Source organism: Acinetobacter sp. ANC 4558 (genome assembly GCF_002135375.1).
Classification (GTDB): domain Bacteria; phylum Pseudomonadota; class Gammaproteobacteria; order Pseudomonadales; family Moraxellaceae; genus Acinetobacter.
The window spans coordinates 1-115,343 of record NZ_NEGH01000002.1; the positions used below are offsets into that span (position 1 = coordinate 1).

General features: G+C 35.5%; 97 protein-coding genes and 2 pseudogenes (1 of these 99 running past the window's edge). 43 read left to right on the top strand and 56 right to left on the bottom strand.

The features are described from left to right. From B9T31_RS02480 to B9T31_RS02490, 3 genes and pseudogenes are all read right to left on the bottom strand, one after another. Positions 1-317 (bottom strand): annotated as a pseudogene (locus B9T31_RS02480) (nuclear transport factor 2 family protein); the annotation flags it as partial. 31 nt (positions 318-348) lie between these two features. Further along, complete coding sequence (locus B9T31_RS02485) at positions 349-1,515, bottom strand: acyl-CoA dehydrogenase family protein (RefSeq protein WP_086180393.1); 1,167 nt, start codon at positions 1,513-1,515, stop codon at positions 349-351. 18 nt (positions 1,516-1,533) lie between these two features. Beyond that, positions 1,534-2,646: an amidase gene (locus B9T31_RS02490; protein ID WP_086180394.1), complete on the bottom strand. Its 1,113-nt coding sequence runs from the start codon at positions 2,644-2,646 to the stop codon at positions 1,534-1,536. 133 nt (positions 2,647-2,779) lie between these two features. On the opposite strand from B9T31_RS02490, the gene B9T31_RS02495 reads away from it, so the two are divergent. The 6 genes from B9T31_RS02495 to B9T31_RS02520 all read left to right on the top strand — a co-directional run bounded on the left by B9T31_RS02495 (position 2,780) and on the right by B9T31_RS02520 (position 8,880). Beyond that, a complete protein-coding gene (locus tag B9T31_RS02495; RefSeq protein WP_086180395.1) occupies positions 2,780-3,247 on the top strand; it encodes a MarR family winged helix-turn-helix transcriptional regulator in 468 nt (155 codons plus the stop codon). A 221-nt stretch (positions 3,248-3,468) separates the two neighbouring features. Beyond that, positions 3,469-3,861 (top strand): DUF4440 domain-containing protein, encoded by a 393-nt coding sequence (locus tag B9T31_RS02500; RefSeq protein WP_086180396.1) that lies wholly within the window; start codon positions 3,469-3,471, stop codon positions 3,859-3,861. Positions 3,862-4,184: 323 nt separating this feature from the next. Next, a complete protein-coding gene (gene antA / locus B9T31_RS02505) occupies positions 4,185-5,600 on the top strand; it encodes an anthranilate 1,2-dioxygenase large subunit (protein WP_086180397.1) in 1,416 nt (471 codons plus the stop codon). Between the two features lie 2 nt (positions 5,601-5,602). Beyond that, positions 5,603-6,094, top strand: a complete 492-nt coding sequence (gene antB, locus B9T31_RS02510) for an anthranilate 1,2-dioxygenase small subunit (RefSeq protein ID WP_086180398.1) — start codon at positions 5,603-5,605, stop codon at positions 6,092-6,094. Between the two features lie 5 nt (positions 6,095-6,099). Further along, positions 6,100-7,155, top strand: a complete 1,056-nt coding sequence (gene antC, locus B9T31_RS02515; RefSeq protein ID WP_171264673.1) for an anthranilate 1,2-dioxygenase electron transfer component AntC — start codon at positions 6,100-6,102, stop codon at positions 7,153-7,155. Between the two features lie 381 nt (positions 7,156-7,536). After that, positions 7,537-8,880 carry an MFS transporter gene (locus tag B9T31_RS02520; protein WP_086180400.1) on the top strand — a complete coding sequence of 448 codons (1,344 nt, stop codon included), beginning with the start codon at positions 7,537-7,539 and terminating at the stop codon, positions 8,878-8,880. Positions 8,881-8,948: 68 nt separating this feature from the next. Here the strand turns inward: B9T31_RS02520 and B9T31_RS02525 are convergent, their stop codons facing one another. The 12 genes from B9T31_RS02525 to B9T31_RS02580 all read right to left on the bottom strand — a co-directional run bounded on the left by B9T31_RS02525 (position 8,949) and on the right by B9T31_RS02580 (position 21,658). Then, the gene (locus B9T31_RS02525; RefSeq protein WP_086180401.1) at positions 8,949-9,932 is read right to left on the bottom strand and encodes an AraC family transcriptional regulator; all 984 of its coding nucleotides are present in this window, start codon (positions 9,930-9,932) and stop codon (positions 8,949-8,951) included. Positions 9,933-10,504: 572 nt separating this feature from the next. Then, a complete protein-coding gene (gene hpaR, locus B9T31_RS02530) occupies positions 10,505-10,930 on the bottom strand; it encodes a homoprotocatechuate degradation operon regulator HpaR (RefSeq protein ID WP_086180402.1) in 426 nt (141 codons plus the stop codon). A gap of 212 nt (positions 10,931-11,142) precedes the next feature. Beyond that, a complete protein-coding gene (locus B9T31_RS02535; protein WP_086180403.1) occupies positions 11,143-12,084 on the bottom strand; it encodes a p-hydroxyphenylacetate 3-hydroxylase reductase component in 942 nt (313 codons plus the stop codon). Between the two features lie 16 nt (positions 12,085-12,100). Further along, positions 12,101-13,369: a p-hydroxyphenylacetate 3-hydroxylase oxygenase component gene (locus B9T31_RS02540; RefSeq protein WP_086180404.1), complete on the bottom strand. Its 1,269-nt coding sequence runs from the start codon at positions 13,367-13,369 to the stop codon at positions 12,101-12,103. A gap of 327 nt (positions 13,370-13,696) precedes the next feature. Continuing rightward, on the bottom strand, positions 13,697-15,097 hold the full coding sequence (locus tag B9T31_RS02545) for an MFS transporter (protein WP_086180405.1): 1,401 nt from the start codon (positions 15,095-15,097) through the stop codon (positions 13,697-13,699). 718 nt (positions 15,098-15,815) lie between these two features. After that, positions 15,816-16,619 (bottom strand): 4-hydroxy-2-oxoheptanedioate aldolase, encoded by an 804-nt coding sequence (hpaI, locus tag B9T31_RS02550; RefSeq protein ID WP_086180406.1) that lies wholly within the window; start codon positions 16,617-16,619, stop codon positions 15,816-15,818. A 10-nt stretch (positions 16,620-16,629) separates the two neighbouring features. After that, entirely contained in the window at positions 16,630-17,433 is an 804-nt protein-coding gene (gene hpaH / locus B9T31_RS02555; protein ID WP_086180407.1) for a 2-oxo-hept-4-ene-1,7-dioate hydratase, read from the bottom strand. 16 nt (positions 17,434-17,449) lie between these two features. Next, positions 17,450-17,839, bottom strand: a complete 390-nt coding sequence (locus B9T31_RS02560) for a 5-carboxymethyl-2-hydroxymuconate Delta-isomerase (protein WP_086180408.1) — start codon at positions 17,837-17,839, stop codon at positions 17,450-17,452. Between the two features lie 11 nt (positions 17,840-17,850). After that, positions 17,851-18,702, bottom strand: coding sequence for a 3,4-dihydroxyphenylacetate 2,3-dioxygenase (gene hpaD / locus B9T31_RS02565; protein ID WP_086180409.1), 852 nt, complete (start codon positions 18,700-18,702; stop codon positions 17,851-17,853). Positions 18,703-18,753: 51 nt separating this feature from the next. Beyond that, positions 18,754-20,214 carry a 5-carboxymethyl-2-hydroxymuconate semialdehyde dehydrogenase gene (gene hpaE, locus B9T31_RS02570; RefSeq protein ID WP_086180410.1) on the bottom strand — a complete coding sequence of 487 codons (1,461 nt, stop codon included), beginning with the start codon at positions 20,212-20,214 and terminating at the stop codon, positions 18,754-18,756. A 19-nt stretch (positions 20,215-20,233) separates the two neighbouring features. After that, positions 20,234-20,995 (bottom strand): fumarylacetoacetate hydrolase family protein, encoded by a 762-nt coding sequence (locus tag B9T31_RS02575; protein WP_086180411.1) that lies wholly within the window; start codon positions 20,993-20,995, stop codon positions 20,234-20,236. A 3-nt stretch (positions 20,996-20,998) separates the two neighbouring features. Next, positions 20,999-21,658 carry a fumarylacetoacetate hydrolase family protein gene (locus B9T31_RS02580; protein WP_086180412.1) on the bottom strand — a complete coding sequence of 220 codons (660 nt, stop codon included), beginning with the start codon at positions 21,656-21,658 and terminating at the stop codon, positions 20,999-21,001. A gap of 149 nt (positions 21,659-21,807) precedes the next feature. On the opposite strand from B9T31_RS02580, the gene hpaA reads away from it, so the two are divergent. Both hpaA and B9T31_RS02590 read left to right on the top strand, forming a co-directional pair. After that, a complete protein-coding gene (gene hpaA, locus B9T31_RS02585; protein WP_086180413.1) occupies positions 21,808-22,704 on the top strand; it encodes a 4-hydroxyphenylacetate catabolism regulatory protein HpaA in 897 nt (298 codons plus the stop codon). Further along, positions 22,704-23,891 (top strand): Bcr/CflA family multidrug efflux MFS transporter, encoded by a 1,188-nt coding sequence (locus B9T31_RS02590; protein WP_086180414.1) that lies wholly within the window; start codon positions 22,704-22,706, stop codon positions 23,889-23,891. Before hpaA ends, B9T31_RS02590 begins: the two co-directional genes overlap by 1 nt. A gap of 68 nt (positions 23,892-23,959) precedes the next feature. Here B9T31_RS02590 and B9T31_RS02595 read toward each other — a convergent pair whose 3' ends face one another. Next, complete coding sequence (locus tag B9T31_RS02595; RefSeq protein WP_086180415.1) at positions 23,960-24,634, bottom strand: GntR family transcriptional regulator; 675 nt, start codon at positions 24,632-24,634, stop codon at positions 23,960-23,962. Between the two features lie 181 nt (positions 24,635-24,815). Here B9T31_RS02595 and B9T31_RS02600 point away from each other — a divergent pair, with 181 nt between their 5' ends. Genes B9T31_RS02600 through B9T31_RS02610 form a run of 3 tightly spaced genes read left to right on the top strand, consistent with a single transcriptional unit; the run spans position 24,816 to position 28,158 of the window. Next, a complete protein-coding gene (locus B9T31_RS02600; protein WP_086180416.1) occupies positions 24,816-25,493 on the top strand; it encodes a DUF2848 domain-containing protein in 678 nt (225 codons plus the stop codon). A 4-nt stretch (positions 25,494-25,497) separates the two neighbouring features. Next, the gene (locus B9T31_RS02605) at positions 25,498-26,841 is read left to right on the top strand and encodes an amidase (protein WP_086180417.1); all 1,344 of its coding nucleotides are present in this window, start codon (positions 25,498-25,500) and stop codon (positions 26,839-26,841) included. A 12-nt stretch (positions 26,842-26,853) separates the two neighbouring features. Next, positions 26,854-28,158: an MFS transporter gene (locus B9T31_RS02610; protein WP_086180418.1), complete on the top strand. Its 1,305-nt coding sequence runs from the start codon at positions 26,854-26,856 to the stop codon at positions 28,156-28,158. Positions 28,159-28,301: 143 nt separating this feature from the next. Here B9T31_RS02610 and B9T31_RS02615 read toward each other — a convergent pair whose 3' ends face one another. The 10 genes from B9T31_RS02615 to paaA form a co-directional block, all read right to left on the bottom strand. Further along, positions 28,302-28,904, bottom strand: coding sequence for a gamma carbonic anhydrase family protein (locus B9T31_RS02615; RefSeq protein WP_086180419.1), 603 nt, complete (start codon positions 28,902-28,904; stop codon positions 28,302-28,304). A 22-nt stretch (positions 28,905-28,926) separates the two neighbouring features. Then, the gene (gene paaX / locus B9T31_RS02620) at positions 28,927-29,877 is read right to left on the bottom strand and encodes a phenylacetic acid degradation operon negative regulatory protein PaaX (protein ID WP_086180420.1); all 951 of its coding nucleotides are present in this window, start codon (positions 29,875-29,877) and stop codon (positions 28,927-28,929) included. 64 nt (positions 29,878-29,941) lie between these two features. After that, positions 29,942-31,234 (bottom strand): phenylacetate--CoA ligase PaaK, encoded by a 1,293-nt coding sequence (gene paaK / locus B9T31_RS02625; protein WP_086180421.1) that lies wholly within the window; start codon positions 31,232-31,234, stop codon positions 29,942-29,944. A 59-nt stretch (positions 31,235-31,293) separates the two neighbouring features. Beyond that, on the bottom strand, positions 31,294-32,505 hold the full coding sequence (pcaF, locus tag B9T31_RS02630) for a 3-oxoadipyl-CoA thiolase (RefSeq protein ID WP_086180422.1): 1,212 nt from the start codon (positions 32,503-32,505) through the stop codon (positions 31,294-31,296). Positions 32,506-32,685: 180 nt separating this feature from the next. After that, positions 32,686-33,477, bottom strand: a complete 792-nt coding sequence (gene paaG / locus B9T31_RS02635) for a 2-(1,2-epoxy-1,2-dihydrophenyl)acetyl-CoA isomerase PaaG (protein ID WP_086180423.1) — start codon at positions 33,475-33,477, stop codon at positions 32,686-32,688. Between the two features lie 47 nt (positions 33,478-33,524). After that, positions 33,525-34,583, bottom strand: coding sequence for a 1,2-phenylacetyl-CoA epoxidase subunit PaaE (paaE, locus tag B9T31_RS02640; protein ID WP_086180424.1), 1,059 nt, complete (start codon positions 34,581-34,583; stop codon positions 33,525-33,527). A 51-nt stretch (positions 34,584-34,634) separates the two neighbouring features. Next, entirely contained in the window at positions 34,635-35,135 is a 501-nt protein-coding gene (gene paaD / locus B9T31_RS02645; protein WP_086180425.1) for a 1,2-phenylacetyl-CoA epoxidase subunit PaaD, read from the bottom strand. Positions 35,136-35,163: 28 nt separating this feature from the next. Continuing rightward, positions 35,164-35,919 (bottom strand): 1,2-phenylacetyl-CoA epoxidase subunit PaaC, encoded by a 756-nt coding sequence (gene paaC / locus B9T31_RS02650; RefSeq protein ID WP_086180426.1) that lies wholly within the window; start codon positions 35,917-35,919, stop codon positions 35,164-35,166. A gap of 17 nt (positions 35,920-35,936) precedes the next feature. Further along, positions 35,937-36,227 carry a 1,2-phenylacetyl-CoA epoxidase subunit PaaB gene (paaB, locus tag B9T31_RS02655; protein ID WP_086180427.1) on the bottom strand — a complete coding sequence of 97 codons (291 nt, stop codon included), beginning with the start codon at positions 36,225-36,227 and terminating at the stop codon, positions 35,937-35,939. Between the two features lie 31 nt (positions 36,228-36,258). Next, the gene (paaA, locus tag B9T31_RS02660) at positions 36,259-37,200 is read right to left on the bottom strand and encodes a 1,2-phenylacetyl-CoA epoxidase subunit PaaA (protein WP_086180428.1); all 942 of its coding nucleotides are present in this window, start codon (positions 37,198-37,200) and stop codon (positions 36,259-36,261) included. A 261-nt stretch (positions 37,201-37,461) separates the two neighbouring features. Here paaA and paaZ point away from each other — a divergent pair, with 261 nt between their 5' ends. Both paaZ and B9T31_RS02670 read left to right on the top strand, forming a co-directional pair. Next, positions 37,462-39,567 carry a phenylacetic acid degradation bifunctional protein PaaZ gene (paaZ, locus tag B9T31_RS02665; RefSeq protein WP_086180429.1) on the top strand — a complete coding sequence of 702 codons (2,106 nt, stop codon included), beginning with the start codon at positions 37,462-37,464 and terminating at the stop codon, positions 39,565-39,567. 191 nt (positions 39,568-39,758) lie between these two features. Beyond that, the gene (locus B9T31_RS02670) at positions 39,759-41,195 is read left to right on the top strand and encodes a spinster family MFS transporter (RefSeq protein ID WP_086180430.1); all 1,437 of its coding nucleotides are present in this window, start codon (positions 39,759-39,761) and stop codon (positions 41,193-41,195) included. A 169-nt stretch (positions 41,196-41,364) separates the two neighbouring features. Here B9T31_RS02670 and B9T31_RS02675 read toward each other — a convergent pair whose 3' ends face one another. Beyond that, positions 41,365-43,911, bottom strand: coding sequence for a heavy metal translocating P-type ATPase (locus B9T31_RS02675; protein ID WP_086180431.1), 2,547 nt, complete (start codon positions 43,909-43,911; stop codon positions 41,365-41,367). Positions 43,912-44,188: 277 nt separating this feature from the next. After that, positions 44,189-44,509, bottom strand: a complete 321-nt coding sequence (locus tag B9T31_RS02680; RefSeq protein WP_171264674.1) for an ArsR/SmtB family transcription factor — start codon at positions 44,507-44,509, stop codon at positions 44,189-44,191. Positions 44,510-44,628: 119 nt separating this feature from the next. Here B9T31_RS02680 and B9T31_RS02685 point away from each other — a divergent pair, with 119 nt between their 5' ends. Together B9T31_RS02685 and cueR are read left to right on the top strand one after the other, a co-directional pair. After that, on the top strand, positions 44,629-47,115 hold the full coding sequence (locus B9T31_RS02685) for a heavy metal translocating P-type ATPase (protein ID WP_086180432.1): 2,487 nt from the start codon (positions 44,629-44,631) through the stop codon (positions 47,113-47,115). A 12-nt stretch (positions 47,116-47,127) separates the two neighbouring features. After that, positions 47,128-47,592: a Cu(I)-responsive transcriptional regulator gene (cueR, locus tag B9T31_RS02690; protein WP_086180433.1), complete on the top strand. Its 465-nt coding sequence runs from the start codon at positions 47,128-47,130 to the stop codon at positions 47,590-47,592. A 53-nt stretch (positions 47,593-47,645) separates the two neighbouring features. Here the strand turns inward: cueR and B9T31_RS02695 are convergent, their stop codons facing one another. The 6 genes from B9T31_RS02695 to B9T31_RS02720 all read right to left on the bottom strand — a co-directional run bounded on the left by B9T31_RS02695 (position 47,646) and on the right by B9T31_RS02720 (position 54,093). Next, entirely contained in the window at positions 47,646-47,834 is a 189-nt protein-coding gene (locus B9T31_RS02695) for a heavy-metal-associated domain-containing protein (protein ID WP_086180434.1), read from the bottom strand. A gap of 111 nt (positions 47,835-47,945) precedes the next feature. Then, on the bottom strand, positions 47,946-48,785 hold the full coding sequence (locus B9T31_RS02700; protein ID WP_086180435.1) for an AraC family transcriptional regulator: 840 nt from the start codon (positions 48,783-48,785) through the stop codon (positions 47,946-47,948). Between the two features lie 96 nt (positions 48,786-48,881). Next, positions 48,882-49,907, bottom strand: a complete 1,026-nt coding sequence (locus tag B9T31_RS02705) for a flavin reductase family protein (protein WP_171264675.1) — start codon at positions 49,905-49,907, stop codon at positions 48,882-48,884. Positions 49,908-50,108: 201 nt separating this feature from the next. After that, positions 50,109-51,140, bottom strand: a complete 1,032-nt coding sequence (locus tag B9T31_RS02710) for a hypothetical protein (protein ID WP_086180437.1) — start codon at positions 51,138-51,140, stop codon at positions 50,109-50,111. Positions 51,141-51,417: 277 nt separating this feature from the next. After that, on the bottom strand, positions 51,418-52,371 hold the full coding sequence (locus tag B9T31_RS02715; RefSeq protein ID WP_086180438.1) for a helix-turn-helix domain-containing protein: 954 nt from the start codon (positions 52,369-52,371) through the stop codon (positions 51,418-51,420). A gap of 297 nt (positions 52,372-52,668) precedes the next feature. Beyond that, positions 52,669-54,093 (bottom strand): APC family permease, encoded by a 1,425-nt coding sequence (locus tag B9T31_RS02720; protein WP_086180439.1) that lies wholly within the window; start codon positions 54,091-54,093, stop codon positions 52,669-52,671. Between the two features lie 289 nt (positions 54,094-54,382). Here B9T31_RS02720 and B9T31_RS02725 point away from each other — a divergent pair, with 289 nt between their 5' ends. Next, positions 54,383-55,060, top strand: a complete 678-nt coding sequence (locus tag B9T31_RS02725) for a response regulator transcription factor (protein ID WP_086180440.1) — start codon at positions 54,383-54,385, stop codon at positions 55,058-55,060. Positions 55,061-55,151: 91 nt separating this feature from the next. Here the strand turns inward: B9T31_RS02725 and B9T31_RS02730 are convergent, their stop codons facing one another. The 6 genes from B9T31_RS02730 to B9T31_RS02755 all read right to left on the bottom strand — a co-directional run bounded on the left by B9T31_RS02730 (position 55,152) and on the right by B9T31_RS02755 (position 61,058). After that, positions 55,152-56,444 carry an NAD(P)/FAD-dependent oxidoreductase gene (locus B9T31_RS02730; protein WP_086180441.1) on the bottom strand — a complete coding sequence of 431 codons (1,293 nt, stop codon included), beginning with the start codon at positions 56,442-56,444 and terminating at the stop codon, positions 55,152-55,154. Positions 56,445-56,521: 77 nt separating this feature from the next. Then, the gene (locus B9T31_RS02735) at positions 56,522-56,941 is read right to left on the bottom strand and encodes a RidA family protein (protein WP_086180442.1); all 420 of its coding nucleotides are present in this window, start codon (positions 56,939-56,941) and stop codon (positions 56,522-56,524) included. A gap of 37 nt (positions 56,942-56,978) precedes the next feature. Next, positions 56,979-58,118, bottom strand: coding sequence for a tyramine oxidase subunit B (locus tag B9T31_RS02740; protein ID WP_086180443.1), 1,140 nt, complete (start codon positions 58,116-58,118; stop codon positions 56,979-56,981). 438 nt (positions 58,119-58,556) lie between these two features. Further along, complete coding sequence (locus B9T31_RS02745; protein WP_086180776.1) at positions 58,557-59,750, bottom strand: aromatic amino acid transaminase; 1,194 nt, start codon at positions 59,748-59,750, stop codon at positions 58,557-58,559. Between the two features lie 26 nt (positions 59,751-59,776). Beyond that, positions 59,777-60,415, bottom strand: coding sequence for a LysE family translocator (locus B9T31_RS02750; RefSeq protein ID WP_086180444.1), 639 nt, complete (start codon positions 60,413-60,415; stop codon positions 59,777-59,779). Position 60,416: 1 nt separating this feature from the next. Beyond that, positions 60,417-61,058: a hypothetical protein gene (locus B9T31_RS02755; protein WP_086180445.1), complete on the bottom strand. Its 642-nt coding sequence runs from the start codon at positions 61,056-61,058 to the stop codon at positions 60,417-60,419. Between the two features lie 88 nt (positions 61,059-61,146). Here B9T31_RS02755 and B9T31_RS02760 point away from each other — a divergent pair, with 88 nt between their 5' ends. Continuing rightward, positions 61,147-62,076, top strand: a complete 930-nt coding sequence (locus tag B9T31_RS02760; RefSeq protein WP_086180446.1) for a LysR family transcriptional regulator — start codon at positions 61,147-61,149, stop codon at positions 62,074-62,076. A 338-nt stretch (positions 62,077-62,414) separates the two neighbouring features. Next, entirely contained in the window at positions 62,415-63,098 is a 684-nt protein-coding gene (locus B9T31_RS02765; RefSeq protein ID WP_086180447.1) for a hypothetical protein, read from the top strand. Between the two features lie 530 nt (positions 63,099-63,628). On the opposite strand, the gene B9T31_RS02770 is transcribed toward B9T31_RS02765, so the two are convergent. Continuing rightward, the gene (locus B9T31_RS02770; RefSeq protein WP_086180448.1) at positions 63,629-64,291 is read right to left on the bottom strand and encodes an ArsR/SmtB family transcription factor; all 663 of its coding nucleotides are present in this window, start codon (positions 64,289-64,291) and stop codon (positions 63,629-63,631) included. 178 nt (positions 64,292-64,469) lie between these two features. Between B9T31_RS02770 and B9T31_RS02775 the strand changes: the two are divergent. The 3 genes and pseudogenes from B9T31_RS02775 to uraH all read left to right on the top strand — a co-directional run bounded on the left by B9T31_RS02775 (position 64,470) and on the right by uraH (position 67,382). Continuing rightward, a pseudogene (locus B9T31_RS02775) lies at positions 64,470-65,548 on the top strand (MFS transporter). A 521-nt stretch (positions 65,549-66,069) separates the two neighbouring features. Continuing rightward, positions 66,070-66,855 (top strand): rRNA large subunit pseudouridine synthase E, encoded by a 786-nt coding sequence (locus B9T31_RS02780; RefSeq protein WP_086180449.1) that lies wholly within the window; start codon positions 66,070-66,072, stop codon positions 66,853-66,855. A gap of 128 nt (positions 66,856-66,983) precedes the next feature. Next, positions 66,984-67,382: a hydroxyisourate hydrolase gene (gene uraH / locus B9T31_RS02785; RefSeq protein WP_086180450.1), complete on the top strand. Its 399-nt coding sequence runs from the start codon at positions 66,984-66,986 to the stop codon at positions 67,380-67,382. A 201-nt stretch (positions 67,383-67,583) separates the two neighbouring features. On the opposite strand, the gene epmA is transcribed toward uraH, so the two are convergent. The 8 genes from epmA to B9T31_RS02825 all read right to left on the bottom strand — a co-directional run bounded on the left by epmA (position 67,584) and on the right by B9T31_RS02825 (position 75,497). Beyond that, positions 67,584-68,567: an EF-P lysine aminoacylase EpmA gene (gene epmA / locus B9T31_RS02790; protein ID WP_086180451.1), complete on the bottom strand. Its 984-nt coding sequence runs from the start codon at positions 68,565-68,567 to the stop codon at positions 67,584-67,586. Further along, a complete protein-coding gene (locus B9T31_RS02795; RefSeq protein WP_086180452.1) occupies positions 68,564-69,631 on the bottom strand; it encodes a 4-phosphoerythronate dehydrogenase in 1,068 nt (355 codons plus the stop codon). Before B9T31_RS02795 ends, epmA begins: the two co-directional genes overlap by 4 nt. A 125-nt stretch (positions 69,632-69,756) precedes the next feature. After that, positions 69,757-70,218 (bottom strand): DUF4352 domain-containing protein, encoded by a 462-nt coding sequence (locus tag B9T31_RS02800; RefSeq protein ID WP_139840895.1) that lies wholly within the window; start codon positions 70,216-70,218, stop codon positions 69,757-69,759. A 281-nt stretch (positions 70,219-70,499) separates the two neighbouring features. After that, positions 70,500-71,114, bottom strand: coding sequence for an alpha-ketoglutarate-dependent dioxygenase AlkB family protein (locus B9T31_RS02805; RefSeq protein ID WP_086180454.1), 615 nt, complete (start codon positions 71,112-71,114; stop codon positions 70,500-70,502). Then, the gene (locus tag B9T31_RS02810; RefSeq protein WP_086180455.1) at positions 71,101-71,346 is read right to left on the bottom strand and encodes an Ada metal-binding domain-containing protein; all 246 of its coding nucleotides are present in this window, start codon (positions 71,344-71,346) and stop codon (positions 71,101-71,103) included. Before B9T31_RS02810 ends, B9T31_RS02805 begins: the two co-directional genes overlap by 14 nt. Positions 71,347-71,349: 3 nt before the next feature. Continuing rightward, positions 71,350-72,081 (bottom strand): 2OG-Fe(II) oxygenase, encoded by a 732-nt coding sequence (locus B9T31_RS02815; RefSeq protein WP_086180456.1) that lies wholly within the window; start codon positions 72,079-72,081, stop codon positions 71,350-71,352. After that, positions 72,068-72,913, bottom strand: a complete 846-nt coding sequence (locus B9T31_RS02820) for a methylated-DNA--[protein]-cysteine S-methyltransferase (RefSeq protein WP_086180457.1) — start codon at positions 72,911-72,913, stop codon at positions 72,068-72,070. Before B9T31_RS02820 ends, B9T31_RS02815 begins: the two co-directional genes overlap by 14 nt. Positions 72,914-73,292: 379 nt before the next feature. Next, the gene (locus tag B9T31_RS02825; protein ID WP_086180458.1) at positions 73,293-75,497 is read right to left on the bottom strand and encodes a TonB-dependent receptor family protein; all 2,205 of its coding nucleotides are present in this window, start codon (positions 75,495-75,497) and stop codon (positions 73,293-73,295) included. A 304-nt stretch (positions 75,498-75,801) separates the two neighbouring features. Here B9T31_RS02825 and yegQ point away from each other — a divergent pair, with 304 nt between their 5' ends. From yegQ to B9T31_RS02855, 6 genes are all read left to right on the top strand, one after another. After that, complete coding sequence (yegQ, locus tag B9T31_RS02830) at positions 75,802-77,205, top strand: tRNA 5-hydroxyuridine modification protein YegQ (protein WP_086180459.1); 1,404 nt, start codon at positions 75,802-75,804, stop codon at positions 77,203-77,205. A gap of 15 nt (positions 77,206-77,220) precedes the next feature. After that, on the top strand, positions 77,221-77,472 hold the full coding sequence (locus B9T31_RS02835; protein WP_086180460.1) for a YfhL family 4Fe-4S dicluster ferredoxin: 252 nt from the start codon (positions 77,221-77,223) through the stop codon (positions 77,470-77,472). Between the two features lie 337 nt (positions 77,473-77,809). Then, complete coding sequence (locus tag B9T31_RS02840; protein ID WP_086180461.1) at positions 77,810-78,157, top strand: hypothetical protein; 348 nt, start codon at positions 77,810-77,812, stop codon at positions 78,155-78,157. A gap of 1 nt (position 78,158) precedes the next feature. Beyond that, positions 78,159-79,877: a PepSY-associated TM helix domain-containing protein gene (locus tag B9T31_RS02845; RefSeq protein WP_086180462.1), complete on the top strand. Its 1,719-nt coding sequence runs from the start codon at positions 78,159-78,161 to the stop codon at positions 79,875-79,877. Further along, on the top strand, positions 79,874-80,212 hold the full coding sequence (locus B9T31_RS02850) for a DUF3325 domain-containing protein (RefSeq protein WP_086180463.1): 339 nt from the start codon (positions 79,874-79,876) through the stop codon (positions 80,210-80,212). Before B9T31_RS02845 ends, B9T31_RS02850 begins: the two co-directional genes overlap by 4 nt. An 88-nt stretch (positions 80,213-80,300) precedes the next feature. Continuing rightward, complete coding sequence (locus B9T31_RS02855) at positions 80,301-80,813, top strand: tetratricopeptide repeat protein (RefSeq protein WP_086180777.1); 513 nt, start codon at positions 80,301-80,303, stop codon at positions 80,811-80,813. A gap of 76 nt (positions 80,814-80,889) precedes the next feature. Here the strand turns inward: B9T31_RS02855 and B9T31_RS02860 are convergent, their stop codons facing one another. The 5 genes from B9T31_RS02860 to B9T31_RS02880 form a co-directional block, all read right to left on the bottom strand. After that, positions 80,890-81,633, bottom strand: a complete 744-nt coding sequence (locus B9T31_RS02860) for a molecular chaperone (RefSeq protein ID WP_086180464.1) — start codon at positions 81,631-81,633, stop codon at positions 80,890-80,892. A gap of 5 nt (positions 81,634-81,638) precedes the next feature. Next, the gene (locus B9T31_RS02865; RefSeq protein WP_086180465.1) at positions 81,639-82,934 is read right to left on the bottom strand and encodes a fimbrial protein; all 1,296 of its coding nucleotides are present in this window, start codon (positions 82,932-82,934) and stop codon (positions 81,639-81,641) included. After that, positions 82,935-85,496, bottom strand: a complete 2,562-nt coding sequence (locus B9T31_RS02870) for a fimbria/pilus outer membrane usher protein (RefSeq protein WP_086180466.1) — start codon at positions 85,494-85,496, stop codon at positions 82,935-82,937. It abuts the gene before it with no gap. A 12-nt stretch (positions 85,497-85,508) separates the two neighbouring features. Then, complete coding sequence (locus B9T31_RS02875; protein WP_086180467.1) at positions 85,509-86,225, bottom strand: molecular chaperone; 717 nt, start codon at positions 86,223-86,225, stop codon at positions 85,509-85,511. Between the two features lie 74 nt (positions 86,226-86,299). Next, positions 86,300-86,806: a fimbrial protein gene (locus B9T31_RS02880; protein WP_171264676.1), complete on the bottom strand. Its 507-nt coding sequence runs from the start codon at positions 86,804-86,806 to the stop codon at positions 86,300-86,302. A gap of 982 nt (positions 86,807-87,788) precedes the next feature. Here B9T31_RS02880 and B9T31_RS02885 point away from each other — a divergent pair. Then, positions 87,789-91,298 (top strand): ESPR-type extended signal peptide-containing protein, encoded by a 3,510-nt coding sequence (locus B9T31_RS02885; RefSeq protein WP_086180469.1) that lies wholly within the window; start codon positions 87,789-87,791, stop codon positions 91,296-91,298. Between the two features lie 150 nt (positions 91,299-91,448). Here the strand turns inward: B9T31_RS02885 and B9T31_RS02890 are convergent, their stop codons facing one another. Further along, complete coding sequence (locus tag B9T31_RS02890; protein WP_086180470.1) at positions 91,449-92,048, bottom strand: LysE family translocator; 600 nt, start codon at positions 92,046-92,048, stop codon at positions 91,449-91,451. Between the two features lie 831 nt (positions 92,049-92,879). Here B9T31_RS02890 and B9T31_RS02895 point away from each other — a divergent pair. From B9T31_RS02895 to B9T31_RS02945, 11 genes are all read left to right on the top strand, one after another. Next, entirely contained in the window at positions 92,880-95,348 is a 2,469-nt protein-coding gene (locus tag B9T31_RS02895) for a TonB-dependent receptor plug domain-containing protein (RefSeq protein WP_086180471.1), read from the top strand. A gap of 11 nt (positions 95,349-95,359) precedes the next feature. Beyond that, positions 95,360-97,168: an ABC transporter permease gene (locus tag B9T31_RS02900; protein ID WP_086180472.1), complete on the top strand. Its 1,809-nt coding sequence runs from the start codon at positions 95,360-95,362 to the stop codon at positions 97,166-97,168. After that, positions 97,165-98,358, top strand: coding sequence for an ABC transporter ATP-binding protein (locus B9T31_RS02905; RefSeq protein WP_086180473.1), 1,194 nt, complete (start codon positions 97,165-97,167; stop codon positions 98,356-98,358). Before B9T31_RS02900 ends, B9T31_RS02905 begins: the two co-directional genes overlap by 4 nt. Continuing rightward, positions 98,355-99,470, top strand: a complete 1,116-nt coding sequence (locus B9T31_RS02910; protein WP_086180474.1) for an ABC transporter substrate-binding protein — start codon at positions 98,355-98,357, stop codon at positions 99,468-99,470. The genes B9T31_RS02905 and B9T31_RS02910 overlap by 4 nt, the downstream gene beginning before the upstream one ends. Positions 99,471-99,480: 10 nt before the next feature. Further along, the gene (locus B9T31_RS02915) at positions 99,481-100,536 is read left to right on the top strand and encodes an amidohydrolase family protein (RefSeq protein ID WP_086180475.1); all 1,056 of its coding nucleotides are present in this window, start codon (positions 99,481-99,483) and stop codon (positions 100,534-100,536) included. Positions 100,537-100,547: 11 nt separating this feature from the next. Next, on the top strand, positions 100,548-101,057 hold the full coding sequence (locus tag B9T31_RS02920) for a DOPA 4,5-dioxygenase family protein (RefSeq protein WP_086180476.1): 510 nt from the start codon (positions 100,548-100,550) through the stop codon (positions 101,055-101,057). Positions 101,058-101,099: 42 nt separating this feature from the next. Further along, positions 101,100-102,911: an ABC transporter ATP-binding protein gene (locus B9T31_RS02925; RefSeq protein WP_086180477.1), complete on the top strand. Its 1,812-nt coding sequence runs from the start codon at positions 101,100-101,102 to the stop codon at positions 102,909-102,911. Positions 102,912-103,120: 209 nt separating this feature from the next. Then, the gene (locus B9T31_RS02930; RefSeq protein ID WP_086180478.1) at positions 103,121-103,846 is read left to right on the top strand and encodes a response regulator transcription factor; all 726 of its coding nucleotides are present in this window, start codon (positions 103,121-103,123) and stop codon (positions 103,844-103,846) included. 74 nt (positions 103,847-103,920) lie between these two features. After that, positions 103,921-105,360, top strand: a complete 1,440-nt coding sequence (iaaH, locus tag B9T31_RS02935; protein ID WP_086180479.1) for an indoleacetamide hydrolase — start codon at positions 103,921-103,923, stop codon at positions 105,358-105,360. 273 nt (positions 105,361-105,633) lie between these two features. Then, positions 105,634-107,037 (top strand): serine hydrolase, encoded by a 1,404-nt coding sequence (locus B9T31_RS02940; RefSeq protein ID WP_086180480.1) that lies wholly within the window; start codon positions 105,634-105,636, stop codon positions 107,035-107,037. Continuing rightward, positions 107,027-108,112 carry a MerR family transcriptional regulator gene (locus B9T31_RS02945; RefSeq protein ID WP_086180481.1) on the top strand — a complete coding sequence of 362 codons (1,086 nt, stop codon included), beginning with the start codon at positions 107,027-107,029 and terminating at the stop codon, positions 108,110-108,112. The genes B9T31_RS02940 and B9T31_RS02945 overlap by 11 nt, the downstream gene beginning before the upstream one ends. A gap of 118 nt (positions 108,113-108,230) precedes the next feature. Here the strand turns inward: B9T31_RS02945 and B9T31_RS02950 are convergent, their stop codons facing one another. After that, the gene (locus B9T31_RS02950; RefSeq protein WP_086180482.1) at positions 108,231-109,067 is read right to left on the bottom strand and encodes a pyruvate, water dikinase regulatory protein; all 837 of its coding nucleotides are present in this window, start codon (positions 109,065-109,067) and stop codon (positions 108,231-108,233) included. A gap of 154 nt (positions 109,068-109,221) precedes the next feature. Here B9T31_RS02950 and ppsA point away from each other — a divergent pair, with 154 nt between their 5' ends. The 4 genes from ppsA to cyoB form a co-directional block, all read left to right on the top strand. Then, positions 109,222-111,600, top strand: coding sequence for a phosphoenolpyruvate synthase (gene ppsA, locus B9T31_RS02955; RefSeq protein WP_086180483.1), 2,379 nt, complete (start codon positions 109,222-109,224; stop codon positions 111,598-111,600). Between the two features lie 65 nt (positions 111,601-111,665). Beyond that, positions 111,666-112,442: an RDD family protein gene (locus tag B9T31_RS02960; RefSeq protein WP_086180484.1), complete on the top strand. Its 777-nt coding sequence runs from the start codon at positions 111,666-111,668 to the stop codon at positions 112,440-112,442. A 294-nt stretch (positions 112,443-112,736) separates the two neighbouring features. Beyond that, positions 112,737-113,810, top strand: coding sequence for a ubiquinol oxidase subunit II (gene cyoA / locus B9T31_RS02965; RefSeq protein ID WP_086180485.1), 1,074 nt, complete (start codon positions 112,737-112,739; stop codon positions 113,808-113,810). Between the two features lie 3 nt (positions 113,811-113,813). Beyond that, on the top strand, positions 113,814-115,343 hold the 5' portion of the coding sequence (gene cyoB, locus B9T31_RS02970; RefSeq protein ID WP_086180486.1) for a cytochrome o ubiquinol oxidase subunit I. Its footprint extends 459 nt past the window's final position; the window shows 1,530 of its 1,989 coding nt (coding positions 1-1,530); its start codon is at positions 113,814-113,816; its stop codon lies beyond the right edge, outside the window.

The window sequence follows — 115,343 nt, forward strand, 5'->3', positions numbered from 1 at the left end:
CCATTTACATAAATTTGCTCTGAATTCACAAAATGAACATTCATAACAAAATGAGATTCTTTTTGAGTGTAGGTTTTGAACATATCGTAAATGGCTTGCCATGATGCATAACAACCAAAAGATTTGGCGTACTTTTCACCAATTCCTTCCCAGATACTGTCGGGATCAAACAGTGCCATTAACTCATCTAAGTTAGTATCTGCATTTAACGCATCGCAAATTTCCATATAACGGTTAATGCAATTACGAATCGCTGATTCCGCTTCAAGCTTGTTTAAGCGTTGTAATACTGTGGTGAAATCAATCTCTTTACTCATGACCAAAACTCACATCATCAATTTCAATACTTTATAAATAACCAGGTGCTGGCTTTAAACCAAAACTCACTAAACCTGCATTTTGTAAAGTTGCATCCCCCATAAAGGCATGCTGTGTCACGACATTTGTATCATTTACAAATCGACTAAAGACATTGTTGGTATAAATTGCCGTCATACCCGCAAGCATTTGCATTTTTCGTGCAACTTCAGCTGCTACACGCGCCGCATGTGTACAAGACAAACGCATATCACTAATTTGAGCAATTGTAGGAGTCCGCCCTTCAATCACTTCTCTCCAAACAATATCCATCGTTTCATAAAACCATGTTCGAGCTGCTTTAAACTCTGCCTCTGCTTGTGCAAACTCATATTGTGTTACTGGACGATTTGCAATTTCCGAACCACCAGTAATTGATGCTTTACCTGGTGCCAATTTTTTAAACTCATCTAGAGCGGCAGCTGCAACACCAATCCCAACAACAGTTAAAACTTGAGTTGCAAGAGATAAAGATGGGTATTTAAAAAAAGGTTCTGGCAATTTCGAAGGCTCACCGCGAACAAATGTCCACTCTTTCTCAACCAATACGTTATCAACCACTAAATCATGGCTACCTGTGCCTTTTAAGCCGACAGTATCCCAAGTCATTTCAACTTTTGCTTTGCTTGCAGGTAATACCGCCATGCGTGGTAAGCCTTGTGCTTCATTGTCTTTTTGCGGTGAAATACCAACACCGACCACATCTGCACCCAAACAACCACTCGAAAACTTCCAACGCCCTTTAACAACCACACCAGCATCGGTAATTTCCGCAGGTTGTGGAGGGAAAATACCACCCGCAAATACAATATCAGGAGAATCTTTATACAACTTATGCAAAGTTTCTTCTGGCAAACTACCTAAATAAGCAGGGCTCATTCCAAAACTAGCAACCCAACCAACAGAGCCATCTGCCATAGAAAGACGTTCTATTAACTCGCAGAATTGACGAGGAGAAACTTCAGACCCGCCAAAACGTTTAGGAACAAAAGAGCGATAAACACCGATTTTTTTTAGTTTTTCAATAATATCTTGGCTAACAAAAGCTTGGTTATCAAACTCACCTGTGCAAGCTCGCTGACGAATTTCATGACACAATTCATCTAAATCTATTGCGGTATTATCCATTACAAATTCCTTTGTAGATAAATCATTCATAAACAAACTCCTTGTCATTTACTGTGCTGCATTCACAATAAAATCTGCTATAGCACATAATTTTTCATCGTCATTGCGACGCGCAACAATCTGCAATCCAACAGGTAAGCCTTCAGGCGTTTCTAATGGTACTGTCAGCGCTGGATGACCAGATAAATTAAATGGTCGTACAAGTGCAGTTAAATTTAAAAATGCAACTGTATTTTCAGCATCTTCAACTTTAGGCGGAGTCTGCGGTAAAGTGGGTAATAACAACGCATCATAAGTAGCAAGTAAATCATCAATTTCTTGAGTAAACTTTTCTTTAACTTGTAGTGCTTCTTCAACTTGTTGCAACGTTGTTTCTGCCGATTTTAATAAGCGACCATTCACATCTGCCCCAACAAGTCCCGTTTGAGTTAGTTCACCTAAAGCTTGCCAATTCTCGTAATTGATAATTTGCATTCCTGCACGATAAGCATCGTCAAAACTTGGAATATCTACATATTCAAAAACATAACCTGCTTTTGCTAAAAATGATTTAATGCTGTGCTCTACTTCTTCCGTCGCTTGCACATTCAAAATTGCAAGCTTTGGCATTGTCGATAATGACGTTATAGGTTGAAAACTCGGATCAATAATCTGCATTGCTGTTTCAAGCATAGAAACTGAATTCGCAAATGGTCCAACACTATCCAAAGAACTTTGTGCTGGATGCACACCTTCACGGCTGACACGACCGTAGGTTGGTTTTAAACCAAAAACACCACAACAAGCCGCAGGCATACGAATAGAACCGCCTGTATCCGTTCCTAAAGTAAAATCTGCCAATTTTGCTGCAACAGCAGCTGCAGAACCACTTGATGAACCACCTGGAATAAGTTCTGGATATTTTGGGTTTAAAGCCGTTCCATATGCATGGTTAATTCCAGTAATACCAAATGCTAATTCATGTAGGCTGGTTTTAGCCGTTATTTTGCAATCAGCTGCTAAAACACGATCAACAACCACCGCATTTTTTTCTGCTGGCGCTGTATTTTCAAGTGCTTTACTTCCTAAAAGCGTTTGAAATCCTTGAATATCTATAGAGTCTTTTACCATCACAGTGAGTGACCCTGCCCCGAGTAGGATGTCCTTGGCGATAATATTCATTCACTTTTCCATGTATTTTTATTACAAATACAAGTATTAATATAAGTCGCCTGTTTGTCAAGATATATTTAATACAGTAGATAAAGGATTTTTTTGTATAATGCTAAACATCATCCCAAAACATTAACCAATCATGCTCACACACCTAGAAAAATTTTTGCCAAACAATAAACCTGGCAGTTTGCAAAACTATCCCTTTTTTTGGATTGCACAAGCACATGGGAAATACACCCAATTAATTGAAAAATCAATAAAAAAACTGGGTATAGATAATACCCGTCGTAAAATTATTTTAAGTACCAATGCACTCAAAGAAGCAAGTATTACAGATATTGCTAATCTCTCTACCATAAAACTTACTACTGCAACAAAAGCAATTTATCGCTTAGTGGAGGATGATATTGTTGAAGTTTTCTCCTCTCCATCAGATGAGCGGATTTCTATGGTGAAATTAACACAAAAAGGACAAGCATTAGTCGAGCAAATTAATCAAATTAGTATTGTTGCACTTTCTGGAATTTTGAACTCATTTGAAGATGAGGAATTAACCCAACTGAATAATTTAATGAAAAAATTATTTGACCTTATGCCGTCTAGCTAAACTAGCTTTTATCTATTTTTCAATGTATAGCTCATATTTTAAAAGAAATACGAGCTTTTTTGACTATGATTTAAACAACTACAATTCATCTATACGGTAAATTAAAGATGATCTAAAAAGTGAAATAATCTATTTTGTTTGAATTTTTAAAATTATATTGAATTTTACATGTATTTTTGATTTATTATAGCGTTAAATCTCTATCATATAAGGATATAAATATGGCTCTTTCTACTGAAAAAGCAATCGAAAGCATTCATACTATGCATGTTCTGATTGAAAATGTCTTTACAGGAAAACACCAAGAGCAAGATTTACCTGCACTTTTTGATCATTTTTCAAATCAATTTGAAATGGTTGGTGCCGCTGGTAAACAATGGAATTTTGAAGAAGTAAAGCAATTATTTACAAATAATCAGGGTAAAATGCCTGATATTAAAATTGAAATTTATGACGAAGCGATTCTATCGCATACTGAACATGCAATTACATTAATTTATACTGAAAAGCATACCAAAGACTCTGGTGTTTTAGTTCGTCGCTCATGTGCAGTCATTGAAGAAATTGATGGCAAAATGGTGTGGCGTTATTTACAAGAAACATTCTTATCTTAAGAGTGTCTTAAATCTTTAAGACCTATTCATTGCTCAATCATCGATTACGTGACTAGGTCTTCGGTTTTTATCCGTGCCTTATCTAATTAAAATATTCAAAATTATTTCCTTCCTTTTAGACCTTACTCAAGATGTTTTTATGGCAAGCTCTTTTTTAAAAATAAAAACCTTTCAATCTAACAATACTGCATGAGTTTCTATTTTATTCAGAAAATTCTATTGAAAATTCTACAGAATGGATAAAGATTTGGAAAAAGTGGATAGCTTGCCAACCTAAATCGCGATTCAATCATACTTAAAAGATTGAATGGAAGATTGAGCACATGGCTTCATCAAATTTAAAGCAATGGAATGATTTTATTGAGGGCTGTATTGACTTCCGTCCTCAAGATGGCGTGTATAAAATTGCACGTGACATGTTCACTCAGCCAGAATTATTTGAATTAGAAATGGAACTCATTTTTGAAAAAGCATGGATTTATGCATGCCATGAAAGTGAAATTCCAAATAATCATGATTTTATAACAGTACAAATTGGTCGCCAACCCATGATCATTAGCCGTGATGGTCAAGGGCAATTACATGCAATGGTAAATGCATGTGAACATCGTGGTGCAACCTTAACTCGCGTTGCAAAAGGTAATCAATCTACATTTACCTGCCCGTTCCATGCATGGTGCTATAAATCAGACGGTCGTTTGGTTAAAGTTAAAGCCCCAAGCGAATATTGTGAAGATTTTGATAAAGCAAGTCGTGGCTTAAAACAAGGTCGTATTGAAAGCTATCGCGGTTTTGTATTTGTTAGCTTAGATACTCAAGCAACAGATACATTAGAAGAATTTTTAGGTGACGCAAAGTTATTTATTGATTTAATGGTTAATCAATCACCAACAGGTGAATTGGAAGTACTGCAAGGAAAATCTGCCTATACTTTTGCAGGAAACTGGAAACTGCAAAATGAAAATGGCTTAGATGGCTATCATGTCAGCACCGTGCATTATAACTATGTATCAACTGTACAGCATCGTCAGCAAGTCAATATAGCAAATGGCAGTGAGCTAGATACACTTGATTACAGTAAATTAGGTGCAGGTGATAACGAGACTGATGATGGTTGGTTTAGTTTCAAAAATGGTCATAGTGTTTTATTCAGCGACATGCCAAATCCAACTGTTCGCCCAGGTTATAGCACCGTAATGCCATATATGGTTGAAAAATATGGTGAGAAATATGCTGAATGGGCAATGCATCGTTTAAGAAACCTGAATCTCTATCCAAGCTTATTCTTTATGGATCAAATTAGTTCGCAGCTACGTATTATTCGTCCAGTGGCTTGGAATAAAACTGAAGTGGTGAGCCAATGTATTGGTGTGAAAGGTGAATCTGCTGAAGCACGTCGTAATCGTATTCGTCAATTTGAAGATTTCTTCAATGTTTCAGGCTTAGGAACACCAGATGACTTGGTTGAATTCCGCGAACAACAGCGTGGCTTCCAAGCTCGCCTAGAACGTTGGAGTGATATTTCACGTGGTCATCAACATTGGGAATACGGCGCGACCAAAAACTCGCAAGATTTAAACATCCATCCAGTCATTACTGGTCGTGAAATTACCCATGAAGGTCTTTATATCAACCAACATGGTCACTGGAAAAATTTAATGCTAAAAGGATTAAACAATAAAGCATTAAAAATGCAAGATATTACGTTTGAAAACAATGCATTAGTGGATGAGGTATAATCATGTCACAAGAATTACATTTTGCTGTATCTCAGTTTCTTTACAAAAAAGCTGAACTTTGTGATGCCTATGACTGGGATGCATATCTTGATCTTTATGATGAAGATAGTGAATATCATATTCCACAATGGATTGATGACCATAATTACGTACAAGATCCAAATCAAGGTCTTTCTTATATCTATTATGCAGACCGTACTGGACTAGAAGATCGAGTTTTCCGTATTCGCACAGGAAAATCTGCATCAGCAACACCACTGCCTCGTACATTGCATAGCGTTAATAATATTCGTGTGCAAGTTCTTGAAAACGGAATGATCGAAGCAAAAGTTGCATGGCAAACATTTTATAATCGCCAAGGCTTAGAAGGCTATTTCTACGGCCATACGACTTATTTACTACGCCAAACAGCAGATAGTTTCCGTATTCGTCGTCAACACAGTATCTTACTGAATGACAAAATCGATTCCGTTCTAGATTTCTATCATATTTAGGGGAATTGATTATGGGACATTCTGTAGCACTCAATTTTGCCGATGGTAAAACCTTTTTCATTTCAGTTCATGACAATGAACTCCTCCTCAATGCTGCAATTCGTCAAGGTATTAACTTACCACTCGATTGCAGAGAAGGTGTATGCGGTACCTGTCAGGGCTTATGTGAAACTGGCATATATGAACAAGAATATGTTGATGAAGATGCATTAAGTGAACGTGATTTAGCAGATCGTAAAATGCTTGCGTGTCAAACACGTGTGAAATCAACTGCGGCTTTTTACTTTGATCATGACTCTTCAATTTGTAATGCTGGTGAAACTTTAAAAATAGTCACCACAGTTACAGGTTTAGAGTTGATCTCTGAAACAACAGCGATTTTACATTTAGATGCGAGCAGCCATAAAGAACAGTTACAGTTTTTACCAGGTCAATATGCACGTTTACAAATACCAGATACGCAAGATTCACGTTCATATTCATTTGCAAATAGACCTAATGCAACAAATCAACTGCAATTCTTAATTCGACTCTTACCTGATGGCGTAATGAGTAACTATTTACGTGATCGTTGTCAGGTTGGTCAGTCTCTTCTCATTGAAGCACCTTTGGGTAGTTTTTATTTACGTGAAGTTGAACGACCTTTAATTTTTGTTGCAGGCGGCACAGGCTTATCCGCATTCTTAGGTATGCTCGATCATTTAGCTGAACAACCCAATACACCACCTATTCAACTTTATTATGGGGTAAATAATGAAGTTGATTTATGTGAACAAGAAAGACTGCATGCTTATGCACAGAATATAAAAGATTTTAGCTATCATCCTGTGGTAAGTAATGCCACTGAAAGCTGGCAAGGTAAGTCAGGTTATATTCATGAACATTTCAATACAGACGCTCTTTCTTCACAAGCATTTGATATGTATTTATGTGGGCCACCGCCAATGGTTGAAGCCATTAAAACTTGGTTAGATACACAAGCTTTGAGCCATTATCGTCTTTACAGTGAGAAATTCTTGCAAAGTAATTCGACGAGTCAAAAAACACCTGAAACGATTTAAATCGTTTTCAATTCAACATTGATATGACTCAATATATTCAAAATTTACTGAGTCATATCAGCGTTTACATGATCGAAAAAATTTAAATATACAGTTTTCGCTATAAAAAATAAAGATGAAAGGATGGAGCTTACGATGAGTCAAAGGAACTTTAACCGCTTATCTACGAAAATAGATGTTATTCACTTGCACAAATCACATAGCAAACATATAACACGCTACATCAATGTAAATGTTGAAACATTATTTTAAATTGGCCTTTTGAGTTCAATATTCAAAAAGCTACACCTCATTTTTCAGGATGAATTAAAGCGTTAAATCTGGTCATGATTTCACTAAATCATATGCCATTTAATCACATTATTATTTAAAGGAATAAAGATGAAGATCGTCAATGTCAACACGGTGATTGACCGAGATAAACTTTCCCCCCTGCAATGGCTTGTTTTTGCACTTGGGTTTTTAGTATTTTTCTGTGATGGTTTGGACACGGGAATTATTGGATTTATCGCCCCTTCTTTACTTGATGACTGGGGAATTACGAAACCAGAGTTAGCTCCAGTTGTAAGTGCCGCCCTGATCGGGATGTCGATTGGTGCCATCATCTCTGGACCACTTGCAGATAAATTTGGTCGAAAAAAAGTTATTATTACCACCACGATTACCTTCTCAATTTTTACAATCCTCTGTGGTTTCGCTTCTTCAACCCAAGAATTAACTATTTATCGTTTTCTTACAGGAATTGGTCTTGGCGCAGCAATGCCAAACATTAGTACCATCGTTTCTGAATATATGCCATTAAAACGTAAAGCATTCCTTACAGGATTAGCAGGTTGTGGTTTTATGCTTGGTATTTCATGTGGTGGCGTACTATCAGCATATCTTTTAGAAAGTTTAGGTTGGGCAAAAGTCATTATTATTGGTGGTGCACTGCCATTGTTACTAGTCGTTGCCCTTATTTTCGCACTTCCTGAATCTACACAATATTTAATTAAAGCCAATGAAAATGCAAAAGCACAAAAGATTTTAGAAAAAATTCAAGGATATGCATTTACAGACCCTGTAACTTTAAAGTTGGCACAAGCAGAACTTAAAAATGATGAAAGCCCTGTAAAGCAAGTTCTTGGAAAGCATTTATGGAGCTCAAGCATGCTTTGGTTATGCTGCTTTATGAGCTTGCTGGTGTTTTATTTATTAACCAGCTGGATGCCAACAATTTTAAAAACTGCAGGTTTTACAACTCAACAATTTAGTTTGATTGCTGCAATTTTCCCATTCGGTGGTGTTATTGGTGCAACTGTCATGGGTTGGTATATGGACAAACTCAATCCAACAATTGTGATTAAGTATTCATATTTAATCGCTTTCATCTTATTTATTGTTGCTGGTTTTGTCAGTTCAAATGTACTTTTTTTAGGAATTACAATTTTCTTAATTGGCGCAATGTTAGCAGGTGCACAGTCGTCACTTTTACCACTTTCTGCACTGACATATCCTTCTTCATGTCGTGCTGTTGGCGTTTCTTGGATGCATGGTATTGGACGAATTGGAGCGATCATTGGAGCATTCTTTGGTGCGCTGATCTTTACCTTCAATTTAGAATTAAGTGGTCTTTTCTACATTCTTGCCATTCCAACCTTTATTTCATTCATTGCACTCAGTTTAAAAGTGTTACGTGAAAAATCAAAAGTAAATGCTCAAACAAAAGTAGAAGAAATCGCTTAACATTAAGATAAATAAAAAGCTTATTCAGTGAATGCACTGGATAAGCTTTTTTAATTCAAATGAAATAATTATAAAAATCTATTTTTTGTTTCACTTGGCTTTTCGCCAAACTCATCTTTATATTCTTGAGAAAAACGACCAAGATGATTAAAACCCCATTCATATGCCAATTGTGAAATGGATACTTTTCTATTTACACCAGCATTCGTCAAAATTTTATAAATTTGTTGTAACCGATATTTTCTTAAATATAGCATTGGGCTCGTGCCATAATATTGCTGGAATTCTTCATATAATTTAGACTTCGAAACTCCTGCAATTTGAATTAAAGACTCAATATCAATGTCTTCATGAACATGCTCAATAATAAAATCTCGTATTCTACGAATATATAACGGTTCATGAGCGTTTGATAAACCATTTAACTCATATGAATAATTATTTTCTTGAGATAGCAATAAAGCTTTGATAATAAAATTTTCATAATCTTCAGACAGCATTTCTAGACCATGCAATCCTAGATATTGTGGTTTTAATTGCAAGAAATTTTGAACATTATTCCACCATGCAGCAATAAATTGATTATTTTCCATACACATTTCTGGATTAAAAATAACAGGATCATGAATCGGTTTCTTCAACAAATCTGATAAAACAATTTGTATGCTTCGCTCTGGAATAGCCACCTGTAGTTTTGTACAAGATTTATCAATGAATAAACTTTGCATCTCAGCATTAGAAACAATCAATCCTTTATTGGGATTAGATGAATACTGCTCTCCTCTTAAATTAAGCGTCTGTTTTCCTTGTAATGGCAGGCTAATGCTATAGGATTTTAAATTGGAAATATTAATCGCAACATTTGCACCATAGCAAATTGTTCCCATTGCGATACGTTTATGAAATAAGCGAATTCCATCGTAATGAAAATCTAATTCATTACGGCAACTCGTATCTAATTGATGATCTCCACAAATTGAAGACATCAAAGTTTGAGCAAAATCTGCTTTACGAGAATGGTGTTTTAAATCTGCATGGCTGAGTGATGTCATATCCTTTTCACCTAGCTAAAAAATATTGCGAATTACGATAAGCACAATATAGACCAACTCATTTCCTTTAATTGGTTTATATTTATAATCTAATATAAGCATAGAATTTCTTAGAAATATAGCAGTAAATTATATTTCTCTCTGAGATATACTCAATTTAAACATTTACATACCTAGAAGGTATATTTTGAATTAATTATTCAATCATTATCTCAAAATATTCTTATAACATTACTCCCTACATTCAAATATAGAAATAAAAATCATTATCAATTATATTTCTTCAATTTAAATTAAACTTATGTTTTATTATATAAAACAAATACTTATTTTTATTTTTAAATACATCTTAAGCAAAAAAATTAAAATCATTATTTTTTATTATCATTCTTTTAAATAGATTGCTTTACAATTGAATCAAAAATCTTTGATTAAAATAAATCATATTTTATTAATATAATCAGTGATTCAATATGATTTAAAATCCTCCTTCAGCATTCACCATATTTCACATGATATATTATTTTAACTCTTAAAATTATTTTGATATCTAATCACTTGAATACCATAATTTAATCTTGCTTTAAGCTTTGAATTTCCTTTAATAAAATCATAAGTTGTTGCATTTTTTCTTCACCAAAACGATCTTGGATCTGTTGATATCGACTTTCCATCCGTCCACGCATTTGATTGAAAATCGTATGTCCTTCTTCGCTTAATGAAATAAATAAGAAACGTTGGTCTATATCAGAACGACGACGAATGATAAGCCCCGTTTCTAACATTCGATTAATAATTCCAGTCAGACTTGGCTTTAAAATACAGGCTTTATCTGCCAAAGTTGTACTATCTAATTCTTCATATTGCGCTAAAGTACGAATAATTCGCCATTGCTGCTCAGTCAAACCCACTTCATTTAATTCTGGACGAAAATGAGTCATTAATGCTTCACGAGCTTCTAATAAGGCAAGTGTTAAAGATGGACGAATATTTTTCATGTAAGTTAGCATAATATTAATATATTAACTATTCTAACAAAATTTAAATTAATTACATAGCGCCAAATAATTGATCAATTTTTAATGTCATAGAATAATCTTCAATATATAAAGAACCACAGTTAACTTAAATATCTTATAAAACTCACCATATTGTATTCAATATACCTAAAGGAAAAGTGAACAATCAATTTTCCTTTAGGTATAAATATTTAAATTCCAATTAAAGTTTTGAGCATGACTTTAAATTTTTCTTTGTCAGCATCTGTATATTGTTGCAATACTTCTGCTTGATGACTTTCTGCAATTTTATATAACATTTTGGCACGATCTACACCTTGTTCTGTTAATTCTAAGGTATTCTCTTTATCAATCAACAAACCTTTTTGAACTAAAACTTCCATAGCCTGCTCAAGTTCATGAACTGGCATCGCAACTTCACGTTGTAAATCATCTTTTAAGATTGCTGTTTTACTGTCTAAAACCAATAATAAACGTGCTTCACTTGTGCGAAAACCTGAAGCAAGTTGTTTTGGTTGATAATCATTGGTATAGGTTCGTACAGCTTGCGTCAATAAATAATACATATTTTCATATAAATGCACTGGAAAAGTGCGCGCTGTTTCTTCTATTTGAATATTTAATCTTGGATGCGGTAATACTGAAGAATATGCACCTTGATGATATAAAAGTGGTGATCGCCCATAATCTTGAAAATTAATCACCCTTCCCAAAATAATCCAATGATCTCCACCTTCAAGAATATCATAACGTTCACATTCAAAAACTGCCGAACACGCTTTCAATAACGGTGAATTTCCTGCCCCTAAATCAAAGTCAATATTGGCATATTTCTCTTCTTTTGCACGTGCAAATTGATTAGATAACTCGATTTGATCTGCGGATAAAATATTCACAGAAAAATGAGAAGCTTGGGCAAATACATTAAAACTTGAAGACCGCTTATCAATACTCCACAAAATTAATGGTGGATCTAAGGATACTGAATTAAAACTATTGGCAGTCACTCCCACTTTTTCACCTTGTTCATTTTGTGCAGTCATAATGGTCACGCCAGTTGCGAAATTCCCTAGCGCACGTCTAAAAGATTTTGGATCAAAACTGGTTTCTACCAGAGTATTCATGACATTCATTTGAGCTCTCCTTCTTTCAAACCATGCTTAGGTCTGGAGCTAATCCCATTAATTCACGACCTAAAATTTGTGCACAAACATCATAGTCTGTATATGCATGTGCGCCTGTCATATGTGAATCACGAAATAGTCGCTGTAATTCTTGCCCATCTAGCCAACTGGTTGCACCTGCTGCGGCAAATAAACGATCGACTGCCTCAATGCAGAGTTTTACAGCATATGCTTGATTGGTACGCCAGAATGCCAATGTTTCTTGAGATGGATACATATGCTTTTCACCATGTATCCGATGATCTTCCCATGTTTTTTCTAAGAGTGCTCGAGCTGCAGCAACTTGATGGGTAGATTCTGCTAAACGCATAAGTGCAGGTGTTGATGCTCCTAAATTTGCACCTGTATAGGCACGAATTCTCGTTTTTTGTTTGGTTTTGAATGCATCCAACATGCGCTCCGCAATGCCTAAACTCACTGCCGAAAAACCACTGGCAAAGTAGGGTCGATAAGGTGAATAAAAAATTTTGCTGTCAGGATATAAGCCATAACCTGCCGATTTTCCTTCCATCATATCTTTCGCTTTTTGAATTCTATATTCTGGAATAAATAAATTTCGGATTTGCAATTGTTTAGAACCACTTCCTTTTATTGCGCCTGCAAACCAATTGTCATTGATAATATAGTCCTTACGTGGAATAACGCCAAAACAATAAACTTTATTTCCATCCTCCCCCACACGATTGAACCCAACAATTGCATATTCAGCGTGATCACAACCACTACTCCAGCCATAATCGCCTGTCAAATGTATACCACCATCAACCTCGTCTACCTGACCAAAAGGAGCAATTGAACTACTTGCGGTGGCATCTGGACAATTTAGCCAAATTTCATCCTGAAGGCGCTTTGAAAACATCGAAATTTGATGGCTATGTGTACACAATAAACTAAATGCCCATGCTGTTCCTGCACATGCCCCAGCTAATATCACAATACAATTTGCAAAATCAGGCAAACTCATTTCCAGACCACCATAGACTCTGGGTTGAAAAGCCCGATGTAGTCCAATTTCTTTCAATAAAGTAATATTTTCATCTGGGACTTGACGAAGTTGTTCTGCTTTCTCTGCATTTGCAGCAATAATCGGTAATATTTCTTTCACTTTTTCAATGAGATTGTTTTTCGCATTCACTGAATGCGATGTAGTTGCCTTCATATAAGACAATTTAGAATAATCTTGATGATGTTGATCGGTTAAATCATTTCTATTTAAATGAATGGTATTTTCCATATGTCTTTTTTCCCTTTATATCTTTTTTTTCAATAAAAAAATATTGAATCTGTAAACTCTTCAAATACAAGAAAACCCTGCAAGATGAATTACATTATTCAAGAATATGGCGCAAAAATTAATGTATTTTCCCGACTTTAACTGGCACTTTCCACACCCTCAATTTAAAAGGATAATCTAATGAATCATAAGAATAAAAAACCTCTGCACTATCATGTGAGAGGTTTTTTATCATGTGTAATATATGCTTAAATGGTAAATAGGAATATTTTAACTCTTAACTCTCGGTCCTTAAAATATCTATTCAACCAGTTTCGTGTTGATGTATTACACTTTATTTCTATATAAATTGGTACTTTTCTTTTTACCACTATAAAATGCCGATTCATTCTGAAGTTCTTCATATTCTGGTCCCAATGGAATCCCAGAACGATCACGTAATATCAGTGTTGCACACAAACCAATTAACGTCATCATTGCTAAATAAAATGCCACTGAAGATGTACTATGTGTGACACTCACTAGCCATGAGGCAATCAGTGGGGAAAATGCACCTCCTAAAATTGCTCCAATCGCATATGAGATTGAGACACCTGAAAACCGAATGGATGCAGGAAATAATTCAGAATAAAAGGCTGCTTGTGCACCATAAGTCATTCCAATACCAACAGATAAGAAACACAATGCTATAGAGACAGACCAAATACTTCCTAAATTAACCAATGGAAATAATGCCAATACGCCAAATAATTGGATAATAAATCCAATAATATAAGTGTTTCGACGACCAATCTTGTCGGATAATCCACCAGATATCCAAGTAAATAACAACCATACTGCCGCTGAAACAGTGACACTGATTAAAACAGCTGTGCGTGGTAGTGCCAAAGAACCTTCAGGATTGGTGGTATAATTTTGAATAAATCCACCAGTTGTCATATAACCAATCGCACTATTTCCTGCAAAAACCAATGCAGCCGTAATCACCAGCCAAGTATGGTTTTTAAATAAATCTATAATTGGGGTTTTAGATGCTGCATTACGTTCTTTAATTTCTTCAAAAACTGGACTTTCTTCAACGGACTTACGGATCCAATGTCCAACAAAAAGTAAAACGATGCTAAATAAAAATGGAACACGCCAGCCCCATTCTAAAAATGCATCACCTGGCGCAATAATCCCGCTCATTAAAGCAAACATTGCTGATGCTAAAAGTAATCCCAATGGCACACCAATTTGTGGAAATGATCCAAAACGCCCACGTTTATGTGTGGGTGCATGTTCAACTGCCATCAATACTGCACCACCCCATTCTCCGCCTGCAGATAGACCTTGAATAATACGTAGAGACAAAAGTAAGACAGGTGCCCATAATCCAATACTGTCATAGGTTGGTAATAAACCAATGAGTGCCGTAGAGACTCCCATACAAATTAACGTAACAACCAAAATGGTACGACGACCAATTTTATCACCAAAATGACCTGCTAATAATGCACCCAATGGGCGAAATAAAAAGCTTAATCCAACTGTTGCAAAAGCTAAAAGAGTACCTAGAGTTTGCCCAGCAGGTGCAAAAAATAATTGCGTAAAAACTAAACCTGCCGCTGCTGCATAAATAAAAAAATCATACCATTCTATTGTTGTACCGATAATTGTAGCAAAAGCCACTTTACGGTCATTTACAGATAACTTATTTTGATTTTGAACAGCATGTGCTGTAGACATAGGATGTCCCTCTCGAAAGCTAATCATCTACTGGATGAGAAAATCCATCTAACAACTATAAAATTTTGCTAGCTCACCCTCATTTCTATTCGGATTAAACACAAAATTAAAAGTTTGATCGTTCTTCAAAATTTGAATGAAGCACTCAACCTCATTAACGACTCATTACATTTTGTAAAAATACATATTTTTATTCGAAAACTGCATTACAAAAATTGAGCTCGTCTAAAATTTAACGTTGCAATCTGATTATCGACAACCATATCTATATAAATGTGGTCTCTCATCAGCTAATCCTTACTTATTTTACTAAGATAGTGTTTTACCTATCTCTCTTTTTAAAGGATCTGTTTCTGATGATAAAGGTACTAAATTGACTTTAATTTGCACTTTTCATGGTTTTCTTTTATTTCAAATTAAATCAAATAGATAAAACAAAAAAATCATTGAATTTTATTGAGTTTAAGCAAGGTATACTGAACCTGTACGCTATTTCTTTGAAAGAACTTTATTATTACTCACTTTAAATATTAATCATTTTCATATCTAAATAAGACATAAATTAATGCGAAAAAAAGGATCCATAAGATCCTTTTTGCTGATATACATACTTCAATACGAATTACCGATATATTTGTGATTAAACCTCAAATAGCACATCTCGATAAAACATATCGTCTAACTGAATCTATATTTTTGAATTGCCTATTTATTACTCTTAATAAATATTTGACCCAGTACTTTCCTTAAATTCTGAGGTCCCTTTAAATTTGGCTAATAGTTGATTCATTGATTTCATTAGTAAACTGGTATCTACGCCAACTGCAACAAACTCAGTCCCCAAATTTAAATATTGTTTCGCCAGCGTTTCATCCGCAGATAAAATACCTGCCGCTTTTCCTGCCTTTCGGATTTTTTGAATACTTGAAATAATAATCTCTTGTACTTCTGAATGTGCTGGATTTCCTCGATGACCTAACGCAGCCGATAAATCTGCTGGACCAATAAATACCCCATCGACCCCCTCAACGTTTAAAATTTCATCAAGATTATCTAGACCTTTTTTGGATTCAATCTGAACCAATACACAAATTTGCTCATCTGCATCATTTAAGTATGTGGTTAAATTATTCCAACGAGAAGCTCTTGCTAGAGCAGATCCTACCCCACGGATACCTTCTGGCGGATAACGTGTTGCTTGAACCATTAATTTTGCTTGTTCTGCTGTTTCAACCATTGGAATCAATAATGTTTGTGCACCAATGTCTAATAATTGCTTAATTAATACAACATCTCCCACAACAGGACGAACAATTGCTTGGCTTTTATAAGCTGCGATGGATTGGAGTTGATGTAAGATAGTACGTAAATCATTTGGTGCATGTTCACCATCTATTAATAACCAATCAAATCCTGCATTTGCGGCAATTTCAGCAGCATATCCATCTGCCATGCCCAGCCACATTCCAATTTGTTGCTGATTTTTTAATTTTTGTTTGAAAATATTAGTGAAATCTAGCACGTTATTCCCCTTATACAAAACGAAATGCAACGGAACCTAACTGATCATAATCAATATGAAATGTATCACCAGATCGTGCGGCAACAGGTCGAGTAAAAGAACCGCCTAAAATAATTTGACCTGCTTTTAAACTCACACCATAAGGGTGTAATTTATTTGCTAACCAAGCTACCCCTTTCACGGGATTATTTAAAACTGCAGCAGAAACGCCTGATTCTTCAATGACACCATTGCGGTATAAAATAGCGGAAATACGTCGTAAATCTAACGTATGTGGTTGAATCGGACGACCACCTAAAATGATTCCTGCATTTGCCGCATTATCGGAAATAGTATCAAAGACTTTTCGTGTTATTTGTGTTTCAGGGTCTACGTTATGTAAACGTGCATCAATAATTTCAATTGCTGGAATAATATAATCAGTCGCATCAAGAACATCAAAAATAGTACAATTTGGTCCTGTTAAATCTTTTCCTAAAATAAATGCTAGTTCGACCTCCACACGTGGCACAATAAAGCGTTCAAATGGAATATCAGAACCTTCTTCAAATAACATATCATCTAATAACACACCATAATCAGGTTCTGTAATATTGGATGATACTTGCATGGCACGGGATGTAAGACCAATTTTATGACCTATAAGCTTGCGTCCCGTTGTAATTTTATGGGCAACCCATTCCTTTTGAATAGCATAAGCATCTTCAATGGTCATGTCTGGATACTGTAAAGAAAATTGACGTATTTGGTGCTGTGTTTTTTCAGCTTGATCTAACTGTTGTGCTAAAAATTTAATTTTTTCTGAATCTAGCATATCGATTTATCCATATCTATTTCTGAGCATTTAAAAATTGATGAATATTATTTGATTTGTAATTCAATATCGGATCAAGTTCCGTCATTTCAAAAGAGATTGCTAATAATCTCTGATCTTTTAATGGTTTAAAATACTCATCTATCAATGCAAATAGTGCTTCTGCCACATGTTGACGAGTTTCTAAGTCTCGTCCTGCTCCTACTTTTAAGGTCATATGAATAAAAGCATAATCATGTCGTGCATCAGCAATCACATAATCATCCATTCGAATCGCACGGCTACGAACTCCACCAAGAGGAAAAATACCTGTATTCCCCAAAAATATGTTTACTCGTCCAAAAAAATCTTTAAAATCAATATCATTTTGAATGTTGGCACTATATTCCGTAATAAAATGTGGCATCGTTTAATCTCCTAATCATTCACAGGAAAAATGGCGTTAATTTGCCCTGTACCTGAACTTGGAAATGCGGCAGTAATAATTTCTACAGGCTTGTCATAATTATCCCACCCCAACAATCCAAGTAACATTGCGGTATCATGCATTCCACCTTCGCCATAGCAATATTCAGCATATTCAGGGAGCATTGCTGTAAATTCAGCCCACTCACCTCGTTCCCACATACCTACGACATGTTTATCAACTTGACGATCCCATTCTCGAGTATAAGAATCCATTCCACGACTTGCTTCACGATCCCAAATAAACCGATGTGATAATGAACCACTAGCAAATACAGCAATAGTCCCATCATATTTTTCAATTGCTTTGCGTAAACCTTCCCCGAATTTACGACTATCTTGTAATTCATGTGAAGTTAAAAATGCAGAGACTGAAACGACTTTAAAATGGCGATCTTGATTCATATAACGCATAGGAACCAGCGTCCCATATTCCAGCTCTAAACTTTTAATATTATGAGACTGGACACGAACTCCTGTTTGTGCAATTTCTTCTTGCATCAATTTGCCAAACTCAGGATTTCCCTCATATGCAAAACGCATATCTTGAATAAAATGAGGTAACTCATTACTGGTATAAATGCCTTCAAAATACGCACCACAATTGATGTGAAATGCACTATTGACTAACCAATGACTGTCTAATACCACAATGGTATCTACCCCTAATGCTCTACAGCGTCGCCCAATTTCAATATGACCATCAATTGCTGCTTGACGACATCCCTGATGTGGACCGGGTAGTTCTGATAAATACATAGAGGGTACATGTGTAATTTTTGCAGCTAACGCAAACTTGCCCATATTTTTCTTCCTGAAATTTGTTCAATATTTTTATGCTTGACCAATCGGTGTTTATACACCCCACTTTGGAATATGGTGAGTTCCCATCGAAATACACACATTTTTAAGTTCTGTGAATACCTCAAAACTATATTCACCACCCTCGCGACCTGTACCAGAACCTTTAATTCCGCCAAATGGCTGACGTAAATCACGCACATTTTGACTATTAATAAAGACCATTCCAGCCTCAATACCTGCTGCTAAACGATGTGCTTTCGTAATATCTTGTGTCCAAATATAAGATGCCAAACCATATTCAACATCATTTGCTAAACGAAGTGCTTCAGCTTCATCTTTAAACTTCATTAAACATACGACGGGACCAAAAATTTCTTCTTGGGCAATACGCATTCGATTATCAACATCGGCAAAAACAGTAGGCTGAATAAATTGACCATTTTTTAAATGCGCTGCTAAACCCTTTGGACGCTCCAAACCACCTGCAACTAAGTTGGCACCTTCTTCAATACCAATTTTAATGTAGCCCGTAACTTTGCTGTAATGTGCTTGGGTGATCATTGAACCCACTTGTGTTTTGCTATCTTGCGGATCACCAACCAAAATATTTTTAGCACGGCATGCAAATTCTTTTACAAATGCATCATAGACAGATTCTTGAATAAAAATACGACTTCCCGCAGTGCAACGCTCGCCATTTAAAGAAAAAATGGTAAATAACGCTGCATCTAATGCACGTTCTAAATCTGCATCTTCAAAAATCAAAACAGGTGATTTTCCACCCAATTCCATTGAGTATTTTTTCAATCCTGCATTGGCCATAATTTTACGCCCCGTTGCAGTTCCGCCAGTAAATGAAATTGCTCGTATATCTGGATGTCTAACTAATGCATCACCTGCTGTTGCACCATATCCTTGAACGACATTAAAAACCCCTTCAGGAATACCTGCTTCAAGTGCCAGTCGCCCTAACTCATTTGCTGTTAATGGTGATAATTCAGACATTTTTAAAACGGCAGTATTACCCAGTGCCAAGCATGGTGCAGTTTTCCAGGTTGCAGTCATAAAAGGGACATTCCAAGGCGAGACTAAACCACAGACACCGATGGGTTGATGTAATGTATAGTTCAGCATTTGATCATCGACAGGATAACTATGCCCATTCATCCGTGTGCAGACTTCAGCAAAAAAGTTAAAATTATGTGATGCACGCGGAATCAGTACATTTTTAGTCTGGTGAATAGGTAAGCCTGTATCTAAGGTTTCTAATTTTGCTATTTTTTCAACATTTTGATCAATTAATTCGCCCAAATTACGCATTAACCGAGCACGTTCTTTTGCAGGTGTTTTAGACCACTGAGGAAATGCTTTACGTGCAGCATTTACGGCAAGATTAATTTCTTCATGACCTCCACTTGCAACTTCACCAAGTGCTTCATTTGTTGCTGGGTTATAGTTGGTAAAGGTTTCTCGACTTTCAACCTCTTTACCATTAATCCAATGCTTAATCATTCTGTTAATCCCTTAACTTTTAAATTGTTTTAAAAAATTCTGATTCTGAGACAATGAAATTACGTAGTTTTCCAATACCTTCAATTTCTACGATCACTTCATCTCCAGGAATGACATCAGATAATCCTTCAGGGGTACCTGTTGCAATCATGTCTCCAGGTTGTAAAGTCATAAATGCTGAAAGGTACTCCAGCAAAAATGGCACATCAAAAATCATATCCGCTGTTGTGCCCTCTTGGCGTAACTCACCATTTACCCATGTTTTTAAAATTAAATTATTGGGTAATGGCACTAAACGTTTATCAATAATATAAGGACCCACGGGTGTTGTCGCTTGACGATTTTTTACTCTTAAATTTGGACGATAATAATTTTCTAAAAAGTCACGAATTGCATAATCATTGCATAACGTATAGCCAGCAATATAATCTAATGCATGTTCACGCTTCACATTTTTAGCTTCTTTACCAATAACAGCAACAAGTTCACATTCATAATGCATATAATCAACATGGTCTGGTCGCCAAGTTTGATGATTATGCCCTGTATATGTATTTGCAGCTTTGATAAAGATCAACGGTTCTTTAGGTGGCTCAAATGCTAGCTCACGTGCATGATCTGCATAGTTTAAACCTAATGCAAACATGGTTCCTTGCGCAGGTGGCAACCACTCTACGTCTTGTTCATTATAAATTTGACCATCTGGAAGGATGACTTGAAGTGCATCATTCACTTCAACATTGAAAATTTCACCATTATGACGAATACGTGCAGTTTTCATGTATTAATTCCCTTCTTCCTGAATTAGACTGGTCACTGATCCTAGCTGATCAATCTCAATAGAAACTTCATCTCCAGCTTGAACAGCAACACGTCCCAATGGCGTTCCAGTTAAAATAATATCCCCTTCATTTAAGGGCATATATTCTGAAATTTCTTCGATTATTTGTTCAGGCGTGCGTATCCAATTCGCTGTTGAACCTTCTTGTTTTAAAACGCCATTTACAAATACACGTAATGACAAATGATTTAAATTGGTCACATCATCTTTTGCAACAGGCACACCTAAAACACAAAATCCATCTTGGCACTTGGCTTTTATTGCTGGGCGATAATAACTCTCCTCGGGCAAGCTAAACTCATTGACCACAACAAAACCTGCGATATGTGCCATCGCTTCATTTGCGGACACTCGACTTGTACTTTTTCCAATAATCACACCTAAACTTGGCCCTGCTTGCAAAATATCATTTTTTTTCTTAACGACAACATTTCCAGAGGTATTACGTGTATTGGGAGTTTTAATAAATAAAACTGGTTTTTTCGGTACATGAACATATGGTTTTTCATAAAACTGTGACTGTAAACTTTCATATAAGCATTTATAATTCAATGCTATACCAAAAATATTACCATCCATATATATCTTTTTTAACGTATTCATTCTGTGTTCTCTTCATTTCATCTAATCTATGTATGACTGGACAATTTTAGAATTAGTTAATATATTAACTTTATAGTTAACATATTAACTTTTTTCAAGCGTTTTTTGTTATAAAGTTAAAAATAATACTTTTTCATGGACTAGAAGGTATGAATCAAATACAAATACCTAATATTAAATTAGGTGAAGTTTATGATCAGCGTTATATGAATTCAGAAATTCATTATGATGCTCAGGGAAAATTAGCAGATTTTTTTGGTGTTAATATGCCTGCACATCGTCATGATGGTTTTTTCCAAATCCATTTTTTTACCAAAGGATCTATTCGAATTTTTTTAGATGATGTGAAATATGTGTGCAAAGCCCCTGTTTGTTTCCTAACCCCACCATCTGTTGCCCATGCTTTTATTACAGACCCAATGTGTGAAGGACATGTTTTAACTGTTCAACAAAACTTAATTTGGCCTTTACTACAAGTGGATTTAAAAGTTCAAAATATTATTCCTTTCTGTATTTCTTTAGATCGACTCAAACAAGAAAATCTTGATGATCTGTTCCAACTCGAAGGATATTTCAATGATTTACAAAAAGAGTTTCAATCGAATAAAAAAAATAGTCAAATTGCTTTAAAAAATCTCGTTTCTTTAATTTTTATTCAAATGATTCGTTTAGGTGATGTAACCTCATCGAACATTCATCACTGCAGTGGTGATTTAGCTATTTTTCGTTCATTTAATGAACTGATTGAAAATCATTTTTTAGAACATTGGCCTTTGAATACATATGCCAATACACTGAATGTAACAGAAACTCGGCTGAATGATATCTGCCGCCGTGTTGCTGATATTTCATCTAAAAAACTAATTTTTGATCGGCAAATGCAAGAAGCTAAACGTTTACTTATTTTTTCTGATGCAACAATCAATACCGTTTGCTATCAACTTGGCTTTAAAGACCCAGCGTATTTCAGTCGATTCTTTACACGTTATGCTGGCATTCGGCCATCCGATTATCGTAGCGCTCATTTTAATATGGTAAAAATGTAATGCTTGTAAAACCAGAACAGAAAGCCTCTCGATTCATTATTATTTTACTTAGTGCATTAGTCGCATTTGGACCCTTATCTATTGATATGTATTTACCAAGTTTGCCCTTAATTGCACAAGATTTACAAACCTCGGTCAATGAAGTACAAAAAACGATTACTTTATTTTTAGTCGGTTTTAGTGTGGGCATGCTCATTTACGGTCCATTATCTGATCGATTTGGTCGAAAAAAACTTCTCCTCATCGGGATTGTTATTTATATTATCGCTACGCTTGGTTGTATATTTTCCAGTCAAATTGAGCACTTACAATTTTTCCGTTTACTTCAAGCTATTGGCGGTGCAAGTGCTTCTGTACTATCTCGGGCATTAGTCCGTGATTTATTCAGTAATGCAGAAATTCCTAAAATTTTATCCCTCATGCAAATTATGACAATTTCTGCAACCTTACTGGCACCCATGTTCGGTGCTTTAATTGCGGATTATTTTCATTGGAATGGGATTTTTATCTTTCTATTTCTATATGCAATACTGTGTTTAGTCTGGAGTAAAGCAGCAATTCAAACCCCTGTTAGAAATGGTCCATCAAATAGTATTCTCGACAACTATAAAATAGTCTTAAAAAATAAAGCTGCTTGGGGATTTATATTATCAAATAGTTTTTCTTTTGGTGGAATGTTTGCTTATATCACGGCATCATCCTTTATTTTTATCGAGTTTTATGGTTTTAGTCCAACCGAATATGCTTACTTATTTGCCTTTAATTTGTGTTCAATTATCATTTTTACCAGTATAAATTCGCGTGCATTAAAATATTTCTCTGCATTAAAATTATTAAAAATAATGGCCAGTATTTCCTGTATTTCTGGTATTTATTTAGCAATCATTTCTTCTTTAAATTTTGCTTCACCATTTTGGCTTATTTTAGGTTTAGCAGCTTATGTGGGTGTTACAGGTTCAATTGGTGCAAACACGATGGCAAGTTTATTGAAAATTCTTCCATCTCAAGCTGGAACAACTGCTGGTTTATCCGTTGCAATTCAGTTTGCAATTGGTGCATTAATGAGCTTCTGCGTTAGTCTTTTATTTAACCACAATCATCCTGCTGCAATGAGTCTGGTTATTTGCTTATGTGGATGTTTATGCTTATTTAGCTTATATTTTACACGCCATAACACTCAAGATTAAACAATATAGCGCACTTTTTAAAAAGCAAAGGGCTTAAATTTTATAAGCCCCCGCATTAAATATCTAATCTAAATCTGCATTAAAGATTGTTTGAATGACAAAATATGGTGAGAAGCAGCTTGTTCTACTTCACTTAAATCTCTTTTTTCTAATGCAGAAATAATTGCTTGATGTTCATCAACGACTTCTCTCATATGAGATTCACTCGACAAAGTTGAAGCCCAAAAACGCTGTGCCTGTGCATGAATCACACTCAAAATATCTGCCAACCATTTATTGTCACTAATTTCAGATAATCGTTCATGAAATTGTCGGTCTAGAATCATCATTTCAAGTGTATTGAATTCTTGACTGGCTTTAATAACTTTTTCATGCAATACCTTCAATGAGTCCAATTCCTGTTTGGTGATTTTTTTACACACCAGTTGCAAACATAACAACTCATTTGCTAAACGAACCTCAATTAACTTTAAAGCATCATCAATAGATAAAGGTGAAACCATCACACCTTTTCTTGGAATAATTTGTAATAAGCCTTCCCCAGCAAGTTTGTGAATTGCTTGATTAATTGGGGTTCTCCCCATCTCTAAATCTTCCATAACTTGGGCTGTATTTAAATATTCCCCAGGCTTATAACGCAAAGTGGTCAGCGCTTGTCTAAAACGCAAATAGGCAGTTTCGTTCAATGAGACAACACGGCGTTTCTCGTTGTTTTGAATCTTGCTTGTTTGAGTTTCGACCATGTGAATAAATTCTCTACTTTGGATATACGACTATTTTACACAAAAAAAAGGTTTTAAAATCTTTAAACTTAAATTATAGTGAAATTTCACTGTAATTTAACAAAATTAAACTAACCTGTTTTGCATTATCTTTAATTCAATAAGTTTGTTTAATTCATTGATTTAAATAAAGGAATATTAAATGCCTTCTATTCAACTGAACCTCATCTCCCAAAATACTGTTGAAATTAATGTTGAACGATTAATTATTGCTGGTTGGGCAGGACGAAATATTGAAGCAATTGAAGAACATATCAAAGAACTTGAAGAGTTAGGCGTAAAACGACCGAATTCTGTTCCTTGCTTCTATCAAGTTTCTACTGACTTATTAACGACTGAAAATAATATACAAGTGATTGAACAGAACTCTTCTGGCGAAGTTGAATGTGTTCTTATCAATAGTGATTATGGATTATTAATTGCAATTGGTTCAGATCATACTGATCGTAAAGTCGAAAGCTATAATGTGGCTGTTTCTAAGCAAGTTTGTGCAAAACCGTTATCTTCCGATGCATGGCTATACAGTGATGTACAAAATCATTGGGATGATTTAATTATGCGTAGCTACCGTATTATCAATGGCGAAAAAGAATTATATCAACAAGGTTCAACTCAAAACTTACTGAACCTTCCAGATTTAATTCAAAAATTAACTCATACACAAGAATTTCCAAAAAATCATGCCATGTTTTGTGGCACACAAGCCGTATTAACTCAAATTGCACATGGTGATGAATTTACTCTTGAATTGCATGACCCAATTTTAAATCGTACTTTGTCACATCACTACACTGTAACAACCTTAGATATGGTGGAATAAGTTTATGATTAAAGAGTTACAACGCTTAATTTCCCAATCTAAACATGGCGCTGAGGAACTCACTCAACAAGCCATTGATCAGGCGATAGAATATCAAGCGCAAGGTGGAACAGCATATATTTCACTTGATACTCAAGGGGCTTTAGCCGCTGCAAAAGCAGCAGATTTAATTCGTGAAAGTGGTTATATTGCTTCGCCTATTGCAGGATTGACCATTTCGATTAAAGATTTGTACGATGTACAAGGTCAAGTGAATAGCTCAGCATCAAAAGTATTGTCTCGTCAAGACAGCGCAACACAAGATGCAAGCGCAGTTCTAAAACTGAGAAATGCTGGTGCGGTTTTATTCGGGCGCACCAACATGAGTGAGTTTGCATTTTCAGGTTTAGGACTTAATCCACACTATGGAACGCCAACCTATGCCGATCAATTTACCCGTATTGCTGGCGGTTCAACGTCAGGGGGGGCTGTTTCTGTTGCATTAGGACATTCGGTCGCAGCATTAGGCTCAGATACAGGCGGTTCACTAAGAATTCCTGCTGCATTTTGTGGCTTAGTCGGTTTTAAGCCAAGTTCTGGTCGAATCTCAACAGATGGCGCATTTCCCCTGTCATTTTCATACGATACTGTTGGTACAATTACCCATACTGTTGAAGATAATATTATCCTTGATGAAATTCTTTCAGAACAAAAATTTCATAAAACTGCGTTGCAACCGAAGCAACTTAAAATTGCTATTACCGATGACTATGTATTAGATGATGCAGAACCAGAGGTTCTACAAGCATATCATGCCACCTTAAAGCACTTAGAAAATCACGGTATTGTTTTTGAGAAAGTAAATCTATCTGAGTTATATCAAATTCCAGAAATAAATCATGCAGGCGGTTTGACCGCAGCAGAAGCATGGTATATCCACCGTGATTTACTCAATGATCCGCAAAAATATGCACAATACGATCAACGTGTAGCACAGCGAATTAGTCGTGGTCAACATATTAGTGCTGCTGATTATTTGCTCATTCAAAAACAACGCCAAGCATTAATTGATGCAGTTTCTGAAAAATTAGCTTCTTTTGATGCCTGGATTTACCCAACAGTTGCAATTACCCCACCTTTACTAGAACCATTGCAAAATGATGATGATTTATTCTTCAAAACCAATGCAATTGTGCTACGTAATACCACTGTCATCAATTTTATTGATGGATGCGCTTTAAGTCTACCTTGTCATCAGGCTGGTCAACTTCCAGTTGGCTTATCTATTGCTGGTTTACATGGGCAAGATCAACATATTTTAAATATTTCTTGTTTGATTGAAACCTTAATCAACACTGAAACACATTAAGAGGATATCCCAATGATTAAGGAAGAATCATTACAACAGCCTGAATTTAGTCTTGACGAACAAAAGAAAATCTTTCGTAAAGTCACTTGGCGACTTATTCCATTTTTAATTTTCTTATTCGTTCTGGCATGGATCGATCGAATTAATGTTGGCTTTGCTAAATTGGCAATGTTAAGCGATTTACAGTTTAGTGAAGCTGTTTATGGCTTAGGTGCTGGGATATTTTTTATTGGTTACTTTTTATTTGAATTACCAAGTAATCTTTTACTTGAAAAAGTAGGAGCTCGCGTTACTTTAGCACGTATTACCATTTTGTGGGGTTTAACTTCCATTGCAATGGCCTATGTTAATTCCGAGTTCATGTTTTATGTACTGCGCTTTTTATTAGGTGTTTTTGAGGCAGGTTTTTTCCCAGGTGTTGTTTTATATCTAACCTACTGGTTTCCGTCTAAACAACGTGCAAAAATTAATGGTTTGTTCATGACTTCCTTTGCGATTGCAGGGGTGATTGGTGGACCTATTGCAGGTTTAATTATGGACAAAATGGTCGGTGGAATTGGAGGGCATGCGAACTGGCAATGGTTGTTTATTCTTGAAGGGATTCCTTCAGTCATTGCAGGTTTCTTTGTATTAAAGTACCTTCCTGCTTCTCCAAAAACAGCTAAATTTTTGACACTCCCTGAACAGAAATTTATCGTCCAAACGTTGCAAAATGAAGCGAATGATCCAACAAAACATAGTACATTAAAACAGTTATTTTCAAACAAAAAAGTTTGGGTCTGTACTGCAATCTACTTTTGTATTGTCAGTGGAAATGCAACGATTGCTTTTTGGTCACCATCCATTGTGCAGGCGTTAGGAATTAGCAATAACTTAACCATTGGTTTAATTTCTGCAATTCCATTTATTGCAGGTACCATTGCCATGATTTGGAATGGCTATCATTCCGATAAAACGGGCGAGCGTCGTATACACTGCGCTGTTGCAACCTTATGTGCTGGAATTGGTTTGTTTGCAACAGGCTTCTTTATGGATAATATCTATTTAGCAATGATTTCATTAACCTTTGCATCTGCAGGTATTTTGGCGGCATTCCCTGTATTTTGGTCTATTCCAACGATGTTTTTGGCAGGTACAGCAGCGGCAGGTGGTATCGCTTTAATTAACTCGATTGGAAATTTAGCTGGTTTTGTTGCGCCATACATGATCGGCTTTATCAAAACATCAACAAACAGTTTATCTGGTGGATTATATTTTGTTGCTGTTCTAGAAATTTTGGCATGTATTTTAGTTCTTAAAACCATGTCAAAAAATTAATAATATCTGTAAATTATCTCATCTTATTCAAGATGAGATAATTTAAACTTTCATAAAAAAATATAGTAATTATTTGAACTAAAATTTAAGACTAAAAAACAATCATTGACGTAGTTTTAATTTAAATATTTCGATTCAATGAACTATTCAACCGAATGCTTTGGTTCATGATCTACTCTAAAGTTTAAATGCGTTAATCTTTCAGGTGTTATTTCTATCAACGGCTGGACTTCATACATCGTCTGAATACAACGGTCTGTCAGTGTGATGTATTGTTGAGTGCCCTGCGATTTCCATGCAATTTCTTTTTCTCCCAACGTCCGAATAACTCTGGCTGGACTTCCTAAAGCCAAAACGTTTGCTGGAATTTGTGCTTTTGCTTTAACCGTACTGTTTGCACCAATAATCGTATTTTCACCAATCTCTGATTCATCTAAAATAACGCTATTCATGCCAATTAATACGTTTTTACGGATACGGCAACCATGTAAAATTGCGCCATGTCCAATATGACCATATTCTTCAATTACCGTTACATAATTTGGAAAACCATGAATGATACAGGAATCTTGTACATTTGCATTTTTATGGACATGTATTCCACCAAAATCTGCACGTAATGCTGCAAAAGGGCCAATATATACGCCCTCTTCAATCACAACATCTCCAATCAGAACAGCAGTGGGATGAACATAAGCTTTGGGATGAACAACGGGAATAACCCCATCGATGGCATAACACGGCATTCTTTAATCCTTTAAATACATTTTAAGACACTGAATAACTCAATTCATCTTGCTTGAGACCACCAAAACGCTTGTAAAATTGAGGATGTGCAGGTGGCATAGAACCCTCAGATGTGCGAGCAACTTCCATAAAGAATGCTTCGCCAGCGGCCACAATAGACTGATAAAGATTACTACTTAAATTTCGAGCATTTAGAGATAACCAATTCGCAGGTAACAACTCAAATGGTAAATTTGGATCTTTTAATAAAATACGACGATATTGGTGAATCAACAGAATACGAATTTGAAATGCTTGAATCGAATCTAATTCATCTTCACTTTCAACTAAATTTAAAAACTCTCTAAAATCTGTAATAAATTTTTCATAACGCTGATGTAATTCTTGAATCGGCCAATTGGTTTCAACCATACGTTTCACTGTAGGGTAAGACTCTTGCCACAATTGCAATGCTTCAGCTTTAAATACGACCACTTGATCTGTCATTTTTAAATTTAACAACAAATTTTGTAATTTCTGATGATCACACCCAGGATAGCCCATTACATTGGTTGCTATATTTGCAAACCCAAGCCATTCCAGTTCTTTTTTCAATATTGCTTTGTTATCTAATTCAACTGAACTGAGTAAAACCAAATCCCATTTCTGATCCCATTCATGATGAACAAAACTATAAATTTTTTGATCTGCCATAATGAAACGTTTACGGCTACTTTCTGTCACTCGATAATAACTGGTTCGACCTATTTTCTCCGATACCAACCAACCATTTTGAACAAGGCGAAATACAGCTGTACGAACGGAACGCTCATTGAAACCAAAATTGTCCATGAGTTGAATTAAACTCGCTAAACTAATAATGCCACCACGATGAAAAATACAATCACCAAAGATGGTCATAATCAAAGAAGTGCCACTTAAAGCTTCATTTTGAATAAAATCATCAATGACCTGTTTTAGTTTTGGATTCATTTTGCTTATCTATAACCTTGTGTACGAAGAAAAACAGGTCAGTCGACCTGTTTTCCTATTTGAACTATGCCGATTTTCGAATATCAAAAACCCGCTGTGCTTTACCCTCGGAGCGAGGCAAACTACCTTCTGGTAAAACTTCAACCTGTACTGAAATTCCAACCATGGTCTTAATTTGACTTTTTAACTGCGCTTCAAGCTGTGGTGCCAATACTTGACTGATATCTTTACGCATTTCAGCTCGAATATGCAATGTGTCTAAATGACCTTCTTTGCAAATTTGAATCTGATAATTCGGTTCCAATTGAGGAATATGTAAAATTTGTTCTTCAATTTGAGAAGGGAATACATTAACGCCACGAATAATCATCATATCATCACTACGACCAACAATCTTATCCATACGACGCATCGTACGTGCTGTTCCTGGCAATAAACGCGTTAAATCACGTGTACGATAACGAATAACCGGCATCCCTTCTTTAGTAATTGTAGTGAAAACCAACTCTCCTAACTCTCCATCTGGTAATACTTCACCAGTTTCAGGATGAATGATTTCAGGATAAAAGTGATCTTCCCAAATAGTTGGTCCATCTTTTGTCTCAAGACATTCCATAGCGACACCTGGTCCCATCACTTCAGATAAACCATAAATATCTAAGGCATCAATCCCTAAACGGTCTTCAATTTCTTTACGCATTTCATTGGTCCAAGGTTCAGCTCCAAAAACACCTGTTTTAATTGAACAGTTTTTTGCTGTGCCGAACTTTTTTTCCAATGCTTCAATGATATTCAAACAATAAGATGGTGTCACCATAATTGCAGTTGGCTTAAAGTCATGAATCAATTGTGCTTGACGATCTGTTTGACCACCTGACATTGGAATCACTGTTGCACCTAAACGTTCTACGCCATAATGAGCACCTAGTCCACCAGTAAATAAGCCATATCCATAAGAAACTTGAATGGTATCTTTATGACTTAAACCCGCGGCACGTAGTGATCTTGCCACAACATCAGACCAAATATTAATATCATTTTGCGTATAACCAACAACCGTTGGCTGTCCTGTTGTTCCCGATGAGGCATGTACACGTACGATCTGCTCTTGTGGAACAGCAAACATGCCAAATGGATAATTATCACGCAAATCCTTTTTGGTGGTAAATGGAAATTTTGCCAAATCATCTAAAGTATAAAAATCATCAGGATGAACCCCAGCTTCATCAAATTTCTTTTTATAAACAGGGCTATTCTGATATGCATGTTGTAGTGTTTTTTTCATCCGCTCCAATTGAACGCTACGAAGTTCATCTACGGATACCGTCTCAATTTTTTCCATTGCATTGTTATTCATATTCCTTCTCCCCAAGCAGCTGTCCTAACTGCTCATTTATTCCTGTTTGGATGTTTCCTTTAATCTACATTTTCTAGAATTAACGCGACGCCTTGCCCTACACCTACACACATCGTACACAGTGCATATTTTCCATTACGGCGCTTCAACTCCTTTACTGCTGTGATGACCAAGCGAGTACCACTCATTCCAAGTGGATGCCCTAAAGCAATTGCGCCACCATTAGGATTCACTCGCTCATCATTGTCGTTTAACCCCAACTCGCGCATGACTGCCAACGACTGAGCAGCAAATGCTTCGTTTAATTCAATGACATCAATTTGATCTAATGTTAGACCCGTTTGTTTAAGGATTTTTTGTATTGCAGGTACTGGACCTATTCCCATATATTTAGCTTCAACACCAGCACTTACACTCGCCAATACTTTTGCCAAAGGCTTTAATCCATACTGATCAGCAAAATTTTGATTTCCCAATAAAATACAAGCTGCACCATCATTTATGCCCGATGCATTACCCGCTGTGACCGAGCCTCCATCTTTACGAAATGGTGCTTTTAAAAGACCTAAAGCCTCCAAACTTGTCTCTGCTCTTGGATGCTCATCTTGTGAAATGATGATTGTATTTTTTTTCCGATCTTTAATTTCAATAGGCAAAATTTCTTCAGAAAAAATACCTTTTTTCTGTGCAATCGCTGTTTTTTGTTGACTCCGGTATGCAAATAAATCTTGATCTTCACGGCTAATTTGATATTTTTCAGCAACATTTTCAGCTGTTTCAGGCATGCTATCCACGCCAAAAGCCACTTTAAATTTTGGATTAATAAAACGCCAACCAATTGTTGTATCAAAGATCTCAGGCGTACGACTAAATGCAGAAGTTGGTTTAGACTGTACAAAAGGTGCTCGACTCATCGACTCAACACCACCTGCCAAAATAAATTCTGCCTCTCCAGATTTAATCGTGCGAGACGCTAAACTTACTGCATCTAAACCTGAAGCACATAGGCGATTAACGGTAATGGCTGGCACTGAATCTGGTAAACCCGCCAATAATGATGCCATGCGTGCAACATTACGATTATCTTCACCAGCCTGATTGGCACAGCCTAAAATAACTTCATCCAATTCAGCCCATGGCAATGTAGGATGTTGATCTTTAAGATATTGAATTGGCAGAGCCGCCAAATCATCGGCACGAATGCTACTTAGTCCGCCCGCATAACGTCCAATAGGTGTTCGTATTGCATCAAAAATATAAACTTGTTCCATGTTCCATTTCCTTTCATCAGCATAATCCAACGCGTTGTGCTGACTTTGCCCTATCTAGCAAAATATATACTGAATTTATCACCAGAATTAATATTAGTATTCACGTATTCATTAATCATTGTTTGAAAAATAATGGATTAATTTTAACGATCCTACCCTTCATCTCTCTTAATTCTTGGCTTAACATCCTTTATATTCTGGGGAGCGTTTTTGCATAAATGCTTGTACGCCCTCTTTGTAATCACTTGAACGACCAGCTAAACGTTGTAAATCACGTTCTAAAAGCAATTGCTCATCTAAAGTATTATGTGCCGAAGCGTTTATTGCTTTCTTAATTAAAGATAAACCGTAAGTTGGTTGCTTTGCGAGATGTTCAGCAACTTTTTCTGCCTCTGCTTTGAGTTGTTCATCATTAACAACTTGCCAAATCATCCCCAGTTGTACCGCTCGTTCTGCTGAAATTTTATCTCCAAGCAACGCTAACCCCATTGCTTGAGCACGCCCCACCAAACGAGGTAAAAACCAAGTACCACCTGAATCTGGAACCAAGCCTAAACGACAAAAGGCTTGAATAAATGAAGCAGATTGTGCTGCAATGACAATATCACAAGCCAATGCAATATTGGCACCTGCACCTGCAGCAACACCATTAACAGCGCAAATTACAGGTTTTGGCATTTCTGTAATTAATTTGATTAATGGATTATAATATTTCTCAATCGACACACCTAAATCTGGTGCATCTGCATTTGGATCAACCACACGGTCATTTAAATCTTGACCCGCACAAAAACCACGACCTTCTGCTGAAATCACCACTGAACGAATGGCTTCATTTTTATGCCAAGCATTCATCACTTGAGAAACTTCTTGATGCATCGTTTCATTAAAGCTATTCAGTTGTTTCGGACGATTAAATGTTAAATAACCGACTGCATTTTTTTCTTCAACAATGATCGTTTGATAATCCATTACATACCTCTAAATTCTGCTGTTCCTAACTTGCACTTAATCAATCATTATTCATCAAAACTTAGACGAACATTCGCTGTGGTTGGACGTGCTTGACAACTTAGTACATAACCTTTTTCAATTTCTTCAGGTTCTAGACTATAGTTAATTGCCATTTCAACTTGACCTTCTAATACCTTGCATTTACAAGTTGCACAAACGCCACCTTTACATGCATAGGGTAAATCTGCACCTGCACGTAAGGCTGCATCTAAAATACTGTCATCTTGTTTAGACACTTCAATTAATAATTCACGGCCATCAAGAATAATATTAACTTTTTCTTCACTTCTGCGTTCAATCTGCTGAGCGGTTACTTTAGAAACTGTGCCCGTGTTAAAACGTTCAGTGTGAATTTTACTTCTATTGATCCCAAAGGTTGGCAATATTGTTTCTACAGCTTCCATCATTTCTTCAGGACCACATGCAAAACAATGATCAATATTTGCATCAATTAATTCAGCTTGAAAAAGTTGCTGTAATTTTTCTGCATCGATTCGCCCATTAAAAATTTCACTGTCATTAAATTCACGTGAAAAAATATTAATTAGCTGCAAACGTTCTTTAAACTGATCTTTCAAATCCATAATTTGTTCTGAAAACATAGTTTGTTTCCAAGAACGATTTCCATAAACCAAAATAAAACTTGATTCTAATTGACGATTTAATACAGATTTCACAATCGATAATATCGGTGTAATACCACTACCTGCTGCAAAACCTAAATAATTCTGACCACCGACTTTGGCTGCTTTTTGAAAAAACACTCCTTGTGGAGGCATAACTTCTAATACATCCCCAGCTTTTAAATGCTCATTTGCCCATGTTGAAAACTGACCTTGGTCAATTTTTTTAATGGCAATACTCATATCTTCTTGTACATCACTACAGATCGAATAACAGCGACGTAATTCAGCACCCTCATTAAAATGACGAATCGTCAGATGTTGACCTGGTTGATACTGAAATGCTGCTGTTTGTTCTGGTGCAAGATCAAAAGAAATACAAATGGCTTGCTCAGTTTGTGGCTGAATTGCTTTAATCGTTAATGGTACAAATTGGCTCATGTTAAAATCCCTCTCTCTTTTCAACTATGTTTGCATTTGTGTATTCATACATTAAATGCATTTAAAATAGTCGAAAGGTTCTAAGCAGTCTTGGCATCTATATAAGGCTTTACATGCTGTTGAACTAAATTCACTTAATAATTTGGTTTGTAGGCTATGACAACGTGGGCATTCAATACCATCGGTTAAAGCCACATGGGTACCACAGTTGTGCGACTCACCTTGTGGCGGTGCAATACCATACTGCTGCAATTTTTGTTTCCCTTCATCACTCATCCAATCAGTCGTCCAAACTTCTGAAAGATCGACCACAACATTGACTGGTGTTAAACCTTGAGCTTCAAAGGCTTGTGTTATTTCTGCTTTGAGTAAATCTGTAGCTGGACATCCGCTATAAGTCGGTGTGAGTCGAACCACAATTTCATCTTGGGCATTCAATTCCACACCGCGAATCATGCCCAAATCAATCACAGATAAAACAGGTATTTCTGGATCAGAGATCTGCGTTAGTACATCCCAACATTCATCTGTAACATGTCGAATCAAATTCATACAACTCACTCCCTGTGATATGACAGAATTACCAAGTCATGTTTGGATAAGACCTTTGTATATATTGTAGTTCTGCTAAAACATAACCAAGGTGTTCAGTATGCAATCCTTTTTTAGCACCGCTACGATATGCACCTTCTTGTGGAAGAGTTAAAGCAAAACGTTCAACTTCGACTTGAATATTCTCCAACCACTTCACTTTCAGTATTTCAATATTCGGAATAATTCCCTCTTCGACTAACTGTTGTTCTTCAGCAGTAAGTGCATAAAGTTCATCTGTAAAACGCCACAATTGATTCAAACCTTGCTGAATTTTTTCATGTGCTTCAGCAGTTCCTAAACTTAAGCGTTCCATCCATGCTGTAGAAAAACGTAAATGGTAATTAATTTCTTTTAATGTTTTGATTGCAAATGATGAAATCTGCGCATTCTTACTATTACTTAATGCCGCAAAAAGTAAAGCATGATAATGATCCATCAACCATTGACGTACAATCGTCTGTCCAAAATCACCATTCGGTTGTTCACATAACAATAAGTTACGATACTCCCGTTCCGTACGAAAATAAGCTAACTTATCTTCATCACGTCCTAAACCTTCAATTTCACCAGCCAAACTTAATGCTGTACGTGCCTGTCCCAATAAATCTAAGCCAATGTTAGACAATGCGATATCAAGCTCTAATTCAGGAGCATGACCACACCACTCAGATAAACGATGTGACAAAATTAACTGGCTATCACCCACGTGTAATAGGAATTGTACTAATGCTTGATTACTCATAATATTCATTCCTTAAATTACATGTGCTCAATGCCATCTGGAATATGATAAAACGTTGGATGACGATATACTTTGTCTAATGATGGGTCAAAAAATTCTGCTTTTTCATCAGGTTGAGAAGAAGTAATTAATTCCGATTTAACCACCCAAATACTAATACCTTCATTACGACGTGTATAAACGTCACGTGCATTTTGTAAGGCAATTTCATCGTCAGGTGCACGCAAACTACCGACATGCCGATGGCTTAAGCCTTGTTTACTGCGAATAAAAATTTCATATAATGACCAATTTTTCTTGCTATCCATAATGCTATCTCCCTTGACTTAACGAACCGTTTTAAGCGACTTTCTGTGCATGCTGCTGTTTCTGCTTTTGTGCATATACTGCAGCAGAGTCACGAACCCATTTTCCGCCGTCCCATGCTTTACGACGAGCTTCAATACGTTCATGATTACAAGGGCCCTTGCCTGCAATCACAGCAAAAAACTCTTCCCAATCAATTTCACCAAACTCATAGTGTCCTGTTTCTTCATTAAATTTTAAATTTTTATCTGGCACAGTTAAGCCAAGTTGATGTACTTGCGATACGGTGTTATCAACAAATTTTTGACGTAATACATCGTTACTAAAGAGTTTAACTTTCCATAACATGCTTTGCGCACTATTTGGAGAATTATCATCACTTGGACCAAACATCATTAATGCTGGCCACCAAAAGCGATTGACTGCATCTTGCGCCATTTGTTTTTGCTCTGCCGTTCCATTTGCCAACACCATCATGGCTTCAAAACCTTGACGCTGATGAAAGCTTTCTTCCTTACAAATACGAACCATAGCACGTGCATATGGGCCATATGAGGTACGACATAATGCAACCTGATTCACAATTGCAGCACCATCTACAAGCCAACCAATTGCGGCAACATCTGCCCAACTTAAAGTTGGATAGTTAAAAATAGATGAATATTTCATGCGACCTGAAATTAGTTTATCCATCATGTCGTCACGGTCTGCGCCCAGCGTTTCTGCTGCACTATATAGATACAGTGCATGCCCTGCTTCATCTTGTACTTTTGCTAAAAGCACTGCTTTACGTTTTAACGTCGGTGCGCGCGTAATCCAGTTTCCTTCAGGCAACATACCCACTACTTCAGAGTGCCCATGTTGTCCAATTTGGCGAATTAAAGTTTTACGATATGCATCTGGCATCCAATCCTTTGGCTCGATTGAAATATCCTTTTCAATATTTTGCTCAAATGTTTGTTGTTGCTTGTCCATGATTTCCTCACTTATCCCAAGTGTTTATACATTTAAATTAAAACGATACGAATAAAAAATCAATATATATTTTTAAGTATCAAATAAAATTAATTTTAAAATCAACACAAGCTATTGATTTTAATTATTATTCATAAATATATATCTTAAAATTGTTTTTTTAATCTACATTTATGATTGACATTTTTGATTTTTAAACACAAATTATGAAACAATAATATTAAAATTTAAAGTTAAACGTATCATAAATGGAGTTTTAAGATGTTAGAGTTAGACAATAGCAACTCAACAACCGATCAGGCAGATCAATACGCTAAAGCGTCTGCTAAGACCCTAAGTTCGCTCGTATATGGACAAGAATATGTCAGCCAACAAGATTTACGTACGGTTTATCATGCCATTACAGGCGAAGCAGTTTATCAAGTCGGCAGTCAAGAAATTGATATTCAAGAAATTATTAACTATGCAAAACATAAGGGCTCTGTTATTGCTTCGTGGACATTTCATCAACGTGCTAATGCATTAAAACAAGTTGCTCAATATTTACTTGAACGTAAAGAAGAATATTATGAACTTGCAAAAGCGACAGGATGTACGCGCAAAGATGCATGGATTGATATCGAGGGTGGTATTGGAACTTTGTTTGCCTATTCTAGCCTTGTAAGACGTGAACTCAGTGATGAAACGGCATTAGTTGAAGATGCTTGGATTCCACTGTCAAAACAAGGAACATTTGGTGCAAAACATATTTTAAGCCCTAAAACAGGCGTTGCAGTACATATTGATGCATTTAACTTTCCAATCTGGGGAATGCTCGAAAAAATTGCACCAACGCTTCTAGCGGGTGTTCCATGTATTGTTAAACCTGCAACGGAAGGTGCTGAACTCACACATGCAGTTGTCAAGGCAATTCTGGACAGTGGCTTTCTTCCAGAAGGCTCTTTACAACTCATTTGTGGTCAAATCTATGATCTATTTGATTATTTAACTCCACAGGATACCGTTACATTTACAGGTTCGGCATCTACAGGACAAAAACTTCGAGCACATCCGCACCTAAATGCATATTCAATTCCATTTACCATGGAAGCAGATTCTGTTAACAGTGCTATTCTGACTGAACATGCCAATGATGAAACCATTGATCTATTTGTACGTGAAGTTTTTAGAGAAATGACCACCAAAGCTGGACAAAAATGTACTGCAATTCGTCGTGCATTTGTGCCTGCCCCACTTTTAGATGTGGTACAAAATCGTTTAGTTGAAAAACTCAAAAAAGTCGTCGTTGGCAATCCATCTGATGAAGGCATCACCATGGGTGCATTGGCAAGTGTTAAACAAAAGCATGATGTTGCTGCTAAAGTTGAATTACTCAGTCAAGATGCTGAAATTATTTATGGTAGTCATTTACGACAAGATGTTAAAATCCAAACTCAACATCCTGAAAAATCAGCATTTTACCCGCCAACTGTACTTGTATGTACACAGCCGAGCCAAGCAGAAAATATTCACCGTATTGAAGCTTTCGGCCCAGTTGTTACATTAATGCCATATCACAATTTAGCAGAACTAGCTGATTTAGTGGCACGTGGTGAAGGAAGTCTAGTTGCCTCTATTGTTCGAAATACCGATGATCATATTGAAAATCTTCTTGCAAAAATTGCTCCATGGCATGGTCGTGTCCATATTTTAGATGCAGAAAGCGCTAAAGAAAGCACAGGTCATGGCTCTCCACTTCCATATTTAATTCATGGTGGGCCTGGCCGTGCTGGTGGTGGAGAAGAACTTGGAGGCTTACGTGCAGTCAAACATTATATGCAACGTACCGCAATTCAAGGCTCTCCGAATGCCATGACGCAAGTGGGTCATAGTTGGACAGCAGGTGCGCAAGTCTTTGAAGATCGAGTACATCCATTTAAAAAGTCTTTTGATGAGTTACGTATTGGAGAGCGTTTACTTACAGCTCGACGAACTGTGACTGAAACCGATCTTGTTAATTTTGGATGTTTAAGTGGTGATCATTTCTATGCACATATGGATAAAATTGCGGCCGCTGAATCATTCTTCGGTGAACGAGTCGCTCATGGTTACTTCATTGTCTCAGCAGCAGCTGGGTTATTTGTCGATGCGCCAGCTGGCCCTGTGATTGCGAATTATGGTATGGACAATCTACGCTTTGTAGAGCCTGTTAAAATTGGGGATACCATTCAAGTTGAGCTCACCTGCAAGCAAAAAACACCGAAACTACAACGTGATCCAGAACAAAAAGCACATGGTGTCGTTGTTTGGGATATTAAAGTCAAAAATCAACGTCACGAATTAGTTGCAACATATGACATCTTAACATTGGTAGAACGTAGCATTTAGTTTTACCCATGAGAAAAAAGGAATCTATATGATTCCTTTTTTTACATTTAAAAAATTATTTGTATCTTTAAGTATTAAATTTTATTGACGACCAACGAATTTACACATAAATTAAAATTACGATACATTTTAATTAATATTTCAAATTAAAGGTATCGTTTAAAAATCACACAATCAGCACAGGAAGTTGCATGATGAACGATAAGTCACTAGACATCGATAACACGAAAAGGAATATTCAGCCGCAGTCATTATCTTTTGAACCTATACTGCCGACTGAACAGCCTCAAATTCAACAGCATCCTGCCTCTCCAGAAAAAAGTACCTACCAGTGGTATGTCGTCATCATTTGTATGGTGGCTTACATTTTATCCTTTGTAGATCGGCAAATTTTATCTTTAATGATTGAACCGATCAAACATGATCTTATGCTCAGTGATACCCAATTTAGTCTGCTACAGGGTCTTGCTTTTTCATTATTTTATGCATTTATGGGACTTCCCATTGCCGCATTAGCAGACAAAAAATCACGCATTAAAATCATTTCTATTGGTATCGCATTTTGGAGTCTTGCTACAGCCGCTTGTGGATTAAGTAAAAATTTTATTCAAATGTTTTTGGCACGCTTAGGTGTTGGTGCAGGTGAAGCTGCATTATCACCCGCATTTTACTCGATTGTTGCTGACCTATTTCCAAAAGAAAAACTAGGACGTGCATTAGGTGTATTCGCTATTGGTGCATTTATTGGTTCAGGCTTAGCCTTTCTTATTGGAGGCTATGTCATTGGTTTACTTAAAGATATTAATTTTGTTATTTTACCTATCATTGGTGAAATTAAAACATGGCAACTCACCTTTATGATCGTCGGACTACCAGGTGTATTACTCGCTTTACTCATGGTATTAACGGTCCGTGAACCTCAGCGGAAAGGTTTAAAAGTAGGTCACGATGGGCTCGTCGTAAAAGCATCTTTTAAGAACTCAGTTGCATTTATTAAAACTCATAAAAAAACCTTCTTTTGTCACTTTATTGGTTTTTCATTTTATACCATGATTTTATATTCACTACTTGGCTGGGCACCTGCTTATTACATGCGTCATTTCGGTTTAGATGCCAGTCAAACAGGCTATATTTTAGGTATTATTATTTTAGTTGCAAATACAGCTGGTGCTTTATTCTGTGGCTGGTTAATCGACTTTTTCTCTAAACGTGGTTATAGCGATGCTGCAATTCGTACAGGGTTAATTGGCTGTACGGCTTTAGTTATTCCAAGTGTTTTATTTACGCAAGTTGATAATATGCATCTTTCATTTGCTTTATTATTTGTGGCGATGTTTTTTTCAACTTTTCCAATTCCTGCATCAGCAGCAGCAACACAAATTCTTACGCCCAACCAATTACGTGCACAAGTTTCAGCTAAGTTTTTACTCATTTCAAACTTAATTGCACTGGGAGTTGGGACAACAGCTGTTGCACTCATCACAGATAAATACTTTCAAAATACACTTATGGTCGGTAATTCTATTTCTATCGTTAATTCTATAGCAGGGGTAATTGCAATATTTCTATTATATAAAGGATGCAAATTTTATAAAGAGAGTATGGAAACAGAGAAGCTCGTTGACTAATATATAACGAAATATCATCTGTCATGCTCTTCATAGCCATGTAGAACATATTCTCATGGCTATTTATTTTTTGTCATGATCAATGCCTATCTCAAAATTTAGCGATCCAACTTAAAAATATGAGTATTACCATGAATACTCATATTTTATGTTCCATTATTTTTAAAAATTACAATGACTTTCCACCCTTAAAATATAATAAACGCAATGCATTTAAAGTCACTAAAGCCGTTGCACCTGTATCTGCAAGGACAGCAACCCATAAACCTGTCACCCCCATTACCGTTGTAACGAGAAAAATACTTTTAAATCCAAGTGCAAAAATAACATTTTGATGAATATTTGCCATTGTTGCACGCGATAAAGCAATTAAATGAGCCACATCAGTCACACGGCTTTTAAGTAATGCTGCATCCGCTGTTTCAATAGCAACGTCAGTCCCTCCGCCCATGGCAATACCCACATCTGCAATTGCCAGTGCAGGTGCATCATTAATTCCATCACCTACCATTGCAACTTTAGAAACTTTTTTCCGTTGATTAATCGCATTGAGTTTGTCTTGCGGTAAAAGTTCTGCCTCAAAATCCAAATCTAATTTATCAGCAATCGCTTGTGCTGTTAATCGGTTGTCACCGGTTAACATGACAGATTGCACACCTAATTTTTTTAGCAGTGCAATGCCTTCTTGTGCATCTTGGCGTGGCTCATCACGAAGTGCCAATAATCCCAGAACACGGCTTATCGATTCATTAATCAGTACAGAGACCGTTTTTCCTTCACGCTGTAAAGCAGAAATATCATATTTTTGTTGAATAGACAGTTGTACAATTTGTTCAGCAAATACGGGGGATGCGACGGAAAAACGTTGTTGATCTATTGTTCCATGAACCGCTTTACCTGCCGTTGCATATGCATCTGTTAAAGATGGAATATTCACCTGCATTGTTTCGGCATGCTGTGTAATGGCTTTTGCCAAAGGATGACTTGATGTTGACTCAATGGCTGCTGCCAATGCAATAACAGAATCTTCCCCACCATCCATATAAGAAACAATATTGGTTACTTTCGGCTTACCTTCTGTTAATGTTCCAGTTTTATCAAATGCAACAACATTAACACGTCCTATTGTTTCTAAAGTATTTCCACCTTTAATTAGTAAGCCTCTACGAGTACCCACGGCTAATCCAGAAGCAATCGCGGCTGGTGTCGATAAAACCAATGCACATGGGCAAGCAATAAGCAATAATGCTAGACCGCGGTAAATCCATGTTTGCCAATCTTCCCCCATAAATACAGGTGGAATAACGATAATTAAAGCAGCAAGTGCCATAATTGCAGGTGTGTAATATTGACTAAATTTTTCAATAAATCGAGCTGTTGGAGACTTTGCAGCTTGTGCTTCTTCAACCAATTGAATAATTCGTGAAATCGTATTATCAGCTGCTTCTTTACTGACTTTAACCTGCAAAGCACCGTCAATGTTAATTGAACCGGCAAAAACGGAATCTCCTAACATTTTAGGTTTAGGAATCGATTCCCCTGTAACAGGTGACTCATCCAGACTCGACTGACCTTGTATAATTTCACCATCCGCTGGAACACGATCTCCAGGACGAACTAAAATAAAATCATCTTTATGCAGAGAACTTGCAGGAACTTCTTTTTGCTCACCTGTAGAACTGAGCTTTAAAGCGGTTTTAGGCACCAAAGATGCCAAAGCTTTAATTCCAGCTCTTGCCCGCCCAGCTGCCACGCTTTCAAGCAATTCACCAATTGAAAATAAAAAGATCACCGCAGCTGCTTCTTCGACCTGCCCAATAATCAATGCGCCCACAGAAGCAACGGTCATTAACATTTCAATTGAAAATGGCGAACCTGATCTTGCTAAAGCGAAAGCATTTTTTGCAAAAGGAAAAACACCAATAATGACGGCTAAAGTAAAAATCCAATTCCCATATAAAGGCAATAAATATGAAATAATATAAGCAATTCCCATCAGTACTGCTAACTGAATAACATGCTTCCCTTTCTGGGTTTGCCACCAACGCTTTTCAGCCGCTGTTAAGTTTTCTATTGCACTCGACTGTGAAATCGTTTCTATATTTCCTTGCTCTAAATGAGAAACATTAAAACCTAAATTTTTAATAATTTTAGTAATATCATGAACAGTGGTCTGGGAATTTTCTTTTAATTTAAAACGTAAAATTTCGCTACTAAAATTAAGTGTTACATTCGATATTTCTGGTACTTTTTTTAAGGCTGTTTCAATTTTATGAATACAACTTGCGCAGTCCATCCCTTCTACTTTCATTTGTACATTGTATTCATCAAGAATATTCGTAGACGTCATTGGATCATCATTTGAATGAGCGCAACAACTTTGCATTGATGTGTTTGTCTCATCAGATATTTTTGTACAACAAGCATCATTTTTTTGATGATGAGACTGTTCAGGTGGAATCACTGCTAATTCTGTCGCTTTAAAACCAAGCGTATTTATTTTTTTTAAAATCATTTGAGCCGTCGTATGACTTTCTTCTTCCAGTTTTAAAGAAAGCTTCTCGCCAGTAAAATTGACCTCAACTTCAGATATACCGACCATTCGACTCAGCGCAGTTTCAATTTTTCCAACACAACTTGCACAATCCATTCCCTCTACGCGAAAGTTCAATTGCACATAGGACTTAGGCGATGAGTTCATTTGTATTAATGACATTTTTATCACACTGATTTGGTTTCAACTTCATTACTATATATGAATACATGTTCATATGTCTATATATAAAATTTAATTTTAATCATAACAAATCTCCTATAACGATCTGTCATAGAAGAATTATTTCATCTCAGTTTATACAGATAAGGTTGCACACGAAATAGTCAAATCGGGATAAGTGTGACTCTTTATTTTTTGTTTTTGATTTTTATAAATATTTTATTGTTTATGATTGAATAAAATTGGATAAACAATTGATGATATGTCAGTATTGTCTTTAATGTTCATGCTCTTCACTAATATGGCTAACCATATCCAGTAAAACTTGACTGACATGCATATCATCAATTTCATAAAACACATGCTTTGCTTGTCGTTCACCTTTCACTAAACGAGCTGATCTCAATAATCTTAAATTATGACTCACTAAAGATTGTGATAAACCAAGCGCTTCACAAATTTCACTGACAGAACTCGGCCCACGCATACAAAAGAGTAAAATTTTCAACCGAGAAGTATCTCCTAACAGCTTAAAGGTTTCAGCCAAAGCCATAATTTGATTTTGAGATAATTCTGGTGGGAGATCTGTAAAACTCATAATATGTTTAAATATTCCGTTATAAATAAATGTAAAATTTTACAAATTCTACTCTTGACCTTCCAACAATAGCAAGGTCTACACTGGTCGCAACTAGATAATATCTATAGGTATATCTTATGGAAACAAAAGTAAATCACATTTCTACTCAAACCAACGTCACGCTTCAAATTGAAGGCATGACTTGCGCCAGTTGTGTGGGTCGTGTTGAGGCTGCATTAAAAAAAATAGATGGCGTACAATCTGTCTCAGTCAATCTTGCCACTGAACGTGCCGATATTATATTACAAAAACCTGTAGAACGTCAGATACTCATTCATGCAATTGAGCAAACTGGTTATGATGTACCTGCGAGTCAAACTGAATTATCCATTGAAGGTATGACATGTGCTTCATGTGTTAGCCGTGTTGAAAAGGCAATAAAAGCGGTATCAGGTGTTCAAGATGCCAATGTGAATCTTGCCACTGAACGTGCAACCATCAAGGGAACTGCCAGCATTGAAAGCTTGATCACAGCAATTGATAAAACAGGTTACGATGCCAAAGAAATTCAACTTGCTGTCACTGACCAAACAGAACAGCTTGAAAAAAAGGATCAAGAAAGAACTGAATTAAAACGTGATCTTATTTTAGCAATATGTTTTGCATTGCCTGTGTTTATCTTAGAAATGGGTTCACATCTTATTCCTGGTGTGCACGAACTGATTAACCATACCATTGGCATGCAAAATAGTTGGTATCTCCAGTTTATTTTAACCACTTTCGTTCTAATTATTCCTGGTCGTAGATTTTATAGCAAAGGCTTACCTGCATTGTTTCGCTTAGCACCCGATATGAACTCTTTGGTTGCAGTGGGCACCTTAGCGGCTTATCTATTTTCTCTGGTTGCAACATTTACTCCCCATGTACTCCCTTCTGGAACAGTTAATGTCTATTATGAAGCGGCGGCAGTTATTGTTGCATTAATTTTACTCGGTCGATTTCTTGAAGCCAAAGCAAAAGGACGTACTTCTGAAGCCATTCAACGCTTAGTCAGCTTGCAAGCTAAAATTGCACACGTATCTCGCAATGAACAAATTGTTGATATATCGATAGATCAAGTATTAGCTGGTGACACTCTGATTGTTAAACCAGGTGAGCGAATTCCTGTCGATGGACAAGTCATTGAAGGTCAAAGTTTTGTTGATGAGTCAATGATTACAGGCGAACCCATACCTGTAGAGAAAAAAATAGGCAGTGACGTTGTGGGTGGAACTATTAATCAAAATGGTACATTAACTTTTACCGCTGTTGCAGTCGGTGGTGAAACCATGCTTGCGCAAATTATACGTTTAGTTGAACAAGCGCAAGGTTCTAAAATGCCGATTCAGGCAGTCGTTGATCGAGTAACGCTCTGGTTTGTTCCTGCTGTTATGCTTGCAGCAGCGGCGACATTTTTCGTTTGGTTCTTTTTCGGTCCATCTCCTGCTTTAACCTTTGCCTTAATTAATGCAGTTGCTGTTCTTATTATTGCCTGTCCTTGTGCAATGGGCTTGGCAACCCCTACATCAATTATGGTTGGAACTGGTCGTGGAGCTGAACTCGGAGTCTTATTTCGTAAAGGCGAAGCTTTACAATTACTTAAAGATGCCAAAATTGTTGCTGTAGACAAAACGGGAACTTTGACAGAAGGACATCCTGAATTAACAGACCTTGAAGTCATCAATGGATTTGACCGACAAGAAGTTCTTGCTGTCGTTGCATCTGTAGAATCACGCTCTGAACATCCTATTGCAAAAGCAATTGTACATGCTGCTGAGCAAGAACAATTAACTTTAGCCAAAGTGAAATCTTTCGATTCAATTACAGGCATGGGTGTTCGAGCATCGACCTCACAATATACTGAAATTAATATTGGTGCAGATCGTTATATGACACAACTTGGACTTTCTGTTACACCATTTTCAGCTACAGCACAGCGTTTAGGTGATGAAGGGAAATCACCACTTTATGTTGCAATCGAGGGTAAACTGGCAGGCATTATTGCGGTCGCAGACCCCATAAAATCGACAACACCAGCTGCAATTGCTGCATTACATCAACTCGGATTAAAAGTTGCAATGGTGACTGGTGATAACGCACGTACTGCACAAGCTATTGCTCAACAATTGGGAATAGATGAAGTCATTGCTGAAGTTCTTCCTGAAGGTAAAGTCGATGCAGTACAAAAACTTCGGGCAAAATATGGTCAACTTGCCTTTGTCGGGGATGGTATTAATGATGCACCTGCACTTGCTGAAGCTGATGTCGGGCTTGCGATTGGTACAGGAACCGATGTTGCGATTGAATCTGCCGATGTTGTTTTAATGTCTGGTAATTTACAAGGTGTTGCAAATGCAATTGCATTATCTAAAGCAACCATTGGCAATATTCATCAAAATTTATTCTGGGCTTTTGCTTATAATACGCTACTTATTCCTGTCGCTGCTGGGGTATTATATCCTGCATATGGAATTTTAATGTCACCGATATTTGCAGCAGGCGCAATGGCTTTATCCAGTGTATTTGTTTTAGGCAATGCACTACGTTTACGTCGCTTTCAACCACCATCTATGCCAAAAGGTTAATGGAATAATATTATGAATATTGGTAAAGCATCTCAAGCATCAGGTGTCACCGCCAAAATGATTCGTTATTATGAAAAGATTGAACTCATTCCTACTGCTGGACGAAACAATGCTGGTTATCGTTCATATTCTGAAAATGATGTTGAGCGACTAAAGTTTATTAAAAGAAGCCGAGAGCTCGGCTTCTCGGTTGCAGAAATCATGAATTTACTCGATTTATGGAACAATAAAAATAGACAAAGTGCAGATGTAAAACGTTTAGCCCAAGCACATATTGATCGACTTGCAGAGCGTATTAATGATTTACAGCGAATGGCGGATACACTCAAAGATTTAATGGATTGTTGTGCTGGAGACCATCGTCCAGATTGTCCAATTCTTGAAGGTTTACAGCAACCCAATCATAATGCAAAAGAAGTGCATTCACACAATGATCTTCTTTCATTTTCACCCTTAACAAGAAAGCATAAATACTAAGTAATATAAAAAGGGCTATTTCAAATAGCCCTTTTTTACCTTAACCAGCTCACTTAGCGTGGTGGAAAACCTGCCTCTGAAAGAGCATCAATAATTTGCTGCTGAGTTGCTTGTGTTTCTACTTTTACGCTGCGATTTGGCGGATCTGCAATCACTTTAGCATTTTCATCTACAGTTTGAATTGCTTTGGTCACGCCTCGTGCACAACCACCACATGTCATATTTTCAATATGAAATTCCATTGCTAGGCTCCTAATATACTGAGTAGATGACTTAAATATAAACCTTACAATAGTTGTAAGGTCAAGTGTTTGTTGGATTCTTTCAAAAATTGATGATTATCATATTAAAAATTAAAGTAATATATTCTTTGTGATGTTTAAATTAACTAAATTTTGGTATTCTTTAGGCGTTGTTTTAAAAATACGCTTAAATGCCAAAATATAAGCACTTGTGCTTTCAAAGCCACATCGCCATGCACATTGTTCAATACTCTTTCCCGCAGTGATGTCATCAAGCGATTTAAAAATTTTTGCAATTTGACGATATTTTTTAATACTCATTCCCACATGATTTGACCAATGCCGACTTAAGCTTCGAGTACTTAAACCATTCGATTGTGCTAAGTCTTCTAAACTCACTTCATCGGTTGGGTTTTCTAATAAATATAATGCTATTTTTTTTAATCGTGCATCTTGTGGAATCGGTAAAGAAAGTGGCTGAAGCTCCGCTTGTTTTAGCTCATCAAAAAAGACATTGACTAAATGTTGATATTCACGCTGCTCCATCTTTGCCATCTCCCACTCCGCCATACGCTGAATAAGTGGTTCTAATAAAAATGAACATGACAATATCGTTGGTTCTTTTGGAAAAATAGTGGCTAAGGATTCATCTATAAATACAGTCCAACCTGTCACACCAGAATTAGATATTATATGATGTTCACAATATGAAGGAATCCACCCCATGCAATGTGGCGGTGTAACAATAATTCCTGTGCTGGATTGAATCATCATTTGCCCATGTTTTAAACAATATAATTGAGCAAATCGGTGTTGATGCGTAGAGTCTAATTTTACATTTTCAGATGTTAAGCAAATTGCTATCGCTTTTATTGTAGAAATCATATCGAAATCAGCTGCTTGCATTGCTTCAATCCCAATCAATATTTTATTATGATGATGCTTATGCATTCTGTAACCCAATCACAAGTGATACAGAACACAACACCCACTATATTGAAGAATTAAAGCAATATGGGTCAATAAAAAATAGTGAAAAAGAAAATTTTATTTAAACTCAAGCACAATATCTGTTTCAGGCACTGAGCAACAGGTCAAAATCATATTCTCCTGTAGAATGGGTGAAATTCCGATTTGAGCCTGAATAGGTAAATCACTTTTTACTTTACCTGTATGTAACACTGCTCTACAGTTTAAACAATGACCTGTACGACATTCAGCAAATGGAAGAATATTATTTGCTTCACATGCCGCTAAAATTGTTTGATTTTTACCTTGTTTAAAGATCTGCTGACCCACTTGAATTTTAAAATCTGGATCAGGTTTATAACCTGCAAACGATTCCTGAAAAATATTGCCATATACTTCTATCTGCTTTAAATACGATATTAAGCTTTTCACAAATATATGCGATCCACATAAAAATACATCCCCATTAAAATGCGAAAAACCCAGTTGAGCCAATAAAATAGCGGTAATACGCTGTTGTATTATTTTTGAATTATTGGTTTTTTCCTGTGTAATAACTGGTAAATATGTAAAGTTAGCATTGGTATTTTCCAGTTGAACCAGCGCATCATATCGAATTAAATTATCTTGTAAGGGTACGGTATGGATTAAACTCACCTTAATACCTTGTTGTATTTTAGACATTAACATTGGTAATAAAGGTGCAATACCAACACCAGAGGCTAAAAACAATATCTGGCTTTTTGAAGTATTTTTTAAATTAAAAAATCGTCCACGCGGTGGCATCATGTAGAGAATTTCACCGCGCACTAAATGATCTAAGATGTACCCAGTCACTTGACCGCGCTGATCTGCATGTATCAATAATTCATAATAATCTTGATTACCACCACTAATTGAAAATGGACGCCTAATGCGACCTTGCTTGGTCTTTAATTCAATTACAATATGAGCACCAGGTTCCCATTTCGGTAATTTTCCATGTACTGGTTTAAGTATCAATTTCACATACTGATGACCATAAAACTCCCATTGATCAATCATTACAGGTCGAGTAGTTTCTAAATATTTCTTTTTATAAATCGCATAACTTACGATGCTCAATATCATGAAGCCCAAAAAGAGTAAAAATAAAATCCACACAATAAATACCTATTTCAATCATCTATGTATTGAGCATACTTTGAAAAAAATAGGCATAGTTTATGGATATGGACTTTTAATACGCTTAAATCGCCAATTTAGATCAATAGAAAATCCCACAGCAGCTTGAATAAAATCAATACCTTTGTTTAAGAAAATTCATTAAAATTGATAGGAAAGACTAAAGCCTCCTTGCGGTTGTACACGCCAATCTTTTTCTGTCGATCCCCAGACTTGATTTGAATATTTTGCTTGTGCAAATAAAGATACAGACAATGATTTATCCAACTGATAACTTAAATTCAGTTGAGGTAAGGTGAAAAGATTATATGTATTTTTATAATTTCCTTCCGTCACCGTAGGCCCCACCCACTCATACATTTCATTACTCAATAAAAACGGACTCCACGCTGCTTTTTTATTTGATGCAATCCAAGGATCCATACCACCAATAAAATTAAATTTCAGCTGTGTTTTATCATTAAACTCATAAATGGTTTTATTATAGTTTAGGTAAGCCAATATCATAAAATAATTGGCATTTTTATATGTCTGATCTTCATTTTGAAGGACAAAACTACCTGCATACCACTCTCTGAAAGCATAAGCATTTAAAGTAACTGAAAAGTTAGCAGGCAATTCCCAATTAGACAAAAAGCTTAAACCTACAGTATTGCTATGTGCCGTTGAACCTTCCGAATTCCACCCATATATATATAGGGGCGTAAGCGCAAATTGTGTCGCTTTTATATATTCTGAAGAAGGAAGATAACTTGAAAGATCAAAACTGGTTTGTGCCATTGCATAGGTTTGACTGTCTTGGCTAAAACTATTTTGATATTTCAACATTAAGGAGGAAGACCAATTCACTTGAGTATTTTCAATATTTCCATTGTTATAATTTAATGTCACTAAAGGAATACTATAACGATTATTTTGCTGATTCTCTAAGCCTTTATAATCATACAAATTCCATGAACGATCCCAGTTAACTCCCAAACTCCACTTCGGTAAAAAGTTATAGTTAAATGCAATAGATGGATGTACTTCAGACGTTTTATATTTTCCTGCATTACCATAAAAAATTTGCGTAAAGTCAATAGACCCGTTTGGGCTAAAAACTTCATCTTGAGCATTTGTTTGAAAACAAATACTCATTACACAAGCCCCAATAAGTGATGTGATTAATTTCATTCATGAATCCTGAATTTGATTTCGAGCAAAAGCTGAATCTTTATATTGAGAATTTAGAATATATTATTTGTAATGTTTATTTTTACATTTATTATTAATAAAATATGATAAATATATTCTTTTATTAATTTTCACTAAAAGCAAATAATAAAATTAAAAAATCATATATATTCATCAAAACATAAAATTTTACATATTTTTTAGTGATTCTGAATCATTAATCTTCTTTATCATTAAGCACCTAATTTAAACATATGAACTTTGGAGAAATATAGATTTAGTAAACAATAGATTTGCTATTTTTATTCAATAAAGTCTGAGAAGGTGATTCTCCAAATAAACGTTTATAATCACCTGAAAACTGAGATAAATGCCAAAACCCCCAATCAATCGCAACATCACCAATCGTCACTTCATCTGGAGAATTTTGTAATATTCTTCTGACCGCATTTAATTTCAGAGTTTTTAAAAATAATGCTGGACTTTGTCCAGTAATTTGTTCAAAGCAATTTTGTAATGTTCTGCGTGATGTAAATGTAATACGACAAAGATCCTCTATGGAATAACATTGATCTTTATTATCTTGTAATATTTCATAAACCTTTTTGACCACATTTTTTGCTTTTTGTTTAGAAACTTTAAGCGGTTGGTGATGTTTATTTAATACACTGAGATATTGATCGCCCAATTCTAATATCTCAGATTTTACTTGTTGTTTTGTTGCAAAATTTCGAATCGAGTGCGTATTTTCAAGCACGTTAGCCAACAATTTTATAAATTGTTCATAAAATACTTCACTATATTCACATCCTAAAACATGACCATATTTCGCATGATCGAATTGTAAATTATGATTACTTAGTAAATGAAATGGGATTGATAAACAAATAAATGTGCTATTTTCAGGAGACAATAACATAATTTCATCTTGATCATAACAGGTTAGAATTTCATGCCCTGTAATATTTTTCCCCAACCAAATTGCATTATTAGAAAGTTGTGAAAACATTCCTATACATAGTCCGTTTTTTTTCGCTTGACCTTGTTGAAAAATAGAAGGTTTTATTTTTTCCTCATAAATTTGTATTCCATCAAATGAAATTTCACGAAGGTAGCTTTCAAACTTTCCAGTCGAAATTTGATCATATGTTAATACCCAATCATTTAAGATTTCCAAATGTACATAGGAATCGGTAATACACTGATTTTCATTGATCGCTTGTCGTTGCATCCGTTCTTCTCATTGTCAAATGAAGTGCATTGATTCCTATCAATGCAAGATATAAGCCACTCTTCCCTAAGATTGACCCTATTTTTTCATTTAGTTAATATTTTAACTAATCTTATCTGTAGTTCATTATTTATTCAATTCATTATATCGAAAAGATTTAAACGCTGTAAAAAATTTTGCTTAATTTAATCTCATATTCAAATTCAATCATTCTTTAGATCATAAAATATGAGGTGCCAAGCAAAAAATAATTAACTATAGGATTATTCATCCTATAGTTAATATACATCGAAATAATTATAGATACTTAATAAGTTTCTTTAATTGTTTAAACTTTTCTGGTTGAATAATTTGAATAATTTGAGCCCAGATAATCCCAAGAAAAACGATTCCAAAGACAAACCATGGAACAAGTTGAATGATTGGCGATTCACTCCCACTTAGCGTTTTAATATTTTGTACAACCAGCACTAAAACACAGCTCATTCCAACCAAGGCCAAAAAGGGTGCAATCGTGCCGCTCCATAATGATGCATTCAGTTGTTTGTTTTTTCTAAAGAAAATAATTACAGCAACTGAAACGCCTATTTGTAAAATTAAAATCGCCATGCTTGCAATGACAGATCCCCATGCAAAAACATCGACCATTGGATCTAAGTTTTCAATTCCTGCAAAAGCTAAAATTGCAATAATAAATAATCCTTGAATAATACTCGCTACATACGGTGTATTATTACTTGCATGTGTTTGTGCTATTTTAGACCAGATTAATCCATCACGCCCCATGGTAAATAAATAACGTGCAAGTGAATTATGAAATGCTTGTGTTGCAGCAAATAAACTGGTGATTAATAACACTGACATGATTTGTATAGACCATGTCCCTAAGCTACTTTGTGCAATGTTATATACCATCATTCCAGGATCAGCAGCAGCAACTTCAACTAACGTTCCCTCTCCGACATATTGAATTAAAGCCCATGAGGTAATTGCGTAAAAAACGGTAATTAAACAAACTGCAATAAAAGTAGCACGTGCGACTGTTGTTTGTGGGTTTTTACATTCTTCTGAATAAATTGCTGTTGCTTCAAAACCAATAAATGAACAAATTGCGAATACAAGAGAAATACCTAAGTTACCACCCAAAAAAATATCAGGAGCAAATGAGTTATAGGTAAATTCTGTCGTTGATTTTAAAATTGTAAAATCAAGCAGTAAGACAACTCCTATTTCAAACAATAATAGAATGCCCAATACTTTACCGCCAATCTCAACTTTTAAAATGCCCAAAATCACCACAAGACATTGCATTAAAATAGCATATATCCACCATGGGATTTGAATTCCCCATTGCGACTGAACAAACTCATTGGTAAAAAAACCAAACATTGTACTGACTGCTAATTGAATTGCGACATAAGCTAATAGTGCTGCATTTAAGCCCCCCAAACCACATCGCACTCCAATTCCTTGAACAATATAGGCATAAAATGCACCTGCATTTACCACATATTTACCCATGGTCACAAAGCCAAAACTGAATAATAAAAGTAATATTCCTGCCATAATGAATACACTCGGAACACCGACGCCATTCCCTATAAAAAAGGTAACAGGCAATGCACCGATAACCCCCGTGAGTGGGGATGCGGCAGCGACTACAAAAAATACTACTGTAAACAGCCCTAAACTTCCTTGTTTCAATGAATTATTGTTCGTCATCTTATTCTCCATGAACAACTTATCCATTTAGTCTATGAGTATTCACCTTAAGGTATTATCAAAATTGAGCACTTTTTAATATTTAAACTTTAATACTAAATAGCACAATATTTCATTTCAACGCTATACCCCTATTTATAAAGTATTTTTATATAGTTTAACGTTTTAAAATTCATCAGATTACTAAAAATTGCTCAATTTTGATAACACGAATATGAAGATCATTAGATGATAAATTGTTATGGAAATAATGACATCTGGACTTATCTTTATATGGAGTAATTAAGATATGCAACCAAGATCATGGAATGAATTTGTCGATCACTTTGTCTCTGCATTAAGTAGAGTTGTTCCGCTGCAAAGCTTTTTTGCCTATCAAGTTGAATTGCCTTCAACCACACCCAGCTTAAATGCTTATTATTCAAAAAACATTTCGGAGCACTCTATTGGACGCTATTTAAATGATATGTGCCAATATGATCCTATTAACGTTCTAAATCAGCCTAAAAATCAAAACAGTATTATTCAACTCAAGCATCAAGATATTCCTGAACCTTATCATCACTTTTTAAAAGATAATCATGTTTTAGATAATATCGAATTGGTATTTAAACCTGATCAGCGCAGTTATGTCGGCATTAGCTTAATACGTAGTGACAATGAACAAGCGTTTAATCCACAAGAAATACAAATCATTAAAAGTTGTTATGATTTAGCACAATATAATACGAAGCGACCGTTAAATACAGATGCTAAGTTTGAACTTTCAGAAGAAATTACTCAACTTTTAACGCGATCTGAACGTCAAGTATTAAATCTCATTTTGACCAGCAAAAAAAATCAAGAAATTGCCGATGCCTTATTTGTTAGTCTTGCGACAGTTAAAACACATATACATCACATTTTTCAAAAAACCATGGTCAAAAGCAAACGTGAATTAATTCTAAAAGCACTCAAGATACAATAAATTCAATCATCTACTTTGTTTAAAATAACATTGAGTTTTGAACAAATATACATGAGCTAAGCTAAATAGAAGCTAGCTCATGTGACATCACTTATAACCGTTTAAAACTATAAGGGGTTGGATCGATGATTGGTTGCTGTTGAGAGATTAAATCTGCGGCCAAATACCCTGCTGCTGGTGAAGTTCCAAAGCCATGCCCAGAAAAACCTGTTGCAATTGTTAAACCTTGAATATGATCAATTGAATCGATCACTGGGTTTGAATCTGGTGTGACATCAATCATACCTGCCCAAGTATTCTCGATTTCGACATGTTTAAACATCGGCCATGCCGCTTGTAAATTAAGCAACGCATCTTGATTTAAAGATTCATTTGCCAATGGATCCATCATGCGTACTTTCTCAAATTGTGTCACGCTATCTTTAGACCATTTTTTCGCAGTAAGTAAATCTTGAAAAAAGTATTTTCCAAAAGTAATGTTGAGGAAACTTCGTTGTGCTTTTAATTGTTCCCAGTATTTACTGCCCAATAATAAATGATCAAGCGTCATCGGAGCATCTAATTTTCCACGCTGAGTAATGATGTAGCCGCCATCAATATGCTTTCTAAATGAAAAATTCCCTGCACCAACAGCAATTTCAGTTGGCCCTTTCATAGGTTTTGTTTTAAAGACGGAACAAATTAAAGGTAAACTTGGTAACGAAATTCCTAAATTTCCAAGAAAACGGCGTGACCAAAAACCACCTGCCAACAATACTTGCTCACAGCTTATCTTGCCTTTTTCTGTTTCTACACCATATACCTGACCATTTCGAATATCTAAATGACGCGCTGCACATTGCGTGACAATCACCACACCTTTCTTTATTGCTGCTTTTGCAATTGCACTTGATGCGAGTGTGGGCTCCGCTCGACCATCCGATGGTGTATACAATGCTCCTGCCCAGTGACCCTGTCCATGTGGAACTAATTCATCCACCTCTTTTGCACTAATAATTTTAGAATCTAAATTTAAATGTTCAACAGATTTCAGCCATTTTTTTTGCAATTCTATTTGTGCGTCACTATTGGACAAGAACATAATGCCAGCTTGGCGATATCCAACTTCACCATCTACGCGTTCATTCATTTCTGACCATAATCGGTCTGATGCCACTGCTAAAGGTACATCATCTGCAAAACGATTGGTTTTGCGTACCCAACCTAAATTACGTGATGATTGCTCACCTGCTATTTGTCCTTTTTCAATCACTACGACAGAAATATTACGTTCTGCAAGTGTTAAAGCAGCGTTCAAACCAACAACGCCACCGCCAATAATGACAACTGTTGCTGTTTTAGGTAATACACTTGAAGTCTGCACTGGCACAATCGTTGGAACCATTCCATCTTTCCTTTTATCTTGATTGTATTTAAGCTTTTTTGACTCACATCTGAGTCAAAAAAGCATGCAATTCAAATCTAAGCAATTTTAATATGCTCTAATTCTAATTGAGCAGCACCGCGATAGGCAGTTACTTCCAGCTCCACCTTATATACTGTCGAACCTAATGGCGGACAAGTAACGGTAGTGGCTGGATTAATTCCTTTAAATTTTTGACCAATAAACTCCATGACTGTATTCGTATCTGTTGGATCTTGTATAAACACCCGTGACATGACTACATCTGCCAAAGAGGAGTTCACTGCGGCTAATGCCGTTTCAATATTGGCAAAAACTTGCTTTGCCTGTTCCAAAACATCTTCAGAAATTAATTTAGTCTCAGGATTACGACCTGCTGTGTTGGATACATAAATCCAGTTATCTACCGCAACCAATCGTGAATAACTGCCTTTTTCTTCAAAAGCTGAACCTGTATTAACTTTCGTGATTTTACTCATTTTTACTGTCCTGATTAATTTAAAATAATAAAATGCATTAACGTAATGCTGGGGTTTCCCACAAATTCAGTTTGATTCCAATCCCTTTTTCTAAGGCATTTTTATACACCACAGAAGCCCAAGCCACATCTTCTACTGGCATCCCGCCCACAGACATCAAAATAATTTCATCATCGTTTTGACGTGCTGGCGCTTCTTTTGCGACAATTTTGCCAAAATCTTCTAATTCTTCAGCAGCAATTTTGCCTTCTTCAACCAAATCCATAAATTTCACACCAATTAATGGCACGACATTATGTGCAGGTCTTGGTAACTCTTCAAACCACGCTTCATACATCCCTGGATTATCAAGAACTTTACGAATATCTGATGCTTGCATTGCTTCATCAATATTGCATACAGCAGGCATCGCCAAGAATGCACCTTTTTTAACCCATTCTCTTTTCACCAATGGATAGGTATTTGGATCACCGACTTCACCAGAATTACAGTACGTTACAATGTCCGAATCACGTACAACTTCTTCAACCGTATCGACAATTTGAATATTACTAATTTGTGGATAGTTCTCTTTTAACCAAATAACAAACTCATCAATACTCTTTTGGCTACGACCTTTTACTTTAATGGTATCAATATTCGGTCTAACAGCAATAAAAGCAGCCACAGATGTACGTCCCATAACACCCGGTCCCACAAGTCCAATTACTTTTGCATCTTGACGTGCTAAGTATCGAGCACCCACGCCTGGAATTGCACCTGTACGATATGCCGATAATAAATTTGCAGACATATGGGCTAATGGAGCACCTGTATCTGTATCACTTAATGTGAACATTAGAATTGAACGTGGTAAGCCTTTGTTACGATTTTCAATATTTGAACCATACCATTTCACACCAGTTTGACAAAACTTACCGCCTAAATAGGCAGGCATTGCCATGAAACGGCGGTCTGCTGTAGGTTTTGGCATATTTGGAAAAGATGAATTTTCTGGAAAAACAATCATTGCACCATGTGAATCATTATTGGGTCCAGCCATCCGATAATCACCGTGATACAGTAAGCTGAACATTTCTTCCATCGTATCTACACATGCAGGCATATCAGTCACGCCTGCTTTAATCATGTCTGCTTCAGACAAATAGATAAAATCAATTTTTGTATCTTGCGTCATAGCCTTTCTTTCCCTAGATGCATATTTTCCAATGAAGACTCAAAACTAAGTCCAATATCTCAGACAAAATTTTAAAAACCCCAGTTCAATATGTTTTTTAACTCATCAATTTAATGATTTAAAATTATGATAAGTGCGTGGGAAAAACATCAACCATAGGGTTGATTTCAACGGCATTGTTTTAGCGACTGATCATTGTGTCGCCATAATCTTATTTTTTAAGTATTAGGAATAACTAAATCTATCCTTAGCATCATTCATTTTTCGCAATATTTTTAGTTCATCCCATTTATAATTTAAATTATAAGATATTGATTTATAATAATTAAAAACTCATCAAGTTATTCGAGAAAATATTTTTTCAAACCAATTCATTAGATATATAAAAAATAAAACGACTGTATTCAGTCGTTTTATATCGTTCTCATCATCTAAAAATTAATGTGAAACATTCGCAATGGCTTTTGCAACAACTTCAATATTTCCAGTATTCAATCCTGCAACACAAACTCGACCATTACGAATCAGATAAACGCCATATTTTTCACGAATTTCTTCAACTTGTTCAGGGCTTAATCCTGTAAAGCTAAACATGCCTTTTTGGTTCAATAGATAGCTAACATCGAGCTTAGGATTAATTTGCTGAATTGCTTGATGTAAATCAGATCGCATTTGTAATAAGCGTTTTAACATGACATCAACTTCAGACTTCCACTGCTGATACAGTACTTCACTTTCTAAAATGGTACGAACCAATTGAGCACCAAAGCGAGGTGGATTTGAATAATTCATTCGAATGGTGGCTTTAAGCTGACCTAAAACACGACTTGCAATTTCAGCAGATTCACATACTACAGACAATGAACCTACACGTTCACCGTAGAGTGAAAAAACTTTAGAGAATGAATTACTCACAAATCCAGTGAGTCCAGATTGAGCCAATGCACGAATGGCATAAGCATCTTGCTCAAGACCATCTCCCAAACCTAAATATGCAGAATCCAAAAATGGAATTATCTGTTTTTCTTTAAATAAATTGAATAATTGATCCCATTGAGCAGGAATTAGATCTAAACCTGTCGGGTTATGACAACATGCATGTAAAAGTACAATGCTATGCGCTGCTAAACTTTCGAATGTTTTCAGCATACCTGCAAAATCAATTTCACTTTTCCCTTGATTCAAATAGGGATAACGCAATACTTCAAAGCCAGCACCAGCAAAAATTGCTTGATGATTATCCCAAGTGGGTTGGCTTACATAAATTTTTGCATCTGGATAATATCGTTTAAGAAAATCGGCACCAACACGTAGTGCACCTGAACCACCCACTGATTGCACAGTGACAATACGCTCTGTCACAGATGTTGATTGTTCACCAAAAATATGACGCTGTACAGCTTGACAATAACGTGCATCACCACTCATTGGTAAATATAAATTTGCTTCTACAGGCTGTTGATCTAAAAATTCTTTTGCAGCTTTAACAGAATCTAAAACAGGAACATTTCCCACCTCATCATAATAAAAGCCAACACTTAAGTTCACTTTTTCGCTACGTTGATCCTGATTAAAATCATCCATAAGTGATAAAATTGGGTCACCAGGATATGCTTCAACATGTTCAAAAATCATTTAAAATACTCATTTCTTCAGGCTTATAGGCTTGTAAATATTAAGTTCATTGCGAAAATGATAAAAACAATTCCTATGAAAGTTTCAAATTTTCTCCCCATGCTTAAAAACTTATTTCGAACAATAGGTTGGGAAAATAAGACCGCTACTACAATAAACCATAATGCATTAATCATACACATCCAAATACCATAAAATATTTGAATTTTCATCGGTGTTTGCGGATTCACCAACGTTGTGAAAATCGCAAGAAAAAAAATGGTCGCTTTAGGATTTAATGCATTGGTCATAAAACCTATGCTAAATGCCTTCCATTGGCTTAAAATCTGCGTACTGCCTATATTTTCATTTGAGTCAATAACACTCGATGAGTGATTACGTAATAATCCCCAACCTAAATAAATCAAATATAAAGCACCACAAATACGAAATATCGACATCAACCATGTATGGTGTTGAATAATCAGCCCTAATCCTACAAGTGTATAAAAAACATGAATTGAAATACCTGCGCCTATCCCAATCGCCGTAATAGATCCGATTCTTACGCCAAAACGAATCGTATTTCTCACTGTAATCGCAAAATCTGGGCCAGGTAAAATTACCGCAAGAAAATGAACTAAAGCCAATCCTAAAAACTCAATGCCATATTGTGCCCACATATTATTGCTGCTCATCAGGAATTTTATAATGAATCGTCAGTTTATTTTTCTTTAACTTAGATTCCGTCAGGGTAATTTCAATAATTTCAGACAAAAATTCTACATGCGTTCCACCACATGGATATGCAGGTAAAAAACCAAAATTCACTTCACGATAACCCTCTGCATTTGTTTTAATAAAGCATTGCAAATGATCTGAAATATATTGATTACATTGCGTTTGTAAAGACTGTAAATCTATCTCTTGAGCGTGTTCTTGTTTTATAAATTGTACCTTCGCCTCCTCTGGCCAATGCTGAGCCTTTATTGGTGTCCAACCTAATTCTTGTACTAGATGTCCAATTAAATGCCCAGCAGAATGTAAACGACTATAATATTTTCTTTGCGCCTCATTCACTTGAGCAAAAGCCTGCCCTAAACAAATCGGCTGCTTACAATAATGAATAATTTCATCACCTTCAATCGCAACATGTTCAACCGAAATATCCTTAATATTTCCAGTATCACTTGGTTGCCCTCCACCCTGTGGATGGAAAGGTGTTGCTGAAAGCTGCACAGCAAAAAGACCATTGGGCACTAAAGAACATGCTAAAACACTCACATCAGCACAAGTAGCACCTAATAAATATAAAGCCTCAGTCATAATCATCTCTAAAAATATTGCATAAAAAGATTATATAAATATTGCCTAGAAATGATAATCTATCCAAAAATCAATTCATTTTTGCCCTATGAGCACAAATCAAAGTATTTCATTGCTACAAGAAATGGCTATTTTTGTTAAAGTTGTTGAGACAGGAAGCTTCTCAGAAACAGCTCGACAACTTGGAAACACACCATCGGCAATTAGTCGAGCAATATCACGATTAGAACATGCACTCGGAACTCGTTTGTTGCAAAGAACAACACGTAAATTACGTTTAAGTGAGAGTGGGAAACAAGCTTATATTCATTGCCTTGAAATGGTAAAATCCGCTCAAGCTGTCATTGAAAGTTCAGGTAAATTTGATTCAGAACCACAAGGTATTGTTCGAATTAGCGTACCTAAAGCTGTGGGACATTATCTACTTCATCCTCATATTCCAGAATTTTTAGAATATTATCCGAAAGTTGATATTCAAATGCTTTTGGAAGATAAACTCATAGACTTTATTGATAATGAAATCGATCTTGCAATCAGAATTACCAATGAACCACCTTTAGGATTAAAAGGGAGAAAATTAATTAAAATTGATCATGTTCTTGTTGCAACACCTGAATATATAGAAAAAAATTCTCTGCCACAGCATCCTCAAGATTTAAAGCATCATCAATGTATTTTTTTGGGCGAACAAGCAAGTGACTCAAAATGGAGATTTCAAAAAGGGAATAAAACAATAAGTGTTACGGTAAAAGGACGCTATTCAGCAAATCATACAGGTATAAGGTTAGATGCAGCATTACAGCATATGGGAATTGCAAGTTTACCTTATTTTGTTGCTCAGCATTATTTAAAAACACAAGCCTTAATTCAAGTTCTACCAGATTGGTATTTCAAAACTTATTACAGTGGCGATGCTTGGTTACTCTACCCACCTACACGCCATTTGGCACCCAAAATAGAAGTATTCATTCAATTTCTAGCAAAAAAACTTGCTGTAAATACTACTTATTTAGAATAATTTTTTAATTGCTCAACCTGAAAATATATTTAAATTTCATGATTTAATAAAGTACATCCACAGAATACAAAGAATAAATCAATTAAAAATAAAGTACTTACAAATAAAACCGCAATTTAATCTTAAAAAGACACTCACTGTGTGTATCTTTCTTTAAGTTTTAGACACGCCTCAAAATCTTATCAATTTCTTTTCATGCTCTAGCAAACAGGATCATTTTTAGTATAAGCTTTCTATCGCTAGTTTAAATTAACGATAAAAATTTCAGATATTTTTTTTATCTTTTTATAATTTTATCTCTTTATAATCAAATATATTTTTACGAAAATGAGTAGAATATGAATAAATTTAATTTATTACCTTTTTGTCTTATTTCAACATTATTCATAAGCAGTTGTGCTACAACAACATTGCTGAATAAGAGTGAAAAAACCTATACTAAAAATGTTAAAACACTTTTAGTGCAAGACAATGTGCTTGCTTTTGGGAAACCATTACAAAGCCTTTCTGATTTATCTCAAGATAGCTTAGTCATTGCGGGTCAAAAAAATAGTTATGTTCTTACGAGTGGTGGCGATAAATTTGTTAAAGTCGTTACAGCACTGGATCCAAAATTTATACAAATTGAAAAAGAATTAACGTTTTATTCTGCGGATAATGATGGAAAATTCACAGGTGTTCTACCTTTGGAATACGTTAAACTTTCAGAAGATGTGAGCAAAAAAGATCGTGAATTTTTTATTGAAAATGGTGCTAAAGAATGTACAAGCTCTAGTGATCAACGATTAAACTCTCAGCGTTTTTGTTTTACGATTCCATTGAAAGGTTTAGTCTATCCGATCGTCACGAATCGCAATACTCTTAAGCCATTAAGTAAACCATATACCGTCAGTATTTACACAACTCGAGAAGAAAAATCTACACCACAAAGGCAACCTGAAAAGCTATTCCTCTTCCCTTTTGCGGTTGCTTTTGATGTTGTTACTTTACCTTTCCAAGCAATCAGTAAGATCTTCGAATAGTAGTACATCCGCTTTTATAAAAGCTCCTATCATAAAAAGCCCAATGGTTATCATCTAACACGGGCTTTAACGATTGAAGCCATAAAAATTAATGATCGAAAATCTAATTAATGAAAGTAAAGTATATTTTCTAGCTTTAATAGACAAATTTAATTTCTCTATCCACTAGAATCAGGATCTCTTGGCATTTCATGAAAGGTACACTATAAGATTTCTACTTATATTTACTGCCAAATGAATCATTGAACGATTACCAATGTTTTTAGTAATATTTTTAATAACTTGCTACATTTAGACCATCGAGAAAATTATCTAAAATTAAATTGGAGAGGTCAAAGGCTTTAGATAAATCTCGCCAAAGACATTCTATATCAACGCGATAAAGAGTAACGTCAATAAATAATCTTAAATTTTGTTTAAAATAAATATTAAAATCTTTGCAAATAGCGTCTTGCTTTTTCCAATGTTGATTTATCAGTATTAAATACTTCTTCCACTCAACTTAGATGGACCAACTTATCATCTCCCGATCATGTCTCCACCGTTAATCCTGCAGCTTTCCATTCTGGGTAACCATCTTCTAAACGTCTTACCTTAAATCCTTTTTCCCGTAAAAATCGGATAGCTTCAACAGATAAAATACAATACGCCCCTCGGCAATAAGCGATAATTTCATGATGCTTTGGTAATTGAGATAATTTTGTTTGTAAATCTTTGAGTGGGATATTTAATGCTTTGGGTAAATGGCCAATACTAAATTCATGCTCAGGGCGAACATCTAATAAGGTGACATCATCATCTTGTAAACGTGATAACAATGCCTGTCTAGAAATCGGCTCTAAAGTATCTTGTGCATTAAAATAATCGTTCATTATTTTTTGAATCTCTGCCCAATTATTCTCACCAACGATACCCAATGCCCGTAATAAAGTGACTACTTCATCCTGATTAGTCATGCTATATAAAATATATTTCCCTTTTCGCTCAGTCTGAACCAATTTAGCCCGACGTAGAATTTGTAAATGACGTGAAGTATTTGCAACAGATAAACCTGTTAAGATTGTTAATTCCTCAACTGAATGTTGCCCTTGTGCAAGATACTCCAAAATTTCGAGCCTATTTGCATGACCAATCGCTTGAGCAATTTCAGCGAGATGCTCATTAATTTGCTGTTTAACAGAACAACTATTCATGCTTTCTCACCTTTTTTAATCTCAAATTGTGTTATCTCAACATATTCTATCATTATCTTGATTGATTGAATCAAGTATTGACAAGTAATACACAACACCCGATTATTATATCATTCTCGATATTGATTGAATATTATTTTTTAATATTCAAAATCTGATTCCAAATCATGAGTTTTTTATGTCCAATCGAATTATGTATCGGCAAGTTTACTTACTTGCAGGCTCACAAGCTTTATTCCAAACTATTTCAGTGATGGTTATGACGATTGGAGGACTAGCTGGATCTTTACTTGCTAAACAACCTCAATATGCAACGCTACCTATCGCAACGATGTTTTTAGGTACAGCCGTTACAATGTTTCCTGCCTCAATGTTAATGAGCAAATATGGTCGACGATTAGGGTTCATGTACGGTGCATTTCTTGGTGTCATTGGTGGTTCAATTGCTTCTTTCAGTTTATATTCTCACTCTTTATTTCTATTCGCTTTAGGAACTTTTTTTATTGGTGGTTTTCAATCATTTGCTCAATTTTATCGTTTTGCAGCCAGTGAGGTTGCTAATGATCAATTCCGCCCAAAAGCGATTTCATGGGTCATGGCTGGTGGTATTGTTGCCGCACTTTTAGGACCTACGTTAGCACGTTTAGGTGGAAATTTATTTCAACTTGAATATCTTGGCACACCATTATGACTCAACCTGCTTATTTTGTTGCACTTACCGTAGCAGCAACTGGTTATGGCATTATGATTTTAGGCATGACCGCCACACCAATTGCAATGAAACACTCACATTATGGATTAAACTCAATTGCAACAGTCATTCAATTGCATGTATTAGGAATGTTTCTACCATCATTTTTTACGGGCTCATTAATTGCTCGTTTTGGTCAATTTAAAATTATGTTAGCGGGAATAACCTGCTTTTTTGGCTATATTATTATTGGGTTGTCTAATAATATCTACGCATTTTCTACAGCACTCATTTTACTTGGTATTGGATGGAATTTTCTCTTTATTACTGGTACCGCATTATTAACAACAACTTACAATAATTCTGAAAAATCCAAAGCACAAGCAATTAACGATATGTCTATTTTTGCTATTGGTCTTATTTGTTCATTTAGTGCTGCAGGATTGCTCAATTATTTGGGTTGGAAAAATATGAACCTATTATTAATCATTTGGTTAGTCGCTTTGACAAGCTTATTGGTTTGGTTTAATTTTAAAAAAAATAATAAACCTAGAGTAAATTATTGATCATGCCAATATATTGATCCTTCATTCAACCTAGAAGCACAAGACTTTCTCTTCTGATAATTCAGTAAAGAAAGTCATTTTCTTAGCAACAACCCATACTGTAAAAAATGGACAATACCAATTTTACGAAACAATAAACTTTTAGCTCAGTTATCCATCTACCACCAGAGTCAGCAATACAATCACCATTGTCATAATATTTAGACTTACAATCTAAATTGACCCAATAATGTGTCATTGGAGATGGTTGCCTAAAATAGATTTAAACTCGTATAGGCGTTAAGGCACTGATGACAAATAATTCCATTCGATACTCCCCTACAAATAACCAATAAAGATATTTGTGGACACGCATTGTATGTAAAAATATAGTTGAAGAATATAAGTCGTAATCTGTTATAGTTAGCCCATAAGTAAGTGGGCTTTCTTATACCACCTACTCCAATCTAGAGAAAACGGGTACTCAAACGTATAATTCTCTAGTTTAAAAAATATTTAATCTGATATATCAATAGGCTACAATGAAAATTGTCATTCTTAACAAACCTTATGACGTCCTTTCCCAATTTCGTCCAGATGAAAAGCATAAAACTATGGCTGATTTCATTGATGACCCAGATTTACGAATTGCTGGTCGATTGGATATGGATTCAGAAGGCTTAATGTTTTTGACGGATCATGGTGGTTTAAATCAATATATTACACATCCTGAAAATAAGAAATTTAAAACTTATTTAGCTCAAGTTGATGGAGATATCACAGAAGAAGCTTTAGAACAACTTCGCAAAGGTATTGAATTAAATGATGGTATAACCTTACCAGCGAAAGTTATTAAAGTTTCAGAACCAGAATGGTTATGGGAACGCATTCCACCTGTGCGTTACCGTGCAACAGTCCCAACAACATGGATCGAAATTTCTATTTGTGAAGGACGTAATCGTCAAGTCCGCCGTATGACCGCAACTGTTGGTTTTCCTACTTTACGCCTCATTCGTACGCGTATAGGTTCTATTGATCTGGTTCAACTTGCACTACAACCAGGAGAAACCAAAGTCATTGAACCTTTGTTATATCCAGACTTTAAAGACCTACCGCCTGATCAACCCTACCGCTCACGCTCTTATATCAAAAAGCCAGGCGGAACAGGTGGTAAACCTATCCATAAAAAAGTAGATAAAGATGGAAAGCCAAAGAAAAAATCAGGAACACCACGTATCTGGCAAATGGATGATGCAGACAAGCCCCGTCGGAAAACAAATGGAACAACACGTCCAAATAGTAAAAGTCGTGGTCGACGTCCAAGGTAAGTCACTTAAGTCAATAAAAAGGATGCTTAGGCATCTTTTTTATTACATAATTCATATGAATTTCACATTTAATTTTGTTTTAATTTTAACCATAATGAAGGGATTATTTAATATCGTATAGGAAAATTATGAAAAAAATTATTTTGGGTGCAATTACATCAGGATTAACAACGCTCAGCTTTGCACAAAATCCATTAAGTGTTCACGTTCTAAATTTAGAAACAGGCTTACCTTCTCAAAATATTGCTGTTGTTTTAGAAGCACAACAAGGCAGTCAATGGGTTAAACTGAATGAATTAAAAACGGACGTCGATGGTCGGATTAGCGATTTATACCCTAAAGATACTAGCTTACAAAAAGGCGTATATAAAGTGACTTTTAAGACTGGTGAATGGTTTAAAACCCAAAATACACGTTCGTTTTTCCCTGAAGTTCCTGTTGTTTTTATTATTGATGGCAGCGTAGACCACTACCATATCCCTCTTTTATTAAGCCCATATGGTTATTCAACTTATCGTGGAAGCTAATTATTTATCTTTGTTTATGTTCGGATGCATTATTTGCACCCATTTTTATTTCTATTCGATTAGATAATACATTTCAACAAAATTTAAGCGTTCAAAATAAATTTTCATCCCACACTCATTACCCTCAATATAACGCTCTTTGCAATCTGTCATAAAATTACCCATCACATCAACTGATGGGTTTTAAATATTCATTAAGATTTAAGAAAGATGAGCTGGAAATGTCATCACTTTTTCTATTTGTATCTGCTCAGTTGCAATCATGAGCAAACGATCTATACCCAGTGCAATACCAGAACAATCTGGCATTTTAGGTAAGGCCGTTAATAAATATTCATCAACTGGCATAATATGCAAAGCTAACTTTTCCCGCTCGGCATTATCTGCCTCAAAACGTGATCTTAAAACCTCTGCATCAATTAACTCATCATAGGCATTTGCCAGTTCTAAGCCCTCAATATAAAGCTCAAAACGTGCTGCAACAAGTTCACCATCTTCATCCATTTTTGTTTTCGCTAACGATGCTAGCTCAGGCGGAAAATCAGTTAAAAATACGGGGGTATCAAAGCCTAAACTTGGTTCAACAAAATGAGAAAATAATAAATCGATATATCCTAATCGATCATTTCCTAAATCTAAGTTTAAGCCAACACGCTGACAACATGCTTTTAATTCTGTTAACGTTGCTTGTAATGGATTTAATTCTAAACGATCAATAAAAGCATGTTTATAACTTAAAATGGTTGGTCTGATTTCACCAAATCTATGTTTGAGTGTCACATTCAACAAATCTGTCACTTCAAACATCAACGCTTTTAGGTTCATGTGTGGACGATACCATTCCAACATAGTAAATTCACTATTATGTTTACGTCCATGCTCATCATCACGAAATACTTTACAAATTTGATAAATTGCACCACTGCCACTTGCCAATAAACGCTTCATCGCAAATTCTGGAGAAGTTTGTAAATAATGCGTTTGTTTCTGACCATTGACATGTCGTTGTGCTTGTATGGATGCCAAGTGAATATCAGTCACACCTGCTTGTGATAAAATTGGTGTTTCAACTTCAAGGACATCTCGTTCGTTAAAAAATTGACGAATTTGAGCATACATTTTGGCACGTGCACGCATTGCCGCTAAATCACATGTTGGTTCAAATTGAATATTAGATAAACTCATGCTTTTGGTCCTCCATGTGCAGCCCATTCACGACGTAAAGGATAGTTTTTTCTCAAAGCATCAAAAGCTTGCTGATCTACTTTACCTTGCTCTAAGCAAGCTCTTAGATTTTCATCATCTCGTTGAATATCATAAATTTTAAATAAATACTGCTGAAGTACTTGCTTCAACTCTGTATTTTTAAAAAATTGCGCACAAGGTGCTAACTGTGTTTCAAATTGTTTATTAATCGTATAATTAAACCTTTGGCAAAAAGCCTCATAAATCATTTGTGTACCACGAGCCTTTCCTTCCAAACTATAACCTGCAATATGAGGTGTAACTAGCCGAATTAAACTCAATAATTCTTCTGAAATTTCAGGTTCATGTTCAAATACATCTAATACCACTGCACGAGATGTACAGCGAACATCTTCAATCAATGCCTTTTCTGATACCACAGGACCTCGTGCAGAATTAATTAAAATTGTACTGGGTTTCATTTGCGCTAAGGCAGCTGTATCAATTAAATGATAAGTTGGGTGTTCGCCAACCTGAGTTAAAGGAACATGAATTGAAATTGCATCTGAATTTTGCAGTAGATATTCTAAATCTACTTGTTTGACATGGTCTCTTTGAACAAATGGATCATAAGCAATCACATTCCAATTCAATAGTTTCGCCATACTTGCTAAACGTGAACCGACATTCCCTAATCCAATAATACCTAAAGTAAATTTTTCTTCTATCTCTAATAAATCTTCGCGTAAAGAGAATAATGCTGTAATAACATATTCTGCTACAGCCTGAGCATTACAACCTGCGGCATTTGCCCAAACAATATTTTGTTGTTCGATTGCTTTAATATCTAAATGATCTGTTCCAATTGTTGCACTGCCAATAAATTTTAATTCTGTATTTTTAATAAGTTGATGATCAACTTGAGTCACGGAACGAATTAATAATGCATCTGCATTTTTAACGTCATGCTGAGTTAAAGTACGTCCTGCATGATGGCTAATTTCACCAAATTCAGAAAAAAAATACTCTGTGAATGCCAAATTTTCATCCGCAACGATATTCATAATACAATCCATTCAAATCTTGCCTTATGATAACGCTACAAACCTTAAATATAAATTATGCATTCAGTTTTATAGCCTTTTATTTTAAATCATGAATGCTTACCTTGTTTAAAATATAAGTTGAATTATTCTATTATTTTTTTAAATTTCAAATTTGTAGGAATCATATTTTTTTCTCCTTCAAACCCAATGATTCCACTAACAGTAGCATATGGCTCGACTTTACCTAATAACTCATAACCGACTAAACCTGCATTATATTCATTTCCATATTGATCAATCAGTACAATTTGCTCCATCTGTAAAGTGAAAGGTTTGTGACCATTATTCTTCAGTACGATAAGAAAATAATATGCACCATCTTTTAGCTGATTTGTTTCATAAGCAATAATTTGCACCTCATTATTGATTAATTGATTACTAACTTGAAATTGTCCATTCACTTGTATTCCATTACTGCTTTCATGAATTGAACGATCAATGTCATCATCTTTTAAATTATATTGTGCAGTATTTTTAGCACTTTCATGATCATAACAAGCAGAAAATATTAAAACTGATAGACTAGCAACTAATTTTAGTTTCATTGCTAAAACCATTATTATTCTTTAAACATGCTTCAGTTTTACTCAAATTCGCCTCATTTTAATTTTAATTTTGTATCATTTTATTAACCAAAATAACAAATAAGTCACACATCCATACATTTTTTGATTTTTTATTTTATTTTTAATCGAAATATGTGATGATGTATATTTTTTATAAAGCTATTTTTTCAAATATAATTATTTAAAATACAATCATCTGCTTCCAATGCATTCTTATTTTATTCATAAACTTTAATTTAAAATATTGTCTTCACTTTTCACTAAATTAAAGAATCAATTTGTCTAAAGGTTAAATTGATACGTGCAGTCGAAATTTTAGTACTTAACGGCAGCCGATGTAGCCAATGTGTTTGTGTTTCATCTTTCATGACTAATAATCCTCCATGGCGTAAAATAAGCTCTACTTTTTCTTGACCATCTTTTTTATGCTTAAAACAAAATCTTCTTTCTGCCCCTAAACTTAAAGATGCTATTGCGCCATGTTTTTTTAAATCAACCTCACCATCACTATGCCACGCCATTCCTTCATTTCCATCATGATATAAATTAAGTAAACATGAATTAAATATTTCACCCGTCATTTCTTCTACTTTCTTTTTCAGCTCAATGAGTTCTGCTGTCCACGTGAGTGCCTGCTTGGTTGTATTAGAGTAAGTATACCTATATGCATGATCGCCATACCAAGCGACTTTACGCTTAGTTCTAATATGTTTTCCATAAATAATCGCTTCATCCTGTTTCCACTCAACTTCACGAAACAAAATTTTAAAATAGAAGTCTGCCTGTTCTTTGGTCAAGATTTGCCCAAAATATATTACAGTTCCATCATAAGGTAGTAAATTTCGATGCAAATTTTCACTTTCAAATAGATCCATTTTTCCAAATCCGATATTGTCGTTTCATACAGTGTCCACATGGGCGGTAGCCATGATCTAATGCATCTTGTTCATTTTGGAAAAACACACGGTTTTTTCGTTGCATTCGTTTTCCAGAACGGCAAGATAATTGACCGTAAATTTTTAAATGGCTATTTCCTGCCAGAATTACTTTTTGATGCTTCAGTAATACATATAACTCATCATCAGATAATATTTGGTGATCAATCATGCTTCAATTTTCTGCATCATGAAAAATAATACCCAGTGTATAACGTTCACCTGCATGTAATGGGCTTACCCCATGCTTCATACTACTACGGTAATAACCCCGTGCTCCCATTTCAGCTTTAAAACGTGTCGCAAAAATGAGAACATCCCCTTTTTGAGGTTGTAACACAGTTGCTTTAGATTGAGCACGTGGTATTTGTTGTACCAAAACAAACTCTCCACCTTGATAATCCACATGAGCTTGATTGAGAAAAATGACCATTTGCATTGGAAAATAGACATCACCATATAAATCTTGATGGAGTGTATTAAAGCCACTTTGCTGGTATTGCAAAATTAAAGGCGTCGCCTTGCATTGTCCTTGAGCATGACATTGACTTAAAAATTCTTGTAAAGAATTCGGGAATGTTCTATTTAAATTCAATCGATTAAACCAAGAGTTAGCAATTGGGACTAAATACGGATAAACAAGCTGGCGTAATTGCTGTATCACATGTGGTAAAGGATAATCATAATATTTATATTCACCCAAACCAAAATTATAACGCTGCATATTAACTGTTTTACGGTATAAAGAATTTCTTTCATAATCATGCGTTAGTTCATTACACTGTTCCTCTGTTAATACATGTTCAAGCACTGTAAAACCGTGATGATCAAGTTGAAAACTGATTTCATTCCAATTTAATGAGCTAAGTTTTTCATCAAGAAGAGTGTGTAAATTATTGGTGTGCATATCTATTTCCACCTTCCCAACCAATAATTGCTGTTTTTCGTTCCGCTCCCCACATATATCCACCAAAATGTCCAGAAGACTGAATAACACGATGACATGGAATTAAAAATGCGACTGGATTACGTCCTATTGCTGTACCTACTGCACGTGATGCTTGATCATTCCCAATATGATGCGCAATGGCGCCATAAGTGGTCAGTTGCCCCATTGGAATTTTTAACAAACTTTCCCAAACTTTCAGCTGAAATTCTGTGCCTTTTAAATGCAATTTAACTTCATCTAAATTCTGTACGTCAGACTGAAATATTTTTAAGGATTTTTCTTGTAAGTCATCATATTTTTCTATGAATGTTGCTTTTGGAAATTGTATATAAAGCTGTGAAAATGCTAACTCATCATCTTCAATAAAAGCGATATAACATACTCCTTTTGTGGTCGTTGCAATAATCACCCTTCCAAACACGGTGTTAAAAAAACCGTAATTTATTTGTAATGCTTTGCCCCCATTTTTATATTCTGCTGGCGTCATCCCTTCTATTTTTACAAATAAATCATGCAACCGACTTGTACTAGAAAGCCCAGTTTCATATGTGGCATCAAAAATACTATTTTCTTTCGAATTTTTTAAAATATTTTTTGCATGTTCAATACTGATATATTGCAAGAATTTTTTCGGACTAACACCAGCCCATTCAGTAAAAAGACGTTGAAAATGAGCTTCACTTAAATGAATATGTTCTGCAATTTCAGAGAGATTGGGTTGCTGTTTAAAATTATCATTTATATATTCAATTGCTTTTGCAATACGTGCATAATTTGTTTCTTCAACCATTGGAGACATTCACTTTTACGACTGCTGAGCAACAACAGTAACAAATCGTGTGATCAATAAAAATCTGATTCTTGCGTATTGTATTAAAATATAAAATTCAACACACGCACTTTATCTATTTTTATCAGTTATAAAATCAATAAAGTGAGGTCATTATTTATTATAGCCTCAAGAGTAAAAACAAGAAAAATAAAAACTATACTCAAAAACTAAAAATATAAGACAAATAAAAAAATGATTTAGACATTTATATTTTTATCATGATTAAAATACTGAATAAAATTGAAATCATGAATCATTTATATATAATTTACACTCTCTTTACTTTGGTCAGTAAAGAGAGTCGTCTTTAATTTAACTTATTTATACGGTTTTTGATTTAAAAATCAAAAGACGTTTGCAAGTAGAATGTACGAGGTTGACCTACATATTTTCCACCCGTTGAGTCAGTTGAACGTGTGAAGTATTGTTTATCTAAGAGATTTTTAATTCCACCTGCTATTTTCAAGCCCTTCACATGTGAATTAAAATCATATGCAACTCGAACCGCATAAGTTGAATAACCTGGCATATCTCCATATTTACCATCAGGTGTTCCAATCGTTTGATATACATCACTATTTGGAATATTTGGTGAACGCTGTTTAGACTGTGCAAACATATCTGCGTTTAATGTCCAGTTCTCAATGGTATATCCTACGCCAACATTGGCAACGTGACGTGAATAAAATGGTAAATCCATATCTTTAAACTTACCTGCTTTGGCTACAGCCTTAGTAAAAGTATAATTACCATAAGCCTTTAATCCTTCTAATGCATCTAGAAGTTGACCAAAGTCATAATTCAGTCCTGTTTCAATTCCTTTATGGCTTGTTGCACCTAAATCTGTCCAAATTCCATTATTACTAGCATCGCGAATTAATGATAATTCTTTATCAAAATCTAAATAAAAGACAGTAAATTCTGCATTTAAACCATGTCCTAAATATTTTGTGCCAATTTCATAGTTTTTCGATTTTTCAGGATGTAAACCATCTGTAGTTGCTGTAGCAATAACACCTTCTAAACGTGCCAATTGACTATATTGCTGTGGTCCAAATGAAACACCAGCATTTGCAAAAAGATTCCACTGATCATTTACAGAATACATCACCGATAAGCTCGGTAAATACTCACTAGAATCAATTTTTGGATGAACGGTATTGGTCAAACCAGTTTTAGAATCATAACCTGTAAATTGATTATGCGTTGAAATTGATTCAAATCTTACCCCAGGTGTAACTGTCCAACGACCTAGCTCAATACGGTTGTCAATATAAACCGCATGTGCCTTCGTACCACCCTCACTGCTACTACGTGGAGAAAATGGTAGTGCAGGATCATTTGCACCATAATTGTCAGTACGTCCTGCAACTTCCGAGCTATTTTCTTTTAAAAAGCGATATCCAACTGTCACTTCACTTTGAATATCATTAAACTCGTAAGCACGAGAATAACGCGGCTCAATAGCATATACCTTATAGCTACGTGGTGCAGAATCTAAACGTTTTTTCCCAGAAGCCAAAACTGTTTCAAGATTACTGGTGCGGAATGAATCAATATAATACCCGAGTAATTCAAAATTATTTTCATCATCTTTATGGTTATAACGGAATGAAACATCTGTACGTCGCCCAGAAAAATAATCTTTTTCATGTGTAGACTGAAATGGATTTTGGGCATATTGAGCTTCTGTCAAACCTTCTGGCATGTCGCCACGACCATCATAATGATGTAAATTTAATGAAACTTCATCTTGATCTGTAAGGCTATATTTAGACTTTAACATCACATCATCAATATTAACTTTATTGTTGTGTTCTCTAAAGCCATTCCCTTTTGTACCAGAATATAATAATGCTAAGCCTAAACCATTCTCTAAAGTACCACCAAGAAATAAGTTTGGACTATATTTTAATTGATCTGAATGTGTTGCAAATTCTGTAGTTACACCAATAGAGCCACTAAATTCTTGTGGAATTGCACGTGTACTAAAGTTAATAATTCCACCAACGTTTTGCGGCCCAAATCTAACTGCGCCTGCTCCACGCACAACATCAATCGATTCAATATTTCCAATTGAAACAGGTGCAAGGGAAAGTTGAGGTTGACCATATGGTGCAAACGAAAGTGGAATACCGTCTAATAACACCGTCGAACGTGGTGAAAGACGTGATGCTAATCCACGTACACCAATATTCAAAGAAACATCGCTTCCGCCAGTTCCATTACTTTCTTGCGCTTGAACACCTGGGACTTGTTTTAATGCTTCACGGATAGATGTTACAGCTGTCTCATTTAATCTTTTACGATCAATAATTGTACGGGCACCAGCATAATTATGAACTTTTTCAGCATCTGCTTCTTCCAACCAATTCCCTTGAGCTTGTAGCGTAATCGTTGGTAATTTATTTGTTTCTTGTTCAGACTCAGCGGCATAGGTCATCGTCGTAAAAGAAGAAAATGACAATAAAATTGCATAACTAAGCGGAGAAAGTTTTAACTGTTGGGACTGTTTTGGGAGAAATGAAGACATGCGATCCATGCTTAATGATAAACGAAATGAGAATGTAATTTAATTAATAAAATAAAAAATATCAATCTCTATAAGCATCCATTTTTCATAAATTTCCTGTTCTTTTGATACGCTTGAAATCCATATTTTTTATATTGTTATCTTCATTATTTTTTTAATTATTTATTGGAATGATTCTCATTACATTAGATATTGAAATATAAGTAAATTTCTAATTTATACATCGGTTAAATTCCGAGTATTTTACTAGGTTGAATCTTAATCTGATATCACTAAAATAATGCCATATTTTTTATAAGCCTTTCTATTCATCATGAATATCACTCGCGTTACCGAACTTTTATCTCCTGCTGGTTCTCTTAAAAATATGCGTTATGCATTTGCTTATGGTGCAGATGCTGTATATGCAGGACAACCACGTTATAGTTTACGTGTTCGCAATAATGAGTTTGATCATGAGAATTTAGCTATTGGCATTGGGGAAGCACACGCGCAAGGAAAAAAATTCTATGTAGTGGTCAACATTCAACCACACAATTCAAAATTAAAAAATTTTATCCGTGATTTAACACCGATTATTGAGATGCAACCAAATGCTCTAATTATGTCTGATCCTGGATTGATTATGATGGTACGTGAATACTTTCCTCATGTTGATATTCATTTATCTGTTCAAGCCAATGCAGTCAACTGGGCAACTGTTAAATTCTGGCATAAGATGGGTTTAACTCGTGTCATTTTATCACGTGAATTATCTATTGATGAAATTGAGGAAATTAAAAACCAAGTCCCAGCGATGGAAATTGAAGTGTTTGTTCATGGTGCACTTTGCATGGCATATTCTGGGCGCTGTATGTTATCGGGCTATATGAATAAACGAGATGCCAATCAAGGTGCATGTACCAATGCATGTCGTTGGGAATATAAAATTCATTCTGCAAAAGAAGATGAAACAGGTGATGTCATTCCTGTTCAATCTATTGGTTCCTCAACCTGTTGTCAAAATCAAGAATCCGATTTGGATGAACAACATATGTTGGCACAGCACCGTACAGATGAACCTGTATTATTACAACGCAATGAAGAAGATCTGTTTGCTGCTGAAGAAGATGAGCATGGGACTTATTTCATGAACTCAAAAGATTTGCGTGCGGTTCAACATGTTGAGCGTTTAACGCAAATGGGCATTCACTCCCTCAAAATTGAAGGTCGAACTAAATCTTATTTTTATTGTGCACGTACTGCGCAAATTTACCGTAAAGCGATTGATGATGCTCAATCAGGAAAACCATTTGATCCATCATTAATGGTCCAACTCGAAGGGCTTGCCAATCGTGGATATACCGAAGGTTTCCTGCGCCGTCATGTGCATAGCGAATATCAAAATTATGAAACAGGTTCATCACATTTTGATCATCAACAATTTTGTGGCGAAGTTTTAGAACAAAATGGCGATTATATTAAAGTTGATGTTAAAAATCGCTTTGTCATAGGTGATCGTTTGGAACTTATGACAACTTCTGGAAATATTACATTTATATTGACAGAAATATTAGACAAAAAAGGCAATCTAATCACAGAAGCGAAAGGCTCTGGTCATCTTGTTGATATTCCAGTACCAGCAAATGTAGACATGCGTTATGCATTATTAATTCGAAATTTACCCCATTCAACAACAGATATTTCTGCCCCTTCTTTGGCATACCAAGCGAATTAAATTAAGAGAAACATCATGGCATTACTGATTACAGAACAATGTATTAATTGTGATATGTGTTTACCTGAATGTCCTAACGATGCGATTTATGAAGGAACCAAGGTTTATGAAATCGATATTGCTCGTTGTACCGAATGTGTTGGGTTTTATGATCATCAAACCTGTGTTTCAGTCTGTCCGATTGACTGTATAATTCCACATCCTGAACACCAAGAAAGCAAAGAACAATTAATTAAAAAGTTTAATAGTCTTAAGCTTTTTGGATAATACCATTATTTTATTGCTGAACAGCTAGATTCTTCAATAATCTAGCTAATTCTTCGTTATTCTATTCACGTTCGCATGTATTTGATGCATAAGTTCAATTCAGTTTATTTTAAAACTTATTTCTAAATAATTGCATCACTTCATTTCAATTAGTCTGCATTTTATACCATTTGATCAAAATAAATCACTCTTCTTTTAAAAAGTTAAATCTATCTATCAGATTATTTAAAATTTTTATTTATGTAACATTGGATGTGCATATTGTAAATATATTAAATATAAATAATAATAGTTATCATTTACATCATATTTATCAACTTATCTTTTTTGGACCATCATGAATAGCCCAATTAATGCTCTAAATCCTGAAAAGGTCATCACGTCTTCACGCGTAAAAAAAGACCAACACACGTCCCTCTTTGCTTATCGTTTGATGATTACATACCGTTTTGCTTTGGCACTTATTGGTGGCTACGTACTTGCCATGCTATCTGCGGTTGTGTGCGCTCAATATTTTGCAGATTACCGAGGGAATGCTGCTATGAGCGCAACCATGATTGCTTTTACAGTTTGGACATGTGCATTTATTTGGGTATTCATCGTCAATAAAACTTTAAAAGCAAGTCTTGGCATTATTGTTCCAAGTGTCATTTTGTATGTTCTTTATAAATTTTTAGGAAATTAAAATGCGTGTAGATGCAAAACAAGAAGGTCCACGCCAATCTATGTCTTGGTTACATACATGGGCCAGTTTAATTCTTGGATGGTTGCTCTATGCGATTTTCCTCACAGGAACATTAAGTTTCTTTCAAAATGAAATTACAGTATGGATGAAACCAGAATTACACCAATCAATTCCTCAAAATTCACAAATTGATCAAACCAATGTGGCTTTGAAGTATCTACAAGAACATCATCCTGATGCTGGGGCTTGGAGAATTCAGCTTCCTAACACGCGCCAAAATACAACACTAATTACAATTCGAGAACAAGGTGAAGACCCGCGTTCAAGACGCGGTGGAACACGAATTACCTTAGACAGTGCAACAGGTGAAGTTCTAGAAGCCCGTGATACACGTGGTGGTAGTTTCTTATATCGCTTTCACTTTGATTTATATGGCATGCCACGAATTTGGGCACGCTGGATTGTCGGTATTGCAACTGTTCTCATGCTAGTGGCCATTATTAGTGGTGTCATTACACATAAAAAAATCTTTAAAGACTTTTTTACCTTCCGTTCTGGGAAAGGTCAACGATCTTGGTTAGATGCACATAATGCAACAGCAGTTTTTGCCTTACCTTTTCACATTATGATTACGTTCAGTGGATTACTCCTCCTCACCTTTACCTTAATGCCATGGGGTATTGAACAAATCTATGAAAATAGAGGCGCTTTTTTACAAGAACAAAGTCGTGCGTTAACACAAACGAAACAATCTGAAACAAATCAAGGAGAAGGTCGTCGAGGGCGGACGGCAAATGCTGAAAACGCTCAAGGACGTACTGAGGCTCGCGGTGAACGTCGCCGTGATCATGAACAAGAGGAAGCGCAACCTGCACCACTGACCAATATTACGCCAATTCTCGTTGAAACTCAGAAGGAATGGGGAACTAATCCGATTAGTAATATCAACATTATTGCACCCAATACCAATCAAGCCCAAATTGAACTTCGTGCATTAAACGGTGAAAGTGTTGCTTTCCGGAATATTTACGCAACATTAGAATTTAATGGATTAACAGGTGAAAATATTACCGATAAAAATATGCAACTTAAAAATCCATCCATTCCGATGGCTATTTATAATGTGATTACAACACTTCATGAGGCAAGTGGCGTCAAACTCGCTTTACGCTGGTTATTGTTTCTCTCTGGTATTGTTGGAACGCTGATGGTTGCAACTGGCTTAATTTTATGGTGTGTTAAACGTGCACCACAACAGCAAAAGCAAGGCTATAAATCTTTCGGTTATCGCTTGGTTGAAGTGATGAATATTGCTGCAATTATTGGTTTACCTATTGCCTGTGCAGCTTATTTTTATGCAAACCGCTTTATTCCAGTCCAGATGGAAATGCGCTTAGAATGGGAAATTCGAACATTCTTTATTGTTTGGTTATTGACTTTAATCTATGCCTGCTTTAGAACGCATCGTCAAGCATGGCTTGAACTCCTCATTTTTGCAACAGTTGCATTCGCTCTACTGCCGTTCGTTAATTTTATGACTGGTGGTCAAGCTCTTTGGAATACCATTGCTCATGAGCAATGGGTCATTGCAAGCTTTGATTTGGCAATGTGGGTCCTCGCCCTACTTTTTGGTTATTCTTTTTACAAAGTCAAAAATCATAAAGGCCTTCCAAATAAAAAAGCAAAAAATAATGCGCAAAAAGAGGAGTCTGACGTATGATTTTTTTCTTAATCATTTGGTCAATTACAACGCTAGGCTGTTTCTCACTCGCAAGTTCAATGTCGAAGCATCAAAAGCAAATTTTTGGACATGAGCTCAATGTAAATCAAACCAGACTTGTTACGATTATTGGTTGGATTCTACTCATCGTTTCTCTATTTTTCAGTGTATTACCTACAGCATTAAGTACAGGAATGAGTTATTGGGTAGGTGTACTCACCTTTGCTGCATTATTTGTGGGTTTAAGTTTAAGTTATTATGCACATAAAATTAAACTCATCGCCTTAGTCGTCTTGATCATAATGATACTGAGTGGTCTTCTCTATTTGTTCTAACTTTCATTTATTTAAAAGCCAATCTATTGATTGGCTTTTTTATACTTTGGATTTACTCTATACACATTATCATTCTATATTTAATGTTATGCCTAAACCTATTTCTCCTCCTACTGCACTCATGAATCTTGCAATTACAGGTCACGCCAAAGCGCAATTCGATCTGGCTGAACTTTATATGCAAAGTGAACATGAAGATGACAATATATTAGCAGAACAATGGGCGTTAAAATCTGCTGAAAATGGATATGTAGAAGCCATGTATTGGATCGGCGAAGGCTATACCGTTTATGCCAAAGAAGTTCAAGAAGAAAATAGTGAAGAGGCTAAAACATATTTTGAGCTTGCTTATTATTGGTTAAATCAAGCCAGCTTACAAAAGCATGCTTCTGCAACATTAGAGCTTGCTGGATATTACCGTCGTGGTGATGTTGTTGAAAAAGATATAACGAAATCTATTCACTATGTGACTCAAGCTGCAGAGCTTGGTGATATTCAAGCAATGCGTGACTTAGCCTGTATTTATGAGCATGGGCTAGGCATAGATATTGATGAAGAAAAAGCTGATTTTTGGAGTTTAAAAGCAAAGCAGTTTAGTTAATTTTTTGTATTTCTGAACTCATCAAAAATAAGCAAACGAAGATCACTCTTCATCTTAGTTTGCTTATGCAAAACATTTAATATGTTTTTTGATCTATGGATTGCTCAAAGTCTACAATACGACCAAAATCATCAATCAGTGTTATTTTTATCTTTAATAAAAGTTCGGATGCTAAAATTTTGCGATTCAGGTCATAATTTTTAAATGAAAATGGCGCAACTAAAGTATTTATATTAGGAATTATCTTTGCTTTAACATTTAATGATTGATCAATTAATTTAACGTCTAATATAGAAAGATGATAAGGCGTTGGATTGGTGATCATCACATAACTTCCTTTTTCATCACTGAATATTCGTGTCCTAACCTGCTGTATGATCTCTTCAATATTCATTTTTTTTAAATTTTTAGGTCTAAAAAAAAGCTTAATTTGTGTATTCATTGCCATATTTAAATAATGATGATCCGATCTATTATTGTCCAATAAGGGAATCTCATATAAATTTAACCAAAATACTGATTCACGATCTGAAGGTAATCCTGAACCATCATGAATCATTCGTATTGTATTGATCTCATTGGCTTCCATTTTAAAAAAAGGCGGCACAATAATAAATGAATCTACATGTTTATTCGGACTTCCCTCACCGTGATCAACCCATGGCTGAAAAAGAATAGGATAAAGATTGGCATTTGCTATTTTCAAAGCATGTTCACGTAAACCTTCATTGTAAATTATACGTGTTCCATTAATTACAATACCTGCAACAGTAGTATGGGCTTGCCATAAAATAAAAATCATCAGTAAGCGAGCGATCATCTTGGCTACTGCACCTTAACTAAAACATAAGCCGTTGACCTAACCTGTCCTGCTGTCACGGTTTCTGTCGTTCCTGTCAGCTTTTTTAGTGTGGCTGTAAATGTATGCACATAATTGGTATATCCAGATTCCGTACTGCCTATGCCCCGTCCCGTAACTCCTGATAAAACTGGATACCATCCAGATAATGCTCCAGACGCAATATAAGGTTGGCTAATAAAGTTCATTGTTTCATTGGTATTAGCATTACTTAGATAAATTCCAACACCTTTGGCAATATTATTAGTCCCATAACGGTCGGATAGCAATGTTGAAACACCAGAATTACTATTGACCAGCCCCAAGTTAGTTGCTGCAGTAAGTGCTCCTTCTGACACCTGAAAACCAATTGCTGTCTGTCCTGGTGCAGTACCAGAGTTGACACTTGTAGAACACTCTATGAACACATTAAAATTACTTTGAGCGACCTGATTATTATTGAGTTCACTGATACTCATGGCCTTAAATAAAACAAAAGGTGTCACATTTCTGGCAACACATGTAGGTTCATGTAATAAGGTATTCACATTACGCATCCCATAACCAAAACCATTATTGACAGGCCAAAATCGAAAAAAAATATTAGAATCCTCACCCACATTATCGCTTACCAATCCTGGACCACGTAATTGAATATATGAGTTTGGCTGTAGACAACTATAAATACCGGATGCAATTTGACCGGATGCCGTTGCACCACAAGAGCTACTCCCTGATCCAATTGTTGGTGCTAATCGACTAATACGGTATAATTCAGCATATAAAGGTGGAATATCCTGTAACCGAATATGAATTTTATTATTCCCTGCACGTAAAAAAGAACTAACTGGAACTGCTTTCCAAAATCTAGAGAGTGTCACACCACTCATACTTTGCTTAATACCGACATACTGAAAATAGGTTGCAAATGTATCTGGAACACCATCATCTCTACCTAAATCCCAATAACCACCAACACGATCGTCACCATTGGTTGCAACTAAAAATTGAAGAAGTGGTAAATCTACTTCATCACAAATCCATAAAACACTCGATGCATTTGCTGAGTTAAAGGTATAGTTTGTCGATGGCACCACCGCACTTGCTAATAAAGTTCCCACTGGTTGTAAATATGTACTTGCAACGTTCACTGTGCCAAATTTAATTAATGCTGTACGATCATCCCCAACTTGAGCAACGAACGTATTTGTACAGATTGCAAAAATATTGGTTGAAAATAAAATACACAGAAAAATAGATGCCTGAAATAATCTTATTTTCATTTATTGTACTCCAGCACATATTTCAGTTAATCGAATAATCGGTTGCTCTTCGAGTTGATTTGGAATTCGGTAATTGACATGGCATTTTTCCTGAGCTGAATCTCCCCAATCTACAGTTAAGATGCCTTGTACTTGATTTGTTCTGATATACATTTGTCCATTTTGTCCAACAATACCCAGTATTTCGTTTTTTTCATCACGTACAGTTGCACCAAATGGAATAAACTCACCAGATTGAAATCTTGACTGTATCAAGACTGGATAGCCTATTTTGGTATTAAACTTTACTTTGAGCGTTGCACCTGCATAAGGCACAATTTTATCTTTGGATGCTTCAACCTCTAATAAATACGATGTTCCTACTGGATTTAAAGAAATTGTATTAAATTGATAAGGAGTTAATGAAGGTACTAAAGCATATCCTTTGTGATCTATTTTGATTCCAGATAAATTATTCACTTCCGCACCATACGCGCCTTTCGCTTCAATTAAAGCAAAAGTGTCACTTAGATAGTGTCCGAATGTTATTCCGCCAGAATGAATCGCAAATGCACCTTGGATATTCCCAGATAGTTGCTGATAATGATTTGAAATTGATGTATTTATGTGAGTATTTACAGCAGTAAACTTTTTTCCTAAGCCGCCATTGAAGATCGTTCTATGTGACTGATCCTCATAATTAACGCCCATGTAATAGTTGAATGGATTATGATCTCCAAAAAAACCAGAAAATGTCGTTTGATAAGACTGAATCTTTTGTGAGTTATTTAAATAAGATGTAGCTAAGTTATGATTCGTACTTTTACGATTGAAACTTAATGGAATATTTAATGAAATACTGACTGATGTTTCAGGTTTCTTATTCTTCGTATTAAAAAAATTCTTATCTTGATTCAAATCATAATTAAGATTGAAATATTGTCTTATGAGTGAGATATTTAAATTTATACGATTATAAAATAATTGGCTGTAACCAAGTTGTAGCTGAATATTTTCATCACGCTTATGATGATATTGAGTTATAGAACCAGATAAGAATAGCGTTCCAAAACGACCAAAGGATTGATTCATGGTCAAATCAAAACGGGAACTTTGCTGATCATGTCGAGGATTGTTATCAGTTACATTCTTCTTATTCATAGATCTTTGTTCTAAAACATGATTCAAATCTCGATAATTTTCAGTCGAATATTTATAAGCGGCTAAGCTTATGGTCGTCTGAGTTGTGGTAAAATTTTTACTGTAATTTAAACTTAACATCCAACCCAATAATGCATTTTTATTCAAATTTTCAGCATATGAATAAGTCATTGTAGAACCTAGAGCACCAAAATAATCGGTATAAGTGGTACCCAAAAGACCAGCATAATAACCATCTGCAAAGCGCAAGCCCGAAATTAAAGTTGTTTTATTATTCAATCCATATTGAAAACTGCCATCAGTAAAAAAACTGTCCTCTCCAATATTGTTTGTTTTACCAACATCAATATTATATTTAAATGCTTTGGGTCTTAAGGATTGAGGAACTGCAGAAAATGGCACAGTAAATTCAGAGATATTTCCGTTGGCTTCTTCAATTTGGACGAATAAATCACCATTCAAACTTGTAGGAGATAAATCATTAATGGTAAATCCACCTGCAGCAACAGAGGTTTCATAAATTTTTTGCTTATTTTGATAAATTGAAACTTTTGCATGCGTATTTGCGACCCCTTTAATGGTTGGCGCATAACCACGCATTGATTGCGGCAACATTCTATCGTCTGAACTCAAATTAAATCCGATAAAACGAAGACCAGAGAAAAATCGCCCCGATGTATATGTTTGACCAAAGAGAAGATTACCTTTAATTTGTTCAATCGGTCTGGTAATAATGCTGCGTGTATTTTGCCAATTTACTTCATTTTTATTCCTATAACTTAGGTTAGAATACTGTCTATATTGCCATTTACCAAAATTCATCCCTCCATTAAAAGATATGAAACCTGAGTTCTGATTTCGAGTTATATCATTATGCTTTATTGAAGAATGATAATAATTGGTCATATAATTTAAAAATGCAATGCGATCTCCATCATTCCAAACATCAGGATTTATATATCCTTGTGGTAAGTTAATTAAATGATTTTGTGGAATTAAAATATTTATACTCAATATATTTAAATTAAATTTAATATCACTATTAATATAATCAGTCAAAAATATACATTTTTCTTTTTTATTTTTTATTTCTTTTAATGAAACAGACTTAATTCTCATTGAATTGATTAACTCCATAGAAAAGCATGGCTGAATTTTGTCATCACTCATAGCTTTAAAGTATACTTCTTTACGGATTAAATATTCACCATTTACATAAATATCAACATTATAAAAACCAGAGTTATAATCATTATTACTAATTTTTTTTAATATTTTAATTGTTTCACTTGATTGTCCTTTAAAAAGAGAATCATCTAATATATATTGGTCATTATTTCTAATCTCATAAGCATATGAAATCTTAAAATGTATGATTAAAAAAAACCATGAAATAGTTATTATATTATTTTTAAAATTCATGACAAAACATACCTATTTTTCACTTATTCTTTTTACATGATTTACCACAGCACCATAATCATTAATAGTTGAAAATCTAACTTCTGATATTTTATTTATAGTGAAATCAATAATCCATTTTTCAGAACTTTGTGGTGAAATCATTTTATGATCATTTACAAAAATAAAACTATCTTGATTACCCACTTCTATTTTATTAAAATTAATATAATAATTAGATGGATTATTAACAACTAGCAAATATTTATCATTATTTTTTTCTATTTTAAATATTAGACTATTTATACTTTCATCAGAGTTTCCAATTAATTCTTTCGGTCTATAAAATATTTTAACTCTATTTTTAAATAAAATATAAAGATGACTATTTTTCAAACTACTTTCTTTAATCATCGGTATTTCCATAAAGTTAAGAAAAAATAGACTTTCTTTATTTAAAGGAATTTTATCTGTATCTAAAAAAATAAGCCGTACAGATTGACCTGTATACTCAATCATCTTAAATATTTTGGGTGTAATTACAAAAGATTGATCTGGACTATTAATCGTTGAATTTTCATCCCCCTTATCAATCCATACCTGTACAATGCTTGGAATTTTGCTTTTGCTCTGAAAATAGATTGTTTTTTCTTTCTTCCCTTCATTAAAAATTATTCTTGTACCCGTTAATGTTACTCCTGAATATGTTATAGAAAGAATATTAAGCCAAATAAAAAAAAGTAACTTCATTAATAATTCCACTTTTATATTATTAAAAAATAATCAAATAGGGTTTATTCATTATAAATAAACCCTTAAAATAATTATTGATAAGTAATTGTATATTCAGCAGTTGCTTTTACGATACCAGCTCTAATAGGGGTACCAGTAGATTTATACTGTACACCCAAAGTTGCAGAATTATTGGTAGGTGTAATTGCTATTCTGGTTGGACCAGATAAAACGACAGCAACACCATTTGAATCTAATATTTCTAATCCGATATTATTTGCAGCTGTAGTTCCTGATGCTATATTTCCTAAAATACCAGCAGTAACACTATAACCTGCCAATATAATACCTTTTACAGATGTGCAACTACCGGCAAAACCAATATTAAAATTAGTTTTTCCTGCTGTTGTTACAGTACCTGTAAATATTGATGCAAGCACAGGAGCTAAAAGTACTGTACCATTTTCATTACCATTTATTGTTGGTACACATGTTTCAGTACTTACTTCTCCTGAAAATTGAATTGTTGGTGCTGCCATCACTAAGCTTGATAAACTAAAAACTAATGTACTCACTAACACTAATAATATATTTTTCATCATATTTCTCTTTGTCATGTGATTTAAAATTAATCTTTTTAAAATAAATTTGATATAAATTAACATATTTATTTTTATTTAATTTTATAATTGATAGACAATAATAAAAAATTATATTATTTTTATAATTTTAATCAAAATCTATATAAAAATTATTATTAATCAATTTTTTAACATTATTATCTGTTATAAAATTTCAACCCAATTTATTGGTGATATAAAAATCTTCAAATAAATCTATTTTTAAATTTTATCCAATCAATCATATCAATAATTATTTTTATTTTATAAACTTCAATAATTTTATTAAAATACTTATTCCAAAAATTCAAACTTATAAAATTAAATATAATAACAAATTAATAAAACTGATCGGATTAATTAAAAAACCTTATTGTTTTTTATTTAAATAAAATAGGAAATTTTATTTATTCAGATGAAAATTGAGGATAATCTGGCATAAAATTTTGATGAAATACTACAACCAAATGTCATGATAAAATTGATTTTAATTGATGAATCTGTACCAAAAACTGTGCACCACCTCCCTCTTCATCATATCTATTCATTGGATTAATCGCTAATCCTAATAATTAAACTGTGATACTTAAATAAGTACCTAATAAACCTGAATTACGAAGCGTAGAAGTTTTAATGAGTTCTGTACCATCCTCATCAGTTGATGAAAGACATCATCCTAAAAATTTTTAGATTTTTTACTTACGTGATGTTAAGAATCGAATCTCTCATTAAGGTTCTCCCATTTAATCACTCTACTAGAATATATTTCACCATAAAAATCCAACATAAATAATATAAATAACATGTAAAAAATAACAATTTATTTACATATATATCATAAATAAAAATCAAATAATAATCATATAAATACTTTCTAATCATAAAGATAAGATAAGCCCCAAATACAAACATCATTTTTTTATCAAAAAGGATTGTTTTATTTAAACAGAAGGAATCTTGTATGAACCATGTGTATAAAACGATATTGAATAAAAAAACAGGGCAAATTGTTGTCGTTTCTGAAAAAGCTTCCAATCATGATAAAAGCCAAAGTCAGAAAGACTCTAAACGTAGTAAAAGTATTGAAAACAAGCAAAAATCATGTCTGATATCTCTACAAGAAACTTCACTTAAAAAAAGTTCATTGGCTTTTTCTATAGGTTTGGTTTCAACATTATTGAGTGCCAATCTATTTGCCACAACCTATACAGGCAATGCAAGTCAATTGGTTAACAGCACAACATTAGATGGAAATTTTGATAAACTAATAGATAGCACATCTGCAAACGGCTTATTGGATACGAACAGTATTACGATTGATTATACGTCAGGAACAGCACCCGATTTTGTTGTTGTAGGCTATGAAACAACTGATATAAACAAAACTGTAGCATCCTCCAATAATAATACAGTCACTTTAAAACAAGGCAATATTCATGGCAATGTTTACGCTGGTTTAGCACATTCAACGCTTGTTACAGGCAATGTTGATTGTTCAGATTTAGCAGCACAATGTAATAATGCAGTGAATGAGCTCAGTATAAATGCAACATCAATCACTACTGACAATAATACAGTTACTGTATTGAATCAAAATCCAATTGAAGTCCAAGGAAGTATTTACGCTGGTTATGCTGGGATAAACATTGCTTCTGGTGATCTTATTGCAGATAGTCATGATAAAAATGGGATAAGTGCTTACGCTATTTTCGATGTGAAAACTCAATCTAACACTTTAAATGCAAATAAAAATAATATTTCCATTTCAAGCGACCAAAATCACTTTGCAGATATCGCTGCTGGCTATGCCAGCATTGATATTTCGAATGGAAAAATACAAGCTGGAAGTGCTGGAGCTCCAGCCTATGCGACTGTCCAATCTGACACATCAAAAAATGTATTGAATGCAAATGAAAATAGCATATCCATTTCAAGTCATAAAAATACATTTAATGATATCACTAATGGAAATACAGGTATAAATCTTAAGTTTGGTGATCTCTCAGGTGCTGAATCTATTGCTTCTGCTGGTGCTCGATCAGAAGCCTTCGTTAATCTTACATCCAAAAATAATCACCTGAATGCAAATAAAAATGAAATTGTCATTGAAGGAAACCATAACTCGATTAAAGATATTATGGCAGGTCATGCTACAACCAATGTGACCTCTGGCGAACTCACAGCGAATCAAGCAAATTCAACCAATGCCACTTTCAATTTTTCTTCATCTACTGCCTATGCTTCTAGTGCGATCTATTTAGGTGAAAGCACGTTTACTGCAAACGAAAATAAAGTTGCAATTATCGGTGACCATAACGCGGTTAAAGATTTAACTGTTGGTTATACAGCTGCTAAGCTCAACTTTGGTGATGATATCAATGCAGGAACATCCATTAATGGCAATGCGGTAGCTTCTGTCCGAGCGAATGCTTCTGCATCAACGTCATTTATGAGCAATAAATTGAATGCAAATAATAATACGGCATCCATTATCGGTAACCATAACGCCTTTAATGATATCACTGCGGGGCATGCTGTTCTTCACACGACCTATGGTAATATCATGGGAGGAACTGCTCAAACGATAGGAGATCCTCCATCTGCTTACGAAAGTGAGACGAAAGCATGGATTAGAGCAAATGCGAATACTTTCAATGCAAATTCAAATCAGATTTTAATTTCAGGAAGTGAAAACAAATTCAACAATATCACTGCAGGCTACGCAGGATTGAATATTAAATTAGGTGATGTGACTGGGACAACACAAATTCTTGATGGAGTCACCAGTTCTAATGCGACAAATCTTACGCTAACAATCACAAACACTAATTTATCTGCTAAAGACAATGAAATTCAGTTGACTGGCAGTTCCACAATTGATGGCAATATTCATGTCGGTTATCTAGATTTTAATCTTGAACATAAAGCAATTGAAAATGCCGATGGTTCTGCTGGAACTATTTCACCTAATTTGAATAATACAACTGCTTTTGCGACAAATAATATTATTTCAATTGAGGGTAATCATCAGTTTACGAAGTCCGATGCAACAATTTATGGTGGTTATTTGGCTTATAATACTGAAAACAATTACAAGCCAGAAAGCTATGATGTATTTACTGGAAATACACTCAACTATGCGAACCGTACCCCTATTTCGATTGGCGAAATTGCAAATTTTCAACACTATAACTTTACCTTAGACCCAACACTTGCAAATAAAAATACGGCAATGATCACGGCTAAACATATTAGCTTAGGAAGTAATGAGTCGAATATCAGCAATGGCACTCAAGTTGCATCAGATATTAAAGTGGTCGGTATTCATTCTGGAAAACTTGTTTCAACTGACAGTAAATTTATTTTAATGCAAGCAAATCAAGGTCAATTAACTGGCTTAGGACAAGGTCATACCTCTACAGGAGTCGCTCAACAAGGTATTTCCTTACTATATGATGTTGAAACAAGTATCGACCAAGCAAATGACCAAGTCATTGCGACCATTACTTCTGGACATAATGAACCTGGTCCTGTCGTCAACCCACAACTTGAAGCCTTATTAGAAGGAAATCTTTCAGGGCTCATGCTACTCACTCGAAATGCAGATCATTTATCAGATCATTTATTTGGTGCAATGGATCAGCAAAATAAACGTGGTTTAATTCCTTTTGTGCTCTTCTCTGGTAATCACGCTCGTTATAATACTGGCTCACATATTAAATCTGATGGTGGTCTATTTACTGCGGGTTTAAGCCTTCAACAAGATCAATCTATTGTGGGTATCTTTTTTGAAAATGGTTGGGATAGCTACAAAACCTATAATGATTATAACAATGCCCCGGATGTGAAAGGTAAAGGACATAACCGTTTTAATGGTGCAGGTTTATATGGTCATTATGATTTCCTTAATGGTTGGTATATGGATGGCTCTTTCCGCGCTGGTCGTTTACATACTGCATTTGAAACAGATGATATTCGTAATGCTGCAACAGGAGAACGAGCATCCTATAATATCAGTGGTAACTACTATGGTATCCACTTAACAGGAGGATATATCTTCACCATCAATGATGAAAATGAATTAGACCTCAGTGCGAAATATTTATGGTCAGGCACTGAAAGCCAAAATTTAGTCATTGCAGGTGACAAAATGCATTTTAATCAGTTAAATTCACATCGTATTCGCCTAAATGCTGAAAATAATTATCAGCTTCAACCAGAGCTAACTTTATTGACAGGGTTAGGCTATGAATATGAGTTCAAAGCCAAAGCTGGCGGCACTACTTATGAGTTTTTTGATATTGCTCGAGGTGATGAACCAACCGTTAAAGGAAGTACAGGTATTGCCACACTCGGAGTTCGCTATGAACCAACTGCTTATAATCGCTTGAGTATGGACTTTAAGGCGAGTGGATATTTTGGTAAACGTGAAGGTGGCGCAGCTACAGTAAAAGTGGATTATAAATTCTAAATATTTATGAATCAAAATATAAAAATGAGCCAAAGAGGCTCATTTTTTATTGAATATAAAATCAATATTGTTCTTTTTGATGTTATCAAAAACTCAATCTGACATAATTTAATTTATCTCTCAATGATCACCATCTTAAAAAATTAAATTTTATAAACTTAGAATTGGAATTAATGACAAGGCTAACAATCCTCCCATTATTCGATTAAAAATAATGACTCTATTTCCTTTATTTAAATAATCAGCCAACTTATCCCCTATGATCGCCCAGAGAAAAACACAGACAAAGCCTATCAAACCGTAGCTGATACCCATTAAAAAAATTTCTTGCATTGCTGTAGTGGTTTTAATATACGCACTCACTGCACCTAACAAAACAATCCATGATTTAGGGTTAATCCATTGAAAAAATGCACCATTCCAAAACCCAAGCGCTTTAGTTTTTTTTTCAGAAGATGGGTTTAATTTACCTGCGAAAGCAATAAGATAGGATAAATATAGAATATAAAGACAACCAATCAATTTTAGAATAGGCATTAAGATAGGAAATTGAATAAATAATGTATTAATGCCCAAAGCAACTAAAATAAAAATGATGGTAAAACCAAAGCATATACCAGCAACTAAAGGTATAGTTTTAGCTGCGCCATAATTAACTCCTGATGCAAGTGCCATAAAATTATTCGGACCAGGCGTAATTGAGGTCACGACAGCATACAGACAAAATGCTAAATATAAACTTAATGTCATGTTTCATAAATTCATTCAAAAAAATCACCATACTTTAAAAAAATATTAAAGCAATTCTTTTATGCAATATTATTGCTCATGATTAAAAATAGAAATCGGCATATCTACTATTCATGGATTGGTCTTTGTGCTATGTATGATTTTTATCTAAAATTTATATCCTTTTTTTGGCAAAAATCTTTTCTTATGTGCAATATGGATGATCTAAAAATCTATCATTCGTTTTTCAATCATTGGTGATATTTCAAATGAATATCTGAACGTATATATGATATTCCAAAGTTGAATAAAAATAAGTTGAACCTAATCGGTGATTACCTAAAAATCTCGTAATTTTTATTTAACAATTTAAAAATTAGATTTTAACTAAAATTTAATTATTCATATTTATCCTACAAAAATAATTTAAAAAAATTACAAAAACATAAGATTCAATCAAAATAATAAAAAAGAATAATCATATCACTATAATTTGAATCATATGGGGTTGATTTTTAGTCCCTTTATTTCACAAAATAGTACTATTAAATAAACAACCAATATAAGAATAAATAACAACAACTTATATCATTTCATAATTTATAAATTTATTTTCCATTTAACTGATATAGCTCTCTAAGTATTATAAAACCTGCATTAGTGCTATTTATAGATACGATATCATTTTTATGACTAATTCCATAGATTATTAAAAATAATTATATAAATTAAAAAATAACCCTACTAAACCTCATAATGAATTTTCAAGATAAGAATTATTATTTTAATTATTTAATAATACTAAAAAACCATTCATAAAATCAGTTCACCTTCTATTTAGTATTTGTAAAAATGAAAACAGAATATTTATTTAATAAGTCTACGTTATCCGTAGCAATTATATTGGCGCTAGCGCACAGTTCTCAAAGTCTTTATGCAGCTGAAACAGTTCCTCAAGAAAGTGAGGCTAAACTTTTACAAGAAGTCGTTGTTTTAGGTACTAAGAGAAATAATGTTAAAGCGCTTGAATCACTTGCCCCTGTCGAAATTATTTCAAGTAAAACACTTGAGCAAACAGGTGCATTAACTCTAAACCAAGCACTCAACCAACTCATTCCATCATTCAATTTTCCACAAGGTCAAAATGCTTCAAAAGGTACTGGTGCCGTTCGATCAGCATCACTTCGCGGATTAAGCCCAGCCTATACTCTAATTTTGGTTGATGGTAAACGTCGGAATTTATCTGGAAAACTTGTGAATGGTGCTGATCCATTTCCAGCAGATCAATTTGTCGAAATTAATACCATACCCATTAGTGCGATTGACCGTGTTGAAGTTTTAAAAGACGGCGCATCCGCTCAATATGGTTCTGATGCGATTGCAGGTGTCATCAATATTGTTTTAAAGAAAAAAGATCATGGTGGCGAGCTCAGTTATCGCTATGGTGAATATAAAAAAGGAGATGGTGAAACAAATACAGCCAATGGCTGGGCAGGAATAGCATTACCTAATGATGGTTTTGTTACCTTCAGTGGTGAATGGTTAGATGGGAACCCTACTGATCGAAGTGGCCCAGACCTTCAATATGTCAATGCAGGGCCTAAAGGTGATCTTCGTAAAGGTCAATGGGGTCAAGGTGGACGTGATCACCATACTTTTTTAATTAATAGCGAACTTCCTATTAATGATGCATTCACTGCATACGGTAATGTGAACTATTCTGACATTAAAAATTATAATTTCGTTAACCCGAATTATTCTAAATCTAAAGATAACATTTTAGATTTCTATCCAAATGGTTTTCAACCACGCACGCATGAAAAACGTACAGATCAATCTGCTGTTGCAGGCTTACGTTATACCGATGAAACTTTAGGCAATTTCGATACGTATATTACTTGGGGAAAAAGCAATGTCATCAACAATTTATCTAACTCACTTTCACCAAGTTATGGCCTTAAGTCACATACCGCTTTTTATTTAGGTGAAACCAAAAGTGACTCTACCAACTTTGCCATAGACTGGAATAAACCAATCTCATTCAGTTGGGCACCAAAAGAGTGGGTTGTATCTTCGGGCATCAATTACCGTCATGAAAAATATGCAACCACACATGCTGGCGAAGAACAATCTTGGAACTTTGGTGGTTCAAATATTCCAAATGGACAACTCAATGCAGGTCAACCTGCCCGATTCGGTTCTGTTGATATTGGAGGAATTAACCCTGAAGATTTAGGATCAATATCACGCGATGTGTATAGCTTATATGCAGGATTAGAAGGTTCTGTTACCGATAAATTAGAACTTGGTTTCGCACTCAGAGCAGAAGATTATTCTGACTTTGGAAATACCATAAATGGTAAAATATCAACCCGTTATGAGTTCACACCGACATTTGCAACACGTGGTACCTTCAGTACGGGTTACCGTGCGCCAAGTTTAGCTCAACTAGGACAACAACGAACAACCTATACAGGTACATGGTCATTTGATGGTGGTGCAGCAGCAGCTGGACGTACACGCTTATTTAGACCCAATGATGCTGCTGTTGCTGCATTCGGTGCTAAAGACTTAGATCCTGCTAAATCACAAAATATATCACTTGGTTTTGTTTGGCAGCCTATTCAGAATGCATCCTTAACCGTAGATGCTTATCATATTAAAATTAAAGACAATATTGTCCAAACTTCTACCTTGCAAGACCCTGCAAATGGAACGACTAATGTCCATGATATTTTAAGTCAAGCAGGTTATTCAAACTATACAGGCGCGTCGTTCTTTGTTAACGGATACGATACCAAAACCAAAGGGGTCGATTTAGTAGGTAAATATTTATTAAATTTTGATCAATATGGAAAGCTCAATCTGGGCTTAGGTTTAAGCTTTCTCGATACCACGGTATCAAATGTCAAAGAAGGAAATGTACTCACTCGTACGGGGAAAACATTATTTAACCGAGATGTCATCCTTAACGTTGAAGATGCTATTCCAAAGAACAAACTTAATTTATCTGCAAATTATCAAATACAGCAGTGGAATATTGCTTTAAATCTAACACGTTATGGCAGCTATGTTTTCCATCACTCGACCTTAGCAGAACGTGATCAAAAATTTGATCCGCAATGGGTACTCGACTTAGATTTGCAATATGCAGTCAACAAATCATTAACGCTCAATATTGGCGCTAACAATTTATTCAATACATATCCTGAAGAATATGAATCATACAATCAGGTAAATGGTATTAACCGTTACGGCTTTATTCATCCAGCAGGTGCTTCTGGTGCCTTTTATTATGCTGGCTTTAACTATAAGTTTTAAGGGATAAAGCCATGTTAAAAAAAGAAACCATCGCGAGCGCACAAGAACTACATGATGAAATAACACATAGAAATGTTTTGAATTACATCACAACATATCTTCACGTTTATTTTAGAAAATGGTGGTTAATTCCATTCTTTATGTTAATTGTCATGCTGTTCGTTTGGCCGCTCATTATGCTTGTCATTGGTGGTTTCAAAACAACAGCACCTTTTTTACCAGGTGAATGGACATTTGATGCATGGCGCAGTGCTTTTGAAAATGCGGGTTTATTCAATGCAATTTTCACGTCAACAAAAATTGCATTTACATCAACAATTGTTGCTTTGTTTATCGCTTCAGTTTTTGCTTTTATCACTGAACGCACAAACTTTCGATTTAAATACTTGATTTTACCTGCAATGGCATTGGTTTTTGTTATTCCATTTTTATTCTACACCATTGCATTTACACAGCTTGCAAACCCTTATACAGGTTTATTAAACGACTTTCTATTTTGGGCATTTGGCATTAGCACACCTTGGTTAAATGCCAAAGGGTGGTTAGGCATCTATAGTGTCATTATTTTCAAAAAAATTGCGTTTAGTTATTTATTTATTGTTGGCGCTTTTAAAGCGTTAGACGGCTCGCAAGACGAAGCCTCATATGTTTCTGGCGCTAATCAGATTCAGACCTTCTTTAAAATTAATTTACCGAGCCTATTACCAGCCCTCACCAGTATTGCCTTATTAGGTTTAATCACTGGGTTACAAATATTCGAACCAGTTTTACTGTTAGGTTCTTCTGAAAATATTGCAGTGATTTCTACTCATTTAATGAATTTAGTGAGTGGTGCGAAAGGCATGCCCAGCTATGCAGAAGCAAGCATCCTATCCACGTTATTTGTACTTGTTATTAGCCTTATCTATCTAGCGCAACTCAAAAGCTTAGGAAAGAAAAAGTTTTACAGTATGAATGGTAAAGGCACGCGTACTCGTAGCATTTCTTTGTCCCTCTATTTTAAAGTTTTAGGTTATGGTGCTTTAGGCATATATGTATTTGTGGCGCTTATTTTACCCTTAGGTGCACTCCTCTTTTCTTCGCTTCAACCATATCCTGGCATATATAGTGGCTTTTCACTTGATCGTTACTATGATTTGGTAAATCAACCTCGGATTTTCTCAGCCTTAAAAGTTACGCTCACCCTTGGCACAATGGTTGGCTTTATCGTCATGATTCTTGCGCTCAGTGTCATTGTCATTGGGCAACAGCTTAAACCTAAAACATGGGCAGCTGTGAAGTTCTTCACACTGATTCCTATTGCGATGCCCGGCATTATTGCAACTGTTGCTGTGACTTGGGCCTATCTCAGTTTACCTGGTTTGATGCAGCTCTATGGAACAATTTGGCTGGTCGTTATTGCTTTAATTGTGACTGGTATGCCGCTTGCAAGCCAATTAATGAATGCTGTACATGGACAACTCTCCCCATCTTTAGTTGAAGCAGCTCGATTATCGGGTGCCTCAGGCTTACAAAGTTTCTTCGAAATTAGCTTAAGGCTGGTACTTCCTAGCTTTATTGCGGGTTGGTTTATGACTGCAATTATGATTGCAGGAAATTTAGAAGTCCCTTTATTACTCAAAGCACCCGGACTAAATACGCTCGCAATGGTCAGCTACAACATTCAAAGTGCAGGTGATTACAGCATGGCTGCCGCGCTACTCATTTTCATTTTGCTCTTTAGTCTTGGTCTTTATGGCATCTCTAAAGCACTTCAACTTTTGATTCAACGTCACCGCAAAAATCGCCATAACCAATTTATTCAAAAGGATTTCATATGAGCAGTATTTCTATAAAACAACTCAATAAAGCTTTTGATGGTCGAATTAATGCAGTCAAAGATTTAAATCTTCACATTAAACCAGGTGAGTTCTTTGTTTTGCTTGGACCAAGTGGCTGTGGAAAAACCACAACATTACGCTGTGTCGCGGGCCTAGAAGAACCTGAATCGGGTGAAATATCAATTGCTGATCATTTGGTATTGGCCCCCCATAAAGGTGTATATGTACCACCTGAAAAACGTGAAATTGGCATGGTTTTTCAAAGCTATGCACTTTGGCCACATATGACCGTTTGGGATAATATCGCCTATCCCATTAAAACCCGAAAAAAAATTAAAGAGGCTGAAAAGCAACAAATTTTTAAAACAATTCAATTGGTAGGACTTGAGGATTATATACATCGTTATCCATCAGAATTATCAGGTGGTCAGCAACAGCGCGTTGCTTTAGCACGTGCTTTAGTGAATCAACCTAATGTGATTTTATTTGATGAGCCTCTTTCCAATTTGGATGCGAGTTTACGTATTAAATTACGTATACAGCTTCGTGCATTACAAAAAGATATTGGCTTCACAGCAATTTATGTCACACATGATCACTCAGAAGCTTTGGCGCTCGCGGATCGCATTGCCATTATGCGTGCAGGTTATTTAGAACAAATTGGTACACCAAGTGAAATCTTTTTAAAACCTAAAAGCCAATATGTTGCCGAATTTGTAGGTTTTGAAAACATTTTAAAAGCGACATTAATACAAGCAGCAGAACAAACATCGGCTGTATTAGATTACGCTCATCAACCCATTCATGTTGATAATTCAACAGCATTTTCTGTAGGTGATCATGTACTTTTAGCACTGAGAGCTAGTCAAATTATTGGTGCACCATTTAAAAAGGAGGTACAAGACCAAACTCATGATTATTTAGTGGGTGAACTTAAAAGCGTCAGTTATGCAGGAGATTATTATCTTGCCATTGTGAATTTGGTTAAAAAAGATGAACAAGGTTTTTTCATTACACTGGATACCGAGTTACAAGTGCATTTACCTCTGAGCCAATGGGGAAATGATATCTCCTATGTCAACTCTTTTAAAAATCAATATTTACAGCTGAGTATTCAAAAAGGTAATGCAATCGTTTTACATGATTCATTAAAGCAAGTAGATCATTCCAATCATGGGGAGGCTGCATGAGACGTCAAGCCTACCCCTATACCATATTCGGCAGTATTGCTTTTATTATTTTACTGATCTTTATTGGTACACAGCAAAGTTTCTCATTTCAAAGTCATGATACACGTACCCGACCACTTTCTGGTACTCCTGCTGAACAAGCAGAACTTGAACGTTTGTATCAAGCGGCTTTACAAAAGGGTCAAACTGAAGTTGTGGTCTACCAAGCCGCAATGGACTATGAATGGCAACCGCTTTGGAAAGCTTTTTCAGAAGCTTTCCCCGGTATCCAAATCAAATACATGCACTTGTCTCCTGCAGAAATTTTTAATCGTTTAGACACCGAAACTGTGACAGGTTCTCATTTCGCAGATATTGTGTCCTATCCAATTAATAATATTTTTGATTTAAAAGCCAAAGGCTATCTGTCGTCATTTAAATCCATTAATGCTGAAAAATTGCCAAATTATTATCGAACACAAGATGACACCATTCAATTTAGCTTTTTAAAAGTATACGGATTAGGCTTTAACAAAAATCGCTTAGGTAATGAACAACTACCTGAAAATATTCATGAATTACTCAGTAAAAAATGGGAGAAACAATTTGAATACGGCGCACCTGGTGGAGGTGCTGGAACAGTCGATATCGCTTTAATTCAACTCCTTCAGAAAAACAAAATAACCGAACAAGACTTACGCAACTTGAAAAAGAATGGAGGAATTGGTGGTACTCAAGAACAAGGGACGATTGTACTTGCACAATCGAGAACAACTCTCAGTCCTTGGGTATATCTCCCCCCTTTAGCAAGACAAAAAGCATTAGGGGTGCCAATTGAAATTAGTTATCCAGCGGACTTCACTTTACTCATTCCGTTTGGTCAAGGCTTGGTCAAAAATCCTGCACACCCTGAAGCTGCAAAACTTTTACAAACGTGGTTACTCACCCCAGATGTACAAAAGCTATTTGCTGAAGAAACTTTTTCATACGGCACGATTCCGAATGCACCCAGACCTCAGGGTCTACCGACCAGTGTAAATAATCAAATTGATGATCCTTCGTTGTACCCAGAAGCCTTGTCAAATCTCATCAAAAAATGGGTACCTAAATTTCAATCAATTTGGTATAGCTAAAGGATAAAATATGAGCTTTTCACAAAAAATTGATCTCCATAGTCACTGGTTTTCACCACGTGTTACACAATTGCTCTTAGACAAACAAAAAGGAATTCGTTTTCTTCGAACAAAAGATAAAATTTGGTTAGATCGCCAAAGTAATGACGCCCTTCCTCATTTTTTTGAACTGGGACCACAGTGGTTTGATATTCAACTTCGTATTGAACATTTGCAACAACATCAGATTCAACGCCAATTAATTTCTTGGCCAACTACTTTAGATATCGATGTATATATTTCTAAAGATGAGTCTATTTCTTTAAGCCAAACCTATAATGATGATTTAGCTGAATTAATTCAACAACATCCCAATCAATTTAGCGGTTTAGCTTATTTGTCTACGTCTAATTTAGATCATGCCCAATTTGAGTTAAACCGAGCGCACAAAACATTAGGACTATTTGGCGGAGTATTGCCAATTGGCGTACTTTCAACAAGTGCGAGTGCTCAACAATTAAAAGATTTATTTCATACAGCAAATGCGCTCAAAAGCCACATATATTTACATGCAGGCTTTGGACATTCAAATATACATAATCAAATTTATTTAGAACATTCAGGTCAAATTTCCAAAGAGACACATTTACTTAATACCAGCTATGTCTTTGCTTCTACAGTATTTACATTACTCTTTACTGATTTTCTTGATGCGTATCCTGATGTCACCATACAAATTGCAATGTTAGGCGGTGCAGCAGCATTTTCGTTGCTTATTGAACAGTTTAGAACCAAACCAGAACGCTATGGTGAACATGAAAATTATCAACGCCGTTTAAAACAGCTTTATTTTGATACGGGCGCATCTGGTGACGGCACAATTGCCATAGAAACGTTAGCAAAAATTGTTGGAACAGAGCAAATTGTCTTTGGCACCGACTATGCACCTGTGCCATCAGTGCAACCTATTATTCAAAACATTGAAAATACACATTTAACACTCGAGCAAAAACAGCAAATTTACTTTCACAATGCAAATCATTTATTTAAAGATAAAGGATTAAGCAACCATTTAAAAATCGCTTAAAAGGAAAAACCATGTCAAATATTCCACAACACATTAATCCAATTGTTGCTTACCACAGCCACATTTATTTCACGGCAGAAACACGCCATATTGCAGAGCAATTAAACGAGGAATTACAAGATTTATTTAAAATTTGGGACTATCGCTGGTTAGATGCATCTAATGGCTTACACCCAACACCAATGTTCAGATTTGCTATTTTAAAAGAAGATTTTTCACGCTATGTAGAATGGATTTTAACCCGTCGTCAAGGCTTAAATGTTTTAGTTCACGCCATTACAGGAAATGATTATATAGATCATTCATATTTAACCTTATGGCTTGGTGAGCAACTACAACTTGGTCTTGAACCTATGAGAAAACGTGAAGAAGAACGTCAAGCTCAAGGTGTAACCAATCATCAATCTGACGTATTTTTAACAGGCTTAGACATTAATCAAGCTGGAAAGATACGCTATAAAGCAGGTGATGATTCATATAAAGCACGCAATATTACTCCACAACATCCAACAAACTCTTAATCTCAGATACAGGCAAACATTCTGTGTTTGCCTTTTGAAACTATGAAATTATCAACGCATCTGCATTTAACACTCGACCAACTAGAAAAAGTTCCAGACCTTCCTGGTCATCCCTGGAAATTTATTCTATTGGCACTCAAGCGATTAAAATGGTGGTTACCCATCATTTTAATCTTACAAATTTTATCAACCATCTGTGCTGTGCTCATTCCTTATTCTCTAGGCACCATCATTTCAATTATCACCAATCGTAGTCATGACGTATTACAGGCAAGTGTCTTCTGGCTTCCCTTAATCTTATTTACACTCGTCAATATTGGTGAAGTTGCATTTGGTCGTTTAGCAGGTTTCATGCGAGTTTATGTTGCCCCACTACAACGTTCTTGGGTGTCATCAGAAATGTTTGCTTACTTGCAACATCATTCACAACGATTTCTCAATCAAAACTTTGCAGGGGCTCTCGCCTCTCGTATTTCAGAAACGGCGATGAGCTGTAATATGATTACGTGGGCAATTGTTTTTGACTTCTTTCCCGTTATTCTCACCATGGCATTTTCAATTGGTATTTTATATTTTGTCAGTTGGGAATTGTCTCTTTTCATCTTACTTTGGAGTATTTTATTTCTTTTTATTTCTTATAAACTGGCCAAAAAAAGTCAATTTTATTCGAAAAAATTTGCAGCAGCACGAAGTGAAACCGTTGGTTGTATGGTGGATGTTGTCAGTAACTTAGCACTCGTTAAATATTTCGCAAGAAGTGCTTTTGAACGTCATGTTCTACATCGCTTTTTAGAAAAAGAGGTGAAATCTGCACGTAAATCATTTGGTTATAATGAATTTTTACAATTATTCCAATTTTCAGCAGCTGTTTTACTTAAAGTTGGTGTACTCATCATAGCAATTCAACTGTGGCTTCACCATCGAATTAACGTAGGTGATTTAGTCATGAGTATTACGCTTGCCTTTACCATTATTGCTGAAGCCAAAAATATTAGCAGACGATTTTTAGATATTTTTGAATTTATTGGCAATATAGAAAATGGCGTTCGCTCCATTATTCAACCTCATGATTTAGTTGACCACCAACAAGCTTACGCAATTGAAGTACATCAACCAACCATTGAGTTTAAAAATGTCACTTTTGGTTATAAAGACCATCAAAAGATTTTTGACCAATTTAATTTAAAAATTAAAGCAGGAGAAAAAGTTGGACTTGTTGGCTTTTCTGGCTCAGGGAAATCAACCTTTATTAACTTAATTATGCGCATGTACGATGTAAAATCTGGGGCAATCTTAATTGATAATCAAGATATTAAAGAAGTAACGCTTAACTCATTACATCAAGTCATTAGTTATATTCCTCAAGATTCTAGTCTATTTCACCGCTCACTTGCGGAAAATATTCGTTATGGTCGTTTAAATGCGACACAGGCAGAAATTGAAACTGTAGCGAAACAAGCATGTGCACATGAATTCATTAGTCAACTCGATCAAGGATATTCAACCATTGCAGGTGAACGAGGTGTGAATTTATCTGGTGGGCAACGTCAACGAATTGCCATTGCTCGTGCATTAATTAATGAAGCACCCATCTTAATTATGGATGAAGCAACTGCAAGCTTAGACAGTCTGACAGAAAGTGAAATTCAAAAAGCATTAATTCCGCTCATGGAAGATCGTACCTGCATTGTCATTGCACATCGCCTTTCAACAGTTGCTAATTTAGATCGTATTATCTATCTCAAAGACGGTCAAGTGATTGAAGACGGCTCACCACAAGAACTGCTGAGTAATCAACATGGTGCCTTTAAATATTTATGGGACAATCAAAGTAAAGGCATGCTAGCACATTAAAATCCTCCCTTAATCTCAAATATGCCAATGCTTACATCTTGTTATGTGCATTGGCGATTTTTGAGTTTTTCTTCAAAAATATCATCATACAGCATCTACTTTATTCAGTTAAAATATCGATCAATCATTCTCATTTTAGTTTTCTTATTCTATATTATTTTTTAGCGACCATATACGTTATCCCATTTGTTTTTGAGTAGAGTATTGCTGTGCTTTTACAACAAGATTTGACTGCCTCTGAATTCACCCTTTTTACAGAAATTTTATGGAAATTGGGCACTGAAAAAGGAACACCTGAATTACGTCAAAATATCCTTGCAGATATCGCAACACTACTCAGAGCAGACTTTGCATCCTCTTATATTTGGGATGCTAAAAATAATCTATCTAAACAAGCCATTTTATGGAAACTTGATCAAAAAGTAATTCGAGAATATGACCGTATTTGGCAACATGCTGATCCTATTACATCCACCTTGCGCCAACGGCAAAAACCGACATTTGTCAATGAAATCATCACGCTCGCTGATCTTAAAAAAACCACATATTTCAATGAATTTTTACAACCGTATGGTCTATACCATGGTTTAAATGTCTACTTTGTTCGTAATGGCATTGATGTTGGTGACTTTCGAATTTGGCGAGCATCTGATGCAGTCATGTTTAATGCGCGTGAAAAAAGAATTTTAAATATTTTAGAACCCTATATATGCAATGCTTTACCGATTGATCTTGCCACACGTTATTTATTAACACCACGTGAACAAGAGATTGTCATTTTAGTTTCGAAAGGTCTAAGTGATAAAGAAGTTGCTAATTTACTTGAAATTGGCTTTACAACAGTCAGAACACATCTTAAACATGCAATGCAAAAAATAGGCTGTAACAATCGTACAGAAATGGCACTACTTATTCATCCATCTTATCATCCTTAATTTTGAGGATATTAAGCCATGTTAACTATGTATTAAATTAATTCGACAATAACTTAAATGGATTTTAAGTCACAATGTCAATCAATCACGAAAATACCACTCAGTCTCTGAATTTATCCACGTTATCTGCTTATGAAATTTCTGCTTTGATTCGAGAGCGAAAAATTTCTTGTGAACAACTTGTACACTTATATTTTTCAAATATTGAAAAATTACCAACATTAAATGCGTTTATTTGCGTAAATAAAGCTGCGGCATTAAAACAAGCAAAATTTTGGGATCAACAAATTTCAGCAAACCTACCCTGTCCTTCTTTAATTGGAGTTTTAATTGCCGTAAAAGATAATATCCATGTTGCAGGATTTCCGAATAGTGCTGGCACTCGCGCTTTAACAAAATTTATGCCTAATACATCAGCACCCATTATTCAAAAATTGGTTGATCATGGTGCGATTATTGTTGGGAAAGCGCATATGCATGAATTAGCATTTGGGGTAACTGGATATAATTCAGCTATTCATATTCATGAGGTGATTGGCACTCGAAATGCTAAAAATTCACAATATATTGCAGGTGGTTCATCTTCTGGTAGCGCAGTTGCTGTTGCTGCAGGAATGGTTCCTATTGCCATCGGAACAGATACTGGTGCCTCTGTTCGACTACCCAGTGCTTTAAATGGATGTGTTGGTTTTCGCCCAACACTAGGACGATACTCACAAGAAGGAATCACTCCTATTTCACATACTAGAGATACAGCTGGTCCAATGGCACATACGGTTTCAGATATTGCACTGATTGACCATGTCATTACTCAGCAAACCATTCTAAATCCAATTCCTGCACAAAAAATTAGACTCGGTATCTATTCTTATTTCTGGTCAAATTTAGATGAAGATGTTCAAAATCATGCAATGCTTGCGATAGACCGATTAAAATCTGCTGGTGTTGAAATTATTCCTGTCGACATGCCTAATTTAGCGCAACTTAATCAATCTATTTCTTTTCCTGTTGTACTTCATGAAGGAAAATATGATCTAATTCAATACTTGAAAAAATATACACAAATAAGTATTGAATCGGTTGTTGAACAAATTACCAGTCCAGATGTATATACATTATTTACACAGCATATTCTTCCTGAATTAATCACAAATGCTGAGGGGAATTTAGTCCCTATTTTGCCATTATATCAAAAAGCAATACATGAATTTCGACCACAATTACTTGCTTTGTACGAAAAAACGTTTAAAGAAAATAACTTAAATGCTTTAATTTTTCCAACTTCACCAATGCTTGCACCACTTGCCAACGAACACGCTAGCTCAATTGAAAATTTTCAAAGACTCGTTCAGAACACCGATCCTGGTAGTAATATTGGACTTCCAGGATTGAGCCTACCAATTGGCTATTCAACTCAAGAAAATCTTGCCATTGGTCTTGAAATAGATGGTTTACCTCATTCAGATGCAGAATTACTTGCTATTGCTGCCACATTAGAAATGTTACTGAATTAATCCTAAAATCATTCAAAGTTAGGAATATGATTTTCATATTCCTAAACAACAATGTTGATCTTTAATTCTTTAATGTACTATTTAATCAAAAGTGTTCTATTTTCATACTTCACTTATTAAAATGCGATATAAGATACTTTGACGTCATCCTATTCGATCACGTACGCTGTCTCATAGATGATTATATTGAAAATTCTACTGATTTAGACTTGAATCGAACCTTAGGTCATAGATTATAACGTTGAGATAACGAACTTTAATCTAGAGAAATTTATGTCGATTAAAAAACTTACGGTTCTATCTGCATTTCTTCTTACTATTACTGCATCTGGATGCAGTATTTTTAAATCTTCAATGATTACTGAAGAAAAAAATGCGAAAAAAATTATTGTGGATCGCATAGATCAACAACATAAAGCTGTGGGAATAGCGCTGGCATTGAGTAACCCGCAAGGCAATATTTTTATTAACCATGGTGTACAGTCTCATCAAAATTCTAAACCCATAACATCCGACACAATTTTTGAAATTGGTTCTATTTCTAAAATATTCACCAATGTATTACTTGCCCAGCACATTATTGATAAAAAAATATCTTTGGATGCGCCTGCCCAAAACTATATGCCAGCAGATATCGTTTTGCCTAAAAAAAATGGGAAAGAAATTACGCTTTTTGATTTAGCAACGCATCATTCAGGACTTCCATCTGTCCCCCCTAAAATATTTAAAGCACCGATTGAAAATCCATATGCAGATTTAACTCGACAAGATTTAGCAGAATTCCTACAGCACTACGAACTCTCACGTTTACCTGGTGAAGCTTTTGAATATTCAAATATAGGAACGACACTCATTGGACTTGCTTTGGAAAATGTAGCAGGAAAACCCTATGAAGAACTCGTACAATCCATCATTTTAAATCCTTTAGGAATGAGTGAAACTTGGGCAAATGTGCCAAAAAACAAAAATGATCGCTATGCCGAAGGCTACAATAGTCAAGGTACTGCAACATCTCATTGGGATTTAGGTGTTTTTCTTCCCGCAGGAGGTTGGCATTCAACTGCACGCGATATGAGTCGTTTTCTCAATGCTGCAAGTCAGATTAAAGAAACCCCTTTATCTCCTGCTTTTTCACTTATGCTCTCTCATACACGTCCAATTGATACAGAAAGTGATCTAAAAATTGGCTTAGGCTGGATCATTTCGAATCAAAATATTGTATGGCATAATGGAATGACAGGTGGATTTAGCGCTATTACAGGTTATCGACTTGACAATAAACACGGTGTGTTAATTTTGTCGAATCAGGCTTCAGCATCTAGTGTTGATGATATTGCAATGCATCTTCTCGACTCAACCAATCCATTACAAGCGCCACCTGCAAAAATACCATTTCATTCTGTTCCGACTACATTATTAACAGAATATCAAGGACGTTATCGTATGGCAGCCGATATTTATCTTGATGTACTTGTCGAAAATGATCGCCTATTCGTAGAGGTCAATGGACAAGGCAAAGCTGAATTTCAAGCAGTGTCAGACTATCAATTTACGGCCCCCGCACTGATGATCACCATTGAATTTCAACGTAATTCAACAGGTCAAATTCAGCATTTAATTGTTGATCAACAAGGCATGATCACTGAAGCACCTCGGATGACGCAGCATGTCCAATAAATTATTACTGACCGCGCATGAGTGCGCACAAAGAACTGGTTTAACCATTCGTGCGCTACGGGTGTATGAATCTCATGGTTTAATTACCCCGCAAAGATCCGAAAAAGGCTGGCGACTTTTTGGGTATCAGGAGATAGAACGCTTAAATGAAATTATTTCCTTAAAAAATATTGGGATGAGCCTACGAGAAATCAGCATTTTATTGTCTAACCATCATCAAACCTCACTTGATCATACGCTACAAATTCAAGAAAAAACCTTACTCTCTCGTCGAGATCAAACTGATAAAGCGTTACAGGTTATTTATTATTTAAGATCTAAGCTTCAGGCGGGACAAAATACCTCCCTTGAAGATTTACTTCATCTTGTCAAAGAAGCCCACTCTCCTCTCAATACAATGGAAAGTAATATTTGGAGATCCTATACACAGGCTCGCCCTCGACAAGAAATTATGCTTGATCCTCATGAAATGCATGATCTTGTTGGAACATGGGAGTTTAATGATGGATCGATTATACAAACCGTCTTACGTCATCATGAATTATATTACTTGCATAATCAATTCAGCTATCGCCTTTTACCTGAAGCACCTGATCAATTTTTTATTAAGGGAATGGCCATACAAATTCACTTTCAGCGAACAGCTTTGAATAGCGTTGAAACTTTACAACATCATCAAAATGGAATAATTGAAACGGCAACCCGCGTAGCGGACTCAAAGGCCAAAGAACAATTGACGGCTTTAAAGGAAAAAATTAAAACGCAACAACCTCACCTTAAAAGTAAAATTGCCTTGCATCAACTACTTCTCGAACAAGCCCAGAAGATACAAAATCATTCCAGTATGACCCCGCTTTTAGCACAAGTCATCGCTGAACAAAAAGACTATATTCACGCAGCAATTCATCCCTTGGGCAATCTTAATCAGCTTATTTTTCAATCTATTGCTCAAAATGGTTTAGAAATGTATCATGCCGAATTTGATCACGGGAAATTGGAGTGTGGTATTTCTTTAACCCAATCTGATCAAATTGGTGCATTTTATATTTATCCTATTTTAGACATTTCATCCTAGCTTAGAAATCCATTGCGGATTCCTATATGAATTAAATTATTTCATATAATCTTATTATCAAGATTGATAAAAGAGTGCCATCACATTCTTTTATCAATTCTTATTTTGTATGATTTCATTAGTTAATATGACGTTTCAGCCCCGTCATTTGAATAATGCGTGTCGATATTTCTTCAATCGACATTTCAGAAACATTTAAATATTTAATGCCCTCAGAGATATAAATGCCTTCTATAGCACGTAATTCCATTTGACATTGGTTGAAACTTGCATAACGACTTCCCGCTTTTCGTTCTGTCCGAATCGCAACGAGGCGTTCAGAATCAATCATTAAACCAAATAATTTACTTTTGTGCGGGCGTAACACTGCGGGTAAACGATTGTCGTCTAAATCTTCTTCCGTCAACGGATAATTTGCAACGCGAATTCCGAACTGTAAAGACAGATAAATTGATGTTGGCGTTTTGCCCGATCTTGAAACACCAATCAAAATAAGATCTGCTTTGTCGTAATGTCGTGTTCTTGCACCATCATCATTATCTAAAGCAAAATGAACAGCATCAATACGTGACTTATAAGACTCGGAATTTGTCACAGCATGGGTCTGCCCGACTAAAGTTGTAGGACTTGTTCCTAACTCTTCTGATAATTTACTAATAAGTCCTTCAAAAACATCTAGATTTACTGCATCTGCAGTATTAATAATATCGCGAACATATGGATCCACCAAAGTATCGAATACCAAAGGTTTTTGACCATCATTTTTAGAGCATGTATTAATTTCGGCAACAACATTTGTTGCTGCTTCTTCCGTTGTTATATAAGGAATAATATGAATATCAAAGTCTACATGCGGAAACTGTGCCAAAAGAGAATGCCCAAGGGTTTCAGCCGTAATTGCAGTACCATCTGAAATAAAAAAAACGCTTCGCTTAATTTGTTTACCGTCTGACATTAAAATTCTCCTTAAATATTTGTCTAAGTACTATATAATCATTATAGTAACCGCATCTTACATGACTGTCGCATAGTAAAATCAAAAGCTCAGTTTTTTTGATATAATTTCATGCCAAGATACTGATTAATACTGCAAAAGTGGAGTAACAACTTTGGAAGCGCGCGTAATTGGTCTAGAAAAATTAGGAAAGGATGATGTTGAACTGGTCGGTGGGAAAAACTCATCTTTAGGGGAAATGATCAGTCACTTATCAAATGCAGGTGTTTCTGTACCAGGAGGCTTTGCAACAACAGCTGATGCGTATCGTGAATTCCTCGAGCAAAGTGGACTAAACGCAAAAATTAACGCAGAACTTGCAGCACTTAATGTTGATGACGTTAATGCTCTTGCTGAAACGGGCGCTAAAATACGTCAGTGGGTTGTTGAAACACCACTGACAGCAGAATTAGAAAAAGAAATTCGTGCTGCATTCGAAACATTATCGAACGGTAACCCTGATATCTCGGTTGCCGTTCGTTCTTCTGCAACAGCAGAAGATCTTCCAGATGCTTCTTTTGCAGGACAACAAGAAACGTTCTTAAATATTCGTGGTATTGATAATATTCTTATTGCGATTAAAGAAGTTTTTGCATCTCTATATAATGATCGTGCCATTTCATACCGTGTACATCAAAACTTCGCACATGATGTTGTCGCTTTATCTGCTGGTATTCAGCGGATGGTTCGCTCTGAAACTGGTGCAGCGGGTGTAATGTTTACGCTTGATACCGAATCTGGTTTCCGTGATGCTGTCTTCATTACTGCATCATATGGTTTAGGTGAAATGGTGGTTCAAGGTGCTGTTAACCCAGATGAATTTTATGTATCAAAACCTTTATTAAACGCAGGAAAACACGCAGTTCTTCGCCGTAATTTAGGTTCTAAACACCAAAAAATGATTTATGGTGACGAAGGTTCTGCGGGAAAATCAGTCGTTGTTGTTGATGTTGAAAAAGCAGATCGTCAACAATTTTCTTTAAATGACCAAGAATTGCAAGAACTTGCTAAACAAGCATTAATTATTGAAAAACACTACGGCTCACCAATGGATATTGAATGGGCTAAAGATGGTGATGATGAGCAAATTTATATTGTTCAAGCGCGCCCTGAAACTGTTAAAAGTCGCGAAAATGTCGGCACAATGGAACGTTATCTTTTAAAACAAAAAGGTACTGTGATTTGTGAAGGCCGTTCAATTGGTCAACGTATTGGTTCAGGTAAAGTTCGTATTGTGACCTCCATTAAAGAAATGGATAAAGTACAAGCGGGTGATGTATTAGTTTCTGATATGACTGACCCAGATTGGGAACCTGTCATGAAACGTGCAGCGGCTATTGTCACCAATCGTGGTGGTCGTACGTGTCATGCTGCAATTATTGCACGTGAACTTGGCGTTCCAGCAATTGTAGGCTGTGGTAATGCAACTGAAGTATTGGTCGATGGTCAGGAAGTGACTGTTTCATGTGCTGAAGGTGACACAGGTTTTATCTATGAAGGATCATTAGATTTTGAAGTTCAAAAGAACTCCGTAGAATCTATGCCTAAACTTCCGTTCAAAATTATGATGAACGTCGGTAACCCTGATCGCGCATTTGACTTTGCTCAAATTCCAAACGAAGGTATTGGTCTTGCACGTTTAGAATTTATCATCAACCGTATGATTGGTGTACATCCTAAAGCATTATTGAATATTGATAGCTTACCACGTGAAACACGCGCTGCTGTATTAGCACGTACGGCAGGTTATACGTCTCCAATTGAGTTTTATGTAGAAAAATTAGTTGAAGGTATTTCTACATTAGCAGCAGCATTTGCCGACAAACCAGTCATTGTTCGCATGTCAGACTTTAAGTCAAATGAATATGCAAACTTAATTGGTGGTAAGTTATACGAACCAGAAGAAGAAAACCCAATGCTTGGTTTCCGTGGTGCGAGTCGCTATGTTTCTGATAACTTCCGTGATTGTTTTGAGCTTGAATGCCGTGCATTAAAAAAAGTTCGTGATGAAATGGGCTTAACCAACGTACAAATCATGATTCCATTTGTACGTACCGTTGCTGAAGCAAAACGTGTAATCGAATTGCTTGCGCTAAATGGTCTTAAACGTGGTGAAAATGGTCTTAAAGTCATCATGATGTGTGAATTACCAACCAATGCCCTCTTAGCAGAACAGTTCTTAGAGCATTTCGATGGTTTCTCTATCGGTTCAAATGACTTAACTCAGTTAACACTTGGTTTAGACCGTGATTCTGGTATTGTCTCTCATCTATTTGATGAGCGTGATGCAGCAGTAAAAGCGCTTCTTTCTATGGCTATTCATGCATGTCGTAAGGCGGGTAAATATGTGGGTATTTGTGGTCAAGGACCTTCAGATCATCCAGATCTTGCACGTTGGTTAATGGAACAAGGAATTGATTCTGTCTCTTTAAACCCTGACTCAGTTTTAGATACTTGGTTCTTCCTCTCTGAAAAAAAAGCTCAACAAGCTTAATAAAACATGCTAAAAAGACCCATTAATGGGTCTTTTTTATTTTTGGCTTTTGGAATTTTAATTTTATGCAAATTTACTTGGCGCGCAATAATCAACAAGCTGGTCCATATACACTTGAGCAACTCAATCAAATGTTAGCAAGCCAACAAGTTTTACTGACAGACTTGATTTGGCATCAAGGAATGACTGAATGGAAAGCTTTGGGTGAGTTGACCCACGGCCAATTTGTTTATCAACCACAAGGTTATGTTCCCCCGACTCAACTACATCAGGAAGTACAAAACCCAAGTTACCAAAATTCAACGATTCAAAAGGTAACCGTTAATAAAGCAGCCTCTTCATCGGAGCTTGCATCTATTGGTTCACGCATATTAGCAAAAGTAATTGATTTGCTCTTATGGTTACCAGCCTTTGCTCTCCCTTCTTTCTTCTTTAATCATGATCAACAAGGTCAATTGCTTGCCTTACAACATAACTTACAAGCAGCAGATACCTCTAACCAAATGACTCAGCTTCAAAAAGAATTATTTACTTTAATTCCAATGGAAGCATGGGCTGCAATGGCACTTTATATTTTTATTATGCTGGTTGTACAAGCCATCATGATTGCAAAATCTGGGCAAAGTATAGGAAAAAAACTGGCACGAATTAAAATTGTTGATGCTAATAATAACGGTCCAGTCAGCCTTTTCCGTGCATTTACATTACGTTCTGTACTCTTTATTTTTCTAACAGCATTACTTTTTCCATTCATTAATATATTTGACTTTGCTTTTGGATTGCATAAAAAGCGTCAAACGCTACATGATAAGCTTGCTAAAACGATTGTAATTAAGAATTAAACCCAAAATAAAACAAGGGGTAATTTTACCCCTTGATCTATTTCATTCTCTTGATATTAAAATAAAATTCTTTTAAAAAAATATAATTCCGACTATTAAAATTGGTTTTTATTACAGCCATTTAAAGCACCTTTACATATAGCTTAGTTCCCCGATATAAGGCATAATGCCCTACAACGTAGCGGTGCCTCATGATTAGAAAGTTAGATCATGTCTAGAATTCCTAATCATGAGCCACTTTAATCGCTATCCCATATTTATTTAGGGAATGGGACTCTTCACCGAGGTTGTAAAATGAGACAAACAATTTTAGCTGTATTGTCTTTATCAACGCTTGCCGCACTCTTAACTGGGTGTGGTGGTGATATGGTACTTCTAAACTCAAAAGGTCCAGTTGCTGAAGGTCAAAGTAACCTGATGATGACTGCGATCTACCTAATGCTTTTGGTAGTAATTCCATCAGTCATTATGGCATTGTGGTTTGGTTGGAAATATCGTGCGTCAAATAAAGATGCAGACTATAAACCTACTTGGGCACACTCAACTGCAATTGAAGTTGTAGTATGGGGTATTCCCGTTATTATTATTGGTATTTTAGCATGGTTAACTTGGTGGGGTTCCCACAAGTATGACCCATACCGCCCGCTTGATTCTGATAAAGCTCCATTAACTGTTCAAGTGATTGCTGAACAATTTAAATGGGTATTTATCTATCCAGAACAAGATATTGCAACAATTAACGAATTACGCTTCCCAGAGAAAACTCCGTTAAGCCTTCGTATTACATCTAACTTCACAATGAATTCATTCTTCATTCCAGCGTTAGGTGGTCAAATTTACGCAATGGCAGGTATGCAGACTCATTTGAATTTATTAGCAAGTGAAACCAGTCCAGCTGAAGGCTATCGTGGTTTCTCTTCTAACTATTCAGGTTATGGCTTCTCACAAATGCGTTTCCGTGCGTATTCAGTGACTGATGCTCAATTTACAGAATGGGTAGATGCAATCAAAGCAGGTAAGGGTACAACTGTTAATCCGAATGCAATTCAAGAACCGATCTTAGATCAGGCTGTTTTTGCAACCTTACGTGATGGCAACCGTTCAACGCATCAAATCGAAGCGCTTATAGCAAATGCTAAAACTCCTGAAGAAAAGGCTGCTGCTGAAGCAATGAAGCCTTATCCAACTAAGCCTTCTCCAGTAACGTATTTCGCTACTGTAGAAAAAGGCTTGTTTGAATCAGTGATCAATAAATACATGTCAAACTATCATGGTGCTGATCATTCAGCTGCTGCGGTAGAACATAATGCTCCTGCATCTGAAGCACATGTAAATGTTGAACATGCAACTGCTTCTCAAGGAGAATAAGACATGAGCTTCTTAGGTAAGTTAGGTCCAGATGCAATACCACACGATCCAATCGTGTTGGTTACTGTTGCACTTATGGTTTTAGGTGGTCTCGCTGTTTTTGCGGGTATTACTTATTTCAAAAAATGGGGCTACTTGTGGAACGAATGGTTCACTTCTGTAGACCATAAAAAAATTGGTATCATGTATTTATTTGTATCCATTATCATGCTTTTGCGTGGTTTTGCTGATGCAATCATGATGCGTCTTCAGCTGTTCCTTGCTAAAGGTGGCGGTGAAGGTTATTTACACCCTGAACACTACGATCAAATCTTCACCGCACATGGTGTCATCATGATCTTCTTCGTAGCAATGGGTCTTGTCGTTGGCTTAATGAACATCTCTGTACCACTTCAAATTGGTGCACGTGACGTTGCCTTCCCATTATTAAACTCACTCAGTTTCTGGTTATTTGCTGGTGCTGCTGGCTTAATGATGGCTTCACTTGCAATTGGTGAATTCGCAGCAACAGGTTGGATGGCTTATCCTCCTCTTTCTGGTATCGAATATTCTCCAGGTGTAGGTATGGACTACTACATTTGGGCACTGCAGGTTTCAGGTCTAGGTACACTTCTTACTGGTGTTAACTTCTTTGTTACGATCATTAAAATGCGTGCACCTGGCATGGGTCTTATGGATATGCCAATTTTCACATGGACATCTTTATGTACCGCTGTGTTGATTATTGCATCATTCCCAGTGTTAACTGCTACGATTGCAATGCTTACGCTTGACCGTTACTTCGATTTCCACTTCTTTACAAATGACTTGGGCGGTAGTCCAATGTTATATGTGAACTTGATTTGGACTTGGGGTCACCCAGAAGTTTACATCTTGGTATTACCAGCATTTGGTATTTACTCAGAAGTGGTGTCTACTTTTGCACGCAAAACATTGTTCGGCTATAAATCTATGGTGTATGCAACGATCGCAATTACAGTTCTTGCGTTTGTTGTTTGGGTTCACCACTTCTTTACGATGGGTGCTGGTGCCAACGTTAACGCGTTCTTTGGTATCATGACCATGGTTATTGCGATTCCTACAGGTGTGAAAATCTTCTCTTGGTTATTCACCATGTATAAGGGTCGTATCACCTACACAACTCCAATGCTTTGGACACTAGGTTTCCTTGTGACTTTTGGTATTGGTGGTTTAACAGGTGTATTAATGGCAGTTCCACCAGCGGACTTCCTTGTACACAACTCTTTATTCCTCATCGCACACTTCCATAACGTCATTATTGGCGGTGTTGTATTCGCGATGTTCGCAGGTATCATTTTCTACTGGCCAAAAATGTTTGGTTGGAAGCTTAATGAAGCTTGGGGTAAAGCATCATTCTGGTTCTGGTTCTTCGGTTTCTATTTTGCATTCATGCCACTTTATATCCTTGGTTTCATGGGTATGACACGTCGCTTGAACACATATGACAACCCTGAATGGGACCCATACTTAGCAATTGCACTCTTTGGTTCAGTATTGATTCTTTTCGGTATT

Bases quoted from the DNA above. Each gene is read 5' to 3' on its own strand.
- B9T31_RS02485 (WP_086180393.1), bottom strand. From the start codon at position 1,515: ATGAATGATTTATCTACAAAGGAATTTGTAATGGATAATACCGCAATA.
- B9T31_RS02490 (WP_086180394.1), bottom strand. From the start codon at position 2,646: ATGAATATTATCGCCAAGGACATCCTACTCGGGGCAGGGTCACTCACT.
- B9T31_RS02495 (WP_086180395.1), top strand. From the start codon at position 2,780: ATGCTCACACACCTAGAAAAATTTTTGCCAAACAATAAACCTGGCAGT.
- B9T31_RS02500 (WP_086180396.1), top strand. From the start codon at position 3,469: ATGGCTCTTTCTACTGAAAAAGCAATCGAAAGCATTCATACTATGCAT.
- antA (WP_086180397.1), top strand. From the start codon at position 4,185: ATGGCTTCATCAAATTTAAAGCAATGGAATGATTTTATTGAGGGCTGT.
- antB (WP_086180398.1), top strand. From the start codon at position 5,603: ATGTCACAAGAATTACATTTTGCTGTATCTCAGTTTCTTTACAAAAAA.
- B9T31_RS02520 (WP_086180400.1), top strand. From the start codon at position 7,537: ATGAAGATCGTCAATGTCAACACGGTGATTGACCGAGATAAACTTTCC.
- B9T31_RS02525 (WP_086180401.1), bottom strand. From the start codon at position 9,932: ATGACATCACTCAGCCATGCAGATTTAAAACACCATTCTCGTAAAGCA.
- hpaR (WP_086180402.1), bottom strand. From the start codon at position 10,930: ATGAAAAATATTCGTCCATCTTTAACACTTGCCTTATTAGAAGCTCGT.
- B9T31_RS02535 (WP_086180403.1), bottom strand. From the start codon at position 12,084: ATGAATGTCATGAATACTCTGGTAGAAACCAGTTTTGATCCAAAATCT.
- B9T31_RS02540 (WP_086180404.1), bottom strand. From the start codon at position 13,369: ATGGAAAATACCATTCATTTAAATAGAAATGATTTAACCGATCAACAT.
- B9T31_RS02545 (WP_086180405.1), bottom strand. From the start codon at position 15,097: ATGTCTACAGCACATGCTGTTCAAAATCAAAATAAGTTATCTGTAAAT.
- hpaH (WP_086180407.1), bottom strand. From the start codon at position 17,433: ATGCTAGATTCAGAAAAAATTAAATTTTTAGCACAACAGTTAGATCAA.
- B9T31_RS02560 (WP_086180408.1), bottom strand. From the start codon at position 17,839: ATGCCACATTTTATTACGGAATATAGTGCCAACATTCAAAATGATATT.
- hpaD (WP_086180409.1), bottom strand. From the start codon at position 18,702: ATGGGCAAGTTTGCGTTAGCTGCAAAAATTACACATGTACCCTCTATG.
- hpaE (WP_086180410.1), bottom strand. From the start codon at position 20,214: ATGATTAAGCATTGGATTAATGGTAAAGAGGTTGAAAGTCGAGAAACC.
- B9T31_RS02575 (WP_086180411.1), bottom strand. From the start codon at position 20,995: ATGAAAACTGCACGTATTCGTCATAATGGTGAAATTTTCAATGTTGAA.
- B9T31_RS02580 (WP_086180412.1), bottom strand. From the start codon at position 21,658: ATGAATACGTTAAAAAAGATATATATGGATGGTAATATTTTTGGTATA.
- hpaA (WP_086180413.1), top strand. From the start codon at position 21,808: ATGAATCAAATACAAATACCTAATATTAAATTAGGTGAAGTTTATGAT.
- B9T31_RS02590 (WP_086180414.1), top strand. From the start codon at position 22,704: ATGCTTGTAAAACCAGAACAGAAAGCCTCTCGATTCATTATTATTTTA.
- B9T31_RS02595 (WP_086180415.1), bottom strand. From the start codon at position 24,634: ATGGTCGAAACTCAAACAAGCAAGATTCAAAACAACGAGAAACGCCGT.
- B9T31_RS02600 (WP_086180416.1), top strand. From the start codon at position 24,816: ATGCCTTCTATTCAACTGAACCTCATCTCCCAAAATACTGTTGAAATT.
- B9T31_RS02605 (WP_086180417.1), top strand. From the start codon at position 25,498: ATGATTAAAGAGTTACAACGCTTAATTTCCCAATCTAAACATGGCGCT.
- B9T31_RS02610 (WP_086180418.1), top strand. From the start codon at position 26,854: ATGATTAAGGAAGAATCATTACAACAGCCTGAATTTAGTCTTGACGAA.
- B9T31_RS02615 (WP_086180419.1), bottom strand. From the start codon at position 28,904: ATGCCGTGTTATGCCATCGATGGGGTTATTCCCGTTGTTCATCCCAAA.
- paaX (WP_086180420.1), bottom strand. From the start codon at position 29,877: ATGAATCCAAAACTAAAACAGGTCATTGATGATTTTATTCAAAATGAA.
- paaK (WP_086180421.1), bottom strand. From the start codon at position 31,234: ATGAATAACAATGCAATGGAAAAAATTGAGACGGTATCCGTAGATGAA.
- pcaF (WP_086180422.1), bottom strand. From the start codon at position 32,505: ATGGAACAAGTTTATATTTTTGATGCAATACGAACACCTATTGGACGT.
- paaG (WP_086180423.1), bottom strand. From the start codon at position 33,477: ATGGATTATCAAACGATCATTGTTGAAGAAAAAAATGCAGTCGGTTAT.
- paaE (WP_086180424.1), bottom strand. From the start codon at position 34,583: ATGAGCCAATTTGTACCATTAACGATTAAAGCAATTCAGCCACAAACT.
- paaD (WP_086180425.1), bottom strand. From the start codon at position 35,135: ATGAATTTGATTCGACATGTTACAGATGAATGTTGGGATGTACTAACG.
- paaC (WP_086180426.1), bottom strand. From the start codon at position 35,919: ATGAGTAATCAAGCATTAGTACAATTCCTATTACACGTGGGTGATAGC.
- paaB (WP_086180427.1), bottom strand. From the start codon at position 36,227: ATGGATAGCAAGAAAAATTGGTCATTATATGAAATTTTTATTCGCAGT.
- paaA (WP_086180428.1), bottom strand. From the start codon at position 37,200: ATGGACAAGCAACAACAAACATTTGAGCAAAATATTGAAAAGGATATT.
- paaZ (WP_086180429.1), top strand. From the start codon at position 37,462: ATGTTAGAGTTAGACAATAGCAACTCAACAACCGATCAGGCAGATCAA.
- B9T31_RS02670 (WP_086180430.1), top strand. From the start codon at position 39,759: ATGATGAACGATAAGTCACTAGACATCGATAACACGAAAAGGAATATT.
- B9T31_RS02675 (WP_086180431.1), bottom strand. From the start codon at position 43,911: ATGTCATTAATACAAATGAACTCATCGCCTAAGTCCTATGTGCAATTG.
- B9T31_RS02680 (WP_171264674.1), bottom strand. From the start codon at position 44,509: ATGAGTTTTACAGATCTCCCACCAGAATTATCTCAAAATCAAATTATG.
- B9T31_RS02685 (WP_086180432.1), top strand. From the start codon at position 44,629: ATGGAAACAAAAGTAAATCACATTTCTACTCAAACCAACGTCACGCTT.
- cueR (WP_086180433.1), top strand. From the start codon at position 47,128: ATGAATATTGGTAAAGCATCTCAAGCATCAGGTGTCACCGCCAAAATG.
- B9T31_RS02695 (WP_086180434.1), bottom strand. From the start codon at position 47,834: ATGGAATTTCATATTGAAAATATGACATGTGGTGGTTGTGCACGAGGC.
- B9T31_RS02700 (WP_086180435.1), bottom strand. From the start codon at position 48,785: ATGCATAAGCATCATCATAATAAAATATTGATTGGGATTGAAGCAATG.
- B9T31_RS02710 (WP_086180437.1), bottom strand. From the start codon at position 51,140: ATGAAATTAATCACATCACTTATTGGGGCTTGTGTAATGAGTATTTGT.
- B9T31_RS02715 (WP_086180438.1), bottom strand. From the start codon at position 52,371: ATGCAACGACAAGCGATCAATGAAAATCAGTGTATTACCGATTCCTAT.
- B9T31_RS02720 (WP_086180439.1), bottom strand. From the start codon at position 54,093: ATGACGAACAATAATTCATTGAAACAAGGAAGTTTAGGGCTGTTTACA.
- B9T31_RS02725 (WP_086180440.1), top strand. From the start codon at position 54,383: ATGCAACCAAGATCATGGAATGAATTTGTCGATCACTTTGTCTCTGCA.
- B9T31_RS02730 (WP_086180441.1), bottom strand. From the start codon at position 56,444: ATGGTTCCAACGATTGTGCCAGTGCAGACTTCAAGTGTATTACCTAAA.
- B9T31_RS02735 (WP_086180442.1), bottom strand. From the start codon at position 56,941: ATGAGTAAAATCACGAAAGTTAATACAGGTTCAGCTTTTGAAGAAAAA.
- B9T31_RS02740 (WP_086180443.1), bottom strand. From the start codon at position 58,118: ATGACGCAAGATACAAAAATTGATTTTATCTATTTGTCTGAAGCAGAC.
- B9T31_RS02750 (WP_086180444.1), bottom strand. From the start codon at position 60,415: ATGTGGGCACAATATGGCATTGAGTTTTTAGGATTGGCTTTAGTTCAT.
- B9T31_RS02755 (WP_086180445.1), bottom strand. From the start codon at position 61,058: ATGACTGAGGCTTTATATTTATTAGGTGCTACTTGTGCTGATGTGAGT.
- B9T31_RS02760 (WP_086180446.1), top strand. From the start codon at position 61,147: ATGAGCACAAATCAAAGTATTTCATTGCTACAAGAAATGGCTATTTTT.
- B9T31_RS02765 (WP_086180447.1), top strand. From the start codon at position 62,415: ATGAATAAATTTAATTTATTACCTTTTTGTCTTATTTCAACATTATTC.
- B9T31_RS02770 (WP_086180448.1), bottom strand. From the start codon at position 64,291: ATGAATAGTTGTTCTGTTAAACAGCAAATTAATGAGCATCTCGCTGAA.
- B9T31_RS02780 (WP_086180449.1), top strand. From the start codon at position 66,070: ATGAAAATTGTCATTCTTAACAAACCTTATGACGTCCTTTCCCAATTT.
- uraH (WP_086180450.1), top strand. From the start codon at position 66,984: ATGAAAAAAATTATTTTGGGTGCAATTACATCAGGATTAACAACGCTC.
- epmA (WP_086180451.1), bottom strand. From the start codon at position 68,567: ATGAGTTTATCTAATATTCAATTTGAACCAACATGTGATTTAGCGGCA.
- B9T31_RS02795 (WP_086180452.1), bottom strand. From the start codon at position 69,631: ATGAATATCGTTGCGGATGAAAATTTGGCATTCACAGAGTATTTTTTT.
- B9T31_RS02800 (WP_139840895.1), bottom strand. From the start codon at position 70,218: ATGAAACTAAAATTAGTTGCTAGTCTATCAGTTTTAATATTTTCTGCT.
- B9T31_RS02805 (WP_086180454.1), bottom strand. From the start codon at position 71,114: ATGGATCTATTTGAAAGTGAAAATTTGCATCGAAATTTACTACCTTAT.
- B9T31_RS02810 (WP_086180455.1), bottom strand. From the start codon at position 71,346: ATGATTGATCACCAAATATTATCTGATGATGAGTTATATGTATTACTG.
- B9T31_RS02815 (WP_086180456.1), bottom strand. From the start codon at position 72,081: ATGCACACCAATAATTTACACACTCTTCTTGATGAAAAACTTAGCTCA.
- B9T31_RS02820 (WP_086180457.1), bottom strand. From the start codon at position 72,913: ATGGTTGAAGAAACAAATTATGCACGTATTGCAAAAGCAATTGAATAT.
- B9T31_RS02825 (WP_086180458.1), bottom strand. From the start codon at position 75,497: ATGGATCGCATGTCTTCATTTCTCCCAAAACAGTCCCAACAGTTAAAA.
- yegQ (WP_086180459.1), top strand. From the start codon at position 75,802: ATGAATATCACTCGCGTTACCGAACTTTTATCTCCTGCTGGTTCTCTT.
- B9T31_RS02835 (WP_086180460.1), top strand. From the start codon at position 77,221: ATGGCATTACTGATTACAGAACAATGTATTAATTGTGATATGTGTTTA.
- B9T31_RS02840 (WP_086180461.1), top strand. From the start codon at position 77,810: ATGAATAGCCCAATTAATGCTCTAAATCCTGAAAAGGTCATCACGTCT.
- B9T31_RS02845 (WP_086180462.1), top strand. From the start codon at position 78,159: ATGCGTGTAGATGCAAAACAAGAAGGTCCACGCCAATCTATGTCTTGG.
- B9T31_RS02850 (WP_086180463.1), top strand. From the start codon at position 79,874: ATGATTTTTTTCTTAATCATTTGGTCAATTACAACGCTAGGCTGTTTC.
- B9T31_RS02855 (WP_086180777.1), top strand. From the start codon at position 80,301: ATGCCTAAACCTATTTCTCCTCCTACTGCACTCATGAATCTTGCAATT.
- B9T31_RS02860 (WP_086180464.1), bottom strand. From the start codon at position 81,633: ATGATCGCTCGCTTACTGATGATTTTTATTTTATGGCAAGCCCATACT.
- B9T31_RS02865 (WP_086180465.1), bottom strand. From the start codon at position 82,934: ATGAAAATAAGATTATTTCAGGCATCTATTTTTCTGTGTATTTTATTT.
- B9T31_RS02870 (WP_086180466.1), bottom strand. From the start codon at position 85,496: ATGAATTTTAAAAATAATATAATAACTATTTCATGGTTTTTTTTAATC.
- B9T31_RS02875 (WP_086180467.1), bottom strand. From the start codon at position 86,225: ATGAAGTTACTTTTTTTTATTTGGCTTAATATTCTTTCTATAACATAT.
- B9T31_RS02880 (WP_171264676.1), bottom strand. From the start codon at position 86,806: ATGAAAAATATATTATTAGTGTTAGTGAGTACATTAGTTTTTAGTTTA.
- B9T31_RS02885 (WP_086180469.1), top strand. From the start codon at position 87,789: ATGAACCATGTGTATAAAACGATATTGAATAAAAAAACAGGGCAAATT.
- B9T31_RS02890 (WP_086180470.1), bottom strand. From the start codon at position 92,048: ATGACATTAAGTTTATATTTAGCATTTTGTCTGTATGCTGTCGTGACC.
- B9T31_RS02895 (WP_086180471.1), top strand. From the start codon at position 92,880: ATGAAAACAGAATATTTATTTAATAAGTCTACGTTATCCGTAGCAATT.
- B9T31_RS02900 (WP_086180472.1), top strand. From the start codon at position 95,360: ATGTTAAAAAAAGAAACCATCGCGAGCGCACAAGAACTACATGATGAA.
- B9T31_RS02905 (WP_086180473.1), top strand. From the start codon at position 97,165: ATGAGCAGTATTTCTATAAAACAACTCAATAAAGCTTTTGATGGTCGA.
- B9T31_RS02910 (WP_086180474.1), top strand. From the start codon at position 98,355: ATGAGACGTCAAGCCTACCCCTATACCATATTCGGCAGTATTGCTTTT.
- B9T31_RS02915 (WP_086180475.1), top strand. From the start codon at position 99,481: ATGAGCTTTTCACAAAAAATTGATCTCCATAGTCACTGGTTTTCACCA.
- B9T31_RS02920 (WP_086180476.1), top strand. From the start codon at position 100,548: ATGTCAAATATTCCACAACACATTAATCCAATTGTTGCTTACCACAGC.
- B9T31_RS02925 (WP_086180477.1), top strand. From the start codon at position 101,100: ATGAAATTATCAACGCATCTGCATTTAACACTCGACCAACTAGAAAAA.
- iaaH (WP_086180479.1), top strand. From the start codon at position 103,921: ATGTCAATCAATCACGAAAATACCACTCAGTCTCTGAATTTATCCACG.
- B9T31_RS02940 (WP_086180480.1), top strand. From the start codon at position 105,634: ATGTCGATTAAAAAACTTACGGTTCTATCTGCATTTCTTCTTACTATT.
- B9T31_RS02945 (WP_086180481.1), top strand. From the start codon at position 107,027: ATGTCCAATAAATTATTACTGACCGCGCATGAGTGCGCACAAAGAACT.
- B9T31_RS02950 (WP_086180482.1), bottom strand. From the start codon at position 109,067: ATGTCAGACGGTAAACAAATTAAGCGAAGCGTTTTTTTTATTTCAGAT.
- B9T31_RS02960 (WP_086180484.1), top strand. From the start codon at position 111,666: ATGCAAATTTACTTGGCGCGCAATAATCAACAAGCTGGTCCATATACA.
- cyoA (WP_086180485.1), top strand. From the start codon at position 112,737: ATGAGACAAACAATTTTAGCTGTATTGTCTTTATCAACGCTTGCCGCA.